Origin of the sequence: Acetobacter ascendens (genome assembly GCF_001766235.1) — a bacterium.
GTDB classification, from domain to species: Bacteria; Pseudomonadota; Alphaproteobacteria; order Acetobacterales; family Acetobacteraceae; genus Acetobacter; species Acetobacter ascendens.
In genome coordinates, this window is the sequence record NZ_CP015164.1 from 57,672 (window position 1) to 171,107 (window position 113,436).

The following is a 113,436-nucleotide window of genomic DNA, read 5'->3' on the forward strand; positions in this document are numbered from 1 at the left end:
TCAGGCATTTTTTGCGCATGGTGAACCACTGCTGTTCCCGGATGTGACCTACAGCTTTTACCATGTGTATTGCGGCCTTTATTCTCTGCCATTTCGTACGGTTCCGCTTACGGATGATATGCAGGTAAATATTGCAGATTACGCTGGCCCATGTAGTGGGGTGGTGGTGGCCAACCCCAATGCGCCCACAGGTATTGCCCTTAGCTTGGCAGAAGTGCGCAAACTGCTGGAACTTCAGCCAGACCGCGTTGTGCTGATTGATGAAGCCTATGTGGATTTTGGCGCTGAAAGCGCTGTTTCCTTAATTAAAGACTATCCTAACCTCTTGATTGTGCAGACTTTCTCTAAATCACGCGCACTTGCTGGCTTGCGGGTTGGTTTTGCATTTGGGCAGCCCGAGCTTATTGAAGGTTTGGTGCGGATTAAGGATAGTTTTAATTCCTACCCGCTGGATCGTCTGGCGCAGGTAGGGGCAACGGCTGCAGTGGAAGATGAGGCATGGTTTGCCTCTAGCGTGCAGAAGGTTGTTGCCAGCAGAACAGCGTTGGCAGAGGGGCTGCAAAAACTCGGTTTTGATGTCTTGCCGTCTAAAGCCAATTTTGTTTACACTCGGCATCCGAACCGGAACGCAGCAGAACTGGCCACCCAACTCAGAGAACGTGCTATTATTGTCAGGCACTTAAGGGGTGAGCGCACCGCTGCGTGGTTGCGCATTACGGTCGGCACAGATCAGCAGTGTGAGAACTTGCTTTCAGCACTGCGGGATATTCTGTGCAGCAATTCGCTATAACCAGACCTTAAAAGTCTGCTTTTCTTGCGCGTATAGAGGGCTTGCCTGCCGCTTTTTGCGGTGGGTGAACGGCTATGTGCGTTTGGCGCAGGTTTCAACAGGTCATTTCTGCACTGTGCAGGCAGCGCGGCCATAACGCTGGCCGCGCCTTCTTTTGTTGTAATGAGGTTCAGCTCATGCGTGCTTATCGTGGTCAGATGTCTGACAACCAGCCTATTCGTCGTTCTCTGCCAGAAAAACAGAAGCAGCTGCGCGATCTGAAAGAAACGCTGGGGGCAATGAAGGCTCATACCTCTCCGGCACTTAAGGAAAGCATACGCAAACGTATTGCTCAGCTCGAAGCCGAGCTTACAGCAGCGCCTGTTCTTAAAGCTGCACGTAAGCAGCAAGATGGCGCGCGCTCTGCTCGCCCAACTGGTGAGGGTGCGGGCCGTCGTTCCGGCAGTTTGCGGGCACGATCATAAGTATAAGTGTTGGCAAAAGGTGGTTTCCCTGCCTTTTGCCAATTTCTGGCCCATGTTATGCAGCCTGACTGGCGCTGGCGCCAAAAACAGGTTTTATTACGCAGCCCGCTTAGGGATACGCCCGTAAGAAAGCAGGGAGACCAGTGATGCCCAACCTACCATCAGCCGGAGCCCTGCCTGATCTTCTTTCTGAAGGGGGGTACCCTGTTGCGTGATGGCTTGGTGTGGGCCATTTTCTGCCGTCCGGGTAAGGAACCAGTAGAACTGGGGCGTGATGTTGTCACGCAGCGCCTTACAACTGGTAACTTTCCCCTAGAACTGATGAAAGAGGATGGGTGGGCTTGGTTCCATTTTGATATTGTCCATACCCTTTCTCGTGCGCAGATTGAAAGCATACCTTCGTTACCAGAAGAAGTTCGGCAGGTTCTAACTAACCTGGAACGCAGCACGCGGCTGGAAAGCGAAGGGGATATTGTTTTTGGTGCGCTGCCAGCGTTTGATGACACATCCACTGATGATGAAAGAAATGTCAGCACGTGGCGGTTCGCTCTAGAGCCAGACCTGCTGCTGACCACACGTAGGCATCCTATTCCTGCATTGGGTGTGGTGTATCACGAACTACAGCGTGGGCTTGTGCCCCGTTCTCCTGCCAAAGTGGTGGATAGGGCTCTTCTGGAATTTGCAGATACATTGCGGCGTGATTTTGCACGGCTGGATGATCAACTGGACCGTGCAGAAGATGTGCTGCTGATGCTGGACCGCGATACAGATCTGGGCCGTATGAGCGGTTTGTTGGGTGTTGCCCGGCGTCGTTCTACAGAATTACGGCGTGTTCTGACTCCTGTAGATCGTATTTTTCGTGATGAAGAACTGGAATTGCCAGAATGGGCTGAGGATGATTTGCGAGATCGTTCCCAGCGTCAGGTTCATGCGGCACTGGATGACCTTTTGGCTTTGCAGGATCGCGCGCGTTCTCTGCAGGACGAGCTCACATCCAATCAGGCAGAAGAAACCAACCGCCGTCTGTATATCGTTTCCGTTGGCACAACCTTGATGTTGCCAGCTACGTTTGTAACCGGGTTTTTCGGCATGAACACTGGAGGCATGTTTTTATCCGGCGGTGCGTGGGATACTGTTATTGCCGGAATTCTGTGCTTTGGCATTATGCTTGGCACATGGTTTGTGCTGAAGCTGACAAAGCTGCTTTAAAAATTACCCGTGCCGTGGGGCCAACAGAATAACGCCAGCTCCCAGAAGGCAGATAAGTGCTCCGGTAATTTCCCATTTATCTGGGGTTCGGCCTTCTACACAGCGCATCCATATAAGTGATGCCGTAATGTAAATACCGCCATAAGCAGCATAGGCTCTGCTTGCGCTTTCTTCATCTATACGTGTGAGTAATAGAGCAAACACACAGAGGCTGATAAGACCAGGAATAGTCAGCCAGCCTGAACGGCCTTCCTTGATCCAGAGCCAGACGGCAAAGCAGCCTGCAATTTCGGCAAAACCGGCAAGAAGATAGATACCGAAAGAACGCAACAGAAAAATAAGTGTATTCATGGTTCAGGAATGATCTTTCTGGGCGTTTTGCTCAGATTCTGTAAGGTATGCGTCCATAACAGATTTTACGGGGCCATCCATCCGTATCTGGCCATGCTCCATCCAGATCAGCCGGGTGCACCATTTTTCCAGCACACCTAGCGCATGAGAGGTGATGACCAGAATATCTGTGGAATCCACTACAGAGGCCAAGCGTTTTTCAGCGCGTTCCTGAAAGTGAAAATCTCCGGCCATAAACCATTCATCCATCAGAAGGATTTGTGGGGTTATGGAAGTGGCAAGGCCAAAACCCAGACGGATGGTCATGCCTGTGGAGTAAAGTCTTACAGGCAAATCCAAAAAGTCATCCAACTGCGCAAAAGCTTCTACGTCTTTTTCAAGTTGGTTGATCTGTGCGGAATTAAAGCCTTTTTGGTGGCCAAACAGGCTGATGTTTTCTCTGCCTGTAAGCTGTGGGTTCATGCCAGAAAGCAGGTCCAACAATGAGGCCACTTTACCATGAATGTGCACGTTTGGCGCTTCCGGCATGTAAATGCCCGCCATGACACGCAATAGAGTGGATTTACCAGCACCGTTATGCCCGATAAGTCCCACGCGTTCTCCAGCTTTAATGCTGAGAGAAACATCTCGGAGCGCTTCTACATAAACAGTGCCTGTTTCACCCTGCCCGAGGGTAACAGAGCCGCCTGTCTGAAGCCCGCGTGCGCTGGCCAGCAGAGACTTGCCGCGTTTGAACAGCATTTTCTTAAGTGAGCGTGCGCCACCATGAAAAATAGGAAAGCTGAGCGAAAGATTTGTAATGTTGATAGAGGCAGATTCAGCCGTGGTTTTTGTGCTCGCAAGCGCAGAAGAATCCGTCATATCCAGAACGCCAGTCTGCTACGGGAGCGGGAGAAGGTGAATAACGCCAGAATCCATAAAGTGAGGCTGAAACCTCCGGCAATCATCCATAATGTTGGTTCTGGAGCCTGCCCTAAAAACGGACGGCGTACAATTTCTAACAATGCGTAAAATGGGTTGAAATATAGCCAGAAAGTTGTGTTTCCAAGCTGTTTAGGCTCCCAAATTACAGGGGTAATGTAAAACATAATCTGGAGAATACTGCCCACGATAGGGGGAATATCCCTAAAGCGGGCGCAAGCACTGCCCAATAACAGGCAAAGCGCTACATTGTTGGCCAACCATATTGCAATGGCTGGTATGGCCAAAAGCATAGTAAGGCCCGGCCACACGCCCAATACCAGAAACACCACAATAGGCACGATGATGTTGTAGCCAAACATAATCCCGCACCGCACCATGGTGCGAAATGCCTGCACGGAATACGGCATGTTGACCGAACGCAGGGTTTCTGCCGCACGTGTAAAGGTAGAACAGCTTTCTTGAATAAGAGAAGAAAGCCCTGCCTGCCATAGAATAAGCGAAATTGCCAAGTATGGGAGGTAATCGTGCAGAACCAGATGGAAGAGCTGAGAATATATCAGCCCCATGGAGCCAACCATGACACCTGTAGTGAGCGTGAGCCAGAAGGGGCCGATGCGTGACCCATTGAATTGCAGCCGGATATCTAGCCAGCCTAATGAAAGGGCAAGCCGCCATAAGCGTAGGCCGCCCGCAATATCATTGCAGGCAGAAACAAGGCGGGAGCGCGAAGCCTGGCCTGGTTGTGTGGGTAACCCAGACCCTGAAAACTGCGCGGAAGAACCAGATGTGGCCGTCATGCTTTATGGCCTATCCGATCAATTCGGTCTCTGCAACAGGCAGTATAATGGGGAAAGAACGACAGCAGCGATTTCTTGCATGAGAAACCTCCGAGGTATAAATACCAGCATGAGTTTTATGCCAGATCGTCAGGAAAACTTCCCGACAAGCCGGTGCCTTGCCTTCCACGAATGGGATGACCAGATAGCATGACATCCAGACAGATCAGCCAGCATAAGCGGTGTTCTGTGGCATGGCGAGGTAAAAAGCTGGCCCATGCTGCCAAAGGTTCAGTTATTCTGGGGCTTCTGGCTTTGCTTTCTGCCTGTGCAAATCAGCCCAGTGGGGAAGATGTTACCATGCCTGTGGCAGAAGAAGCCGCACGGTATCGGGCACATGCACGTTCTTATTATGCACCGCCCGGCACAGCGGAAGATCCTTGGGGCCCTTATATTCAGGAAGCCTCAAAGCGGTTTGATGTGCCGGATGAATGGATACGCGCCGTTATCCAGCAGGAATCGGGTGGGCGGCTTTTTCATAATGGCCAGCTTGTAACATCCGGGCCGGGTGCTATGGGCTTGATGCAGTTAATGCCCCCCACATATGATGAAATGCGCCAAGCCTATAGTTTGGGCGATGATGCGTTTGATCCGCATGATAATATCATGGCGGGCACGGGCTATATTCGCCAATTGTATGATGTGTATGGTTCTCCGGGCTTTTTGGCTGCTTACAATGCAGGCCCCGGAAGGCTTGAAGATTTTCTTACGCGCAACCGTACGCTCCCGCGTGAAACCCGTAACTATGTTGCCTCTATTGGGCGCAGAATTGTCGGCATTTCACCTACTAATCGCTCTCAGGCAGATTTGCTGGTGGCCAGCCATGATAGCATGGCTCAATCCTACCAGCCCATTCAGTCTGTAGGGGAAGTAAACTCCGTTAAATCTGCATGGGCACAGCGGAACGGAAATAGTGGCGCACAGCCGGTACAACTAGCTGAAGTGGTGGGGAATGACGGAGATTCTGCAACCACTTCTTACACGCCAGAATGGCAGCCGGTTGCCCGTAAAGGCCGTATTAGCGGGCTGTCAGAAAGCCCGGCGGATGTGCGTGCAGCTTGGGCGCAGCGGTTAGGATCTTCTGAAACAGCGGCTTCAACTGCGCCAGTGCAGGTAGCAGATGCGTCTGACCCCATTCCAAATCCGCCAGAACAACCTACAGCACCTTCTCGCCTTGTGTTGGGGAACACATCTTCCCAACGGCGTGTGCAGATGTTTCCTGCCGCACATGCAGAACCTGCACCGTTATTGACACATCGCACACGCGGCGATGAATCAAAAACATGGGCTATTCAGGTGGGGGCTTTTGGCACGCAGTCCATGGCACAGAGTGCAACCGGACAGGCACGTAATCGGGCGGCTCTTTCTAGTGCGCGTGCGCAAATAGCAAGCGTTCAGGCAAAAACAGGCAAATTGTATCGGGCTCGGCTGACCAATCTTTCGCATGAGGAAGCATTGGATGCCTGCCGCAAGCTGAGCGGTTGTGTGGTGATTTCCCCCGGTTCGCGCTCATAAGGCTTCTATTTCTCTGCCTATCTTCAGAGACAAGCAGAGAAGTAAATTCACGCTTTTCTTACGGTAGGGTCGGCGCCACTGGTTGGTTTGGCTGTGCCGGATTTGCAGTACCATTTGTGCTGTTGGTAGCCTGTGTTGGCTGCGGCTGTTTTGCTCCAGGTGCTGCTAATGGTGCGTTATCCCGCCCAGAATAGCGGCCGATAATCTGTTTAACGGCCTCTGCAGCTTCCTGCGCAGCAGCAACAGCAATATCTCCCCAGTAATTATCTAGGGAATGGGCATCAATATCATGTAGCTGTGTTGCGGCTCCGGCTTCCTTGCTCTCCTTATCCACAACGCGCCACACAATTTCGATATGCTGCTGTGGATGCCCTAACGTGCCTGTAGGGCCGGGAGTAAGTTTGACGGTGGAGCTGACCGTGAAATCAGCATTTTCCTTTGAATTTTGGATTGTATCTTCACTGTCCCGGAAAGAGGCGGTGAAGGCACGAGCCAAAGATATATTACCATCGCCCGGCGCACCGGTTACGCCGGTAAAGTAAACCCGTGCAGCACGATGCTTCAGGCTGTGTGGGTCTTTTTCCATGTCATCTGCTTGAATGCCCGTCAGCACAGAGGAAATGCGCGGCGCGGCATCCTGCGCAACCAGCGTGAAGAAGGGTGCATCTCCGGCAGACCATTGGGCGGCGGGTACGGCTTGCCCTTCTTGCGTAGCGCGAATCTGGTTTTTGGGCGTCATGATTGTGTAAATGGGCACAACCTGATCACCCCTCAATTCCGCCCGCATTTTCAGCCACCAATCTCCGGGCCTTGTGGGTTGGGCAATGGCCGGAATGGTTTGCTGTAGAAGTTCTGATGCAACATCCTTAGCCCATATCTGGGCAGAAGCATCAGGCAGCAAGGAATCCGTAGGGGTAGGAACATCTAACCGGGATGGTGGCGCATTGGCCGCCAGTTTTGAAGCCCCTTTGCCGGGGTTGGAAAACGGATGCGGCACATCCAAACACCCTGCCAAAAGCAGTAGAGAGGAAAGTGGCAGGGCAGTATGGCGGAAAAGGCGGCTCATCCGTTCTGAGGTCCCGTAGCAATCGCTGAAATCTGGTGTCCAATTTGTCCACCACCCGCCAGAGTGCGGCGGCGATGGCTAAAAAAGCATTTTTCGTCAGAGAGTGTATCAACGCCTAATGCGGCAGCATTGCGCACACCAGCTTGTTGCAACCTAAAAACACACCAGCCTGCCAGATCAAATTGATAATGGCCGGGGCGTGTGCCCGGTGCAAAAAAGCGTGCGGCCTGTTTGTCTGCGGTAGTAATGGCTGTGTGCATGTCTTCAGCCGTTTCGTAGCTTTCCTGAGCAATGCAGGGGCCAACAACAGCGCTAATACTTTCTGCGTTAGCGCCAAGGGCCTTCATGGCTTCCAAGGTGGATTCCAAAACACCGGCCAAGGCCCCGCGCCAGCCAGCATGGGCAGCGCCAACAATGGTGCCTTCTGCATTGGCAAACAGCACGGGTGCGCAGTCTGCGGTAATAACACCAATGGCGATATCTGGCTGATTGGTGACAAGTGCATCGGCTGGCGCGCCAGAGCCGGGCGGCCAAGGTGCTGTGGCGGTGACCACCCCACGGCCATGCACTTGTGTAACGCCTAACAAGTGGTCTGCCTGAACGCCCAGATGGGTTGCAACCCGCTTACGATTTTCAGCCAGATTCTGAGGGCTATCGCCAGATTTTGTAGAGCAGTTGAGGCTGGCATAAGGGCCGGTGGAAACACCACCTTCCCGCGTAAAAAATCCGTGGCGTGTATGCCCAAGCAAAGGGCTGGTGAGAGGTGAGAGCGTTGTGGTCATACGTCCGCTCCTTTCATGAAGCCGGGAGGTGAGGGCAGGCCGGGAGAGGCAAGGGCCATAACACGGAACAGATGCCCCATTTTTTCAGGGGCTGCTAGCCGATGCGCGGCACTGCGTAATATGGCGGCATCTTCTGCTATTGCATGTCTAGCAAGTTGCTCGGTGCGTTCCATAAGGCCTAATGCACGCAAAAATGTGCCTTGCGTTTCTGCACCATAAACATAGGCGCCAGCCTGTTTGGCTGTAGTGCCAAAGGCAGTAAAATCAACATGGGCAGTCAGATCAGCCTCTCCGGCGGCTTCCAGCGGATGTGTTGGGCGTGCATGGCGTAAGGCCTGAAGGGAATCTCCTGTTAGGGTGGAATGATGGCCGTAATCAATAAACAGAGCCACACCCTGCTGTGCTGCAAAACGTTGACCGAGATAGTGTGCAACCTCCAGCGCAGGTTCGCATAGCTCTACAATGGTGTCAGGCTCCAGTTTTCTACCGTCCGGCAGTGCTGGCGCATTACATGGAACAAGATGAAATGCTTGTTCCATAACGTAGCGTTCGTGCCAGCCAGAGGCCGTTTGCACAAACTGGCGAATGGGTAGGGCATCCAGAAATTCATTTCCCAATAGAATGAGCGGGCCAGAGGGAAGTCCTTCTATCCGATCATGCCATGTTGGGCGTACATAAGGTGCAAGGGCCTGCTTTTGTGCTTGCCGCATAAGAGGGGAGGCTTCTATCAGATGCACATCAAGGGCACGTGCAAATTCTGGGGCGCAACGTGTAATCAGGCGTAGCGCGTCTGCCATCAATGTGCCGCGCCCCGGTCCTGCTTCAGCAAGAATAACTTGCGCAGGGCTGCCCATATTCTGCCAGACCGTGGCGGCCCAAGCCCCTAGCAGCTCTCCAAAAACCTGAGAGATTTCGGGGGCGGTAATAAAGTCTGAAAGCAAGGGCTTGGTTGCATAATAGCGCGTATTGGCACGCGCCATAAATGCATCCAGCCTTTCAGTTTGTGGAGGCAAAGGGGAAGGCATGAGCGTGCTTACGGCTTGGCTTCTGCCTCTGGGGGAATGCCCTCGTAAACCGGATGCTGGTTGGCATACACCATAAGCGCAATACCGGCTGCCAGCATGGGGCAGCACAACAGTTGCCCCATTGTGATACCACCGGGCAGAAACCCAAGAAATGAATCCGGTTCACGAAAGAATTCGCAAAAGCTACGGGCGCAGGCATATCCAGCAAGAAACAGGCCGGCAAGAAAACCGGGATGTTGACGGATGGAAAGTTTGCGGGAGGCTGCAAACATAACCAGAAAAAGCAGCAGCCCTTCTGTAAGTGCTTCGTAGATCTGAGAGGGATGGCGCGGGATTGGCCCACCATCGGGGAAGATCATCGCCCATGGCAGAGAGGCCGGAGCTTCACGCCCCCATAGTTCGCCATTGATAAAGTTGGCCACACGGCCCAGCCCCAAACCGATTGGCACCGCAATGGTTACGCGGTCTGCAAAAGCCAGAAAGTTCAGCTTGTATCGCCATGTAAACAGCATCATGGCGATAATCACGCCCAGGGCGCCACCGTGGAAGGACATACCTCCGTGCCATACTTCCAGCATGGCCAGAGGGTGTGTGATGTAATAGCCGGGCTGGTAAAATAGCACGTATCCCAGCCGGCCGCCCATTAGAATGCCAAGGGTGACCCAAGCCAGAAAGTCATCTGCCAGTTCTGGCGTGCCAGCACGCGGAGGAAGATTAACTAACCGCCGTAGCAGCGTAATACCCAGCACAATGCCGATGATGTAGGAGAGCGCATACCACCGTATGGCAAATGGCCCGACATGCACCAGCACCGGGTTAAACTGAGGAAACATCAGAACAGGAAGCATGATGGGTGATCCGGTATGGCTGGGTCAGAGATAGGGATTATCTGTGGCAAGATAATCTTGCACGTAGCGTTTAACGCCCTCTTCCAGCGGTGTGAACTGGCCAGTGTAACCAGCAGCCCGCAGGCGGGAAAGTTCTGCCTGTGTGTAGGATTGATACTGCCCATGCAAGCTTTGGGGCATATCAATAAATTCTACGCGGCGTTCGCAGCCAATGGCATCACATACGGCATGAGCCAGATCCAGATAAGTGCGCGCCGTGCCTGTGCCGCAGTTAAACAGATCTGATACCTCTGGGTTGTCATACAGCCAGAGCATAACATTTACGACATCACCCACCCATATAAAGTCACGGGCCTGCATGCCATCTGCAATATCTGGCCGATCAGACCGGAACAGGCGTGCAGGTTGGCCTGATCTCACCTCATCATATTTCACTTTAACCACAGAGATCATTTTGCCTTTGTGGTATTCGTTCGGCCCATAAACATTAAAGAACTTTAGCCCGGCCCATTGCGGCGGGCGTGGTGTGTGTTGGTCTAGGGTGGTGGTAACATGCTGATCAAACACGTGTTTAGACCAACCGTACAAATTAAGTGGCCGCAGTTGTGAGAGATGGCCGGGGTCATCATTAAAAAGTTCTGGTTTGTCAGCCGCGCCATATGTGGCGGCGGAAGATGCATAAATAAATCTTGCGCGGTTGCGTGTGCACCAGTCCCATAATGTTTGTGATAGCTCTACATTGGTGCGCCATACCAGATCACCATCTGTTGCGGTGGTTTCACTGATAGCGCCCATATGGAAGATGGTGTCTATTTTTGGGGTTGTAGCCAAAAATGCTTCCAGGTTTTCTGGGGCAATCAGGCGCGTGGGCGCATGCTGGGACACATTGCGCCATTTACCTTCCCGCCCAAGCCAATCAACAATGATGGTTTCCAGCCCTCTGGCGGCCAACGCAGCCTGTAGGCATGAGCCGATAAAGCCGGCTCCCCCTGTAATTACTATCATGGGGGGAGAGTATAAAGGGCGGCTTCGTGCACTCCAAGCTGTCAAATGCCTGATGTGCTGAGAAGTGAGGTTTCATTCCGTAGTCAGGGGGCAACATATTGCCTACTATTTACGTGTGATTGCAATTTAGTAGGAAAGAAGCGCATAGCATGAGTGAAGAAATTACAGTTGTTGCTTTTTTGAAGGCAAAGCCGGGCGCAGAAGAAAAAGTGGCGCAGGCTATGGTCGCGTGCATCAAGCCATCTCGCGCAGAAAGTACTAACAGCCAGTATGTGCCCAACCGTGATCTGGATGATCCGCAGACATTTGTTTTTGTAGAACGTTGGGCAAGCCGCAAGGCATTGCACGATCATATGGAAACACCGCATTTTAAAACACTTGCGGCAGAACTGAACACACTGTTGGATGCGCCTATTCAGCTTCATATTCTGCAGCCTTTGCCCGGTGCCTGAGCACGTAGTGCATTCTGCATAAAAAATAACGGCCCCACTTAGATGGGGCCGTTTTTGTTTGCGTAACCGGATGACAGTAAGCCTGCTACCGCAGCACAAATTGCTGCAAGACAACGACCAACCCGATACAGAAGGTTAAAAACAGGCTGTGCTTAAAGGTACGTGCCAGCACGGTGCCTTCCTGACCTTTTAGAGATGTAACAGAGACGCCGGTGGTGATGTTCTGGGGCGAGATCATTTTTCCCATCACGCCACCGGATGAGTTTGCAGAAGCAAACAGCACCGGATCCAGTGAAAGCTGATGCGCTGCGGCCACCTGCAAGTTGCCGAAAAGCGCGTTACCGGAGGTATCGCTTCCTGTCAGGAACACGGCAATCCAACCAAGGAAAACAGAAACCAGCGGGAAGACCATACCAGCGGAAGAAACCGCATATCCCAAAGTATAGGTCATGCCGGAATAGTTCATCAAAAACGCCAATCCGATTGTAAGCGCAACAGTCACGACAGCCAGCCAACCTTGTTTAAGTGTGGTGCGGGCCGCTGCGCCAAACTGTTGCAATGTTGTGCGGGTGAACAGGGCTGTCAGAATGGTGGCGACTAAAATAGCCGTGCCTGTGCCCAAGGGTTCAAACTTCCATACGGCGGCATAAGGCGTTTTATACAGAGAGATAAATACCGCATTATCCAGCCCCGGCCAATGAATGGGCAGGGTGCCAATTTTGGCAATATGCAGTGCATCCCACACAATCACCACAGCAATAACCGTAATCCACGGAATCCATCCTTGCCAGCGGGGAACAGGGGCAGCGCCTGTTTGCTGGTTGTTCAACTGGGTGAGATCAATAGCGTATTGTGGGTCTGATACTGGCTTCCAAAAGCGCAGGAATCCAATAGTAGCCACAAGTGCCACGCTGGAAGAAAGCACGTTGCTCAGACTGTAAAGCCCAGCGCCAGAGATAATCAGCAGTGTTAGGGCAAAGCTGCCACCTGCTACCAGCAGTACGGGCCATGTTTGCCGTATAGAACGCCATCCGCCGTAAAGTGCCATAACGTAAAAGGGAATAAGCAGCGCAAACGGGGTAAGCTGCCGTCCAATGGTTGCCCCCAATACATCTGCGGGCAGCCCTGTAATAGAGCCCAGAACGGTAACGGGAATACCCAAGCCACCAAATGCCACCGGTGCGGAGTTAAAGATCAGCACATAGGTGAGGGCATCCAATGCCGGAAAACCAAGCATAATCAGCAAAGCACTGGTAATGGCTACAGGTGTGCCAAACCCAGCTACGCCTTCCAATGCAGCGCTAAAGCAGAAGCCCAGCACCACCAGCATGATGCGCCTGTCATTGGGCACGTGTTGGATAATCCAGTCTCGGAAGGCATCAAATCGTCCGTTCTGTACGGCCACATTGAACAGGAAGAGCGCTGAAAGCGCGATCCACATAACCGGCAAAAGGGAAAACACAACACCGTTGCTGATGCTGGCGACTGCCAACTTGGCAGGCAACCTCCAGATAGTGGTGGCAACAAGTAGCCCTACAATCAAACCGCCCAAAGTAGCCTGCCATGCCGGGCGGCGCAGAATACCCATAACAAAGAGTGTAACGATAATAGGTGAGGCCGCGAGCAGAAATGACAGCACAAGGCTGTGCCCCGCCGGAACAAGTGGCTGTATGAACATGTCAGTTCCTGAATAGGCGTTATTCCCCTTCTTACGTGGGGGATAAAACGATCTTAAGGGAACGGTTGCGGCACGATGCAAGAAAAAATGTCGTTATAACAATATGTTGTGATGAGGGAACTTTTGGAAAGGCAGCTAAACAGCCATCTTTCATGAAAATGACATATTGGTAATGGATGTGGAGAAGTCCCGTAATCCGTGCTTTTTGTCGCAAGTTTATGGGACAAGCTTTATGACAAAAGTTCATACGGAAGGGGACGGCTGGTGTCTTTTCGGGTTCAGCAACGGCAAATGGTATGTGCCGCGCTACTGTTGGGGTTGGCGGGATGCGCTACGCCTGCCGTCAGATCCGGGGGCTATGCATCCTCCCAAGCGTATTATCAGGCCGCATATGAAAGGTCAGAAGCCAATCCTGCTGCCTATAGGCCTGTAGGCCCGGCAGAAGATCCGTGGGGACCGTACATAAAGGAAGCGGCGCAGCGTTTTTCTATACCGGAAAGCTGGATACGTGCCGTGATGCAGCAGGAATCAGGTGGGCATCAGTATCTGGATGGCCAGCTTACAACATCATCTGCCGGTGCAATGGGGCTGATGCAGTTGATGCCCGCTACCTATGCGGATATGCAAAACCAGTTCAATCTGGGGGGAGATCCGTACAACCCACATGATAATATCATGGCGGGGGCAGGTTACATCCGTCAGATGTATGATCATTATGGTGCCCCCGGATTTTTGGCAGCCTATAACGCTGGCCCACAACGCGTGGATGACTATTTAACATCCGGGCGGCCTTTGCCGGATGAAACGGTGAATTACGTTGCATCCATTACACCTCATCTGGGTACAGCAACGGCACCAGTAGGCAGTTTTGCCCCGGCACCTTCACCTGTAATGGTAGCCAGTGTTGGTTCATCCGTGGCATCCGCCCCTGTGGCAGAATACGCACGGGCAGATCTTTCACGCACGGCCGATGGCTGTTTGCGTGACCCCAATGCAGCATATGATCCATCAACCCCCTGCTTGATGGACAAGGATACTCCGCACCCAGATCCGCAACCGATTGAAGAAGAAGCTGCTCCTGTAGAGGTAGCACAGGCACAACCGGCTGGTCTTTCAGATCAGGCGGTAACAGCTACACCGCTTGCTATGATGCCAGTAGGGTCTGGCAGCGCACCGGTGCAAGCCGCAGCGTATAATGTACCTTCGGAACAAAGACGATATGCGCGTTCCAGTCCAGCGCATGTCCTCACGCTGCCTCCCTCATCTTTGTCAGCAAGATCATCCGGGGCGGTACAGGTAGGAGCTTTTGCCTCTTATGCCGAGGCACAGCATACGCTGGAATCCTTACATCGTCTGCTAACAGCGCACGCCTTATCTGTGCGTCCTACTGTTACACAGGCTTCTGTGGCAGGGCGGTCTTATTATCGGGCACAGTTTATTACGGCGCAAAATACTGGTCCGGCTGATGTTTGTCAGGTGCTGCGAGCACGTGCTCTGCCCTGTATTCAGGTACGTGGAGGATAAGGGGAGAAAGTCTTTTCTCTTTTCATCCAATTACCTGTAAAGCCTCTGCGTCTTCCAGAAAAACAAAGTGGAACAATAAATGGAAAACGCAGCAATGCCTGATGAGGAAACAGAAAACACTTTTCCCATAAAGGTTGTGGTTGTTGGTGTTCTGGCTGCAACGGCAAGCCTGATGTCCGGATTGGATATTGGTGTTATTTCCGGGGCGTTAGATTTTCTGGCGCGAGATTTCAACGCATCTACTCTGGCGCAGGAGTGGATTGTCAGCGCCATGATGGCAGGTGCGGCCGTAGGCGCTGTAGGTGCAGGGTGGATTACCCGACATACCGGGCGCAAATGGTCTCTGGTTTTTGGGGGCGGCGTTTTTATTGCAGGCTCCTTGCTGTGTGCCCTGGCGTGGTCTGTGCCTGTGCTTATATCTGGCCGCGTGCTGATGGGGCTGGCCATTGGCGTGGCAGCTTTTGCAGCCCCCCTTTATCTTTCTGAGGTATCAGACCAATCCAGCCGTGGCGCCATGATTTCCACCTATCAGCTTATGATTACGATAGGTATTTTTCTGGCGTTTTTAAGCGATACATTTTTCAGTTACCACGGGCAGTGGCGATGGATGTTTGGTGTTATTGCCATTCCCGGCATTGCCTATGTTATTGGTGTTTTGTTTCTGCCCTATAGCCCGCGCTGGCTGATGATGCGTGGCCGGAGGGCCGAGGCGTTGGAAGTGCTGACCAGCTTGCGCGCAACACCGCAGGAAGCGCGGGCCGAAATAAAGGCTATTCATCACCAGTTACAGGCCCGGCAGAATGGTTGGAGCTTATTGCGTGCCAACAGCAATTTCCGCCGTTCGGTTGGTTTGGGTATGTTGCTACAAGTTATGCAACAGTTCGCGGGCATTAATGTGGTGATGTATTATGCCCCGCGTATTTTCCAGCTCGCAGGTTTTGTAGGTACGGCACAGATGTGGTGCACTGCCATGATCGGGCTGGTGAATGTGATGGCAACATTTCTGGCCATCAGTTTGGTGGATAAGTGGGGGCGTAGGCCAGTTTTGTATTGTGGCTTTGCCATTATGGTGCTGAGCATGGCGAGCTTGTCTCTATTGCTCCACGGCAGCATGGTGGATCAGGCATCCCGTATGGCATGCGTCTTTATGGTTATGGTTTTTATTGTGGCTCACGCCATGTCTGCCGGGCCGATTGTGTGGGTGCTGTGTTCGGAAATTCAGCCAATGCAGGGCAGGGATCTGGGTATTATGCTCTCTACCCTTACAAACTGGATTGCCAACATGATTGTTGGTGCCTCTTTTTTAAGCGTACTGGCGTGGTTAGGTGGTTCTGCCACCTTTGGAATGATTGCCGCATTGAACGCCTGCTTTTTAGGGCTGACTTATCTGTTTGTGCCAGAAACTAAAGGCATGAGTTTGGAACAGATTGAACGGAATTTAATGTCCGGTAAAAAATTGCGAGATATCGGTATTTCTTGAAAGAGGCACAGGAACGGGCGTAGATTGACTGCGTCCGCTCTGAATACAAGAAAACACAAATTTATATGCAAAATGTTGCATATAAATATTTAAAATTTTCTTGGGAAAATATGGTGCACCCGAAGAGACTCGAACTCCTAACCCCCAGATTCGTAGTCTGGTGCTCTATCCAGTTGAGCTACGGGTGCGCCGTGAGCAGGTGTTTAGCCGAGGGCGGTGAGGTCGGCAACCCCTAAAATGCAAAAAAATGAAATTTTTTGTCAGTCATTACCAAGGAAGTTTTTCCAACTGCGATTTTCAGGGCGATGGAGCGTAACATGTGCACGGCATTCAGGGGTTCCGTATACGCCTTCAAACGTATCGCCAGCAGGATGTGCTTCAAACACCATGGGGAGAGGTTGGTTTTTGGCGTCCTTTAAAACAAGTTGGGCATGATAATGCTGCTTGCTCTTATCTGGGGTACCACGCAGGATAAGCGTGCCCATTTCTGGCACAAAGATCATGCGTTTGGGTTCAATCTGTAGGAGAGATGTGCCGTTAACGGGGCAGTTTTCTCCTTTGTCTTGCACCAGAGTACCAATCCATTCGCCGTATGGATCATCTGCGGCAGAGGCAGGTTGCTTGGCGGCTTGGGCAGATATGCAAAAAAAGCCAAGGCTGCCCAATGCTAATGCGCCATATTTCAGCCAACAGGAAAAACGTGTGTGCTTCATGCAAAAACTCCTGATTTCATTGGTAATCTGTACCTTGTGTATGGCACAGGCAAGGTAGGTATCAGGCGGAATAGGTGTGCATCTTTCTGGTTTTTAGGGTGACGCCATGACAGCATGGCTTTATATCCGCCTGTAAGAAAGCCCGTGCAGCCCTACTATGTGGCTGCACATCCTTAGGAAAAGCCAGTTCTGGCACTGAAATCAGAAAGACCTGCAGTTCATGTCTGTTGATGCCACTCCGCCTGTTTCGCCTTCCAAGCTGGATGAATCCTTGCACCATGACCGTATTCTGATTCTAGATTTCGGAAGTCAGGTTACACAGCTTATTGCTCGCCGTGTACGCGAAAGTGGTGTGTATTGTGAAATCTGGCCGTTTACGGCAGATGCTGAACGGATTCGTCAGTTTTCACCCCGTGGTATTATTCTTTCTGGTGGCCCTGCCAGCGTAAACAATCCAGATGCCCCACGCGTGCCGGATGTGGTGTTTGAAATGGCAGTGCCTGTGCTGGGGATTTGCTATGGCCAGCAGGCCATGTGCAAACAGCTAGGCGGGCAGGTTGAAAGCGGGGATCACCGTGAATTCGGTCGTGCTTTTGTTGATATTGTAGAAGATTGCGCACTGTTCCGCGGTGCATGGGCACGTGGCGGCCGTGAACAGGTATGGATGAGCCACGGTGACCGCGTGGTGGAACTTCCCCCCGGTTTCCGTACTGTTGCAGTGAGTGAAGGCGCACCGTTTGCGGTTATCGCAGATGAAGGCCGCCGCCTGTACGGTGTGCAGTTCCACCCAGAAGTGGTGCACACGCCGCATGGTGCCGCATTGCTTAAGAACTTCACCCATAATGTTGCAGGTTGCTCTGGCACATGGACGATGGCTGGTTTCCGTGAAATGGAAATTGCCCGGATTCGTGAGCAGGTTGGTGATGGCAAGGTTATCTGCGGTCTTTCCGGCGGCGTGGATTCTTCCGTTGCGGCTGTGCTGATTCATGAAGCCATTGGTGATCAACTTACCTGTATCTTTGTTGATCACGGTATGCTGCGTGCTGGTGAAGCCGATGATGTTATCAAAACATTCCGTGGCCAGTTTAACATTCAGCTTGTGCACCGTGATGCTTCAGACATCTTCCTGAAAGCGCTGGAAGGTGTCACAGACCCGGAAATCAAGCGGAAAACCATCGGTCGCCTGTTTGTGGAAGTGTTTGAAGAAGAAGCCACAAAGCTGGGTGGTGCGCAGTTCCTTGCTCAGGGCACGCTTTATCCAGACGTAATTGAGAGTGTTAGCTTTACGGGTGGTCCTTCCGTTACCATCAAGTCTCACCACAATGTGGGTGGCTTGCCCGACCGGATGAACATGAAGCTGGTTGAGCCGCTGCGCGAATTGTTCAAAGATGAAGTGCGTGATCTGGGGCGTGAACTGGATATTCCCGAAATTATTGTTGGGCGTCATCCGTTCCCGGGGCCGGGTCTGGCTATTCGTATTCCGGGTAATATCACGCGGGAAAAACTGGATCTGCTTCGTAAGGTGGATTCTGTGTTTCTGGAAGAAATTCGCGCTGCCGGGCTGTATGATGCCATTTGGCAGGCCTTTGCTGTGCTGCTTCCAGTACGTACCGTTGGTGTTATGGGTGATGGTCGCACGTATGATCAGGCCTGCGCCTTGCGTGCCGTGACCAGTACAGATGGCATGACAGCAGACGTTTACCCGTTTGACATGGGCTTCCTCACTCGTGTTGCTGGGCGCATTGTTAACGAAGTGCGTGGGATCAACCGTGTAACGTATGACATCACATCCAAACCACCGGGCACGATTGAGTGGGAATAAGTTTTCCGTCATAAAAAAGGCCGGGTGGCTGTAAAGCCCCCGGCCTTTTTTATTGGTTTGTTACCAAAGATCTTATTTATTCAGCCAAGGTGCGATTGGCAGATTTTTTGCTCGCAAAAACTCAGGGTTAAAAAGTTTGGATTCATAACGTGCACCGCCATCGCAAAGAATGGTGACAATCCGATGCCCCGGGCCGAGTTTGCGTGCAGTACGGATTGCAGAAGCTACGTTAATGCCAGAGGACCCGCCAACGGAAAGACCTTCTTCCCCGAGTAGACTATAAATAATTTCCAGTGCTTCCGGGTCAGGAATCCGCTCAGCGTCATCAATAGGTGAGCCTTCCAGATTGCCTGTTACGCGGGACTGGCCAATGCCTTCTGTAATGGAAGATCCAGAAACAGACAGATCATTGCTTTTTACCCAGCCATACAGCCCAGAACCTTCTGGGTCTGCCAGCACAATACGAGGGGCTGTTACGCCATCGCGCTTGACAGCATCATGCAGCCCCAAGGCTACGCCAGCTAACGTGCCGCCTGTGCCGCAGGCGCAGGTGAAAGCATCTACCTTACCGCCCATCTGCTGCCAGATTTCTGGTGCAGTGGTGGCGCGGTGGCCTTCACGGTTGGCAACGTTGTCAAACTGGTTGGCCCATACCCATCCATTTTCTTCGGAAAGACGGCGTGAAACGTGCACGTAATTGCCTGGATCACGGTAAGGCTTGGCAGGCACAAGGCGGAGGTCTGCCCCAATCATGCGCAGGAAGCCGATTTTTTCCTGGCTCTGGGTTTCGGGCATGACAATAACGCACTTATATCCACGCGCATTCGCAACCAATGTAAGCCCAATACCGGTATTACCGGCCGTGCCTTCAACAATTGTGCCGCCGGGCTTAAGCACACCCCGGCGTTCTGCATCTTCAATAATGGCCAGTGCCGCACGATCCTTGACGGAACCGCCCGGATTCATGAACTCGGCCTTGCCGTAAATATCGCACCCTGTGGCTTCAGACGCTTTGCGCAGGCGTACCAGCGGGGTTCCGCCCACCGCGCCCGGCATGTCGGCAGAAAGCGTGGTCCAGCCGGGATGAGGGGTGGAAACGGCGTTTTCAGTCATTTGGTTACACCTTATGCTGTCACGTTATAATGCGTTGGTCAGACTATCATGCTCCATCTAAAAATTCTGCCCCAAGGGGCAGTAGATGGAACATGGGGCTTCTTTACTGGCCAGCAGTGGGTTCTTGTTCTGCATCGTACAACACTTCCAACATGGCTGCCCACGGATAGCGTGAATCATAGCTCTGGCCATCGGGGGAAGCGAGACGCCCTTGGGTGTCTGTTGGCACATGTGTCAAAGCAACGGCATCATCAATATTGCCACCAACAATGCTGATCTGCCGGCCAAAAGGCTGCCCATTTTGGCCAATGGCAACAACAAAGCCGCAATGCGCAGGAAATCCATAAGAGGTAGGGAGGCTAGAGAATCGGATCGTGTCTTTGCTACGGCCACGTGCAACACAGATCAGATCTCCCGGTTTGGGGGTATAATTTGCCGGATCCTGTGCTCGCAGAATGGGAGACTGCCCAGAAGCTGCGGCGTTGATATAAGTGGAATGGTTAGGAGAATAGGGGAAGCGGCTGTTAGCTCCGGCTACGCGCATAACGTAGGAAATAAAGGCAGCGGACCACGCATAAGATCCATCATGCACAAAGTCAGTCAGTCGCCCGTTGGCATCGTGCTTGCCGGTCCATGATGTTTCGGTCATGTCCGGGTCCATACCAATCCACCAGTACTCTCCTACACGCTCCCACAGGCCGGGAGCACGTTCTGGCTTAACAGAGGCAACTTGCGGCTCGGGGCGTTGCTCGGGGTCATCATCATTCACCGGGCTTCCAAATAGGCGCCATTCACGCATGGCAATGCCTACAACATCTTGCCGGTTAAAAGGCTCAAAATTGCGGGTGGCAAAATCAGGCACATGGCCACCATAGCCGTAGCCACCGCTGGCTGTATTCCACGTGTTTGTGGTGGAAGCACTAGAGGTGGGGCGTGCGCCTGGCTGTGGTTGCTGTGTGGCGCACGCTGTCAAACACAAAGGGGCCAGCAGGGCAACGGTAAGCTTGCGTGACAATCTCGTCTCCATACCAGAACAACTCTCCGGTAGATCCGGAGCGCGAGACAACCATTGGTCGGAAGTCTGAATGATATAGCAATAAGCGCCTGTTGTTCTGGGTGGAAGAGGGTTTGTGTTTTTGTGCGGCGTCTGTTTCTTTTTTGTGTCTGTACTATCAGGCGTCAGGAACGGTCACATCTGCCGTGCGGGCATTCACGCATTGGATGGCATCTACCGGTTTAAGCGCCACCACCAAGCCTCTGCCGCCGCCGTTAATATAAAGTGTATCCAGTTTGAGAACACTTTCGTCTAACACAACCGGCACTTGCGTGCGTGCGCCAAAGGGACTGATCCCTCCCACCTTAAAACCGGTCAGGGCTTCAGCTTTTTCTGCACCCAGCATACGTGCATTGCGTCCACCAAACAGAGCCGCCACTTTTTTCAGATCCATTTTTTTATGAACAGGGATGGCTACGCAAACAATCTGTTTTTTATCAATTTCGACCATCAGGGTTTTGAAAACCTTGTTTTGATCGATACCAATGCCTGCTGCGGCATGTAGACCAATTTTTCCGGGATCAGACACGTAATCATAATCATGCAAAGTAAAGGCAACGCCATGAGCAGTCAGAAACTGCGTTGTTGGTGTTTCAATGGTTTCTGACATGGTAGCCCTTTCTGGAAAGTCCATGAAGCATTATGCCTTTTGCAAGGCATGCGCATGGTTTCGCTTATTCAATAGTTACTCTTAGCGTCAAGTCATGGAGACTGCATACCGCCATGCAACATGGCGGTATGCAGAAAGACCTTTAGGTATGGTTGGGGAAAAGGCTGAGGAGACCGTTTTCTGTGGCAGGGCAGCAGCCTTTTTCTGTAATCAGCCCAGTGACAAGTCTGGAGGGCGTGACATCAAAAGCAGGGTTAGCTGCTGGACTATGATCCGGGGTAATTTGCACGGAGCCTATTTGTCCGTCTGACATACGCCCCTGTATGTGTGTAACTTCGGATGCTGCTCGTTCTTCAATAGGAATATCACGGATGCCATCTGCAATACGCCAATCTATGGTTGTAGAAGGTAATGCAACCCAGAATGGTATTTTATTGTCCTGAGCAGCCAGTGCTTTCAGATAGGTGCCTATTTTGTTTGCAACATCCCCGTTGCGGGTTACGCGGTCTGTTCCAACAATAACAATATCAACTTGGCCATGCTGCATCATATGGCCACCTGCATTGTCTGTAATAACAGTATGAGGAACACCGTGGCTTCCCAGTTCCCATGCTGTAAGGGCAGCTCCCTGATTACGTGGGCGTGTTTCATCTACCCACACATGCACGTTCAGGCCTTGGTCATGTGCCATGTAAATAGGGGCCAAGGCTGTGCCCCAATCTACCGTGGCAATCCATCCAGCATTGCAGTGGGTTAGAATATTCAGGCGCTGGCCTTTTTCTTTTTTGGCGGCGAGATCCTTTAAAAGTTTAAGGCCATGCTTACCAATAGCCTCATTTTGGGCAGCGTCTTCATCGCAGATACGTAGGGCTTCTGCGTAAGCAGCGGATATCCGGCTTTCTGGCGGAATGGGCCGGAGGGCATTTAGCATTCTTTCAAGAGCCCAACGCAAATTTATGGCGGTAGGACGTGTTGCCGCAAGCATGGCTGCGTTTTGTTCAAGGCTGGTATCACTGCTGTCCGTGCGTAATGCCAGGGCCAGACCATAAGCGGCAACAGCGCCAATAAGTGGAGCACCACGTACCTGCATACTGGTAATGGCATGGGCTACATCCTGAACAGAGGTAAGCCGCAGGATATCCAGTGAAAAGGGAAGGCGTGTTTGATCGAAAATATGAATAGACCATTGGTCTTTTTCATCAACCCATACACTGCGAAAAGAGGTGCCATTGATTTTCATGAAGCATGTTCCGTGAGAAGGAGAGGTCTGCATTTAGGATATAAGGATGATTGCCTATTTTGGGCAATATGCCGCAAGCACGTGAAATTTTTGAGAACGTATTTAGAACATACTTAAGGTAAATAGACCAGAAGAATGAAATATATCTTTAAATATGGAAGTATTTTTTTGCATTTTCTATAGCATTTGTTATGTAGAGTGAAAATCTAAGGCTATACCTGTTCTTATAGGTGTGTGCTTCAGTTGAAGAAGTTTTGTAGTTTAAAAAGTTTGTTTATATATCTCCTTATTTTTAAAGGGGGTTGAGAAGGAGTTAAAATGAGTGAGACAAGAACCCGCCGAAAACCAGCTGCGGGTAAAACGGTTTCCAAGCGCAAGGTTGCAACTGCGGCCCCCAAAAAGCGTGCACCTCGCGCAAAAGTTGTCGAAGTAGAAGAACTTTTTGATTTTGAAGAAGAGCCAGAAGCTCCTAAGCCGCGCCGTGCTTATGTGCGTAAAGCTGCCCCCCGTAAGGCAGCCGAAGAAAAACCAGTAGCACCCAAAACAACAACGCGTAAAAAAACAGCATCTGCCAAGGCTGAAAGCAAGGTCGCCCCCAAGGTTACGTGGCGTACTAAAGCCAAAGTAGAAGAGGTTGCAGAAAAGCCAGTGCGCGCAACCAAAGCAACGCGTGCCGCTAAAGCCCCAGCCGCTGCAACAGCGCGTAAAACGGCAAAGCCAGCTAAGGCTGAAGCAGCAAAACCTGTGCGTGCTACACGTGCCACAAAGGCCACCACTGCCAGCAAAGCTGTAAAGCCAGCAGCCTCAGCACGCGGTGTTCCCGCTCAGGCAACCCGTAAGCGGGCTGTGCGTGCAGTAGAGCCTGCAGCTAAAAAGAAACTTTCTGCTGTAGAAAAGCTGCGTATTGTACAGGAAGAACGTCGCCGTAAGCGGTATGAACGCCTGGCAGCAGCTGCAGAAGCAGAGAAAACTGCAGCAAAAGCACCAGCCGCACGTAAGACAAAGGCTAGAACAACCCGTCGTACCCGTGCGTCATAAAGATAGCGGTATTTTATCTAATTTAGAGATATCTTGGTAAAATAATGCTGTTTTAAAAAGGCCTGTTCCAATAAAAACGGAATGGGCCTTTTTTTATTTAAATACCTTCTTGCAATATATTTTTCAGAATATCTTGAATTTTACGATTGGTGGATTCTGCAAGGACAATCTTTTGGATTTGAATATAAAGATACACAGATTTCTATTTAGATGGTGTGCGAAAATAGAGTTTCCTTTTTAGATAATCGTGCCATTAAAGTTGCCGCTTAGCAGATAGCAGTTACTTGCAAACTCTGCTGTATGATCAGGATCAGGCTCAAGTGCATCTTCTACCATTACGCGGCGCAAACGTAAGATAACGGCTTTTTCGGAAGCATTGCCCTCAATATATTCCGTTATTTTTGCCAACCATGCACTGATGCCATTTTGCTCTGTTAACATAAGAGGGTGACGCCTATTAAGGGGAAGCCCATGTTGCAACAACAGAGAAGCCACGGAGGCATTGGCAATATGGTACAGAAAATTGTCTGCGCCTTTGGTGTATACGGCTGCCAAGGAGGGTATGCGTGTCAGGCGGATTTCGTCTGGCAAAAAGTGCGTACGCAAGGGAGGAAGAAGCGGAAGAGAGAATAAGTCCGTTTGTATTTTTTCTACGCTGGTTGGGCGCTTCTGTTGAGCATGATGTTGTTTTGAGCGTATTGTGCGGGGTCTTCCTTTTGCTAAGGGCAGTGATAGCCCTGGTAGCGCATTCTGTAAGGAAGAAAGGGAATGATTACTCATTATGCACCTTGGCAAACAAGCTCTTTTGTAGGTTATTTAGATGCGCAATGCGCGCACAGACCTTCTACCTCAACCGATGTGCTCTGAATTACAAAGTTCTCATTTTTGCAAATGTGTTTCAGGGTTTCCAGAACAGTTGTATCGGCTATTTCCGTTACAGTTTTGCAGTTGCGGCAGATGAGAAACTGTGCAGTGTGCAAGCAGGCTTCTGAGTGTTCATGCGTATGAGAACAATGGCGCAAATTGGTGCATGGAATAAAAGCCGATAGGCGTTCAATACGATGGATCAGGCCGTGTTCAAGAAGAAAATCCAGTGCCCGATATACTGTAGGAGGGGCGGGGCGTCGTTCTGCTGTTTTAAGTTCTTCCAGCAGATCATATGCTCCAACCGGACGTTCATGCATGAGAATAAGCCCGAGTACATCACGGCGCTGGGCTGTCATTCGTGCTCCTTGTTGGGCGCATAGTGCAGTCGCTTTATCTAGCTGATGCTTAATATGTGCAGGAAAGTCATGGGCAGGTGTTGCCGTGGAAGAAGACGTAGGGTGGGGCATGTTCATCATCCGTTCTCTGTATTTCTTAGCGTAACTGATCTTGGAGGTGAAGACCAAATTTGCGTGTGTGAGGAGGTGACGTGCGGCTGATAAAATGTAATAGTATTACATTACGTTCAGGCATGGCAGGATAATGAGTATGGACTTGAGAAAAACAAAAGGCGCTTCACGCCGGATGTTGTTTGGTATGGTAGGTGTGCTTGGTTTTGCAACCATGGGCACAGGTAGTGCGGCTGCGCGCCCTTTGTCTGTTGTGGCGGCAGAAAACACATGGGGGGATCTGGCAGCGCAGATTGCTGAGCCAGACATGCACGTTACATCTATACTTGTATCACCAGCGGTTGACCCGCATTTATATGCTCCTACACCGGGTGATGCGCGCCGTGTGGCAGATGCTACATTGGTTGTGGCCAATGGTGCTGGATACGATGCATGGATGGATCATTTGGTGCAGGCTTCTGCTTTGCCACAGGCGCACTATGTGCGTGCAGATACATGGTCAGACTGGCACGAGGGCGGTAATGCCCATTTATGGTATGATCTGAACGCTGTGGCAGATTTTGCTCAAAGGTTTGAAAAAGCATGCGAACAGGCAGATCCAGTACATGCAAAAGCATATGCTGCGGGGGCTCAGAAGTTGCAGGCTGATATTGCCAGCGTGCAAGTTCAGGCTGCAGCATTACGCCCACATGTACAAGGCATGGCTGTGGCAGCAACAGAACCACTGTTTACGCCTTTGGCCAACTATCTTGGTTTGGACATGAAGGAAAATGCCTTCCAGATTGCTATTATGAATGATGTTGAGCCACCCCCTGTTGCGGTAGCTACGTTTGAACAGGATCTTGCGCAAAAAAAGTTACGGTTACTTGCCTATAATGTGCAGGTAGAAGAACCAGCCAGCAAACACCTGATTGATCTGGCACATAAAGCAGGTATACCCATTTTGCCGTTGGCGGAAATTATGCCGCAGGATACGCATTGGCAGATATGGATCGGCTCAACTCTTACGCAAGTAGCGCACCTTTTGGGTGTAGCGCAGTAATGTCATCTCCTGCTGTGCAAGTGGCTGGCGTAACCTTGTTGCGCCAGAAAAAAACAGTTCTGGATAATATCAGTTTTACAGTTCCTGCAGGCAGTTTTGTGGCTGTTTTGGGTGGAAATGGGGCTGGTAAAACAACCCTGTTTAGAACTCTTTTAGGATTAGAAAAGCTCACGGCTGGCCAAATACAAATAGAAGGCCAGCCGGTGCGAAAAGGCCATATGCCGATAGGGTATATGCCGCAAGTGCGTGGCATGGTGGCTGCACAGCTTAGCGGTTGGAGCACGGTTGCCGCAGCACAGCAGGGATGGAAATGGGGCCTGCCATTTTACGACAAACAGGCCAGAGCAGATATTGATGCTGCCTTGGCTGCAGTAGATGCGCAGGATCTGGCACAGCGGTCGGTCGGCTCCCTTTCAGGGGGGGAAAGGCAGCGGCTCATGCTGGCGCAGGCCCTACTGGATAACCCTCATATTTTGCTGCTTGATGAGCCTTTGGCCAGTTTAGACCCCGCCCGTATGCGCGAAACAGCAGAACGTATTCATGCACTGGCACGAGACAGGCATATGACGGTGCTGATGTCCACCCATGATATCAATCCACTTATGGGGTTGATGGACCATGTGCTTTACATGGCACATGGCAAGGCGGTGCTAGGGCGCGTGGAAGAAGTGATGACAACCCAAACACTCAGCGCACTTTACGGTGCACCAGTTGAGGTGATTAAGGCGGGAAACAGATTGTTTGTTGTGGCAGAAGGCGGTGGAGCATCACTCCAGTCCTGCATGTGCGTGGGACATGGTGCCTGAATGCTCGACTACGAATTTATGCGCACCGCTTTTCTGGCGGCTTTTCTGGCAGCCTTGGTGTGTGGACCTGTGGGCTGGTTTCTTGTTTTGCGAGGACAGAGCTTTGCCAGCCATGCGCTTTCGCACGTGGGTTTTGCGGGAGCCGCCGCCGCTCTTCTGTTGGGGCAACCAGCTTTGCTTGGGCTTGGGTTTGGTGCAGTAGGGGGCGGTGTTGCGATAGGGTTAGTGGGAGATAGGCTTGTAGGCCGGGATGTAACAATCGGGCTGGTGCTTTCTGTTGCCATGGGTTTTGGGGCATTATGCCTGCATTTTTTAACCCACTCTGCCAGTTCGGCCACAGCACTGCTTTTTGGAGATATTCTGGGTATTGGGCCTTCTATGCTGGGCTGGCTGGGCGCTCTTTCTGCGTCTTGTTTGGTAGCCTTGGCATTTGTGGCAAGGCCGCTTCTTTTTGCATCACTTCAGCCAGAACAAGCTGAGGCGCGGGGCGTGAATATGCGCCTGCTTGATATTCTTTTTCTTATGATTGTGGCCGTAGCTACAGCGCAATGCGCCCAGATTACAGGTGTTTTGCTGGTGTTTACGCTTATGATTGCACCTGCCGCGGCAAGTTTGCGTATGGGTTTTTCACCCTTATTGGGAATGGGCGTTGCAACGTTACTTGCGTTGCTGGAGGCATGGCTGGGTTTGGTGCTTGCTTGGTACACCAACTGCCCAACAGCATTTTGGATTGCGGCTTTAGGCGGCAGTGTATTTATAGCTGCCAGCCTATTTTGTCGCTTACGCGGAAGTTAAAAAGCTGTGGATTGGCCCTTTACTGAGGCAAGGACCAATCCAACCAAGACCATAAAGCTACGGCTATTAAAAGCGCAACATGTATGATGATGAGGGTTCTAACCGTAATAAAAGGGACGTAATCCTTATCGCCTTTTACTGGATAGTCATCATGATAATCCTGCGACATGTTTTAACACCTTGGTTGTATGCCCAAAGCCCTTAGGGCTTTGGGGCCGGGGTATGGGGCAGAGCGTGATACATTCTGTTGAAATAAACAAGCCCATGTGCCGTTGCATGGGTGCGTAACGCCTGCACAATACCAAACATTACGCTGTGTGTGCCAACTTCTACAATCTGGCTGATCTTGCAATCAAACGAGGCAACAGCCTCTTCCAGCACAGGTGCCCCTGTTGCCAATGCAGTCCAATGCCCGGTGGCAAACCGTTCCTGCATGGAGTTGGGGCTGGCAAAATGGTTGGAGAGATGTTGCTGTGTAGATGCCAGCACGTTTACGCATAATGCGCTACCTTCATGAAAAGCCTGGCGGGCGCGGCTTCCACGGTTCAGGCAGACCAGCAGCGTAGGTGGGGTGTCTGTTACGGAACACACTGCGGACGCGGTAAAACCAACAGGGTTTTCCAGCGTTCCTGTTGTAACAATGTTCACAGCTGCGCCAAGCCGGGCCATGGCATCGCGGTAGGCGCTAGTCTCCGGAGCCAACATCTGCTCTCCTTAAGTCAATCAAAAATGGTCTGTGCGTGTTTGTGCATGAAATAAAGAGGAAAGCAATGACAGAGCAAACTCTTTCCGCCGTATCTGGCGTAAGAATGCAGCAGGAAGGACATCTGGGACGTATTATTTTAGACCGTCCCAAACGATTAAATGCCGTTGATATCAGTATGGCCAGTGGCATAAAAGCGGCTTTGCAGATATGGCGGAATGATCCGTCTATTCACACCATTCTCCTGGAAAGCAGTAGCACGCGTGCCTTTTGCGCGGGGGGAGACCTACGCGCCATTCATGATTGCCTGAAAGCCCAAGGGGCATTGAAGGCATACGACCTTATGCAGCGTGTGTATGATGTTATGCTGCTGTTGGCAGATTACAAAAAACCCATTGTTTCTTTTTTAGATGGCGTGGCTATGGGCGGCGGTATCGGTTTGGGTGGCCATGTGCGGTATCGGGTAGTTACGGAAACATCTGTGCTGGCCATGCCTGAAACAGCTATTGGTTTGGCCCCGGATGCAGGAGGTAGCTGGCTGTTAGCTCGTGCGCCGGGTTTTTCTGGCTTACGGCGTGCGGTTACCGGTGGGCGCATGAACGGAGCAGAGTCTGTAGCCATGGGGTTTGCAGATATTCTGGTTTCATCAGCTTCTCTTACAGATTTGAAAGAGGCATTGAGTATTGAGGCTGCAGAGCATGTATTTGCCCGCCTCCATTCCCAGCCCGAAAGTCTGGACGTGCAAGATCTCGATTTTTGTTACGATGCACCAAATATCTTGCAGGTTATTGAAAAGCTGAAAGCGGAAGGATCAGAAGAGGCGCAGGAGGATCTGGAGGCTTTATCTCGTGCCTGTCCGTTTTCTGTGCAGGTAGCATGGTATGGGTGGCACCGGGCGCGTGCAGCTTCCTCATTACATGAAGCTTTTGCTCTTGAGGAAAATATGGTGCGCCATATGGTGGCTCGGCCTGATTTTGTAGAGGGTATTCGGGCACGCTTGATTGATAAAGACAACAAACCAGCGTGGATGCCGCCAACTTTGACAGAAGTGAATGAGCAGGAAGTTCAGAATTGCTTTAATAACTAATTCAAACATGTCGCCCCGGAGCATTTTTTGCTGCGGGGCATGATGCTTTTGAGTTTGTTTAGGCGGAGGCAGTTCGGAAAGAAATAGAAGCCGGAGCAGGTTTGCCAATCGGGAGTATTGCATATCCAAATGCTTCTTCCAGAATTTCAGCCGCAGCCAGATAGATGGCAGAAAAACCGCAGAATAACCCTTCATATCCAGCAAACTGGGTAACAACCGGCATAGCCAGCATATCACCCGTGGCAAGCAGACCGAAGAGAATAGTCAGGCTTAGAAAGATAACCTGATGCGCCCGTGTAGCGCGTAGCGTGGCAATAAACATGATAAATGTGAACAATCCCCACGCAAGCAGGTAGCTTCCTACAAGGTGGAGGGTTCGAAGAACCGTTGATTGATTTCCCTTCTGCCTGATTTCAGGTTTTTAGCGAGTTGATTGCTGGTTCGTGGACCTGATTTTCACTCTGCGTATTGAGCAGAGAGAGGGTCTCATGCCCTGAATTGCTACGCGCTCGCGTTAATCCGCTCCAGGAGGAGAAAGCGGCGCATATTATAGACGATATTGGCCAGCCCGATCCTCATGGTGGCTCGGGTTATCCCTACGGTTCGTATGAACAGTCCTGTCTGCGATTTCTGATCGGCAAAAACATGCTCGACACGCGACCGAATAACGGACTTTCCGGCGTTGGATCTCTGGATATGTCGTGGCATCGGCTTGAGATGAGGCTTTTTCCTGTGAACCTTCGAGACAAAGCCATGCTTGTCCATGAAGTCCTCATTGGCTTTTGAGCGGTAGGCTGTATCCGCCCAGACTGTTGATGCCATATTGGTTTTATCCAGCAGGCCCTCGCGTAGTCTGGCACCATCGCTGGCCGCTGCATCGGTCGCTTTCCATTTGCGGATCAGCCGAAATTTCCGGTCGATGGAAACATGCGATTTATAGCCAAAGAAAGGGATGGCCAGATCTGTTGCGGGCATACTCCCGTCATCCTGACGCTTTGCTTTCGTGAACTTCAATGTCCATCGGGCATGACGATCTTTATGGGACAGCTTTGAGGGCTTGTCCTGCCAATCCTGCGGGATCCGTCCTTCGCGCAGATCGGCCTTCTCTTCATTGGTATTGCGCTGCTTTGGGGCCGCTACCAGTGTAGCATCCAGGATCTGACCTGACATGGGGAGATAACCGGCATTCCGCAGGGTCGCATCAAAGCGGTTGAACAAAACATCAATTGCTCCCGCCTGTGTCAGACGCTCACGAAACAGCCAGACGGTCTTGGCATCAGGCACGCGGTCAGACAGCCCCAGACCAAGAAAGCGCATGAAGGACAGGCGGTCGTTGATCAGGTATTCCGTCCGTTCGTCGGACAAATTGTTCAGCGTCTGGATGACCAGAATTTTGAACATTAGCACTGGATCAAACGGAGGACGCCCGCCTTTGCTTCTGTCTGAATAGGCCAACGCCTTGTTCAGCTCCGGACGGAATACCTCAAAATCCACAGTCTGGGAAAATGCTTCAAGTTGGTCACCAAGCCCACTCAACCGAGCAAGCCGCTCTTCAACATCAAAGAAACCAGACTGCGTCATCAGCCACTCCTCCAGTCATCACACAAGAGAGGGAATCACACAGAGAGACCTAAAACCAGAGGGTTTTTCGAACCCTCCAGGTTGGGGCTGCTGGCATCCACAATGCCGGTATGAGGCAGGCCAATAAGTGCGACGAATGAAAGCCAGAAAGCACCGTAGGCGGTAAAAGCTGTCATGCCAAAGGTGTTGCCATTGCCATATTCCAGCATCCCTGCCAGAATTTGGGCAACACCTCCAAATGTTAAGCCCATGGCCAAAATGGCAGAACCCATCGGCACCAGATCTGCATTATGTAAATTGAGAAGAACGGTTGTTAGCCCAAAGCCCATTAAGCCTAATGGGGCTGGGTTGGCTCTTCGGTATGTCACCGGAGGCGAGGTTTCGGAGTATGCCATGCCAGATACTTCTTGTTATGAGTGATAACCTAAGCATTAAGTATCTGGTATGGGATAAGTTCTTTATAAATATAAGGAATAAGATAAAATTAAATTCATCATCATGACTTTTATTTTAGGAAACTTTTTCTTTATTTCATCTCACAAAAGCAGACTCCATGGGTGTAGAAACGGGAGCATTTGCGCCAGCTTCATCCACAGCGCGATGAATGGGGCCATATTTATCATAAAACGCTGGTATGGCGCGGATAATACCCGCTGCTTGCGTGAGACAGGAAATGGTTCTGTCTCGCATAAGGGTGACGCCTTCTTGCTCTGTGGCGGTGGCATGAATAACTGCGGCAGCCTGTTCTAAAGCATCTGCTGTGGCCAGTGGCGTATGACGCAATAGGGCAAAGGCTTTTAAGGCATTCTCAAGAGCAGTGTGGGCCTGCGCATTAAGCTTGGTGTGTTCTGCATTCCAGCGCAGGCGTAAAATTAGCCGCCCTAGAGAAAGTGTTGCAAAGGCTGCATCTGTATATCCCTGTCGGTCTATACCGGAAGGAATAAAGGAAAGACGCATCATCAGCCGCGTAATTTTCTGGAGCTGGAGTCCTTCCCAAGCAATCCATTGTACAGGCTTGCCGCTGTGGGAAAGAGCAAGTTTTTGCAAGCTGCGCGTAAGGGAAGAAACCAATCGCGCAGCATCCAACCGGTGATCTGGTGGCAGAATAACTCGGAAAACCAGCACTAACAGCACGCAGGCAGCCACCATGGTCAGCCAGTTATTGGTGAGTGCCAGATCATTATAAACAATGGGGTTGTTGATAGAGAGCAGCATGGTGAAAAACACTGCGTATCCAAATGCACCAATGCTGTAGCGTGGGTGAAACTGTAACCATACGCCGGGTAGCAGAAACAGGCAGAGAGTCAGCCATAAAAGTGGGTAGCCATCTATGCGGGGCAGGAACAGGGAATGGCATAAAAACCCCATAGGCACAGCCAACATAGTGCCAGTTGCCATCATGGGGCTTGCTTTGCCGGCGGAGGGAGCTGTTGAAAGCAAGCTTGAAGCAGCCACCACATACAGGATCAGCATAGGGCCTGCGCTCCAATGGAACACATACCATAACATGCCAGCCAGAAGTGCAATAAACATGCCGCGCACACCATTGCGCAAGGCAACGGGCCATTCCAGATACTGGCGCGTGTAGGAAGATTCACGATCACGGCGCAGGCTCGTCAGATCGTACAAGGCCAGATCTATCTGCACCAGAATGTCACGCGTATTATCCAGCGTTGCCAGCAAGCTGGGGGCCGGATTGTTGCGTGAAAGTTGCTCCAGATTTTTCAGGCATTCATGCAGGCAGGCCGATACCGGTGTAGGGTTTTCTAACCAACCGGGTTGTTCTGTAAGGTGCAGAATATGCTCTAAGGTTTCGGCAACATATTGATGTACAGGGCGTGATTGTGCGTCCACCAAAGAGAGATTTAACCAATAAGGGTGATAGCTGACAATAAGCCCGGTTAAACGGTTAAGTGCCAGACGCAGGTTGGAAATACGGGCCTGCATGTCGGGGTCATCCGCAGCAGCAAATTCTATGGCAGGTGTTAAGCCCGCCATGCCTGCCAGAAGGCGACTCCGGCTATCATAAAGAGGTTGCGGTAGGCTACGGAATGCTGTGCCCGTGGTTGTGGTATCTGTTATTTCGGAAGGGTTGTTTTCTTCTGTCGTGTTTTCTTTTGGCGCAGAGGAAAGACCTTCCTGTGCATGAAAATTTTTTGCGTGGAGAATGGTATCACGAAAAGCATTTCCCAGTTTTTCCAAAACGGCGCTGGGCTTGCGTGGGCTTGTTACCATAAACACACAGGCCGTTACTACCACGCCTGTTACCACGGCAGACAGGCGCCCCATTGCAGAAAGGAAAATATTGTCTGGGTCTGCAAAAGCGGGTGCAGCAATAATAACAATTGTATAACCGGTTAGCACCGCAGCATAGGCACGAAAGAAGCGCAGAAACGTGGCTACCATGCAGGCTATTCCGACAAAAACAGAAAGAGCCGCAAAATACAAAACGGGAGACTGCACAAATACAGCCATAATGCCAATGCTGATAACGGCCCCAATAACTGTGCCAATAACACGCCAGACACTTTTGGAAACCATCGCCCCTACAGTTGGATTTGCCACAATAAGAACAGTAGTGGCCGCACTGAGGGGGGAATGAAGCTGGAACATAAACGCCAGAAAAACGGCAATGCCAATGCATAAGAACACGCGGGCAGAATAGCCTGCTGTGGCCTTAAAGGTATTCCATTGGGCTTCATCAGAAAAAAAGGCTGGTAAGCAGCGAGACAACACAGAGCTAAAGGAAAAGAGCGTGTTACTGTTTTGCTCAGATCTAGCGTTCATGATGTGTTTCCAGCATGCAGGAAAGATCATGAATTAAACTACGTACCTGATCTTCCGTAAGGTTCTGGCGAACGTTCTGTTCAAGTTGTGCGGCAATGGTATGGAACAGTGCGCATCTTTCCTGCCCCGCAGAAGTGAGCACAAGTTTTTTGGCACGTCGGTCCTGCGTATCCTGCAGGCGTGTGATCAGCTTCTGTTTTTCTAACAAATCAAGAATACGCACCAGTGCAGAGCAATCCACATTCATGGCGGCGGCAAGATCACTTTGCGTGGCACCATCGGGCATCATCATCAGATAAGCCATGGGGCGCATGCTGGCCAATGTCATGCCATGCGGGCGTAAGGCCCGATCCAGTTGTGTACGCCAGACTGTGGCTAACCGCATGATGCGGAAGGTAAGCGCCATGTCTGAAAAACGCGTTTCATCCAGAATGGGCAGAACGCGTGGGGAGGTCATGGAATCCTCATTAGTTAGCGAAAGAATATTTGACATATAAAGTATATTCATACGAATATATCATAGCTGTTTTGCACGTCAATAATGGAAATAGAGCTGCAAAGCACGGGAATATTAGCGTGAAACCTCAATCCTGTTTCAGATCAGCAGACCTTAAAATTGCAGGACTAAAAACTGCGGGTTGAAAGCAAAGGCAGCTTGTGCGCATTGTGCGTGGGCTGATGGTGTCCTTTACGGGATGAAAAGGGAAGAACGGTGTAAGGCCGTCGCTGCCCCCGCAACTGTAAGTTACCCATGGTGTTCCTTATGGGCTGTTTAGCCCAATATGCCACTGGCCTGCACGAAGGCTGGGAAGGTAGGGAGCGCTGTTTTATGTTTTGGCCGATAGGTTAGGGCATATGTGGGTACAAGCCAGGAAACCTGCCATCGGTGCCTGTATGCGTAAGTACACAGGTAGGCCTTATTTATTAAGTTCTAGCGTTGCTGCTGGCGGGGTGCCCGGCAGGCATAGATGTACCGTTTAAGGTATATTTCCCCTGCCATCTCTGAGGTAGGGGCGCTGGGTTACTGCACCCCTTCAGGCAGCTATTCTTTTAGAATGGCGGTTATTTCAGGGATACAGCATGGCCGAAGCATCCGATTCTTCTCAAAAGTCACCTCAGAATCATCCTGTTTTGCATGTGTGTGTCACATGTCGGCGTGGCGGGCCTGCTATGGATCAGCCGCCGGGTGCCCAGTTGTATGCACGTTTGCAGGCTCTGGTGCAGGAAGCAGAAACTATTGGGCAAGAAGCTCCAGTTTTGTTGCGTGAGGTGCAGTGCCTGGCCGCCTGTGATCGTGGATGCACCGCAGCCATTGCCATGCCAGAGCGTTGGACATGGTTATTAGGGCATCTGGGTGCCGAAAAAGCAGAAGATATTCTGGCGTATGCCCAACTCTATGCAAAGTCTGCGCGAGGAACAGTTATGCCTTCGCGTCGTCCGGCATCTCTTTCCAATATGGTGCTGGGGCGTGTTCCCGCACAACTTTATGATGAACAGGAGCCTTCATGACAATTGCATCTCGCGTGCCTGTAACCATTATCACTGGTTTTTTAGGGGCAGGTAAAACAACCCTTTTGCGCAATCTGCTTCAGCGTGCAGCAGGGCATCGCATTGCCGTGGTGGTGAACGAATTTGGTTCTCTTGGCATTGATGGAGAAATCCTGCGCGGGTGCGGTGTGGAAGGTTGCAAGGAAGATGACATTGTTGAACTGACCAATGGCTGCCTGTGCTGCACGGTAGCAGATGATTTTCTACCAACCATGGAAGCCCTGCTTGATCGGGCAGATCCGCCTGAACATGTGGTGATTGAAACATCTGGCTTGGCGCTGCCCAAACCGCTGCTCAAGGCCTTTGGCTGGCCAACGGTGCGTAACCGTATGACTGTAGATGGCGTGATAACTGTAGTGGACGCACCAGCAGTCGCCGCGGGTCGTTTTGCAGATGATCCGGAAGCTATTGCTCAACAGCGTGCGGCAGATCCTTCCCTGGATCATGACAACCCATTGGCGGAGGTTTTTGAAGATCAGATCAACGCCGCAGATCTGGTGGTGTTGAACAAGACAGATCTGCTGGATGCAGATGCGCTCGCCCGCGTTGAAGATGAAATCCGCCGCACCGCCCCGCGGCCTGTGCAAATTGTACGTGCTACGGAAGGTAAAGTAGATCCTGCTATATTGCTAGGGATTGGAGCTGCAGCAGAAGCTGACTTAGCCGCTCGTCCTTCTCATCATGACGCAGAAGATGGCGAACACGAACATGATGACTTCGAAAGCTTTGTGGTGCGTGTGCCTGAGCAACAGAGTGTGGAGCAGTTTTTAACGCTCTTACAAGATACAGCACGCCGTCATGATGTGCTGCGCATGAAAGGTTTTGCTGCTGTGGCAGGTAAGGCTATGCGTTTGGCTGTGCAAGGTGTGGGAACCCGTTTTCGGCACGAATTTGATCGTCCTCTTTCTGTCAATGAAGGGCGGGAGGGCCGCATTGTCGTGATCGGGCAAAAAGGGCTGGAGGCTTCCGCTATTGCCAAGGCTCTTGGTGGCACGTTGGTAGCGGCCTGATTAGGAGCGGAGTAAGCTTATGCATCTTTTGGTGCGGGAAAACCGGACGCTCGATGAACAGGAAGTAGCGGAAGATCTCAATCTTCCCTCAGCTGATCTTGTTGTTCTTTCTTTTACAGAAAGTGATCTTCTGGCCCTGCGCCATGCAGAAGCCTTGCTGCGCGCCCAAACTGAAGAAGGCATATTGCTTCCCACCTTGCAGGTTACAAGCCTTGCACGGTTACGCCATCCGATGTCGATTGATCTGTATATTGACACCACGTTGCAAAAAGCACGCTGCGTTGTGGTGCGGCTATTGGGTGGTTTGGATTACTGGCGTTATGGAGCAGAAGAACTAGCGGCATGGAGCCGAGAAACAGGCGTGCCGCTAGTTTTGTTGCCCGGCGATACGTTACAAAGCCATGGCTCTGATGTGCAGCAACAGGCGGCACATACTGGGGATGATGGGCGGCTGGCACAACTTTCCACTGTTTCTGCAGAACACTACGCCCGGTTAAACGGTTTTTTTCAGCAAGGTGGGCCGGATAACATCTGCGCAGCATTAGCATTGATGTCTGCACTTGCGGGAATGCAGGAAGATAAAGGCACACAACCCAAAGCATTGCCTACATGGGGCGTATATCGTTCTTATGCTCCTACTATCACCATGGCTCAGGCACAAATAAAAGCGGTGATACTCCTGTATCGCGCGCATTTGTTGATAGGGGATGTGGCAGGGCCAGAATGTTTGGCAGAAGAACTGGCTCAACGTGGCTGTGCCGTGGATATTGTGTATGTTACATCTTTAAAGGATCCATCCGTTGCTAAAGATGTAAGTCATTACTTGCAATCTACAAAACCTGATGTTGTTCTGGATGCTACGTGTTTTTCTGCACGAAGCCAGAGTGGTTTTTCACCATTGGATGTGGCAGATGCACCTATTCTGCAACTTTTGCAGCCAGGGTGCACACAGGTATTGTGGGAAGAAAGCCCACGTGGTTTGGCGCGGGCAGATATGGCCATGCAAGTTGTGTTGCCAGAGCTGGATGGCACAATTGCAACTTTTCCAATTTCCTTCAGAAAGGATGCTCAGCCCGGACATCCTGCATTTAGAGAACCTTATAAACCGGGTATAAAGTTGGTGGCAGGCCGTGCAATCGCATGGGCTAAATTACGGAAAATTCCACAATCAGAAAAGAAAATATCTCTTATTCTGTCTGATTATCCAGGCGCGGGTTTGGAAAAATCTGGAGCACATATAGCGCATGCTGTGGGGTTGGACGGTTTTGCATCCACATCTTCCATTCTCACGCTTTTGCATAATGCAGGCTATAATACGGGAGCAAAAGATGTTCCCGATGCAAAGGTTCTTGCTTCTACGCTGATTGGCGGCTATTCAAAGCCTGTTCTTGATACAAAGCTATATCGTCAGCTTTTAGCAGGTCTAGCTCCAGCTTTTGTGCAATCTGTTTGTGCAGCATGGGGTGAGCCTGAACAGGATGCTAATGTAAAAAATGGCGTTTTTTGCCTGCGTTACATCCAGTTGGGCAATATTTCTCTGGCTGTGCAACCAGATAGAGGTGCAGCGGCTGACCGTAAAGCGCTGTATCATGATCCAGATACACCTCCATGCCATGCATACGTTGCGTTTTACTTGTGGTTGCGGCATGTGAAAAAGCTGGATGCTATGGTGCATTTGGGTACGCATGGCACGTTGGAATGGTTGCCCGGTAAAGCTGTGGCGTTATCTCCATCCTGTGGGCCAGCCGTGCTGACGGGTGATTTGCCAGTGATTTACCCGTTTATTGTCAATAATCCGGGCGAGGCAGCCGCTGCTCGTCGGCGTTTGGGTGCTGTTATTATCGGCCATATGACGCCTCCTGTTATGCAGGCTGAACTTTCAGCAGATGCGCAGGAACTCGAACGCCTGATTGATGAATACGCTGAAGCAGATGGTCTGGATCCTCGCCGTGGTGCTTTGTTGCGTGCTGATATTTTGGATAAAGCCGTGCGTACGGGTGTATTGGCAGAAAGTGGCGTGCGCCCCGGAGAACTGGACGAAGCAGAAGCACTCGCACGGCTTGATGCATATTTGTGTGATGTAAAAGATCTACAAATTCGTGATGGTTTACATGTTTTTGGTAAGCCAGCCGCACATTCCAAAAAACTGGTGCAGATTATTGCGCAGGCATGTGAGCGGCAGGAAGACACAGTGTTTGTTACTGATGTAGCGCATAAAATTATGCAAAGCGGGAAAGCAGAGGCCCAAGCGCTTCTTGCTGCATTGAACGGGCGTTTTGTAACACCCGGTCCAGCGGGGGCGCCAACTCGCGGACGGGTGGATGTACTGCCTACAGGGCGCAATCTGTTTACGGTGGACCCACGTGCATTGCCCACACCTTCCGCCATGGTGCTGGCCGAGAAGATGGAAAAGCTATTGCTAACAAGGCATTTGCAGGAACAAGGCGAACATCTGACACATATGGTTATGGATATGTGGGGTTCTGCCAGTTTGCGTACCGGTGGGGAAGATATGGCGCTTGCCTTACGCCTGATGGGGGTGGAAGTGCAGCGCACATCTGGTACGGGGCATGTTTGTGGGTTTGAGATTATTCCTTTGCCATTGTTGGATAGGCCAAGAGTGGATGTAACTTTGCGTGTATCTGGCCTGTTTCGTGATGCTTTTGTAGATCAAATTGCCTTGTTTGATCAGGCTGTAGCTGCTGTTGCGGAACGGAATGAGCCTGCCGAATGGAACCCTTTGGCAGCATCTGTCAAAGGGTTGGAAGGAGAGGCCCGAAAGCGTGCAACGGCCCGTATTTTTGGGGCTGCGGCTGGTAATTACGGCACAGGTGTTGAGGAACGCCTGAATACGGGATCTTGGGATACCAAGCAGGAACTCGGAACAGCTTGGCTGGAAGGTTCATCCTGGACTTATGGTGGTGGAAGAGAGGGTCAGCAGGATATGCAGGCTCTTTCTAATTTGGTTGGTCAGGCAGAAGCTGTGCTGCATGTGCAGGACAATGCTGAAACCGATATTTTAGAAAGCCCGGATATTGCTGCGCATGAAGGTGGTCTTTCCGCTGCGGCTGCTACGCTAGGTGCAACACCAACTGTATTGCACGGTGATACATCTCGGCCAGATATGCCCCGCTTGCGTACAGCAGAGCAGGAAGTGGCGCGTATTGTGCGCGGGCGGTTGGCTAATCCGCAATGGATTAAAGGAATGCAGCAGCATGGATACGCGGGTGCGGCGGAAATGGCGCGCGGGCTGGATGCGTTGCACGGATTTGCCGCTACATTGCCCCAACGCTTTGATAGGCAGTTTGATCTGGTTTTTGATCAAACCTTGGGTAATGCCGCATGTGATGAGTTTTTGAAACAGGAAAACCCTGCAGCACGGGAAGCAATACGTATGCGTTTTGTCGATGCATGGCGGAGAGGGTTGTGGCACCCACGAGGCAATAGCGTGGCCTGTGTTTTGGATGAGGAAAACAAGGCATGACAGCCCCTCGTGTTATTATGGTTGCCGCTCCTCGCTCTGGGGGTGGTAAAACAACGGTTACACTCGCATTGTTGGCAGCTTTTCAGCGCCGTGGGTTACGGGTTGGAGCCGTTAAAACCGGCCCAGATTATATAGATCCCGCTTTTCATGCGGCTATCACCAATCGGCCACCCCTTAACTTGGATAGCTGGTGCATGCCTGCAGATTTGCTGGCTGGTATTATGGATGCCGCTGCCAAAGATGTAGATGTGGTTGTGGTAGAATCTGCAATGGGGCTGTTTGATGGGTTGATGGCCCCAGAGGGTGCACGCGGCGCGCCTTCTGACATTGCAGCTTTATTTGGTATTCCTGTTTTACTGGTGCTGGATGTTTCTGGGCAGGGGCAATCTGTCGGGCCGATCGCACTGGGGTTTGCTAGGTGGTCTGATGCTGTGCAGGTGCATGGTGTTGTACTAAACCGCGTTGCATCCGAACGGCATGAGCGTTTGGCGTGCTCTGCCGTAGCTATGGCAGACTTGCCTGTTTGCGGTGCCCTCATGCGCCAAAAGGGCGAGGTATTGCCAGAACGGCATTTAGGATTAGTGCAGGCGCGTGAGCACGGCAATCTGGCGGGGTGGTTATCTGACCTTGCAGATAAAGCTGAGCGTGAACTGGATTTGGATGCCATTTTAGAAGCGGCAGCCCCTTTGGCTGAACGGAAAGTTGATCCCGTATCTATGTCAAAGGCGTGTATTCCGCCTCCGGGCCAACGTATTGCCGTAGCGGATGATGCCGCTTTTTCCTTTTTATATGGGCATCTTTCTTTGTTCTGGCGGCAAGAAGGTGCGGAATTGGTTCCATTTTCTCCCTTGGCTAATCAAACACCAGATGCTTCTTGCGATGCTTGTTGGTTACCGGGGGGGTACCCAGAACTTTACGCAGGTCAGATTGCGCAAGCTGAACATTTTAAAAAAGGCTTGCAGGATTTCGCGCTAAAATACCCTGTGCATGGGGAGTGCGGAGGCTACATGGTTTTGGGCCGTGCGTTGGAAGATGCGCAGGGGCAAACACATTCCATGGCAGGCTTGTTAGGGCACGTGACTTCCTTTGCACGTCGGAAATTGCATCTGGGTTACCGTGAAGCCACATTGTTGGCAGATAATGTATTGGGCTGTGCAGGTACACGCTTGCGCGGGCACGAATTCCATTATGCCACAGTCACAGAAACAGGGAGTGATGCGCCATTGGCTGATCTGGCAGCGGGGGACGGCGTAGCGCTTGGTGTATGTGGCGGTCAACGAGGGTTGGTATCTGGGTCATTCTTTCATGTTCTGGCACGGTGTTCCAATCAGAATATTTTGAATTCTTCCTCTTTATGAAAAGAGCATATGCAAAAACGAACGCGGAAACTTGTGTGATAACAAGGTATGCACAAAGTGCTCTGCCGTCCTGATAAAGCCGGGGCAGGCGGTGAGAAGGAGATATTGAAATGCGATCTTTTCCCGTGTTGCTGGTAAGGCATGCTCCTGTTCAGGTTGCACAGGGCGTTTGTTACGGCAGGCAGGATGTTGCTCTTAGCCCAGGGTGGGAGAGTATTGTTTCAGGGCTTTCCGTTCTGGCCAAGGGCGCAGTTTGCCAAGTGTTATACAGTTCTCCTGCGCAAAGGTGTTGGCAAATGGCGCTGCGTTTAGCGCAAAGCGCGGGTATGGAACTGCGCGTGGATCACCGATTGGCAGAATTGGACTTTGGTCGGTGGGAAGGCATACGCTGGCAGGATATAGACCGCGCATTGCTGGATGAATGGGCCCAGAACCCAGAAGGTTTTGCTCCTCCAGAAGGTGAAAGTGGGCAAGACCTGTATCAGAGAATTCAGAGCTTCTGGCGAGAAGTGCGCCAGCGTGAAGAAAATGTGTGTGTCTTATCGCATGGGGGGCCACTGCGTTTGCTCAGCGCATTTGCTGGTGGGTATAAACCCCAGCTTCTTGCGCCTTCCATGCCGCAGGGATTTGCGCGTCTGTTTATGGTGGAAGAAAAGAACGAACTTGTTTCAACAGAAGCAGATTTTTTAAAGCATCATAAAAAGGAAGAACCGTGTCAGGTATGATAGATCCGCAAAAGCCAGCATCAACACCGGATGCAGAGCATCATCGTACCAAAATGCAAAAACGCAAAGCTGTGCAAGATAAAGAGGTTGCCAGCAAGACAGTGGAAAAGGGCCTGTTAATTGTAAATACAGGTGCCGGAAAAGGAAAATCTACTGCAGCGTTTGGTCTGGCTTTGCGAATGCTGGGGTATGGGCGGCGTGTTGTTGTGATCCAGTTTATCAAAGGGGCATGGCATACGGGAGAGCGTAAGGCGCTGGAGCGGTTTGAAGATTTGGTGGAATGGCATGCTCTGGGTGAAGGCTTTACGTGGGAAACGCAAGATAAAGCACGGGATATCGCTGCATGCCAGCGTGCATGGCAAGTTGCTCAGCAAACATTGACAAACCCGGATATTGGGTTGGTTATTCTTGATGAACTGAATATTGCGCTAAGGTATGATTACTTGCCCATGGAACAAGTGCTTGCTGATATTACAGCGCGTCCGGCAAACCAGCATGTTGCAGTAACAGGGCGTAATGCCAAGGAAGCCATGCTGGAAGCTGCGGATTTGGTAACAGAAATGACATTGGTGAAGCATCATTTCAAAGCAGGTGTAAAAGCGCAGGAAGGCATAGAGTTTTGAGTGCTCGTGTTCTGATGGTGCAGGGCACAGGGTCCAGCGTAGGAAAATCAACACTCGTTGCAGGCCTTGCGCGTGCCTTTACCCGGCGTGGGCTGCGGGTTTTGCCGTTTAAGCCGCAGAATATGTCTAATAATGCTGCTGTAACATGGGATGGTGGTGAAATCGGGCGTGCTCAGGCTTTGCAGGCGCGTGCCTGTGGAGCACCTGCAAGCGTGGACATGAATCCGGTTTTGCTTAAACCGCAAGGGGAAACAGGTGCACAGCTTGTTGTGCAGGGGCGGATTGAAGAAATGGTGCAAGCGCGGGATTATCAGAGCCGCAAAGCCCTTTTGATGTCGGCTGTTTTGCAAAGCTTTTTCAAACTTGCTGCAAAGGCGGACTTAGTTTTGGTAGAAGGCGCTGGCTCTGCTTCTGAAGTTAATTTACGCGCACATGATATTGCCAATATGGGGTTTGCAGAAGCAGTAAATGCCCCAGTGGTGCTTGTGGGTGATATAGATAGAGGCGGGGTTATTGCCAGCCTTGTTGGCACACAAGTTGTTGTAAGTCAGGAAGATGCCCAGCGCATTAAAGGGTTTATTGTAAACCGTATGCGGGGTGATCCAACACTGTTTGCGGATGGCATGCAGTTTGTTGCCGAACGCACAGGGTGGCTGCCGTTAGGGCTTGTACCAGATTTGCCAGAGGTGAGAACCCTGCCAGCAGAAGATGCAGCAGATCTGGATGAAAAACTTACGCATGCAGTAAAGCATTCAAAAGCAAAATTAGATCAAAATACTCCGCTACGTATTATTGTGCCTCTTTTGCCGATGATTGCAAATTTTGATGATCTGGACCCATTGTCTGCAGAACCCGGTGTGCACCTTATGCTGGTTAAACGTGGCCAACCTTTGCCAGAATGTGATTTGATTATATTGCCCGGATCAAAAGCTACCTTATCTGATCTTTCTTGTTTGAAAGAACAGGGCTGGGGCAAGCAGATTGCAGAACATGTTGCCAATGGTGGCTATGTAATGGGTATTTGTGGTGGCTACCAGATGTTGGGGGCTACTGTGGTGGATCTTTATGGAACAGAAGGTGTAGCAGGGCAGACGGAAGGATTGGGGCTGTTAAAAATTGATACAGTTTTAAGCCGAGATAAAAGTCTAGAACACAAAAAAGGAAAACTGACGGTAGAAGGCTGTAAAGTTGCTGGATATGAAATGCATGTAGGGCAAACAACAGGAGTTGATTGTCAAAATCCGTTGATTTATTTGGACAATCAGCCAGAAGGTGCCGTTTCTGCCAATGGGCGCGTATGGGGCACCTATTTGCATGGCATTTTTAACCACCGGGCTGCGCGTATGGCTTTGCTTGCACGCGTAGGTGGGGTGGCATTTCAGCCAGATGGTGTATGGTATACAGCCGGGGCAGACTTACCTACGCGCCATGATCAGAGTGTAGAACAAGCGCTGGATGCGCTGGCCAACCATTTGGAACAGCATATTGATTTAGATGCTTTGTTGCAGTTGGCTGCCGTGCCAGCGGGTATTTAAAAGCAACACATGCTTTAGCGTTGAATCCAGCGCCTTCTGGCAGGGTTACGCTTTTCCCACCCGCGGCGTTCAAGCTCTGGCGTGCTGGCATGTTGTTCAGGAAAGCCAACACATAGGTAGGCCAGAAACTGCCAGTTGGGTTCTACGCTTAAAGCAGTATGTGCTTCCTGTGGACTAAGGATGGAAACCCATCCTACCCCAACACCATGCGCCGTGGCAGCTAACCAAAAAGTGTGAATGGCCATAACAGCAGACCATGTGGTGGTTTGCGGCATGGTAGCCCGGCCGAGCCCGCGCCCCTGTTGGGGGTTGGTTTCACAAAATACAGCAATATGGTGTGGAGCATCATCCAGTCCGGCAAGTTTTAGCCGTGCGTAATGCTGGGCGTCTTTTCCTTCTCGCCCTTCCAGTTCCTGCGTGTTGCTGCGCATAAAGTTCTGACGGATGGCATCACGCCGGCTCGCATCATTTACCAGCACAAAGCGCCATGGTTCGCTCAACCCGACAGAGGGGGCCAAGCAGGCTGTTTCCAGCAGTTCATTCAACACAGGTGTTGGCACAGGTGTTGTACGAAAATGTCGCACATCCCGTCGCCATATAAGCAGTTGCTCTAATTGGTTCTGAAAGGAAGGTGAGAAAAAAGGTGTTGTCATGCCTTTATCATGCAGCCAATAGCGGCCAGCAGCAACCCACCTATCAGAATACCACAAGCCCTGCGGTAAAGGGTAAGGCCGCGTTCCAGATCATGCAGGGTGGCGGTTGTGGTGCCTTCTCCAATCCACCCATCATCAACCACAGTTCCTGCATAATTACGGGGGCCGCCAAATTTTACGCCAAGGGCGGTGGACAGAGCTGTTTCAGGCCACCCCGCATTAGGCGAACGATGACGTTTGGCATCTCGCCAAATGGTAGACCAAATCGTACGCCACTGTGTGGGAGGGGTAGATAGTAAGATACATACAGCGGCCAGGCGGGAAGCTGGCAGATTAATCAGATCATCCATTTTGGCGGCAGCCATGCCGAATGCTGCATAACGTGGGTTAAGATGACCGATCATGCTATCTGCTGTGTTGACAGCTTTATAAAAGACAGTTCCGGGTAAGCCGAGCAATGCAGTCCAGAATAAAGGGGCAACAATGCCATCGGAGAAATTTTCTGCCAGACTTTCCAAAGCCGCACGCACAACGCCGGTTTCATCCAGAACAGATGTATCTCGCCCTACAATTTGACTTACAGCTTTGCGTCCACCTTTTAATCCGGTCTGTTGAAGTGCTGTGGCAACGGCTTTGACATGCACCCATAAAGACTTCTGCGCCACTAACGTGCATGCGGCTACAGCCTGTATACAAAGCATGAAAGCTGGAGGCAAAAACATATAACCAATATGCAGTATAAAGACCGTAAGCCCGACAGGAATACCGGCAAGCAGCAAAAGCGTGAACAAACCGGATACCCGGCGTGCGGTATCTGACCATTCAGGCCTGTTGAACGTCTGCTCCAGCCTGTTTATCAAGAAGCCAATCCACACAACAGGGTGGCTTATTGCAGCAAACAGCGGTGCAGGATATCCGCACAAGGCTTCCAGCCCCGCAGCCATGGCGGCAACGGGCAGGGTTACAGAAAAAGGATAAAGCAGCATGGCAGATGCAGGCGTGCGGGAAAAGCGGCAAGAAGGCAAGGGGTATCCGCCGCAACAGGTGCCTGCAGTTTCTGTGTTGCCTTCAAAAACCTTATCAGCACCAAGCTATATTCCTGCGCATGGCGGGCAGGTGCAAAAAGTGATGCAGATGTTTGCAGATGCACCGCAACCATTTGTGGACCTTTCTACAGGTATCAGTCCCTTTGCTTATCCTGCAAAATTGCCTGATATATCTGCTTTGCGCATATTGCCGGAAGAGGCAGAAGAAATAGCGTTACAATGTGCCGCCGCTACAGCATACGGAGTTTTTGATGCCAGCATGGTGGTTGCGGGTGGCGGAAGCCAAAGCTTGATTGCTTTGTTACCAAGGGTGTTAAAGGCTGAACGGGCATGCATATTGGGGCCAACGTATTCTGGACATGTGCAGGCATGGACGCAGAATGGTGTTCCGGTATCAGAGGTACCGGATTTTCCTCAGCTACAAGTGGTGGCACAGCAAAAAAATACGGTGTGTATTGTCTGTAACCCCAATAATCCTGATGGACGTTTGATACAGGCTTCGCACCTGCTTGATCTGGCTAATACCTGTCAGGCTGCAGGAAGCTGGTTGGTGGTGGATGAGGCTTTTGCAGATATGACCGGCCAGAGTGTTGCTCCCGCGCTGCCACATCCTGCTCTGCTTGTTTTGCGCTCTTTTGGTAAAACATATGGATTACCCGGAATAAGGCTTGGGTTCTTGCTGGCCCAGCCTAACTTGGCAGCATATGCGCGGGACTTGTTAGGGGCATGGCCTGTTAGTACCATTGGGTTGTCGGTTGGGTGCCAAGCCTTACAGGATAAGGAATGGCTAAGGCAGGTTTCAAGCAAACTACGTGCTGCCAGTGCACGCCTGAAAAATTTGCTTACTGAAACAGGCTTAAACCACAAAGGCCAAGCTGTTTTATTTGAGTTGGTGGAGTGTGAGCAGGCCGCCGATTTGTGGCGGCATCTTTGCCAGCAAGGTATTGTAACCCGGATTTTCTCTTACAATGCCCATTGGCTGCGTATGGGCTTACCTGCTTCCGAACAGCAGTGGCACAGATTGGAAATAGCCTTACAGGCTTGGCGTGCACTTTAATAAAAAAATGCAGATAATACAGTCATAATTACACATTCGGTGAGAACGGCGCAGCCTCCCAGAATGTCACCGGTATAGCCACCAAGCTTACGTTTTGCGTATCGGGCTATCAGCAGAGCTATAGTTAAAGCTAGGAGAGCGGGAAGCGCTATAAATATCAGAAAATATGCCGGAGCAAGAAATGCTGGTATTAAAAATACTGTCAGCAAAGTGCAAAGACAGAGTGTTCCGACTAAAGCGACTGCCAGATTTTGCTGCGGTAAAGGGTAAAGCGATCGCGCCAGACCATCAGGCCGGGCCGGTGGAACTGTTTTTGTAACAATTAAAAATGCACCTCGTGCCAAACAGTCGGCAATGCCACATATCAGGCAAGCTAACGCGATGGAATGTATGGATGCAAGCACGCCCGCGCGTATTAAGATTGCCAAACACAAAGCCAACACACCGTAACTGCCAATGCGGCTATCACGCATAATCTCTAGCTTGCGTTCAGATGTTATGCCGCCAGAACTATCAGCCGTATCGGCCAACCCATCTTCGTGTAGGCCGCCTGTTACAAGAATTTGCGCTCCTAAAGCTATACCTGCGGCTGCGAGGGGTGGAATATGGCTAAGTTGCAATACTGCAGATAAGCCACCGGTAAATACTCCAATGCCCATGCCAATAAGGGGCCAACACCAGATAGACTGTGCCAAAGGCCAAGCAGCGGAACTATTTTTGTAGGTAGTCGGTAACAGCCAGCCAACAGGTATCCGGGTAAGAAGCCCAACCCCACAGGCCAGATGTAGCCGTAATCTATCTAATATAGAAAGGGAGCCAGAAAAGGTCATACTTTCTGACTTACAGCGGCTTCTGCAAAAGTAGCCATACCTGTGTGGCAGGCAAGTGCTGCACGTAAGATGGCAACGGCAAGGGCCGCGCCAGAACCTTCCCCTAGCCTGAGCCCCAACCCCAAAAGAGGTTCCAGGCCAAGATAGGAGGCAAGCCGATGCGTTTGCCCCGTTGTGGTGGCGCAGTGTGACAGGCAGGTATGAGCCAGCCCGTTAGGATGCAATCGAGCAAGAGGTGCGGCAGCAGCCGTGCACACAAAGCCATCTAACAGAACCGGTACGTTCTTATACCTAGCAGCCAATGTGGCACCTAATGTGGCTGCCAGTTCGTACCCGCCGACACAACGTGCAGCTTCCAATGGATCAGAACAGGCTTGCTGATGCAGGGTAAGGGCTGCGTCAATAACTGCTGCTTTACGTTTCAAACCTGCATCATCTGCACCGGTTCCACGCCCGGCCCAGATAGTACCGCTTTCCTTAAACAAGGCTGCTGCCAAAGCTGCCGCGGCTGTGGTGTTTCCAATACCCATTTCACCCAGACACAGTAGATCGCAGTCAGATGAAACGGCATTGTAGCCAAGCGTGACAGCTTGCAAAAAATCCTGCTCTGTCATGGCTGCCGCATGGGTAAAATCTACCGTAGGTTGCAGATCATGCACAGGAATAACGTGTAAAGATGCGCCAACTGTTCTGGCTATCTGGTTGATGGCAGCCCCTCCGTTACGGAAGTTACTGACCATTTGAGCCGTAACATCAGAAGGCCAGGGGGAGATTCCTTGCTGCGTTACCCCGTGGTTTCCGGCAAAAACCAAAACATGTACATTTTCCAGCTTTGGCGTGGCATGTTGTTGCCAACCGCCTAGCCAGCTTGTGAGTTCTTCAAGGCGGCCTAAGCTGCCCTCTGGCTTGGTAAGCTGCTGTTCACGCTGCGCAATGGCACTTTGGGCAGTCTTATCTGCTTGCGGCAAATTGCTGCACAGGCTTCTCAGTTCCGGCATGGAACCAAGGTAGAGTGGCGCGTTAGAAAAAGAAGGAAATGATGGCATACCGTTGATTTTGTGCTGTTATAAGGATGTAAGCAAACAAAAATAGTGAGGCGCATATACCATGAGTGTCCTATCTCTCAATCCAACAGAAACAGGGGCACAGGGCACTGTTCTCATTTTGGGGGGCGCACGCTCAGGAAAAAGTGCTCTAGCCGAAGCAATGCTGACAGCTCTGCCATCGCCTTGGATCTATCTGGCCACAGGCCGGGCATTTGATGCAGAAATGCAAGAGCGGATTGAACATCACAAGGCCAGCCGAACAGAACAGGGATGGCAAACGGTTGAAGAGCCATTTGACATTGCATGGGTGTTAAAAACCTATGCGCATTTGCCTGTATTGGTGGATTGCCTGACTTTGTGGGTGACCAATATGTTGCTGGATGACCAAAATATAGAGGAAGCAACACAGCGTCTGTTAGAAGTGTTGCCAGAACGCTTGGCTCCTACCATTCTTGTAGGCAATGAAGTAGGGCTGGGGATTGTGCCGGAAAATGTTTTAGCCCGCCGCTTTAGGGATGAGGCTGGGCGCCTGCACCAGCAGATAGCGGCGCAGGCAGGACAAGTGGTTTTTGTGGCAGCCGGGCTGCCACTGGTGCTGAAAGGGAAAGCTTTATAGCCGTTAGCTCTATATCAGCTTTCAGACTCTGAGTGATCATGCAACACGCGCGGGAAGGCAACAGGGCTGCACAGCCCTAATGCTGTGGCCATTATAACAATACCAACGGCCATGGGTGGCAAGACGGAAAGCCCAGCCGTATTTAAAATCATGCCACCAGCAGCAGAACCAAACAAAATACCCACATTACTGCTGGCGTTTACGGCAGCACCGGCAATGTCAGCCGTGGTGGCGCGACTGCGAATAGCACCAGACATAATGACCGGAATAAGAGCGGCATAACCGGCACACCACAGGCCAACAGCAGCAACCGCGCTCCATCCGCTAAGGAGGGAACCGCAGAGTGAGCCCATGCCGCATGCGGTAATCAGGCCAGCTATCAACAACCCGAGTGCTGGTTTGGAATCCACCATCTGCCCCGCAGCCCATAACCCAAAAATACTCACACCGCCCGTAATCAACAGGGCAATGCTAAGCGCGCTTTCTGGCAACCCATGAGACATCAGCAATGGTGAAACATAGGTGTACAGAAGGTTATGCCCCAGAAAGAACAATGTGTTTACGGCAATCACCACTGCAAAAACCCGCGCCACACCGGGCGTACGGAATGAAGGAAGATGCACGGAACTGGAAGATGCTGCCACCTTGGGCAGAAAAAACGCGATGCACACAGTTAGAATAGCGGCTAACCCCGTAACCACCATCATGGAAACGCGCCAGCCAGCCAACTGTCCAATGGCCGCAGTGCCGGGAACCCCCAGAACAGACCCCAAAGATGTGCCACCAAATACAAAGGAAATGGCACGTCCTGTCATGCGAGGGGGCACCAGATGCGCCGCATAGGCCGAAACAATGGACATCATAAGCGCGTGGGCAGCGCCACCTACGGCACGGCCTAAGCATAGAATAGCAAAGGTAGGCGCCAAAGCGGCAATCAGATTAGAGGCGATATAGCCAATCAGAGCCCAAAGCATGAGTGTCTTGCGGTTGATTCTGGCTGTAAGAATGGTAAGCGGCACCGCCGCCAGCGCTACAACCAACGCATATGCGCTTACTGCCAGACCAGCTTTGCCTTCCGTAATATGGAAGGAATTCGCCATATCTATCAGCAACCCTACGGGGGCAACTTCGCTGGTAATGGCCGTAAAAGTGGCAGCAAATAAGGCGCACAGCCCGATTATTGTCTGACCGGACAGGGTTTTGAAAAGCATGGGCTTTCTACTGATACAACTGAGGGTTTGAAGGATAATAGCCCTGCTCGATGGAACTGAACCGTGCAGGAAGCCATTATGCGCTGGGGTGTATAGACCTCTTTTTTCTTGCATGGCAGTACATAAAATGGTGTCAGCAAAAAAAATCCGGACAAAGGCTCCATGGTGGATGTCTGCCCGTTCTGCTTGAGAGATGTAGATGTCAGAAAAAGAAATACGCACGCAGCTATTGGTGGCCGGGAAATGGCAAGATGCGGCAGATGGGCGTACCATTCCAGTAACCAATCCGGCTACGGGTCAGGTTATTGGGCAGGTAGCTCATGCCTCTAAGGCTGATCTGGAAAAAGTAGTTGCGGGTGCGCAGGTAGGTTACCAAGCATGGCGTAGCCTTACAGCATGGGATCGTTTTGTGATTATGCGCAAGGCGGCAGATTTGCTGCGTGAACGGGCAGAGCAGATTGGCCGCATTATGAGTGAAGAGCAGGGCAAACCCCTTGCTCAGGCGATTATCGAAATCCAGGGCGCTGCTGGCGTTATTGAGTATTTTGGTGAAGAAGGCCGTCGCCTGAACGATGAGCTGGTGCCCCCGCGTGCGCCTTATGTGGAACAGCGCGTGTTGCACCGACCGGTAGGTGTTGTGGCTGCCTTTACGCCGTGGAACTTCCCTATCAACCAGATTGCACGCAAGCTAGGGGCTGCTTTGGGAGCCGGATGTGGGGTTATTGTAAAGGCCCCGGAAGATACCCCCGCTTCTCCGGCGGAACTGATCCGGTGTTTCTGTGATGCTGGTATTCCGGCGGGTGCGGTTTCTCTGGTTTATGGTGTGCCAGCAGAAATTTCTGAGTATCTGATTACTCATCCGGTTGTGCGTAAGATTTCTTTCACGGGGTCTACACCTGTGGGCAAGCATCTGGCAGCACTAGCTGGTGCGCAGATGAAGCCAGTGACCATGGAACTAGGTGGCCACGGCCCGGTTATTGTGTGCCCAGATGCAGATCTGGATGCCGCAGCCGAACGTCTGGCCGCAGCCAAATTCCGCAATGCTGGGCAGGTATGTATCGCCCCCACACGTTTCCTTTTACACAAGGAAATTGCTGCGCCATTTATTGAAAAATTCAAAGCTCAGATGAGCGCGCTTAAGGTCGGCAACGGTCTGGATGAAGGCGTTACCATGGGGCCATTGGTAAATGAGCGCCGCGTAAAGGCATTGACCGAACTGGTGGATGATGCCCGCCAGAAAGGTGCTGAACTTTGGCAGCCGGATATTTCCATGCCGAATGATGGGTGCTTCTTTCCACCCACGTTGGTGTTGAAGCCAACGCTGGAAATGAAGGTTATGCAGGAAGAGCCTTTTGGCCCGATTGCCATTATGGATGAGTATTCTGATCTGGCTGACGCGGTCACGGAAGCCAACCGTCTGCCATATGGCTTGGCGGCTTATGTTTATACACGTTGTGAACGCACGGAACGCCTACTTGGTGAAAAGCTGGAAGCCGGCATGGTTGCTGTTAATCACCATGGCATTGGCGTACCAGAAGTGCCGTTTGGCGGCATGAAAGATTCCGGTTATGGCACGGAAGGTGGGCCAGAAGCTCTAAAGGCACATACCATTACGCGTCTGGTATCTGCTCTGCATGAAAAGCCTTCTTTCTAAGGTTCCAGTTTTCTTTCTGAAGAGCATGTAAAAAGGGCGGAGGGGTTTTAAACCCCTCCGCCCTTTTTGTTGTGTAGTGCAACCACCTTTTATGTGGGGTGGTTGTTATTTGTCTTTATGGAACTGCGCAACTTGATCTGCTGTTACGTGCGGGTCTCCACTACCAAAAGTTGCCATCACATAATTCACGATCTTGGCAATCTCAGTATCGCTCAACCGCTGCACGTCTGAATGCCCACTAAAATCTGGCATAGATACATCGCCAGCTTCAGTTTTGCGCTGTACCCCGTGCAGAATAGTCATGATAAGGTTATCTGGCCGTGCGCTGCCCACAGTAGAGTTATGGAATAGGGAGGGTGCATATTGATCCTTCGTGCCTGTGCCAGTCTGGCCGTGGCAGGCCGCACAGTTGGCATCATACGCGTGTTGTCCGTCCATTTCGGTCAGATCATCAATGCGGGTAGGGGCACTCTGGCGGATATCAAGCGCTTCTACAGCTTGGCCAAAGCTATCTCGTGCCTGATGTTCCATATCATCATCCATAGCTGCTACTTGATGAATATAAGTGGCTATGGCGTGTAGATCCTGATCTGTCAGATGGCTGGTACTATGTTCCACAGCTTCTGCCATGGGGCCTGCTGCCTGAGCATGGTTATTGGCGTGGCCTGTTTTCAGATAGGCAACAATATCATCTTCGCTCCAGTTGCCGATACCGCCGGTTTTACTGGAAGTGATGTTTGGTGCATACCACCCATCCAGCGAAGTGCCTGCCAGATACCTATCTTGCTTTTCACTCAGCATGAAGTTGCGTGGCGTATGGCAGGTACCGCAATGTTCCAGCGCATTGGTAAGATACTTGCCGCGGCGTAGCGGATCATATGTGCTGGAATCCCCGCTTTCTGGCTCTTCCTTGGTGGTTACAAAGTTCCATGCTGCCATTGCGCTACGCATATTGGCAGGAAACACCAGTGTTGTTTCTGCTGGAGCGCTGGCCACAGGTTTTACGCTGTGCATGAACCACACATAAAGTGCATGCACATCCTGATCTGTCATGCCTGCGTAAGAAACATAGGGCATAACTGGGTACAGGTAAGCGCCATCTTTGCGCACGCCGTGGCGTACAGCCTGTTCAAAGTCCTGCTCTGTATATTTGCCAATGCCGTGGTCTGGATCTGGCGTAATGTTGGTGGAAATCACATCACCCATAGGTGTTGCAATTTTCAGGCCACCAGCAAATGGCTGTGAACCAGGCTTAGTGTGGCAGGCAATACAATCTGACGCAGTGGCAATATAGGCCCCACGATCTAGTACTGCCTGATCCGGGGCAGCATCTTCCGCATGCGCTGGTGTCTGGATAAGGGCGCAGACACCAAGCACCGTGCTTGCTGAAAGAAGGACGCGCAGGGTTTGGAAAAATCAGGCATGAGCAAGTTCTTTTTTCAGCGTATCGGCAACACGCAGCGCCAAGGCAGCTACGGTAAGGGTGATGTTGCCGGTGCCAACGGTTGAGAAAACCGAGGAACTGGCAATAAACAGATTGTCGTGGTCATGCGTCCGGCAATGGCCGTCCATTACAGAATCCTTGGGGTCTGTGCCCATAATGGTGCTGCCTGCGGGATGATCCTGCGGGAAGTAGCCAGGGGTCCACTGTTCATCTGTGCCGTGCATCAGCTTGATAAGGTCACGGAAAACATAGCGTGTATGTTCACAACTGCGCACGGTATATTCGGGCAGCTTGTAGTACACTTCCGGGTGCGGAATACCCAGAATGTCTTTATGATCTTTACTGAGTGTGAGACGGTTATCGGGGTCTGGCAGGGCCTCGTTATGGCTGAACAAGCGCACTGTGTGAGAGGCCAGATAGCGGATCTGTTCTTCCAGTTCGCGGCCAACGTACCCTTTGGAAATCGCCAACTGCGTGGCCAGATCCACCTGGTTATCATCCACCATGTGCACGAGGTAGGCCCCACGGTCTGTGCGCCAATTCCCATCACGGAAATTGTCAATCACATTCGTTTCCAGCGGACCACGGCCCGGCCACAAGGCTTGATCACCACTAACGAAGGTAACTTGTACACCTGTATGGTCCATCATGTTGCGGCCTACATGGCCGGAACTGTTGGCAACACCATCCGGGCTTTGCTCATCGGCAGAAAGCAGGAGCAGTTTGGCTGTTTCAATGCAGTGCGCGGCAATAACAAAATATTTGCCCGTAACGCGGTGTGATCCTTTGTCGGGGTCAAAGTAATGCACAGCGGTGACGCGCTTGTTCGCGCTGTCTCGCTCAATCTTATACACCACAGCGTTGGGTATAAATTTAGCCCCGGCGGCTTCTGCATGGTAAACGGAATAGCTGCCGTTATACATGGCCCCAATAGGGCAGATGGGCATGCAGTTATTATGCCCTTCACACGTTGGGCGGTTATCATATGGGCGGGTGTTACGTGCCTGTGGTTCATGCACCACGCGCCACGGCGTTTTTTCCTGAATCAACTTACGGAACTGCTGCGCAGCGTAGGAAATGGGCAACGCATCCATAGGATAAGGCTGTTTGCGGGGGGACCCAAGGTCTTCCACTGCAGGATCCGGCCCGCAAACTCCCATCATGACTTCTGCTTGATAGTAAAAGGGTTCCAGATCATCATATGTCAAAGCCCAATCTCGGCCCTGACCGTAACGTGTTTTCAGTTCAAAGTCTGATGGCAGGTAACGCCATGCACAGCCAGCCCAGTGCCATGTGGTGCCGCCCATCATGCGTAGGTAAACCTGCTGATAGGCTTCGGCATTTGGGCCGGAGGTATGCAGATACTCGTTAGGGGTTTGCTGATCAGGCGGATGCCGAGCCCAAGGCACAGCCGGGAATGGCCCCTGATAAGAGGGTTTGTTTTCCAGATTGCGGAAGTTTTCTACAAAATGCTGACGGTCAACGCGTGGGCCAGCTTCTAGCACAATGACGGAAATACCGGCGCGTGCCAGTTCATTGGCAATAGAACTACCTGCAACGCCTGATCCTACGATCACAACGTCGGCTGAAAGATTTTCTTCGGAGGGCATAAAGCGGGGTATCCCGTAAGATCAGGTCGGTTCGATAACAAGGGCGGAAGCAGAAAGTGCAGGGTGCCCTTTGGGGCGTGCAACTTCTGGTGGCTTGCTTGTCCAGTAGAATGGGCCGCCCGTTGCGTAGGTTTTGGGGTAAACGGCATCCTTGGCGATGTCGAACATCAGGGCAGAGCGGTAAACCACCACCTTGCCATCTGCAATGCCCCGGTACCAGCCGGTTAGAATTTCGTGGATAACATCTTTTAAGCTTTGGATCAGATTTTTCCGCAGCATGTGCAAAGGCTGATGCTGTTGTAAATTTTTCTCGCTCTAGCAGAGTATGCAGGGCGTTGAGTTGGTCTTTCCGATCTGCGTTGGCCTGTACGATATTGGCATACAGGGCAGCACCAATCTGGGAGTTCAGCGCATCTCTATCTGTCAGACGCTGGGATACCAGCATAAAGCGGGACAGATCTTCAGTGTTTGCTGTGGCAGGAATGGTATCCGCCGCAAGGGCTGCACCCGTTGTGCCTGCAACAGAAAGACCAAGGCCGCCTAAAAGTACATCTCGTCGGGACATGCGTAAAAGCTTGTTCAGGCGCATGGCGTTAGGGGATGCACACCACTCCGCTATAGGCTGCCCTTTGTGCGTTTGTCTCATTCTTCGGGTTCTCCCTACAAAGCCGGGCTCCGCCCTGTCGGAATGAAACATTGCGGAGAAATATTGAATTCCAAATTCTGAATGGTTTTATAGAGAAGGTCTGAGCTTGCAACCTGTTATAACGGCATAATACCTATTTTATGCCCTGTTGATGCAGGTATGCTCAGGGGTTAATGCGGCAGTTATTACCTATATGGCCATGAAACGGTTGCCACGTATCTGTTCTGCCAAAGAGTTCCAAACCTAAAAAACCATGCAGTTTTAGGGCACCGTCTTCCGCTACCCATATAATGGCATCGTAAGTATTTTTGCTTTGAGGGTCAAAAATGTGGCCTTTCCAATGGTCATGCCGGTCTTCCATTGGGTGGAAGCCTTTGAGCATCTGAAGGTTACATTCTGTTTTTCTGCGGCCAGAAGCTTCTTCATTTTGTGTTAGGTTTAACCCTATAAGATTTCCGCACATCTTATCGCTACAGGTATGAATATCGACGCGGATTTCTCACACTTGAGGCAATTTCGGGTCATTTTGTAGAATTCAGTCATCCCACAGGAGCCCGATCTGGAATATTGACGATATTCTGCTTCTGGCGGCGGGTTCTGAACGCAGTGAGGGTGTCACGGCCTGAGAAGGCAGTGTTGGTGGAAGCTATGTGGTCTGTGCACTGTCTGTTTCTTCAGATGGCCTGCCGGAGCCTTCGCAATCGTGCATGAGCGAGGGCGAATTCATGCTGACAGGGGAACATGTCCGGCATGGACAGGACAATCCGACGGACGCTGAGCGTTACACGTGTCGCGATTTTGAGCAGTCGTGCGCGTATGGTGCCACAGGTCGCCGTCTCCAGGCTGGTCTGGCCAAGGGCCAGTCTTTGCAGAGCGGTCAGCAGGACATAGGCTGCGGCCGAGAACCACAGCCGGAGCTGGTTGGCCCGGATGGTGTGGGACGAGGTCCTGTCTGAGAACAGATCCATCTGGCATTCCTTGATGCGGTTTTCCATATCCCCGCGTGCGCAGTAAATCTGTTCGTAGAGATGGCGGGGGTCGGACATTCCCTGCGGTAGCGTGGTGACAATGAAGCGATGATAGCGGTTGCCGTGGCGCCATTCGGCCTTGGCCACGACCCGCCTGCGGCGCGTCCAGCTGTCCTTTGTGATCCAGTCAAAGGAGGCGAAACCGCGCGCAGCTCTGCCTGTCGTGGCGGCTTCGTCACGAACCTCAGCGGACAAAGAGGCAATCCGGTCATACAGGCGGGTGTTGCCTGCAAGCCCAAACAGGAAGTCAACGTGGTTGTCTTCGCACCATGTCATCAGACTGTCCCGGGCGAAACCGCTGTCCCCACGCACCAGGATACGCACCCGGGGCCAGCGGCTCCTGATCTGCTCCACGATCCGGCGGATGTCTGCCAGTGCTTCCTTCCCCGGGTCCCTGTCTGCCGTGCGCAGGGTAGCGCTGAGGAGATGGTCCCCGCAGAAGATGTATAACGGCAGATAGCAGTTATGGCCGTAATATCCATGAAAGGCCCGGCCTTCCTGATGGCCATGGATACGGTCATCGGTGGCATCCACATCCAGAACGATCCGGGCGGGTGCGCGCTCATGCTGGTCCATGAAAAGCGTCACGAACAGGGTAGCCAGGGCCTCATGATCAGCAATGATCCGGCAGTAACGATCTGCCTGCTGCCCACTGCGCTCTAGCCGGTTCAGCGTGGATTTTCCTGCCAGTGCCGCACAGTTGGCCCGGCTTCCTGACAGACGTCCCGATACCAGACCCATGACAGGATCATGACGTAAAGCGTCATGGTCATTAAGGTCTTCATAGCCCAGTGCCAGGCCCATGATCCGCTGACGGACAAGGTCTTCAACCCGGTATTCCACAAAGCCGGGATGCCGTTCATCGCGAAAACAGGCAGCAAAGCGGCGGCTGAGCCCCAGAATGTCATCAGCCTGCTTCACCAGAATGACGCCCCCATCCGAACTCATGCGACCCCCGTCAAAACGGGCCACAACACGCCGTCCACAGGAGGCTGGAAACTCATACGCGCCTGCGCTACACTCTGTCTGCATCGGGTTCGTTTATTGCTTATGAAAAATTCTTTTGTGTAAAACAGACTTTTTCATAATCTAACCCGATGTACAACCCTTCTGTGAGATTTCCGCGTCGAACACGCCTTTGCCGTCTTCTGTAATCCATTGTCCCGTTATGGTTGGTGTGGAGGCGCTTTCTGCATGAGCATGAGTAGATAGGCTGCTCCATACAAGAAACAGTGCTGTTAGAAATGAGCTAAAGGCATGTTTGTGCATTTTACTGCCTTATCCTGCCGCTACCGGTTCATCCCGCCCAGTGTTATGTGCCTGATGGAGGCAGGTCTCCTGGCTTGGGGATATGGTGTGTCAGACCTTTTGCCTTCCCAGCCGTGTTACCGGCCAGTGGCTAGCCGTGACCGGCAGCAGGCCCAACTTCCCCTTACAGTTGCGGGAGCAGCTGCCGACTATGAGATTCTGCTTCAATATGAGGCAGAAACCCGTGCACGGCATTCCCTTTCAAGCCGCTTGCGCAGCACCATCCATCTGTTTGAGAATATATTCTAGCAATAAGCGGGCTTGGTGCCAGTATGGGAAAAGCAGGGCAGGTGAGATATTTTTGCGTCTCGCTTTGCTTTATAGGGCGGCAATAACTTTAAGCCCCGCCAGAATCGCATTGGGAATAACCGAGGTTTCTCCAGGGCGCATCATGTATTCAAATTCAGGTGTAATAACCAGGCCTGGTGTGACGGGAATACCGTAATATGCCTCCAGAATCGCAGAATGCGTTTGTGGCCCATTGATGTAGGGTCCAAGCGGAACGCCTGCGGCTTCTTGCATCCGCTGCCCATAGGCCAAACGAGGACTGAGTTGGTAATAGGAATACATCACGCCCAGACGATCCAATGGGCGGTGAGGGATAATGCCCAACAGAGAAGCGCCTGCATAAAATTCGTTTGAGAATGTGGAGTTACTTGGCGTGTTATGAATGAACCCGGCTAACACGTATCCCCCAGCCATTTGATGTTCGCCATGGCTGCGATACACCATTTGGTCTGCCTCTATATAAAATGTATCACGCGGTTTGAGCTTGTGCACATGCACAGATCCAGCAAAAGCGGCGGGAATGGTGCCAACTATATCGGGGTAAGGTGACGTGTCATGCCCAAAGCCAATTTTGTAATGGCCGGGAAGCTTGCGTGTGCCAAAAAATGGTTCCCACGTTAACTCAATAGGGGTTTGAATACCTGTATAAGGTTCATCGCCCCATGCCCAACCTGTGTTATCACGTGCTTTGGGGCCTATGCGATAAATACCCGTGCGCAGGGTAAGATCATGCGTGGGCCGAAAGCGCACTGTGCCGCCCCATGATGTTTTGGGGTAAACGCTCCAACCAGCCGGTTCTCGTATGGCCATGGGCGCAGAACACATGGTCATGAACGTACACAGCAAAATAGAAGTAGAATATGTGTGCGTAAGTGAAATGCGCCCTACATTGATATTGATGCGGTTATTGAGGAAAGATTTTTCCAGATACAGATCTGCCAGACGAGCCGCTGCCGGGCCGTGGATGCTCCATACTTCTGTAAGAAGTACATTTCTTTCCCCAACATGATCCCAACCAACCTGCCGGCCTTCACGGTTCATAACAATACCATGCAGGTACCATCCCTGTAGTGGACTCCAACCGGTTAACTTGCCCAGATCAAACAACATGCTGGCACGAATTTCGTGCGTGTAATCCATACCTTTTGAAAGGCCGCCAGCAAGATTGGCCATGCCTTCACCTTTATATGTTAATTCAAAGGTGAAGCCGTGTTCACTTAATCTGTCACGCCAGGGTTTAAGGCTGGGGGCCAGATTGCCAAAAGCCTGTTCAGCAACAAAATAGCCAGCGCTGATATCCTGCCTACGTAACGCTGTATTATTGTGGTTTAGCAGATAGGAAAGACTTTCTGTATCAAACAAAGCCTCCAGACGTTCTTCTGCTATTGGGCGCTTGTGTTTTTTCGGTGTTTCAGTGTTGATAATAGGTTTTGAAGACAGTTCGGGTTTCTCAAAAGATTTGGCGGGTTCATTCTGCTGGGCGCATGCAGTGGAAGCTTTAAGAGCAATATTCAATGTGAAAAGAACTGTTCCGGCATAGAGTAAACGGGCAATGGATAAAAAATTCTGCCGATAGCATGATCTTTTTTGTTCTGAATTTGAAATGATATCAGTTAAGGGCATCGCCCGATCCTCATGGCGCAAGAATGGCCATTGCCTGCGGTTAGCATGAAGCAACGGCGTATTTCTGAAGCAAGGGGAAAGAAATACAGAGATTAAAGCGAAAGGTGGCTGGCAACTTTCTCTTTAAAAAACAGGTTTTGTAATTTCTGCAAACATTTTCTCGTTTCCGCGTTTGTTTTTATTATTACGAATTATGGAAATTAAATTACGAATAGAAAGATTCAAGGATTTTTTTCTGTTATAACGAATATTCAAGAAAAAGTTTACGAAGTTACAATGTTACAACAAGTTTTGTGTCAAAACACGTATGCAAGAAATCCGTAGGAAGCTAGAGCATAATCCGATCTAATAGGTTCATTTTAAGATTCCCATACTGGTCGAAATCTGATTCATACTATGTGCCGGTATGGAGGCCGGCCCGTATGACCCGAGCCCTGTCTGCTGACCTTCGCCGCCGCACGATTGCGGCTGTTGCCTCTGGCATGACCCGTCGTGCGGCGGCGGTTCGTTTTGGTGTGTCTTCGTCGAGCGTTATCCGCTGGGTTGCTGAGTGGCAGGCCAGCGGTCGTGACCATGCGCTTAAACAGGGCGGCGATCGCCGTTCTCACCGGATTGAAGCGTGGTCAACCTTCCTGCTGGCCGCGATTGAAACAAAGGCCGATATTTCCCTTGTCGAACTGGCGGAGACACTTGCAGCGGAACACGGTGTCCGCTTTGCGCCGAGCACGATCTGGCGCTGTCTCGACCGTCACGACATGACCATCAAAAAAAACGGCGCACGCCAGCGAGCAGACACGGCCCGACGTCGCACAGCAGCGCGAGGCCTGGTTTGACAGCCAGCCTGACCTTGATCCGACCCGTCTGATCTTCATCGACGAAACAGCCGTCTCAACGAAGATGGCTCGCCTGCGGGGGCGGTCACAACGGGGCACGCGCTGTCGGATGTCCGTGCCCCACGGGCACTGGAAAACCACGACGTTCATCGGCGGACTGCGCCTCTCCGGCATGACAGCACCGATGATGCTGGACGGCCCAATGACCGGCGAATGGTTTGCCGCCTATACCCGCAAGGTGCTCGTTCCAACCCTGTCGCCGGGAGACGTCGTCATTCTGGACAATCTGTCCGCCCATAAAGGAGCCGTTGCCCGCGAGGCTGTGGAGGCAGTCGGCGCCAGGTTGTTGTTCCTGCCGCCCTACAGTCCTGATTTCAACCCGATCGAAAACATCTTCGCCAAAATGAAGGCGTGGATCAGACGGGTGGCACCGCGAACCCTCGACGCTCTTCAAAATACCGTCTGTGGAGCAATTGACGATATCTCTCATCGCCAGGCCGCCGCGTGCTTCACCGCCGCTGGATATGAACCAGACTGATCGGATTATGCTCTAGGAGAACTTCCTACGGAAAATAATAATCAGGCCGAAGGTGTTTTTGTAATCTGTGGTTGCGCGTGCAGGGCATCATGAAGTTGCGTGTCATCCAGCGCATTCTCCCAGCGTGAGACAACAATAGCAGCAACAGCGTTTCCAACCAGATTGGTGAGGGAACGACATTCAGACATAAAACGGTCAATACCTAGAATCAGGGCCATGCCCCCAACAGGTACACTGGGCACAACAGAAAGTGTTGCAGCCAGAGTAATAAAGCCCGCTCCCGTCACACCAGCAGCACCTTTAGAACTCACCATAGCCACCAGAAGCAGGGCAAGCTGCTCCTGAAAGCTAAGGTGCACATCAGTTGCTTGCGCAATAAATAGTGCTGCAAGTGTCATATAAATATTGGTGCCATCCAGATTAAAGGAATAGCCCATGGGAACAACTAGCCCTACAATTCCTTGGGAACACCCAGCCCTTTCCAATTTCGCAATCAGGCCGGGCAGGGCAGATTCGGAAGAACTGGTGCCCAATACAATCAGCAGCTCTTCTTTTAAAAAGACCAACAGCCGCAGAATGCTAAAGCCAGCTAATCTTGCCACAACCCCCAGAACAACGCCTACAAACAGAATGGCAGTGAGGTAAAATGTCAGTACCAAGGCAAGAAGGTGCAGAATGGAATGCAGGCCAAACTTACCAACGGTAAAGGCCATGGCACCAAAAGCCCCAATAGGGGCCAAATACATCACCAAACGCACAACCCCAAAAACAAGTTCTGTCAGGCTATAAAACATGTTGAGAACGGTTTCACCCGCTTTGCCCATTTTGGCCAGACTTATGCCAAACAAGATGGCAACCAGCAGAACCTGTAAAATTTCACCAGATGTAAACGCACCAGCGGTTGTGGAGGGAATGATTTGTAGCAAAAAATCTGAAAAGGAATGATGTTGCGTAGCAGCACTTACAAACTGTGTAACAGAACTTGTATCAAGGCTTTCTGGCCTAATGTGTAGGCCAGCACCGGGTTGCAGAACGTTGGCCACAAGCATGCCAATAGCCAGCGCCAAAGTGGAAAAGCACAAAAAATATAGCATGGCTTTACCTGCTACGCGGCCTGTTTGCTTAAGGTCCGCCATGCCTGCAATGCCTGTACACACTGTTAGAAAAATAACAGGTGCAATGACCATTTTGATAAGTTTAACAAACCCATCTCCCAGCGGTTTAAGTGCCGTAGCAACAGAAGGAAACATTGCACCTACGGCAATGCCTGCACCCACAGCCACCAGAACCTGAAGGTAAAGGAAGCGTTGGTGTGAACTGGAAAGGGGAGCAGATGATGGAAGCACGCCTAAAACTTTCTGTTCTTGTTTTTGTGCCTGTGGTGCATCCTGATGAAATATATAGTGTTATATCAAGAATATACGCGCAGACTCACGTAAGGTAACGCGTGTTTATATCGTTTGGGAAGAGAGGGTATATCTCTTTTTCTTGAGTTTTCCGGGGTCAAGCAGTGTGTAAGGTGAATATTCAGCGCGAAGACCCTAGATTACAGCGATATAATTACATGAATGTAATGAGGCGGGGTTTGACCATATTTTTATTTTGAATGCTAGCAATTCAGGGTGGGTAAGCTTGCTTCTTTGTTCACATGAAAGTGGCGCTGGTTAAACCAGCGCCGCTTTCATGGAAGAAGGGCAGTTATGATTGTATCTTTTCAGGCGGTGAAGAACTGGCTTAAGCCAATGTTGCGTAAGGCACGCCGATAGGCAATGGAACTGCGGTCTGCCACCACATGCACTTCCAGGGAAGGGTCAAGCGGCAGGTTTTCAGGCTTTTGGGCTTCTACCAAGGCACGGTCTTCCTCAAAGACTTTCAGGTTGAAATCATAAACATCCTGCAAAGGCAGATCGGTATCAAAGTTGCGGCACATGGGTGCAAACATGCGTGTTTTTTTCGCGGAAACAGGAGAAGCAGCATTCATGATGACCAGCCTCCCGTTATCGGGAAAATGAATTTCCAGTGTGGCAGTAAAGGGAACATGCACCCGAAAATGGCGCAGCCATTCAAAATCCGGCCGTCCGCGTTCTGATTGCCCAATAGGGTAATTGCCTACATTGCTGCGGTATTCTGCCTCAAACCCATAGGGTGTCATTGTGGGCATATAAGCTGGCACAACAGGGTTGTCTGGGTCTGCAAAAGTTTCTGTATGCACAAATGCAAAATGGGCAACATCTATAAAGCCCTCAACCTGCCTGCCAGCAAAACCGGCAATGTCTATCCATGGGCAGTTGATCTGTTGAAAGCCAGCTTCATCCCAATGTGGCATGGAAGTAATGGAGATATCTTCATTGTCCTGTGGGCGTAGGCACGTCCAGATCAAGCCATATCTTTCTACCACAGGATAAGTGCGCAGATTCAGTCGGGAAGGAATGGCGCTATCCGGGTGGGCGGGAATACGTACACACTGGCCTTGATGGCCAAACTGGAAACCGTGATAGGCGCAGGCAACTGTCTGGCCGTTACCCTTGCCCATGCTGAGTGGCACGCCACGGTGCGGGCACAGATCATCTGCCACAACAATGTCTTCACCTGCCCGATAAATAACCAATGGTGCATCAAGTAACGTAACGCCTAAAGGTTTGTCTTCCAGTTCACGTACAAGGGCAATGGGATGCCAGTATGAGGCGAGAATAAGCCAGTCATCAGCGTCAAAACTGAGCTCGCGGGGCAATCTGCTCTCGGTGGGGCGGGCACAGGTTGGGGGCGTCACAGCTTCATCTCCTAAATGGGAAAGGTTTCCCGTTCCTTTAGGAGGTAGTGTTTCATCAAGCGTATATTATCGGATATATCTATTTCATGCAGTATGCATTCTCAAACTGAGAACAGGCAAATGAACCCATTTTCGCGCTTTCTGATCTATTTTTTGGCTATGGCACGGCATGGCTCCATCCGCAAAGCGTCGGAAGACCTGCATATTGCGGCTTCGGCAATTGATAGACACATTCTTCTGGGTGAGCAGGCGCTTGAGACACCACTATTTGAGCGTCTTTCTTCCGGCATGCGTTTAACTGCGGTGGGCGAGTTATTTTATGCACATGCCAACAGGTGGGCGAAGGATTTTGAAAGCCTGAACCGTCAGATTGATGATCTAAAAGGTATGCGCCGTGGACGCATAGACATTTTGGCGCCAGAGGCTTTGGCGCGAGTATTTTTACCCAGCATTGCTGCGCGCCTTAAAGAACAATACCCCGGAATTGTTTTGAATATGCATATCCACGATAATGCAGAGCTGGGAGAACGTCTTTTTGCGGGAGAGGGAGATCTGGCATTTCGGTTAGACCCTGCAGATTTGCGAGATTTGCAAGTGCGTTCAATGCTTTCTTTCCCGCTAGGAGTAGTGAGCCTTCCGAAGCACCCAGTTACGCAACATTCTTCTGCTCGGTTTTCGGTATGTGCTGAATATCCTGTTATTGTGCCAGAAAATCCATTGGCACTTGCATCTGTTTTTGCAAAACTGGAAGCAGATACCCTGGTAAATCCAAATGTGATTTCTGGAGCCAATAATGTGCAGATGATAAAGTCATTGGTGAAGGCTGGTTTGGGTATTACCATTCTCAGTTATCTGGACGTGATGGATGAGGTTCAGAATGGAGACATGGCTTTTACTCCTTTGACAGGAGCGCATATTCCTCCTTTCCGACTGGCGCTTGCGCATGATCGTGCGCGGCCTTTATCTACTGTGGCACGGCGCGTTGCAGATAACGTAGAGGTAGAATGGGCGCTCTTGCGTCAAAAAATGGCATGAAGGAAAAATATTTCCTTATGTTCTGTGAAAATATTATTGGCCCAGGTAGGATTTCTAATCCTGTGCGTGTTCCATATAAAATTCGATGGGCACGGTGAGTGTAATAGAATCACCTGCCACACTATCGGGTGGGCTAGGCAATGGCTCAGCACGCCGCACCAGTGCCAAAGCTTCACTATCCAACAATGAATGGCCAGAGCTTTTTTCAATATGGGCAGAAAGCACATGCCCTTTCCGGTCCATGGTAAAATGCAGATTTGGCGTACCTTCCTGATGAGCAGACATGGCTTCTGCCGGGTAACGTTTATATTTCTCTAAACGAGCAAGCAAAGCTCCCTGCCATGTGGTGGGACTTTGGGAAGCATGAGAGGAAGATGACCCTTCAATAGGTGCGGCTTGTGTTTGACGCGGATTTCTTCTGTGTGTTTGACGCGGATTTCTTCTGTGATGGGGTGGACGGCTCCCAACGGCATCGCGATGTGCCAAGGTGAAGTCGTTGCAGAATTCACAGAGGAGGCCACCCATGGAACAAATTATCCGTATTGGCATGGACACGTCAAAAAGTGTTTTCCAATTGCACGGTGTAAACGCGAAGGAGCAGCCTGTTTTGCGCAGGAAGCTATTCCGCCGGGAGATGGTAAAGTTTTTTGAGAAACTGCCCCCGATTGAAATCGCGATTGAGGCCTGTGGCGCCTCCCATTACTGGGGGCGGGTGCTCTCGTGTCTGGGACACACAGTGAAGCTGATCGCGCCGCAGCTCGTGAAGCCTTATGTCAAGCGCGGGAAAAACGATGCCGCCGACGCGGAAGCCCTCTGTGAAGCGATGAGTCGGCCTACAATGCGGTTCGTCCCGCTCAAGAGCGAGGAAGAGCAGGCAGCGTTGATGCTGATTGGAATGCGGGCACGACTTATCCGGAACCGCACACAGCTCGCCAATACGATCCGGGGATATGCTGCCGAGTTTGGGATCACGGCGCCCAAAGGCATGTGCCGGATTGAGGCACTCCTTGATCGGATCGCTGCGGACGAAAGCCTGCCCACATTGACGCGCGAGTTGTTTGCCCTTCACGCAAAGGAATATGCTGAATTGCAAGGTGAAATCGAACAGCTTGAGGGCAAGGTGATGGCATGGCACCGCGCCAACGAATGCAGTCAGCGTCTTGCGAAAATTCCGGGCGTTGGCCCGATCGGCGCAGCGCTGCTGATGATGAAAACGCCTGATCCGCATCTGTTCAAATCGGGTCGAGCCTTTGCGGCCTGGATCGGATTGACGCCCAGGGATCACTCAACCGATGGAAAAACAAGGCTTGGCAGAATCACACGCGCTGGCGATGAGGTCTTGCGAAGCACGCTGGTGGTTGGCGCGACCGCAGTCGTGTCGCATGCCCGGCGGACCAATGGGAAGAATGCCTCATCTTGGTTACGTGAATTGCTGGAGCGCAAAAAACCGAAACTCGCAGCGGTGGCCCTTGCCAATAAGATTGCGCGGATTGCCTGGAAACTGATGGTCAGCGGCGAACACTATAAGCGCCTTCTGCAGCAACCCGGCGCAGCTGCTGTTTGAGCTTAGCCTGGCACGATGCGCTGATATTTGACGCTCTCGTGCCGAGCTGAGGTCGTGGCTTGCAAGTAATAGAGCAGATGGTGTGATCGATCGATCCATGGCGTGAGAAAACCCGTGGCAACCAGTGGTCATCAAAGACCGCTTCTGTGTTTGGGGCTCACGCTGCGGAAGCCATCTTGGCCAGCGACCCTATGGCCGCATCAACAGGCCGGACATATGGAAGCAAAGATCCGATCATTTTCTTGCCTAGCCCCTTGCAAGGGGGAGCCGTCCACATATGGTTGCCGTCCGTTATGCAAGAGTTTTCTGACCCATATTGACGTGTGATCGTGTGCGGTCTTCTGTAAGGCCTGTTGATGTGGCCTTTCAGAAGCCACTGGCCAGTATGGTGATCAGCGGATCAGATCCAAATCTCACAGGCGTGCTTTAAAGCACAGAGAAATCCACTGGTTTTTCCGATCCGGATCAGACGATCATGCGCCCATTCAGGTCATCGCCCTCTCACACCCCTACCGGTTCCATCCGCGGGAGCCGAGCCATCGCTCAGGCTGCCACGGACAGGGCCGGATCCCGATAATCCTCCTGTTTTGTTGCCATGGCCCAGATGGCTCGTGCCATCCTGTTGGCCAGCGCAATGGCTACCAGCATACGGGGCTTGCGGGCCAGCATCCGTGCCAGCCAGCTTCCCGGTGCAGGGGCCTTACGGCTGGCCCAGTTCACCTGGGTCATGGCGCCCATGATGAGAAGCCTGCGGATATCAGCCTGCCCGGCTTTTGATATCTTCCCCAGCCTTTCCTTTCCGCCAGATGAGAACTGACGGGGCACCAGCCCCAGCCACGCAGCAAAGTCGCGCCCGCGCCGGAAGCTCTGCAGGTCAGGCGCAAAAGCTTCAATCGCAAGAGCGGTCAGAGGACCCACTCCAGGCATGCTCTGCAATCTGCAGGTGTTTTCACTTTCCTGGGCAAGCATCCTGATCTTCTTTGTTCTGACATCAATCCGCACACTCTGCTCCGAAATCTGTCGCAGCAGATCAAGGCATTCCTGCTTCACAGCCTCTGGCAGAACCGCCTCATCCAGCATGGCTTCAATGTGTCTGATATGCGCAATCCCCTGTGGCACGACGAGACCGAATTCATACAGAACGGCACGCAGGGCATTCACCAGTTCCGTGCGCTGGTGCACCAGACGCTGCCGGGCCCGGAAAAGAACGCCACGCGCCTGCTGCGCTTCAGTGCGTGGTTCGACAAAGCGCATTTCCGGCTGACGGGCCGCAATGACAATCGCTTCCGCATCAGCAGCATCGTTCTTCTGGCGCTTCACGAAAGGCTTCACATACTGCGGAGCGATCAGTCTGACCTCGTGACCAGCTCCTGCCAGTTCGCGAGCCCAGTAATGCGCGCTCCCGCACGCTTCAAGAACGACCAGAGCAGGCGGCTGCGTGGCCATGAACTGCATAAACTGCTGACGACGCAGCTTTTTGCGAAACATCACCTCGCCCGCACGCGAAGCTCCATGAACCTGGAAAATGTTCTTTGCCAGATCAACGCCTATCACTGTATCCTTCATCTGCCGTCCTTTCGCGCAGTCGTTTCTTCCAACGACCATTCTGGCACATTGCGATGCCGTGCGGGGAGGACGGCAACCACCCCATCTCACACTTGAGGCAATTTCAGGTCATTTTGTAGAATTCAGTCATCCCACAGGAGCCCGATCTGGAATATTGACGATATTCTGCTTCTGGCGGCGGGTTCTGAACGCAGTGAGGGTGTCACGGCCTGAGAAGGCAGTGTTGGTGGAAGCTATGTGGTCTGTGCACTGTCTGTTTCTTCAGATGGCCTGCCGGAGCCTTCGCAATCGTGCATGAGCGAGGGCGAATTCATGCTGACAGGGGAACATGTCCGGCATGGACAGGACAATCCGACGGACGCTGAGCGTGACACGTGTCGCGATTTTGAGCAGTCGTGCGCGTATGGTGCCACAGGTCGCCGTCTCCAGGCTGGTCTGGCCAAGGGCCAGTCTTTGCAGAGCGGTCAGCAGGACATAGGCTGCGGCCGAGAACCACAGCCGGAGCTGGTTGGCCCGGATGGTGTGGGACGAGGTCCTGTCTGAGAACAGATCCATCTGGCATTCCTTGATGCGGTTTTCCATATCCCCGCGTGCGCAGTAAATCTGTTCGTAGAGATGGCGGGGGTCGGACATTCCCTGCGGTAGCGTGGTGACAATAAAGCGATGATAGCGGTTGCCATGGCGCCATTCGGCCTTGGCCACGACCCGCCTGCGGCGCGTCCAGCTGTCCTTTGTGATCCAGTCAAAGGAGGCAAAGCCGCGCGCCGCTTTGCCTGTCGTGGCGGCTTCGTCACGAACCTCAGCGGACAAAGAGGCAATCCGGTCATACAGGCGGGTGTTGCCTGCAAGCCCAAACAGGAAGTCAACGTGGTTGTCTTCGCACCATGTCATCAGACTGTCCCGGGCGAAACCGCTGTCCCCACGCACCAGGATACGCACCCGGGGCCAGCGGCTCCTGATCTGCTCCACGATCCGGCGGATGTCTGCCAGTGCTTCCTTCCTCGGGTCCCTGTCTGCCGTGCGCAGGGTAGCGCTGAGGAGATGGTCCCCGCAGAAGACATACAGGGGAAGATAGCAGTTATGGCCGTAATATCCATGAAAGGCCCGGCCTTCCTGATGGCCATGGATACGGTCATCGGTGGCATCCACATCCAGAACGATCCGGGCGGGTGCGCGCTCATGCTGGTCCATGAAAAGCATCACGAACAGGGTAGCCAGGGCCTCATGATCAGCAATGATGCGGCAGTAACGATCTGCCTGCTGCCCACTGCGCTCCAACCGGTTCAGCGTGGATTTGCCAGCCAATGCTGCGCAGTTTGCCCGGCCTCCTGACAGACGGCCCGAGGCCAGACCAAAGATCAGGTCATGCCGCAGGGCATCGTGATCATTGAGATCTTCATAGCCCAGTGCCAGGCCCATGATCCGCTGACGGACAAGGTCTTCAACCCGGTATTCCACAAAGCCGGGATGCCGCTTATCGCGAAAACAGGCAGCAAAGCGGCGGCTGAGCCCCAGAATGTCATCAGCCTGCTTCACCAGAATGACGCCCCCATCCGAACTCATGCGACCCCCGTCAAAACGGGCCACAACACGCCGTCCACAGGAGGCTGGAAACTCATACGCGCCTGCGCTACACTCTGTCTGCATCGGGTTCGTTTATTGCTTATGAAAAATTCTTTTGTGTAAAACAGACTTTTTCATAATCTAACCCGATGTACAACCCTTCTGTGAGATTTCCGCGTCGAACGGATATTTCGTTATCTGGCCGCTGATTACGACAACGAATACATGATGATCGACAGCACAATTGTCCGAGCGCATCAGCATAGTGCCGGAGCTCTCAAAAAAGGGGCACGGATCAGGCCATCGGACGATCACGAGGCGGGCTAACTACAAAGATCCATGCCATCTGCGACGCTCTGGGCAATCCAGTGGAACTCGGCATCACACCGGGACAGGATGCCGATATCACCCAGGCAGAACCACTTCTGGAAAACATCGAACCGGATGCTTTCCTTGCTGACAAGGCGTATGACGCGGACAGGTTGATCGATCGGCTGATACAGCGCGGGATTACCCCGGTCATCCCGCCAAAACGCAACAGAACGACACGACGGAAAACCGATTTTTCTCTCTACCGCGAACGGAACCTTGTTGAGAGGTTCTTCAATAAACTCAAGCAGTTTCGCGCTATCGCAACCCGCTACGATAAACTGAAATCGACCTTCCTCGCAGCCGTGCAGTTCGCCTCAATCATCATCCTGCTTAACTGACGACACGCCGTAGTTTATCATTTTACTATGTTGTGTATATGTAAATTTAACTTAAGTAAAAATAAAAATAATTCAAGTAAATTATACAAGTAATATTGTTATTTATTAAAATTTATACGAATTGTGTTTGTTGTGCCGATGAAAAGTATGTTTGTGTGGAAGATGTGGGGTAGCTAAAAATTGGAAAATTGGAAATTATAACAGCAGGGTGAAAGTTTTTTTCCAATGAAGGCGAATGTGTAAGTCTTTATCTAACGCGCAATTCAATCTATTACACGCGGAATTTATAACCTATGCGAAATAAGTATGCCTGAAATGCGTTTTTGATATATATTACCAAAACCTTTCCCCCGCCGTTATGGCAGGGGAGGGCACGCTTGGTAGGGCGTTAGTAGATATCGAAGTCATTATTGCCGGTGGAGGAAAAAGCCATGCGCCGTTCTGTAAGATCCAAAATCCACGATGACATATCAGACCGGGTGCGCGGCGGAAAAGGCAGCCGCTTAAAGATGGAACGCATGGAATAGAATTTTTTATACATCCACTGAATACGTGCTTCCATTTCCTTGGGGGAGCAGTTTTTGGGCCAGATCTGGCAGATTTGGCCGGGCCAGCGGTCAATTTCTGGCGCGTTGATAATACGGCCTGCCTTTTCCATACGGTTAAACAGCGCCGTGCCCTTGGTGGGCGTAAGGATGTTGAAATACGCCGCAGGCACCTTGTGTTCTTCCAGAAAGGAGATGGTGGCGCGGTAGATATCGTGGTCTTCATCATCAAAACCGAAGATGAAGTTGAGCGAGTAGCTGATATCGCGCTGGCGCAGGTTTTCAAACATCTCATGGTAGCGGCTGGCCTTGTTCCAGCCTTTGCGCATGCCGTCCAGAATATCCTTATCAATACTTTCAATACCGATATTTACGTGCATCACGCCGGATTTGCGCGCCAGATCCAGAAATTCCTTATCCAGGCACAAATTGGAAGACCACAGCGTAGACCAGCGGATACCCAGCGGCACCAGCCCTTCCATCAGTTCCATGGCGCGGCTTTTTTTGCCGCCAAAGTTGCTTTCACCAAAAAAGAAGTGGCTGCCACGATTCTTAATCAGCTTCAGCTCGTTCACCATTTCGTCCACCGGGCGCCAGCGGTAGCGGCCCCCAAGGTAGAACCGTTCGGAACAAAAATCGCACACAAACGGGCACCCGCGGGAGGATTGCACGGCAAAAGTGCGGAAGGGGCCAAACTTTTTAAGGTCTAGCAGGTCATACCTTGGGGCGGGCAGGCCGTTCAGTTCCTTTAAGGGTGTGGCGCGGTAAATGCTTTTCAGCCGGTTGGCGGCGGCATCATCCAGCATTTCCTTCCAGATGGGTTCGGCCTCACCCACGCCTACGGCATCTACGTGCTCTGCGGCTTCTTCGGCGTTAAAATACACATGGGGGCCACCCATAATCACCTTTACGCCGCGTTTACGAAATTCCTTGGCAATATCGTAAGCGCGGTAGGAATGGAGCGTCCAGACCGTAAGGGCCACAACATCCACCAGCGCATCAAAATCTATATCTTCAAGCTGTTCATCCAGCAGCGTTACCTTCCACTCTGGTGGGGTCAGGGCGGCCAGGTACGGCAGGGCAAGCGGCACCATCTGTCGGCGCTTGGTTTTGAACAGCGTTCGGTCCGTAGGGGCTTTATAATGCGTGGGCTGAATGATCAGTAGGCGTAGGTCATTTGCTGGCATGTGGGTATCAGGATCTGCTGAATTAAAAGAAAAAACGGGCAGATGGTGCCCCTTTGTTACAGAATATACATAAGCAGGGGTGGGGGCTGTCCACCTCCGCTCAAGCATGGCGGATGTGTGCCCACCGTAACCAAACGCGGCCAGTAAGCTGGTCTGCGGCATGGCGGTGTGGGCGGGCATGCACCATAATAACAGGGATGCACGCAGGGCATGGATTTGGCATATCCATGTGTGCGCTGCAATGCTGGCGCATTGGGGTTTTGGCATGGCTCCCATGCCTGCAAGTTGGGGCCGTGGTGCACCGTTACGGCGCCAGATTGCGGGGTGGTCGTGGGGCAAAAGCTGGGCTGGGTAAAACCTGCGCGTAGGGTGGTGTTGCAGTATATATAAGAGGCATTGGCATATGGGCTGGCGGCGTAAAGGGGCGAGATGATCGGGTTTGGCTTTTTCCGGCCTGTTATGCAGGCGGCGGCGCGGGGTATGGCGTGGCGTGCGGCACCCTCCGGCGCGGTGCCTGTTGTGCTGGCCCGTATGGGCCAGCATCTTGCCCGTGTAGCGGCGTGGTTCTGGCCCGGCAGTTCTGCCCAGCTTGTGGCCCAGCCCCATGCCGGATGGCGGGCAGATATAGATGGCCTGCGCGCGCTGGCTGTGGTGGGGGTGGTGGTGTACCACGTCTTTCCCGCCGCGCTGCCCGGTGGTTTTGGCGGGGTGGATGCGTTTTTTGTTATCTCCGGCTTTTTAATCAGCGGGCATCTGGTGGTGCATTTTGCGGCGGGGCGGTTTTCTGTGGCCGCGTTTTTTGCGCGCAGGGTGCGCAGGCTGGCCCCGGCTTTGCTGGTGGTGCTGGCCGCCTCCTTGCTGGCCGGGTGGTTTACCCTGTTGCCAACCGAGCTTGCCGCCGTGGGGCTGGATGCCGCTGCGGGTGCGGCATCTGTGGCCAATCTGCTGATGTGGCACGCCCAAGGGTATTTTGACCGCGCCGCCGTGTTAAAACCCCTGCTGCATTTATGGTCCTTGGGGGTGGAGGAGCAGTTCTATCTGCTCTGGCCGCTGGTGCTGGCACTGGGCTTTGCCGCGCGGGTGCGTGCGGGCGTGCTGGTGGGGGCCACGGGGGCGGCGTGCTTTTTATATAGCTTGGCGTGCAGCGCGTGGTGGCCGGGGGCCGGGTTTTATTCTCCCCTCAGCCGAGGGTGGGAGTTCATGCTGGGCGCGGGCCTTGCCCTGCACGGCGTGGCGGCGGGTGGGCCGGAGGGTGCAACGGGTGGTGTGGCCCCGGCGCACGGTGCACGCGCTGGCATGGGCCGCATGTTGACGCGGTGTGCTGCTTTACTGCGTGCAGGCGGTGGGCGGCATGGGGCGGCGGTGTTGGGTTTGGCCTGTGTGCTGGCCGGGTTTGTGGTGCTGCGGCCGGGTGTGGGCTTTCCGGCCCCGTTTGCGCTATTGCCTGCTGGGGGTACGGCATTGCTGATCTGGGCCGGGGCGGGAGCGTGGGTAAACCGGCACGTTCTGGCTGTGCGGCCCATGCGCGCGGTGGGGCTTATCAGTTACCCGCTGTATCTGTGGCACTGGCCGCTGGTTTCTTGGTTTCATATTGTGCGGGGGGCTGGGGTTATTCACAACAGTGCGGGGTTTGCGCTTATGGGCGCGGCACTGGTGCTGGCGTGGCTAACCACCAAGTATGTGGAAAACCCGTTACGCGGCGGGCATTTTCGGCAAGGCAAAACGGTGGCTCTTGTGGGCGGGTTGGTGGCCCTTTGCACGGCGGGGCTGCTAACGTGGCACACTGCAGGCTGGCCCGCGCGATTTGCACACACACCTGCGGGCACGGATTTATCGGCCATCAATCTGGCGGTGCGAGATGGCATTTTTGCCCCCACACCGCATATGCACATGACGCACGAAAACGGGTTAACAGTAGCCACCATAGGCCATGCGGGCCGCCCCATAATGTTTACGGGGGATAGCCTGTTGTTTCAGTGGGGGCCACGGGTAGAGGCGCTATTGCAGCAGGGGCGGTTAAAGCACACGGTTATTTTTGTGGCAGGCCCCAGTTGTAGCCCCTTTTTGGGTGAGGTTTATGAAAAATCCTTTGCATATTGCCGGAATATGCAAAACGTGCAGCAGCGTATCATCCAGCAGCAGAATGTTCAGGCCGTGGTGGTGGGGGCGTTCTGGCCGCGTGTGCTGTTGCACACACCGGGCACACAGGCACAAAAACAGGCGGGTTTTGTGCAGGATATGCGCGGCCTTTCGGGCAACGGGGCGCGGCCTGTGTGGCTGGTGCTGCCCACCCCGGCAGATGCACGCTTTAGCCCAGATAAACTGGTGACCCGCAGCCTTACGCATATAGGCGTGAACACAGCCTTGCTGGCGCAGGGTGTTCCCACCCAGCAGCTCCGTACTGATACGGCGGCGGATACGGCTTTTATGCGCGCACTTGCCGCGCAAGCCGGGGCAAAGGCGCTGGATGCGTGGCCCGATATCTGCGGCACTGGCCCGGCCTGTGCGGTTATAACCCCACCAGCCACCCCCAAATATGCAGATGACAAGCATTTAAGGCCCGGCTTTGTGCAACAGCACGCCACGTTTTTAGATGAGGTGTTGGCCCATTAAGGCGTGTTCCAGCCCAGCCAGAAATCCGGGGCATTGTCCCACTTGGCCAATACGGGGGAAAGGTGCCTGCGGGCCTGAAAACAGCCCATGGCAAAACCCGCTGTGCCATCGCACGAATCGCTCCGATGGTGTAGCGCGCCCTGCATCCAGAACAATGCGCCGCGTTTGCGCTCGCCACTTAAACCGGCAATCCAGCGGTTCCAGATATGGCGGGCGTTCTGCCCTTCATGATACGCGGCCATATCCTGCGCGGGGGTGTTGGGCATGGCCATGGCGGGGGGCATAACGTGGTATGGCTGCGCGCCCGGTGCTGGGGGTGCGGTGTTAAGCGCATAGGCCACCCCCGGCGGCATATGGCCGGGTGGAGGTTCCAGCGGCACAGGGCCAGCCAGCAGCAGCATGGTAAAACCCGCCGCCGCAATACCCACAAGGCTTACCAGCCCAAAACGTATGGCGCGGGTTGCATCCGAGGTGTGGGAAATAGGCTCAACCGAGACAGCATGCAGGGCTTTTTCTGCTTTTTTCTGGCATCGGGCGCTGCAATACGGCGCGTGGGTGTTGGTGTGGTAGATACGGTCACACCATGCACAAGCTCTGTCCATGACCTCCCCATCACCCAATCTGCCAAGTATTTCTGTCACGCGCGGCGCACTATATCAGTGTTCGATATATTTGCCAGTCCTGATTGTGAACTGTTCTTAAGTGTATGGTCACATACCAGTTTGCTTTGTTTTGACATGGCGCGTGGTCATTTCTAATTCCAGATCATCATCCCAAAAATTGTAAACACCAAGGACATTCCAATGCCTACAGCGTTGCGCAAGGCAGAACTGGCCTGTGGTACGGTGTTGCGTGGCGGTGGCCGCTGGTGGGTTGTGGCGCAGGCCCAGCCTACGGCGTGTCGTCAGTTAAGCAGGATGATGATTGAGGCGAACTGCACGGCTGCGAGGAAGGTCGATTTCAGTTTATCGTAGCGGGTTGCGATAGCGCGAAACTGCTTGAGTTTATTGAAGAACCTCTCAACAAGGTTCCGTTCGCGGTAGAGAGAAAAATCGGTTTTCCGTCGTGTCGTTCTGTTGCGTTTTGGCGGGATGACCGGGGTAATCCCGCGCTGTATCAGCCGATCGATCAACCTGTCCGCGTCATACGCCTTGTCAGCAAGGAAAGCATCCGGTTCGATGTTTTCCAGAAGTGGTTCTGCCTGGGTGATATCGGCATCCTGTCCCGGTGTGATGCCGAGTTCCACTGGATTGCCCAGAGCGTCGCAGATGGCATGGATCTTTGTAGTTAGCCCGCCTCGTGATCGTCCGATGGCCTGATCCGTGCCCCTTTTTTGAGAGCTCCGGCACTATGCTGATGCGCTCGGACAATTGTGCTGTCGATCATCATGTATTCGTTGTCGTAATCAGCGGCCAGATAACGAAATATCCGTTCGATGACGCCGCTTTCACACCAGCGGCGCAGACGCCGGTGCACGTTTTTCCAGTCACCGAAACGGGCAGGAAGGTCGCGCCATGGAATACCCGCGCGATAGCGATACAACACCGCCTCCACGAACAGACGGTTGTTCACCGCAGTGCCGCCGACATAGCCTTCTCGACCAGGAAGAAGATCCTTTATCCGCTCCCACTGGTCATCGCGTAAACTATAGCGCCGCATCTGTCTGTCTCCCCAAAAAAACGGGAAAACAGTCAGCACACGCAGACACAAAGTACAACCCTCACGTGCCACTCTCAGGGCTTAACTGACGACACGCCGTAAGGGTGTGGTGATGTGCCCGCTGGTATGCACGCCGCGCTACCATCACCGGGCGGATATTGGCATAGGGTGGGCACAAGCCCTGTTGCTGGGGTGCCCGGCACAGGCCGTTGTGCGCTGCCGCCCGGTATGGCGTGGCCATGTGGCGGGGCTGGCCCGCGTGGGCAGGCTCAATCTGCCAACATGCCAGCACATGGTGGCCGCCCTTACGCGGGAACACCACCACCATCAGCACGAAACAGACCGCCCGTTTGTAGCCCACGGCAGGGCGGGGCGTTCTGGATCTTCTTTTGTTCAACACAGTTGGATATGTGGCCATGCCCCGCAAGACAGCAGCACCCGCGCCGGGCGCATTAGGGCCATCAGCTTTGGCCCCGATGGCGCGCCGCAAAAGGCGCAGCACAAAGCCCGTAACCCCGTTGGATATCTTCACCCGCATCATGCAGGGGGATGAAAGCATAACAGACCGCCAGTTTGATGCCGCCAAGGTGGCCGCCCCCTACATGCACCCCAAACTTTCGGGCCTTGCCACAGATGCCCTGCCACGCCGCAGCGCAGATGCCTTTACGGATGAGGAACTGGCCGCACTGGCGCAGGAAAACGGTGCGCCCCCACAGCCCTGATTTTTGTAGCTGTAACTTGGAAAAACCCTTTTCATGCCTCACGCCCACCCCGAATGCGCACGCACCATACAGGCGGGCCGGGTGGCACGGGCAGAACTGGCACGCAGGCAGGCCGCACGCCAGCATGTTCTGGATTTTGCCCGCTATACGCTGCCAGATTACAAAGCAGGCGCACATCATGCCCTGTTGGCCCGCACGCTGGAGCAGGTAGAGGCCGGGCGTATCACGCGGCTGATGGTGTTTATGCCGCCAAGGCATGGCAAATCAGAGCTGACATCTCGCCGCTTTCCCGCTTGGTATTTGGGGCGGCACCCCAAGCGGCAGATTATCGGGGCCTCCTACGGGGCCACGCTGGCGCAGGATTTTGGGCGCGATGTGCGCAATATTGTGGCGTCCTCCCGCTATAGGGCGCTGTTTCCCGCAACAAGATTGGCGGCGGATAGCAGCGCGCGGGATGTGTGGCACACCGCACAGGGCGGCGGGTACACCGGCATGGGTGTGGGCGGCGGGCTAACAGGCCGCGGCGCGCATCTGGCCATTATAGATGACCCCGTAAAGGACAGGCAGGAGGCCGAAAGCCCCGCCCGCCGTGCTGCCGTGCTGGATTGGTACCGCGCCGTGTTGCGCACCCGCCTGATGCCCGGCGGCGCCATTGTGATGGTGATGACACGCTGGAGCATGGATGATCTGGCAGGCCGCCTGCTGGATGATATGCGCAACAAAACGGGCGAGGCATGGCATGTGCTGGATCTGCCCGCTTTGGCCACCGAGCACGATGCACTGGGCCGCATACCGGGGCAGGCATTATGGCCGCAGGCGTTTGATACGGCGGAACTTGCGCGCATTCGCCAAGCGGTGGGGGAGCGGGAATGGGCAGCGTTGTATCAGCAAAACCCGGTGCCGCTTTCTGGCAATTTGTTTCACACGCATATGCTGGGCGTGCAGGAGGTATTGCCCGCAGCCTCTGGCCCCGCCGTGCGCCGGTGGGATTTAGCTGCCACCCGCCAGAGCGGCAGCAACAACCCGGATTGGACGGTGGGCGTAAAAATGCACCACCTGCCAGATGGGCGCTTTGTGGTGGCGGACATCACCCGTCTGCGCGGAGACCCCGCACAGGTAGAAGCCGCCCTGCTGGCCACCGCCGCGCGTGATGGTGTGGAGGTGGAAATTGTGCTGCCGCAAGACCCCGGGCAGGCCGGTGTGGCGCAGGCGCGGTACCTCACCAGCAGGCTGGCCGGTTACAAAGTGCGCTGCGTGCGTGAAACAGGAGATAAAGCCACCCGCGCCGCCCCATTTGCCGCACAGGTGAACGCAGGCAACGTGCTGCTGCTACGCGTCCCGTGGGTGCATGCGTTTATGGAGGAACTGGCCGCTTTTCCCGCCGCTGCGCATGATGACCAAGTGGATGCCGCAGCCGGTGCCTTTGCCGCACTGGCAGAGGTACACCCCCTGCCGCGCTTTGGGCCGGATTTTCTGGCCCGTATTTAGTGTGCGTGCTGCTGGCGCAAAGCCTGCTGGCGGCGCTTTTCTTCTTCACGCTGCTGGCGTTTGCGGGCGCGTTCTTCGGCCATGTTGGCGCCTAAATGGGCCTCGCCGCGCTGTTCGGCCAAACGGGCCTGGCGTTCACGCTCCGCATGGCGGGCGCGGCGGGCTTCATCCCACTGGCCGTAGCAGTGCGGGCAGGATACGCCGGTTTCAAACTTGGGGCTGGCTTTATCTTCCGCCGTAATGGGCGTGCGGCAGGCGTGGCACAGTTCCAGCTCACCGGGTTTTAGGCCGTGGTCCACTGTTACGCGCTGGTCGAACACAAAACATTCACCCCGCCACAGGCTTTCTGCCTCTGGCACGGTTTCCAGATACTTTAGGATACCCCCTTGCAGATGATACACCTCATCCAGCCCTTCGGCCTTGGCAAAGGCGGTGGATTTTTCACACCGAATACCGCCGGTGCAGAACATGGCCACACGCGGCTTGCGGCCTTTTGCCAGAAGTTCCTCACGGTGCTGGCGGAACCATGCGGGAAATTCCCGAAAGGTTTTAATCTGCGGGTCTATCGCACCCTCAAACGTGCCTACGGCCACTTCGTAATCATTGCGCGTGTCTATCAGAATGGTGTCGGGGTCTTTTAACAGGGCGTTCCATTCTGTGGGGGGCACGTAGGTGCCAACAATGTGGTTGGGGTCTGTGCCCTCTACACCCATTGTCACAATTTCCTTCTTCAGCCGCACCTTCATGCGCAGGAAGGGCATTTCTGGCGCGCGGGAGAACTTGACCTCAATATCCGCACAGCCGGGCAGGGCGCGGATATGCGCCAGCACGGCTTCAATACCGGCATCTGTGCCCGCAATGGTGCCGTTAATGCCCTCGGATGCCAAAAGCAGAATACCTTTTACCCCGGTGGCGGTGCACACATCCTGCAACGGCCCGCGCAGATCAGCCGGGTTTGCAAATGGGGTAAAGCGGTAAAGGGCTGCCACGCAAATGGGCAGGGCTGCGTTTTGGGTATCGGGCGTAGGGGCTAAGGGCTGGGCAGTCATGCTCGGCAAGTTCCTTGGGCTTGTTGGGTGATTGCAGATCATCCGTTCCGCGCCACGGCTTACAGCACCGCAATCAGGTTGCATTTCAATGCCGCCCATTTACCCGCCAGCAGCGGGGGCAGACAAGTTTTTTCCGCGTCCATTACGGGTTTTTGGCGGCGGAGGGGCATGTGCGCCGTGCAGGTGCATATGGGTTTGTGGCTGCGTGGCAAAAGGCTTTTTCTAATTTTTAACAAGGGCAGGGTATGTCTGGTTTGTCTTTTTCTCCCCTCGCTAGGCTGGGGTGGTGGCAGCGTTTGCGCGGGCGTTGTGCCCCTGTGGCCCTGCCACGTAAGGAGCCGGTGCTGCCCCAAGGGGCCTTTGCGGCGGATGTTGCCAAGGTGGCCCCGGCTGCCGTGGCGCGGGCAGATGTGTTTGCGCCGTATCGGCCCCCGCGCGGGGTGCGGGCCAATGGCAGCACCGCCCCACTGGCTATGGATAGTGCCGCCGCACAAAGCACCCCCGGTTTGCTGGACTGGCTGCGCAATGCCGTGGCGGATGGGGTGGTGTTTCCCGGTTATGCGCGTTTGGCGGAAATGGCCCAGCGGGCAGAGTATCGGCACATGGTGGACACCATTGCCACCGAGGCCACGCGGCAATGGCTGGTGTTTACCTCCCGCACCGGGCAGGGGGCGAGCAAGGCCGCGCGCATTAACCAGTTGGAGGCCGAATTTACCCGCCTGAATGTGCGTGATGTGCTGCGCCGCATGGCGGAAATGGATGGCCATTACGGCATGGGCCTGCTGTATGTTGATACCGGGCTTTCCCCCGTGGCGGGTGGTTTGGCATCTCCCTTGCTGTTGCGGCCAGAAACCTTTCGCAAAGGCAGTTTGCGGGCCTTGGTGCCGGTGGAACCTGTTTGGACAACCCCCGCCACGTATGAAACCGCAAACCCGCTGCACCCCGCCTTTTACAGACCGCAAAGCTGGTGGGTGCAGGGCACGCTTTTGCATGCCACACGCCTGTTGCGGTTTTGCGCGCGGGAGGTGCCGGATATTCTCAAACCTGCTTATAACTTCGGTGGTGTTTCCCTTACGCAAATGGCGCGGCCTTATGTGGAAAACTGGTTGCGCACGCGCCAAAGTGTTTCGGATTTGCTGAATGCGTTTTCCATTGTCGCTTTGTCTACCGATATGGCGGCCTATGCGCAGGACCCCGAAGGGCTTTTGGCACGGGTGGAGGCGTTTAACCGCTTTCGCTCTAACCGGGGCACGTTTGTGCTGGATAAGGAGCGCGAAAAGCTGGAACTTCTGGCCGCACCCCTTTCCGGGCTGGACAGTTTGCAGGCACAGGCGCTGGAGCAGATCTGCACCGTGGCCCAGCAGCCGCTGGTAAAGTTTGCCGGTATTTCCCCTTCCGGGCTGAATGCCTCGGCTGATGGAGAGATCCGGGTTTTTTATGATCGGATCAGCGCTTATCAGGAATCCTTCCTACGCCCCAACCTGACGCACATTTTGCACATGGTGATGCTGAACCTGTGGGGCGCGGTGGATACGGACATAGATTTCACCTTCCGCCCGCTATGGCAGATGGATGAGGCCGAACAGGCGGACATAGACGCCAAAAAACAGAGTATGCCATCATGAACACACGCACAACCGGGCAGGCCCGCGCCAGCCCGCACGCCGATGTTGCGCCCGATACGCAGCCATTGGCGCTGGACAGAGCCAGCGTGCGCCGGGTGGATGCAGATGGGCATTTGCACATTGCGCACTGCATTCTTTCCGCCGCAACCGTTAGCCCCTATTATGGGCGCGAAATTCCGGGTGCCGCTGCGCTGGGCCTGAAAGATGATGCCATTTACAGCGTTTTTCGCCCGCCTGATGCGCTTATGCGGGCCGCACCCAGCCTGCGCGGCAAACCGGTGCTTATGCAGCACACCCCGGTAAGCGCGCAGGATCACCCAGCCAGCATTACCGTAGGCGCGGTGGGCAGCGATGTACGCTTTACCCCACCCAACCTGACAGGCAGCTTAACAATATGGGATGCCACGGCCATTGCGGCCATAGAAAACGGTACACAGCGTGCGGTTTCCGCCGGGTATCGGTACACGGCCATCAAGCAGGCGGGCACCTATATGGGCATGCCCTATACGCTGATAATGGCGGATATTGCCTTTAACCATCTGGCCCTTGTGACCCAGCCCCGTGTGCCTTCCGCCATTATTGGTGATGCCGCACCAAACCCCAACATGCCTTTTAACAAAAGGAGCTTTCAGGCCATGCCTGAGCCAACACACACCACGCCCTCGGCAGATCAAACGCCCATGACCGTTGCGGCCATGGATGCCGCCATTGCCCAGGCCGTGCAGCAGGCGGAAGAACGCGCCGTGCGCCAGATGGCGGACCTGCACACAGCCCGCGCCGCCGTGCGCCCCTTTGTGGGCGATGTGGCGATGGATAGCGCCCCCGCCATTTACGGTTTTGCCTTAAAGGAAGCCGGCATTGATGTAACGGGCGTGCCCGAACAGGGGCTAAAACCGCTGTTTGAAAGCTTTGCCCGCATGCAGCCGCGTGCAGGGGGTGCCGCCCCCGTAATGGGGCAGGATGCCGCAGCGGCTCAGGGCTTTCGGCAGCGCTTTGGGCTGGAACGCATTGGCGTGCGCGGCTGAAGCCTTTTTTATTTTTGCATGATACAAGGCAGGTAAATGTCTTTTCAAAATCAGGTCAACATTCAGCCAGCGCCTGCTGTGCCGGGTGATTTTGCATCCCTCAACCCCACGGCCACGTTTCCGGCGGGCGAGGGCGCATTGGTGGCGGCTGCCGGTGGCTGCGCTGTGGCCGCTTTTGGCTGGGTGCAAGCCGATGGCGTAAGTGTTGCCAACGCACCCCCAAGTGGCAGCACTGCCGCGCCCGATGGCTTTGTGCATCGGGATCTGACTGCCCAGATCACGGATTTTACGGCATCGGAAAGCATGGTTATCCCGCAGGGCTTTCCCGTAACGCTGTTTACGGCGGGTGATTTTTGGGTGCAGCCCACCACACAGGCCACACTGGGGCAGGCCGTTTTTGCCAGCCTAACTGATGGCACAATTAAAACCGCCGCCACAGGCAGTTCCGTAACAGGTGCGGTGGCAACAGGGTTTTTTGTAGCCTCTGCCGGTGCTGCGGGTGAGCTTGTTCGGATTTCTACATGGATGCACGCATAATGGTGACTTCTCATTCAGAACTGGCGGAACACCACCGCCTTGGCTTTGTGGTGCCCGATGCACGCGGCCTGATTGGCGCAGAGCATTTGGCATCAGACAGCATGGCGCTGGATGCCCAGCCCGCGCTTTCCACCACCGCCAATGCGGGTATTCCGGCTTTTATGTCTGCTTGGGTGGATACGGGGCTGATTAAGGTGGCCTTTGCCCCCATGCGCGCGGCCGAACTGCTGGGCGAGGTGCGCAAGGGGGATTGGGTTTCTAAAACAGCCGTCTTCCCCATGCTGGAAACGGCAGGGCAGGTTTCCTCTTACGGGGATTGGAACCAGAATGGCACGGTCAGCCTCAACCCCAGCTTTCCCGAACGCCAGTCCTACCATTCTCAGGTGTTTGTGGCGTGGGGTGAGCAGGAACTGGCGCTGGCCGGGCAGGCGCGTCTGCAATGGGCCGCAAGCCTGCGAGAGGCCGCAGCCCTTAAGCTAAACAAGTTTCAGAACCAGACATACTTTTTTGGCATCAGTGGGCTGAAACTTTACGGGTATTTGAATGACCCGCGCCTGCCTGCCGCCATTACGCCCGCCACCAAAACCACAGGTGGCACCGCGTGGGAAAACGCCACCCCGGAAGAACGGCAGGATGACGTAATTGCCCTTATTAACCAGCTACGCAAACAAACGGTCGGGCTGGTGGATACGGATACGCCAATGGTGCTGGGCCTGGCCCCAACCCGCATGGGTTTGCTAACACGCCGCAACACGTTTGGCCTTTCCGCCCTGACTATGCTGCGTGAAACCTACCCCAACCTGCGCTTTGTGCAGGCCGTGGAGTATGGAGATGCCGCCGCCAACGGTGTGCAGACCATGCAGATTATGGCCGACCATGTGGATGTGCAGAAAACTGCTGAAGCCGCGTTTACAGAAAAACTGCGGGCCCATGCGGTGGTAACAGAGGCCTCGGCATGGAAGCAGAAGCTCTCCCAAGGCACATGGCGGGCCATTATTTACATGCCCGCAGGCATTGCCACCATGACCGGCCTGTAAAACACACAGCCCGCGCAACGCAAACTCCTGCATAAAAACGGAAAAACACATGGCAACATCATCAACAGTAACCGTTGGGTGCAAACTGCCCAACGGGCTTGTGCTGGAACTGGCAGGCAAAAAGCACGAGCTGGCAGGCGCACGCATGGCCAAGGCAGGCGGGTATGGGCTTACCCCCGTGCCAGCAGATTTTTGGCAGGCATGGGCGCAAAAATACGCAGGCTTTCCACCGCTGGAAGCCGGGCTGATTTTTGCCCAGACCTCGCCAGAAAAAGCCGCAGGCCAAGCCAAGGAACAAGCCAGCCTGCGCACGGGTATGGAACCGCTAAACCCCACAGCACCAGCCCCCGGCATTACGCCCGCATAAAGCCAAAACTTCCGTTATCTTGCAGCATGTAAAAGGATGTTTTCCATGCCGGGAAATCAGCCAATGCAAGCGGCTGCCTTACCTTCTGCCTGCAACATGGCGGAAGATGGGGCCGTTGTGTTTGATACCGCAGCCTTTAAGGCGCGCTACCCAAATCTTGTTGCCAGTGCGGGGGCAGATGCCGCAAGTGCCTGTTTTACGCAGGCCGGGCTGTTTTTGAACAACACTGGCACATCCCCCGTGCGCAACCCGGCCCGGCGGGCAGATTTGCTGATGCTGATTACAGCGCATCTGCTTCAGCTTGGCATCAATAGCGGAGTGTATGCCACAGGTGCGGGAGATGGCACAGCCACCCTTGTGGGGCGCATTACCACCGCGCGCATGGGCAGCGTGCAGGTGCAGGCCGATATGGGCACGGTTTCTCCCGCGCAGGCGTGGTGGGTGCAAACACCTTATGGCGCAACCTTTTGGGCCGCATCTGCCTTTTTTGCGCATGGGGCACTATGTGCCGGGTTGGCCGCAAAGAGTGCTCTCATGGCCATGAACGCGTTGTTTAACATGGCGTTGGGGGCCACGGCGGCTTTGTTGCCATCTGTGCCCGCCATATTGCGCGTGAACACGGGCTACACAACCGCGCCAGATGGCAGCACCACCCCATGCACTATGGATATTGCCGTAACCATTAGGGTGCAGCCCGTGCCAACAGATGAGCTGACACATACAGATGGGCAAAACCAAAGCACCGTTCAGAGAGAAATCTATATGCCTGGCACCATTTGTGGGGTGGACCGCACGCATCAGTTTGGGGGCGATGTGTTTGTGTTTGATAACGCACACTGGCTGGTAACGGCCCAGCCCGAGGCTTGGGGTGGCCAATGGTGCCGTGTGCAGGTAACCCAACAGGTGGCGGCATGAGCACCCACGTTGTGCAACAGCCAGATCAGGCACAGGTGTTTGCCGCTTTGCGTGCCTTTATTCTGGAAGTTCTGCCTGCTGGCACAACGGTTTTGCAAGCCCGGCAAAACCGCACGCCACCGCCACGCGGCATGTTGGCGCTTATTACACCGCTTTCTTGCCAGCCCATTAGCACGGGCAGCACACGCTATGGGGCGCAAAGCTGCACCCTGTTGCGGCAGCAGCAACTTGCCACCCAGATCAGCCTTTTTGGCACAGGCGCAGCAGATGCCGCGCAAACGCTCTTAACCCTGTGGCGTGATGTGTGGAGCACCACATTTTTTGCAAACCTTGCGGCACAACAACAAGACATGCCGCGCCTATCCCCCTTGTATGCAGATAACGCCGAATGTCTGCCCTATGTAAACGCGCAACAACAATACGAACCCCACTGGCAGCTTACCCTGCACAGCCAGCTTACTTTTTCCATCACCCTGCCAGCCGCCACAGCCACCGCTGCCACAGTGCACAGCGTGGCCGCAGACAGGCTTTGAAATGCGAGTAAAACCTGCATGATCCTTCCTGTTTCTTCCCTTGTGTCTGTCACGCCGGGTGTGCTGGCGGCGGGGGGCACCACAAACCTGCTGAATGGTCTTATATTTTCTACAAATACGGCGCTTTCTTCTGGTCTTTCCTCGTTTACAACCGCGGCAGAAGTGGCAGCCACATGTGGCGTGGAAAGTATAGAAGCCAGCATGGCCAGCATTTACTTTGCGGGCTACACCAATGCGCAGGATCTGCCGCAAACGCTGTATTTTTACCAACTGCCCGCCACCCCGGCAGATACGGATTACACCACGGCCCTTACAAACGCCACCGCCGCCAGTGCAGATTGGTGCGCCTTTGCCTTTGCGCAGGAGCCAGATGCCGCAGCCAAAACCGCTATTGCCGCATGGATGCCCACAAACCCTAACCGCTATTGGGGCATTGTGCAGGATAATGATGCCAGCATTTTACAGGCAGATTCAGCATGTTTTGGCAGAACCGTTGCCGCGCAGGCCACACCAGGGCTAACGTGCCTGTGCAATACAGATGGCAACGGCACATTGGCCGCGGCCCTGTGTTTGGGGTGGGCGGCCAGCATAAACCCGCAGCGCAATGCCGGGCGCACCACGTTGATGTTCCGCAACAATGGCGGCGTTACCCCAGCGGATATTACAGCCACACAGGTGCAGGCACTGCTGCAAAATGGCTACAGCTTTTATGGTTCCTACAAAAGTGGGGATTCCACATTCAGTTTTCTCAACAACGGTGCGGTATCTGGCGCGTTTGCATGGGCAGACAGTTATCTGAACCAGATCTGGATGACATCCTCCTTCCAGTCTGATCTGCTCACGCTGTTTTCTTCTGTCGGGCAAATTCCCTATGCCGTGCAGGGTGATACGCTGCTGGCCACCGCTGTGCAGAATACCATTGATACCGCCGTGGCTTTTGGCGCTATCCAGCCCAACGTTACGCTTTCTGCCGCGCAGGCGCAGGTGGTGAATGCACAGGCAGGGCGCAGTATTGCAGATACGCTGGCCACACGCGGGTGGTATTTGCTGCCCGGTGCCTCCACCGCATCTGCCGCCATACGGGCCAAACGTGGGCCGGTGCAGGCACGGTTTTTTTACATGGATGGGCAGTCTGTCCAGTCTATCTCTCTGGCTACGGTAGAGGTGCAGTAAGCATGTCTGATTACGATATTACAGCCGCCAACTCGGTTTTTACCATTACGGTGCCGGGGTTGTACAACACGCCTATCACGCTGGAAAACTATGCCGCTGATCGTGCGTTTGAAACATCCGTACGAGATCTTGCAGAAACGGCCATGAGCATTGATGGCTACCTGAATGCAGGCTGGATACCCACACCCGTGCGGCAGACAATCTCTCTTGCCGCCAGTAGTGAAAGTGGTTTGGTGTTTGAGGCCATTGCCGCAGCGCAGGATGCACAGCGCGGGTTGTATCGGCTGGGGGCGGAAATTCAGCTTCCTTCCATTGGGCGCAAATACACCATGGTGCGTGGGCTTTTGCAGGCCGTGTGCTGGAAGCCCGCAGTTTTGAAATTCTGTGGGAACGTGTGTTGCCTGCTGCCCTGTAAAATACGGGTGTTTTGAAAAACAACAGGAAAAAGCAGGTATGAAAACCGTGGAATACACGCACCCCCTGCCGAGGGAAGATCAGGGTAAAGTGTTTGTGCTGACACGCATGGATGCCTTTACCGCAGATAGCTGGGCGCGCCATGTGTTGCAGGCTGCCATACGCGGTGGTGCGTGCGTGGAGGCGGATATGGCAGAGGCGGGTCTTGCCGGGCTTGCCGCTTTTGGGCTGGAAATTTTTGGCTTTATGGAAGAATCCGATCTGGATGCAGCTTTGGCGCGGCTGATGCAATGCGTTAAAATGCGGCCAGATCCACACCGGCCAGAAGTAACCCGTGCTGTTATTTCTGCCGATTTTGCAGAACCTGAAACTCTTGGCATGGTGTGCGCCGAGGCTTTTAGGCTGCATGTGGGTTTTTTGCGGGCCGCCGCGCACCAGTTTTTCCCCATAGTGGCGGCTTTGCTGGGGGAAGATGCCGCACAGGCTCCGTTGTAAACTGTGTGAACATTTCACCCGCTATGGCAGCGGTTGTGGCATCGGGCCTTGCAAGCCTGCATGATCTAAAAACAGTTTACGACAGCGAAGATTTTTATACGCTTGTGGAAATACTTTCTGTGTGCAACTGGAATATGGCGCACATGCCCGCGCAGGAAAGCCCCCAAACATGGCCAAAACTGTAAACACATCGCCCCAAAGCAAGGCGCGCGCAACATTGCCGTTACTGGAACGCCTGCGCCGTGTATTGGAACACTTTATGCAAACCCATACACGCGCAAAAAAGACCAAGAGCAAAGGGCTTTTGGCATTATTACAGATTTTGCGCCAATACAGCATGGGGGCGGGGTATATGCCTCTGGCTATGGGGGTGCGGAAACCTGTGTTTTCTGTTGTGCACTCTGCGTTGGGGGCTGCGCCGCCTGTGCTTACGCCCATAGATAGTGGGAATGTAAAGCCTATGGCGAGTACGGCCTCTGTGCTGGGGGCGCCTTACAGGCAGAAAGATATTTTGAAAAACATGCCTGCGCTCTCTGGTCATATTTTATTGGCGGCCAGCACGGCTCAGGCTGCGGCGGAAAGTACATTACAGTTTACGCACCCCCAAAAGTCTCGGCAGAACACACCTAAAAATGCTGCGGATATTCTGGCATACAGGCCTTTTTCTGTGCTGCCGCATATGCCTTCCTTACGTGCTTCAGGGGGCAAGCTGCCTGTGCCCCAAATGCAGGCAGAAAGGGGAGGTGCTGCGCTAACCGTGCGTATGTTTCGGCGCCCCCAGCAGGTGCAAAGGCAGCGGTTACAACGTCATATACAAGACCCTGAAAGTGCAAGTGTTTTAGAGAAAACTCGATATTTTCAGGATTTTTCTGTTCCAAAACAGGATAAGCGCGTTGCTTTTTCAGCTCTACGCCCTGTTGCCGTGCCAGATAAAGACCAGCCTGTTGCACCAGGCATGATGGGGGTATTTTTACCGTCATCTCCGCTTATGCGGGCGGCAATTCAGCCAGTTGTGGCATTGGCGCGGCCTACTTTGGCAACGCAGGGGCAGAAAACACCTTCCAGCCCGTTTGCCACACCCTCTCCACACCCTGCACCTATGCCGCCCCGTGTGGCCATGCAGGGCCTTGGCGGGGGAGATAGCGCTACTTTGGCAGCGCTTTCTATACTTGGCTCTATTTAAAAACCCTTTTCCTGTTCAGTAAAGAGTTCTGTTTCATGCCCATGTTGCCAGTTAGCCTGCCATCTGTATGGAATATTCCTGTAGCAGTGGGGGTACCTGCCCTTATGGGGCAATCTGTTTCTGCCGGGGTGCAGGCTTCGGCCTCTGTTACGGTAGGGAGCGTGCTGGATGATTTGCAAATTACACAGGCGGCCAGCCAGTGGGGTATTTTTACGCAGGACGGGCAGAGGGTTTTAACATCTGCCCATGTGCTTTCTGCCGATATGCAAAGTGCATGGCGCATTGCAGAAGCCCCGCTAGAGGATGGTGCGTTTTTATCTTACAGTAAAGTGCGCATGTCTCGGCAGCATCGGATTGTCATGGTGTGTGATGGATCAGAGGCCGGGACGGAAGATGCCAACGCCACCAGCCTTGCGTTGGATGTTCTGGCCGGGGCCGGGCAGGCGGGCGCATTGTATGTGCGTGCAGGCTTTTTTGCCACGCTGGAGGCATTGGAGGCCGATACAAACCTGTATGCCGTGATGACCCCGGAAAAGAAATACGATAGCGTAAACATTATCGGCCACCGTTGGATGCGGCAGGCACGGCAGGGCATTACCATGCCGGTTGTGGAAATTGCCTTGCAGGAAGTGCGTATAACCGGAAGCACACAGTTTACCAGCACACGTATGCCGCAGGGCCAGCAGATACAGTGCGGCGGCATGGCCTATGCCACTACCAGCAGCATAGATGCCGGAGAAATTGCATGAGCACCCCCACAACAACATTTGTGCAGGTGCCCATAAGTGCTGTGCCTGCACAAATGTTTAAGATCACACTGGCAGAACAGACACTCCAAATAGCACTGCGCCAGCGGGCCACTGGTTTGTATGCAGATATATGGTGCGCAGGTACGCGTGCGCTTTCTGGCGTGTTGTGCCAAGACCGGACATGGCTGGCGCGTAATGCTGCCACCGGCCTGCCGGGTGATCTGGCGTTTATGGATACCCAAGGCACGCAGGACCCGCAAAGCACCGGGCTTGGCACGCGCTATGTGTTGCTGTGGCGCACAGGCTGGCCCGCATGAGCGGCACGGTTACAACAAAAACGCCAGATTGGGCCATGCGAGATGTGGAGGTGACGTTCCGGCTTCTCAATGGCGTGTTTGGCACGGCGGATGGGGTGGATACAGTTACCCTTTCTGGCTTGCAGGTGCAGGCGGACATTGCGCAGGCCCCATACCCAACGGGGGAAACCGCGCAGATACGCATAACCGGCATGCCTCCGGATTTAATGAACCGCCTGAGCCTGAGTGCGCCAGATCCTGCCAGCCAAAGTGCCAGTGAAGTGCTGCTGATGGTGCCAGATGGCACCTCTGGCGCGCAGGCACTTGTGTTTCAGGGCGGGGTTACACTGGCTTATGCAGATTATAGCGCGGCACCAGATGTTGCTTTTGTGGTGCAGGCGTTTTCTACAGTTTTACCAAATGCACTGCCTGCCGCCCCCACCGGGTTTAAGGGGGCTGTGCCACTGGCGCAGGTATTGGCGCGTATTGCCGCACTGGCCGGGCTAACGTTTGAAAATAACGGCCTGAACACCGTGCTGCATGATCCGTATTTTCATGGCACGCCGGGGCAGCAGATCAGCCAGTGTTTGAACACACAGTTTTTTCAGGCCGCATTGGGCCGGGGGCGTTTGGCGGCATGGCCTGCCAGAACCGGTGGTGCCAACACAACACTAAAGACATCTGCCGCCATTCAGGTTTCGGCCAGTACGGGGCTGGTGGGGTATCCTACATGGTCTGCCGGTGGGGTGGCGCTAAGCATGTTGTTTAACCCGCGTATCAGCTACGGCAGCGTGTTGGCATTGCAAAGCCAGTATCAGCCCGGTGGGGGCGGCACGGGGCTGTGGCAGGTTTTGCAGCTTCGGCACAGTTTAAGCGCCCAAATGCCAGATGGCCCGTGGTTTACCCACGTGGTGGCACAGGCTGTAGGATCAGAAAATTCATGACAGATCAAAACAGTTTTGTATCCGGATTTCCGCCCAACATGCCTGCATCCGGGCAGGCTGTGTTTGATAGGGCGGGTGCTGGGGCATCGGATTACAACGCGCTTGTGGCCGTTATGCGCCGCATGTTGGTAGAGGTACGCACCGCTATACCCGTTAAGGTATGTGCGGTTTCTGGTGCCGGTTTGGCCCCCGTGGGGTTTGTGGATGTGCAACCCCTGGTGCATCAGCAGGATGCCGCAGGCCAAACTATGACGCATGGGGTGTTGTATAACGTGCCGTATTTTCGGCTTCAGGGGGGCAGCAGCGCTGTGGTGCTGGACCCTGCGGTGGGGGATATCGGTCTGGCCGTGATGGCGGACCGGGATATTCTGAACGTAAAAACCGCACGCGCCGCCGCACCGCCCGCCAGTTTTCGCCATAACAGCATGGCGGATGCGCTGTATCTGGGCGGTTTTTTAAACGCAGCACCCAGCCAGTATATTCAGTTCACGCCCGATGGGGTGGTGATACACACCCCCGGAACCGTAGAAATATCTGCAAAATCGCTCAAGATTTCAGGAGATGCCAGCATAAGCGGCAGCCTGAATGTGGGGCAGGATGTGCAGGCTGGTGGTGTGTCCCTCACATCGCATGTGCACGGTGGGATTATGCCCGGCAGTGGCAGCACCAGCACCCCGCAGGGTTAGGAGAAGCACATATGAAAACCTTGTTGCTAGATCGCGCAACGTGGGATTTGGTGGTGGATGCGCAGGGCAATATTGCCGTGGCGGATGTGCCCTATGCCACAGCGCAGGATGTTTCCAGCGCGGTGCGCGTGTTTAGGGGCGAGTGCTGGTACAACACAGCCCTTGGCCTGCCCTATCTGGCGGGTGTTTTGGGGCGCAACCAGTCTGCCGCGCTGTTTCGGGCCGATGTGGCGCAGGCTGCCCTTGCCGTGCCCAACGTGGCACGCGCCACCTGTGTGCTGACCAGCCTTGGGGCGGACCGCAAACTCAGCGGCCAGATTTATCTGACATTGGAAAACGGAAGCACAACCCTTGCCAGTTTCTGAAACCACACTTGCCGCAGGCACAACATCTGTGCCCGCACCCACGCTGGATGATACCGGCTTTGTGCTGCTGCAGGAGGCAGACATGCTGGCCGGTGTTCTGGCAGATATTAACGCCGCTTTTGGCAATACGCTGAATACGGATTTATCCACCCCACAGGGGCAGTTGGCCACATCGCTTACCGCCATTTTGGGCGATGCGTATGATCAAATGCTGGCTGTGTTTAACGGGGTAGATCCTGCGCGGGCTTCTGGCCGGATGCAGGATGCCATTGGCCGCATTTACTTTATGGAGCGCAAACCCGCCACGCCCACGGTTGTTACGTGCCAGTGTACGGGGGTGGAGGGCACGGTTATTCCGCAAGGGGCCTTGGTGGCAGATGCCGCAGGCAACACCTACGCGGCAGATGCCGCTATTACGCTGGATACCACCGGCACAGGCACGGGCACGTTTTCCTGCACCACGGTGGGGGAGGTTTCCTGCCCGGCGGGCAGTGTGCGGCTGTGCCAATCTGTAGCAGGGTGGTCTGGCGTGAGCAACGCCGTGGCGGGGGTGACAGGGCGTGAGGTAGAAGGCCGCGCTGCGTTTGAAGCCCGCAGGCAGGCCGCCGTGGCTGTAAATTCCGTAGGGCCATTGGCTGCTATTCTGGCCGCCGTGCAGGCGGTGGATGGCGTAACAGATGCGTATGTTGCAGATAATAGCAGCAATGTTGCAGTTATGCAGGGGGGCATCACACTTGCGCCCTATAGCCTGTATGTGTGCGTAAATGGCGGCACAGATGCCGATGTGGCTTTGGCCATTTTGTGCAAAAAGCCACCCGGCTGCGCCTATACCGGCAGCACCAGTGTTTCGGTAACAGATACTTCTGGCGCGTATACCACACCGCCCAGCTATACGGTGGCGTTTGAGCGTGCCCAGCCCACGCCGCTTTATGTTGTGCTTACACTGGCAGCCGGTTCTGGCGTGCCTAATACCGCAACGTCTGCCGTGCAGCAGGCCGTGTTGGCGTGCTTTTTGGGGCAGGATGGTTCTGCCCGCGTGGGCATTGGCGGCACGCTGTATGCCAGCCGGTTTTATGCCTGCGTGGCGGCAGTGGGCAGTTGGGCGCAGGTGGTGGATATTCGGGTAGGCACAGCGGCCAACCCTACCGGTGTTACGGCACAGGCCAATATCAACCAGATTTTCACGCTGGAACTGGCTGATATTACCGTGGAGTTTGCCTGATGCAGAATGTGGGGCAAACGGTGCTTTCGCAATACGCGTGCTCACCCAGCCTGAACGCGCTGCTGGAAGGCTGGAACCAGTGTTTTGATCCTGCCCAGAGTATAGAAAACTGGTTTGCCAGCATATGGAACATAGAAACAGCCCAAGGCTACGGGCTGGATGTATGGGGCCGCATTGTTGGGGTATCCCGCGTGTTGCGCATGGCATCTGGCCAGTATTTAGGTTTTGCCGAGGCCAATGATCTGACAGAGCAGGGCTTTAACACGGCCCCGTCGTATGCGGGCCGTGTTGTGGTGGGTGATTTTACAAATTGCAGCCTGTCAGATGCTGGGTTTCGGCAGCTTATTTATGCCAAGGCGCTGGCCAATATTACGGATTGTTCCGTGCTTTCGCTCAACGCCATTTTGCGCACGCTGTTTGCCGGGCAGGGTGATGCATGGGTGGAAGATAACGCCAACATGAGCATGACCTACGCCTTTGGCTTTGGGCCAACAGATGTGCAGGTTTCCATTATCGAAAACGCCGGCGTGCTGCCGCGCCCTGCCGGGGTTGCGGTTTTCTACAGCATCAGGGGCTGAAAAACTTATGAAACAAGCAGATATTTCCGGGCGGTTTACAACGCCTATTGCGGTCTCTGCCACAGCGGCCAACTGTGCGGATATTCCCACAGCGCAAACCACAGCGGGCGATGGCTCGGCCAGTATGGCGCTGGGCTTTCCGCCCGAAACCTTTACAGAACGCGCTGCCGGTGGCGTGCCCCCGCGTGGGGCGGATATGAACGGGTTTTTAAAAACACTTTCTGCTGCCATACAGGTTTTGCAAACAGGATATGTTGGCCCGTTTGATGCCAGCTTTGCCGCCGCCATTGGTGGTTACCCAGCCGGGGCTGTGGTGGCGGGCAGCGTTGTGGGCACGTTCTGGGTTTCTGGGCAGGATAACAACCTTTCCACCCCCGGCGCGCAGGGTGCAGCGTGGGTAAACCTGTTCAGCGGGTTGCTTACATCGGCCCAAGCCGCGCAAAGCTTTTTTCCGCTGACTGGCGGTAAAATCAGCAATGGCTATTATGATAGCACTGGCACATGGGGCGGTAGCGGCAGCAATGGCGCACCGCAGGCGGGTGATACGCCGTGGGGGCCGCAGTTTATTTCCCGCTTGGGGTATAGTGCCACCATGAAGGCGCTGTTCTGCCTGCGTGATGCGTTTGAACAATATGCTTTTGCCAGCGTGCAGTTAACAGATGCTGCAGGCGGGTGGCATGAATGGCAGTTCCGCCAGGATGGCTCCATCCGTATGCCAGATGGCGCGGTGGTGGCTACGCAAGGCTGGGCCAATGGGGTGTTTCAGCCTGCGGGCAGTTATGTGGGCTTGGGCACATATCAGGCCGATTTTGCCACGCAGGATGGGCGCGTGATCAACCTGCCATATGGGCAGCGCATCCAGTCCTTTTCCGTGAGTATTCAGGATGGAGATGGCATTACCTTTCCGCAGGCTTTTGCGGGGGTGCCTACATCCGTGCAGTTGCAGTGCATGCAGTATGAACAACGCATGACACTTGCCATGCCAGAACAGGCACCTACCGCCACAGGTATTGGCGCTGTGGGCGTGCGCTATGTGGTGGATGATCACGATGGCGCGGTTTCTACCCCCATTACAGTGTGGGTAACAGCTATTGGGCCAAGGTAAAAAACCATGATATGTTCTTGCAATACCGCAGGCACGGCTTGCTCCTTTTTGCCAGAAGGGGCCGTGCTGGCGCCGGGGTGACAACCCGCCAGCGCACGTGTGCTGCCGGTTATGATTGCACCGGGCCTATGCCTGCGTGGCCAACTGGCAGAGCAGGTGGTGCAGGCATGGCCTGCGCGCAGCAGTGCAGATGCGCTGGATTATACGCTCACCCCCGCCGCATGGCTGGAAGGCGCGGGCGATACACTGGCCAGTGTTACAGCCAGCGTGCCCACCGCTACCGGGCAGGATACGGATTTGGCCGTGCTGTGGGTAACAATTATTCAAGGCATGGCCTGCGTGTTTTTGGGCAGTGGCCCGCCAGATAGGGTGCAAACCGTGCAGATGGTGCTGCACACCGTACAGGGGCGCAGCGTTACGGCCAGCGTGCAGCTTTACATCAGTGCAGAAGGTGCCGCCACGTTGCCGCCACAGGTGCCCACTTTAGCAGATGGCACCCCCATACCGCCCAACGCGCTATTGGCCCCGCAAGGTGTGCTTACCAGCCCTAGCGGCCAGCCTTACCTGCTGGCCTGAAACATGGGGGTGGGAGCCATCCTTGCTGCCTGCAGGCGGACAAGCCCACAGCGCTGTGATACAGTTTTGCCCAAAGAGATAGCCCGCCAGCAAGGGGGGTATTCGAGGCAAAAGGTATAGAAATGAAACCCAAATCACAGCAACCTGCCGATTCATTGGTGAACAGATTTAACGAGAACGTGGCTGTTAAAATGACAATCATGTTCGGCAGTATCTGGTGCGTATATGTGTTTTTCCTGTTCTCTTTAGTGCCAGCGGTTGTGCCCCAGTGGCAGAACACGCTGCTGTATATCAGCAACTGTATCCAGCTTGTGGCGCTGCCCGCGCTGATGGTGGGCAACGCAGTACTCAGCCGTGGGGCAGACCGGCGCGCGGCAGAAGACCATCAGGCCCTGCTGGAAATTCTGGGCGATGTGCGTGAGGAACTGGCAGACCTAAAAGACAAGACAGCCGGTTTGGCGCGTTCTGCCAACGCTGCCTTGCAACGTCCTGAACTGACAGACGTTTCCATTTCGGATCAGACGATCGTGAATATGGATGATGCCGGGCAGCCGCAGAATAACGCCTGATCCGGCATCCGGTTTTGCGGTTTTCTGGTTTGCACCCGTAATCAGCCTGTCTGATCAGACTGGAAACCGCTCATGCCGCCTTTTTTTAATCCGCTGGCGCTGTTTGCCATTGTGATCACACTGGCAACAGCTTTTGCCATTATCAACCACCGATACCTGCACCTGCCCACCACCATTGGCATTACGGCACAGGCTTTGGGGGTGGCCACGGTTTTGCTTTTTCTGGAGCAGGCCGTGCCCATGCCCCGCATGGATGCCGCCCGCGCGGTGCTGGATAGCATAAACCTGCCCGCCACATTGCTGGATGGGGCTTTGTCCTTCCTGTTGTTTGCAGGCGCGCAATCGGTTGATCAGCGCGAGCTGTGGCAGAACCGTTTTTCCATTCTGGCACTGGCACTTTTGGGCACCATGCTGGCCGTAGCCCTGTTTGCCGCAGGTATGTGGATGGCGTTTCCGCTGGTGGGGCTTGCGGTTTCTCTGCCGTGGTGTGTGGTGCTGGGGGCTATTTTGGCGCCAACAGATCCGGTTTCTGTTGTGGGTATGCTGCGCCGTTTGGGCCTGCCGCCCAGAGTGCAGGCCATTTTTGCAGGGGAAAGCCTGTTTAACGATGGCGTGGGCGTTGTGGTGTTTTGCCGTGGCGGTGCAACTGGCAGAGTCAGGCACCATTGGCCCGTTGGGGGACTTGGTGTGGCAAATGGTGCAAGAAGTAGGCGGCGGCCTGCTACTGGGCTTTTTGTGCGGGTGCTTGGCGGTATGGTGCATTCGGCTGGTAACAGATGCGCATCTTGAACTGCTTATTTCCATCTCCCTTGCCAGCGGGGTGTACAGCCTTGCCAAAATGCTGGAAGTTTCTGGCCCCGTGGCAGCCGTTACGGCTGGGCTGGCTTTGGGCATGCCCCGCGCATTGGGGGCGCTCAGCCAGCACGGGCAGCGTGAAATCCGCAATTTCTGGATGATGGTGGATGAGGTGCTTAACGCCTGTTTGTTTGTGCTGATAGGGTTTTTATGTGCTCAGCGTGCCTATACGTGTGCCCGTATTGCTGGCGGCTGTTTTGGCTATTCCGCTTTCCATTACCGTGCGGGCGTTAAGCGTGCTGCTGGCCATGTTGCCGGTGTATTTGCGGGATTCACAACGCTGGCGCGTCTTGGCCATTATGACATGGGGCGGCCTGCGCGGCGGTATTTCCATTGCCCTTGCGTTAAGCCTGGAACACGGGCCTATGCGTGATGTGCTGCTTGCAGTGTGTTATGCGGTGGTTGTGTTCACTATTTTAGTGCAGGGGTTAACAATGGAGCGCGTGGTGCGGCAGGTGCGCCTGAGTGCGGCAGAAGGATAAAGCCAGATGCCAGCCTTAATACAAACTGCGGCGTGCTGGTGTGCGGCCCCCAAGGTGCGGCGCTGTTGCCGCCAACGGTGGTGGATGGCCTGCGCGCTGGCTTCTGGCACGCTGCTTTCTGGTATGGCGTGGCCGGTTGGGGCTGCATGGGCACAGGCTGTATCTGTGCCGCCCACAGGGCAAAAAGCCGCCCAGCATACGGCAACGCCCGCAGGCGCACATGCCGCTACAGCCCCCAAAGCGCCGGGTGCGCCGGTGCAGGCTTCTGGCCGCCCGCAGGTGGTAATTGTGCGTGCCAACCTGCAACATGCCAGTGCTGGGGGCGGGCTGATACACCCGCAATCCGAACCGCAGGCCCAAAGCGTGGTGGGGCAGGACTATATTCGCCTGCAATCCCCCACAGCCACGGCGTTTGAGCTGGTTTCCCAACTGCCGGGCGCGAATGTAAGTGGGTCAGACCCGTTTGGGTTTTCTCCGCAAACCAATATCAGTGTGCGTGGCATGAATGGAGATGCCATAGGCTACGTGCTGGAAGGCATGCCGCTGAATGATATTGCCTATTACACCGGCTACCCCAGCCAGTTTGCAGATAGCGAGAATTACGAAAACATATCCCTGCAACAGGGATCTCCCGATCTGGATAGCCCGGTGATGAACGCCGCTGACGGGTTGATGAAGCTGCGTTTTCGCACGCCGGCAGAAAAGGCGGGCGGGCAGTTCAGTGCCTCCTATGGTTCTTACGATACCAACCGTGAGTTCCTGCGGCTGGATACGGGCGAGATCGGGCATAATACCGGCCTGCGGGGCTTTGTATCCTATTCTCACAGCGCCACGGATAACTGGCGCGGGGCCGGGCGGGATGAGCGCCAGCATGTTGATTTCAAGCTGGAAAAAACATGGGGCCAAGGCAACAGCGCGGGGCTGTTAGGATCTTGGAACCAAGCGGTGGACAGCTACTACCCGCAGGTGAGCAAGGATGATTGGCGCAGTTACGGCATAGGTGGCCCCAATAATCTGGACAGGCACTTCCACGCCGATGATGATTACGGGGGTTCGGACTACTGGCGGCTTTCTCGCCAGCCGGAACGCACGCTGTATCTGGCCGCCCCTTTGCAATTTACACTGGCGGAGGGGCTAAGCCTGCACGTTACACCTTACGCACAAGGCGCGTATGGCAATGCTGCAGGCGGCACGCAGTTGCCCACTTCCGGCCTGTATAATGGCACGCAGGCCGTGCCCGATGTGCTGGATTTGCCCGTAACGGCAGATGGCTACAGCACCGTGCGGGCAGATTACACACAGCGCAGCTTTCGCTCCGGCTTTACATCTGCGCTGGAATGGAAGCGCGGCGTGAATGATCTGGTGCTGGGCTATTGGTATGATTACGGTGATGATACCGAGCGCGAAACCTTTGCCGCCGTAAATGGCAGCGGCAATGCGGGCAGCATATGGGGCGGGCGGCCCATTACGTTGGCCGATGGCAATATGCTGTTAGGGGCCAGCAACCACACTATCTCGCAAACCAATGCGCTGTTTGTGGGGGATAGGGTTTCTCTGTTGCATGATCGGCTGTTGTTAACAGCAGGTTTTAAGGAAGTAATGTTCTCGCGCACAGGCACAAACGCCGTGCCGGGTGCGCCTTACCACGCCAACATGAACACCGCAGTACCCCTGCCGCGCTTTGGCGTGCGTTTTCAGATTACGCCGGAGCATCAGGTATTTTTCAATGCCACCACCAACTTCCGCACCCCGGCAGAACCTGCTTTGTATGATGCGTATGACCCCACATCCGGCGCGGTGACGCAAAAAGGCACATCCAGCCTGAAAAACGAATACTCCATAGCAGAGGAACTGGGCTACCGGTACGCAGGCAGCCGCGTTGTGGGCAGCCTGACGTTATTTAATTATAACTTCACAAACCGCCAGATTGCCACGTTAGCTATGATAAATGGTGCACTCGTAAATTCCACCATCAATGCGGGCGGGCAGACATCTCGCGGGGTGGATGTGGAAATAGGTTTGCGCCCGTGGCACCATATCAGCCCGTATCTTTCGGGCGAATATCTGCACGCCACCATTGATAATGACCTGTATTCGGGCGGAGACCTGCTGCCCACACGCGGCAAACGCGCCGTGCGCAGCCCCACGCTACAGGCTGCTGCGGGCCTGACGTATGATGATGGGCACTTTTTTGGTGTGATGACCGTAAAATACACCGGCCACCAATATGCAACTTTCATGAATGATGAGCGCATGCCCAGCCATGTTACGGGCAATCTGGCGCTGGGGTATCGGATGGATGATGTTTCTGTGCTGCATCGGCCAGAATTCCGCATGAACTTTATTAACATCACCAACCAGCATTACCTTTCCGGCGTGGCAGACCCCACCATGAACGCGCATGATACGCAGGGCCGCTATGGCACCACCATAGCCGGTCAGGCCCCGGATTATTACATTGGCGGTGGGTTTGCAGCCCTGTTTACAGCCTCCACCGGGTTTTAGGCGTGGCAGATCCTTCCCCCCCAAACACGGCGCAGTTTGGCGTACACGGCGTGCAGGAAAAGCGGGATTGGCCCTGCCTGACGTTTGATGAAGTTTCTGCTGTTCTCGCGCATTTTACCAATATTCCGCCAGCGCGGGATGTTGTGTGGCACAGCATGCGCCCGTTTTCTGCCGCCTGTGTGGTGCAGCTTGCGGGGGAGGTTTCTGCCAGTGCCAGTGGCAACAACATCGGCGGGCAGGCGGTGCGAGCGACAAGCTGCGTGCTCAAACGCCATGCGCGGGCGTTGCGTAGTGCGGCCATGCTAGAGCAGGAACACGCTTTTATTTGGCATCTGGCCAGCAAGGGGCTGCCCGTATGCCCCGCATTGGCCCTGCATAACGGGCACACCGCGCTGGAACTTGGCAACTGGACATACGAGGTTTTTCTACCCGCCAAAGGGGAAGACACCTACCGGGATGTGATGTCCTGGAAGCCATATTTCTCCACCATGCAGGCCCATGCGGCGGGGGCCGCACTGGCACAACTGCACAAAGCTGCGGCAGATTATACAGCCCCGGAACGCAGCGCGGATGTGGCGGGTCAAACTGCCCCAGTGGTGCCGCTTGTTTCCAGCATGTGCGTGGTGGGGCAAGCAGATTTTATGCCCGCACTACAGCAATGGGTGGCGCGGCAACCGGGGCTGGTGGCGGCATTGGCCAACCGCCCGTGGCAGCAGGATGTGGCACGGGTTGTTCTGCCGTTTCACAATCATCTGCGCCCGTTACTGCCCAGCATAAAACCCGCTTGGGGGCATGGAGACTGGCACCCTTCCAACTTGTTCTGGAACGCAAACACGCCAGTTACCGTGCTGGATTTTGGCATGGCAGACCGCACCTGTGCCGCGTTTGATATGGCCGTGGCCATAGAGCGCGCCATGGTGGATTGGCTGGCTTTACCGCCATTGGGTGCGCAGCAGGCAAGGCCTTTGGTGGTGTGGGGCCAGCTTGCTGCATTTGTGGCAGGGTATCAGCACATTCGGCCTTTAAGTGCGGCAGAGCGTGCGCAGGTGGTGGCGTTTTTGCCATTGGTGCATGTAGAATTTGCACTGTCTGAAACAGCATATTTTGGAACGCTGCTGCAAGATGAAGCCTCGGCCGAGGTGGCATATACGGAGTATCTGCTTGGCCATGCCCAGTGGTTTGCACAGGCGCAGGAAGGGCAGGAACTGCTGGCCCGTTTGCCTGCCTTGCTGGCGGGGCAGAAATAGTGTCTGGGCTGGAATGGCTGGCGGCAGTTACCAGTGCCTTGGGCGTGTGGCTTACGGGGCGCAGAACGGTGTGGTGCTGGCCGGTTATGCTTTTGGCATCGGTGCTTTATGGCGCAGTGTTTGCGCAGGATCATTTATACGCAGATGCTGCTTTGCAGGCTGTGTTTGCAGCTTTGGCGCTGTATGGCCTGTGGTGCTGGCTGCGCGGTGTGCAGGCAAGCGGGCAGGTGCATATTGTCACCCCAACTGTGCAAACCTTGTGGCGAGATACCGGCATAACAGCCCTGGCAGGTTTGGCATTAGGGCTGGCCCTGCGCACCGTAACGGATGACCCCATGCCTCTTTCCGATGCCGGGCTAAGTGCTTACAGTGTGCTGGGCCAAATTTGGACAGCCAAGCGCTACCGCGCCTGCTGGGTGCTGTGGATTGTGGTGGATGTTTTGTATGCGCTGCTGTTTGTGCAACGCAGGTTGTTTGTAACTGTCGTGCTGTACGCGGCCTTTATTGGCCTTGCCGTGCAGGGCTGGCGGCAGTGGCGTAATGTGCCAGCACGCACTCCGTAAAAAACCACGTTAAAAAAAGCCGCGCCCCGATAAGTGGGGCAGCGGCCTTTTTTTGGTGTAGGATATTACCGGATTGCAAAATACGTTCTGAAAATATCCTACGTGATATACGGCAGTTTTTAGTAACCGCTTGGTGCTGCGTATCCGGGTGCGGCATATCCCGGTGCTGCATAACCGGGGGCAGCGTAGCCTGGCGCTGCGTAGGTTGGGGCGGCATAGGTAGGGGTTGCGGGTGTGGCAACGGCCCCAATAGTGGCACTTACAACACCGGCAATAATGCCTGTGGTAACGGATGTTAACAAAAACTGGTTGCCATAGCGCATCCAGGAATACCCAGTCGGCGGCGCATACAGGCCACGCTGGCTCTGCCAGTTATTAATAACCCAGCGGCTATTACGCGGGCCATCGTAACGCTCTCCCTTCCGCCATGTGCGGTTCATATCAAAGTTGTCACCGCCGCGTGCGGGGCCGCCACGGCCGCCTCGGTTGGCGTTGTGCATGGCTGGGCCGGGGCCACCACGCTGGCCACCATGCATGGCGCCACCACCGGGGCCACCGTTCGGGCCGCCTTGTGGGCCACCACGGCCGCCGGGGCCGTTAAACTGGGGTTCGGCATGAAGGGGGGCGGATGCACACATCACACCCATCATGGCAGCGGCTGCAAGATAATGGAATTTCATGTCAAACCTCTATTTTATAATGCTTCTGTTTTTCACATACGCTTGTGGCAGAATTACGTTCCTGCTTTCTCACACTATATAAAGGGGCAGAGCAGCAAGGCATGGGCTGGATGCAAAGCAGGGCATAAATCAAATTAACATAATGTATGTCTGCCAGCCTTTATTTTGTCTCAATTCTTTCCTAGCTTGGTTTCCGACACGCACTGCCTCAGTGCGGTGCCTAACGCATTGAACGAAAGTATTGTTAACGATGAAAAAAGCTCTTTTTCTGCTTGCTGCTCTGGGTGTTGCTATGCCGGTTGCTTCTCACGCAGAAAGCCACCACCACAAACACAAGCACAGCGAAAACAGCGACAACCAGAACGGCCGTGGCGATGAAAACCGTGGTGAACGCGGTGATCGTGACGACCGTGGTGATCGTGGCCAGCAGGGTGGCGAACGTGGTGACCGTGGCCAGCAGGGCGGTGAACGCGGTGATCGTGGCCAGCAGGGCAACTTCGGTGGCGAACATGGTGGCCCAGGTGGCGAACATGGCGGCCCAGGTGGCGAACATGGCGGCCCGAACGGCGGCGAAAACAACAGCAGCAACTAATTTTGCTGCATGTGGCCCTTATGGGTTGCATACAAAAAAGGCGCTCCATCCGGGGCGCCTTTTTTTATGGCTGCAAAAGACAAACCGCCCGCAATGGGGCGGCAGCCTTGGGTGTTTAGGCAAACACCACAGTGCGGTGGCCGTTGATCATAACCCGATGCTCAACATGCATTTTAACCGCCCGTGCCAACACTTGCGATTCCACACCCCGCCCCGTGGCAATGTAATCTTCCACCGAGAGGTTGTGCGTGACTCGCGCAGTTTCCTGCTCGATAATCGGGCCTTCATCCAGATCCGCCGTAACATAATGGGCGGTGGCGCCAATCAGCTTTACCCCACGGGCATATGCCTGATGATACGGCTTGGCCCCCTTGAAGGAGGGCAGGAAGGAATGGTGGATGTTAATCACCCGGCCACTTAATTCTGCGCTGAGCGAATCCGAAAGCACTTGCATATAGCGGGCCAGCACTACCAGATCAGCCTTTGTTTCCTTTATCAGGGCACGCAGCTTGTCTTCCTGCTCGGTCTTGTTCTGCTTGTTTACGGGCCAGCAGTAATAGGGAATACCAGCTTGTTCCGCCGTGGCAGCGCTATCTGTGTGGTTGGAAACAATGGCCACAATATCCGCCTTCAGCCAGCCCACCCGCACCTGATACAGCAGGTTGAGCAGCGCATGATCAAAGCGAGACACCATAATAATAATGCGCGGTAGCACCGCGGCATCATGCAGGCGCATCTGCATGCCAAAGCGTTTGGCCACGGGGGCCAGAATAGCATTTATTTCTGCCAAATTACCCGGCGCAGGCGCATGAAAGGCCAGCCGCATGAACAATGTGCCAGATTCCCGGTTGCTGAACTGGTGGGTTTCGGTTATGTCCGCACCTCGCTCTGCCAGAACGGATGTCACAGCCGCAACAATGCCGGGCTGATCCGGGCAGGAAAAAGTAAGAATGAACTGCATGCGGTGGCGTATGCTCCTTTGTTCTTCTACTGGGCCTGTATAAAGGGCGCGGGGGCGCAATGGGCCTCATCTTGTGCCAGTGCACAGGGGGCTGCGCAATAGCTTGTGTTACCGCCTGTTTATAACCGGTGGGGCGTTGGGCAAACTGTGTGGATGGCCTGTGGATGAATCGTGGCAAGCCCGACTCGTCATGTTTTTTTAGGGTCAAGCTAATTCTGCGCTTGTCATAAAACGAATCTCTAAAAATCCCGGAAAACAGCCGATTTTGAACGTTTGTTCTCCTGCTGTGTCATAAATCTTATCCACAGAAAAGGGGGAGAGAATGCGGGAAAAGCCTGTGGATAGTTTTGTGGAAGGCAGCTTGCCTATAGTGTTTTCCCGCGTTTCCCGCTTTGTTCTCCAGCTTTGGGTGTGCCGGTTTTTTCAGGTGCGGTGGGCCAGATGGGCAGCCATGTAGGTGGCCAGCACCACGGCCCCGTTATAGGTGGTATTCCGCGCACCAAACAGCAGGGTTACGCGGCCTTTGCGGGCCAGATCGGCCAGTTCCTGCACAGCCTGCGGGTTGGCGTTTAGCTCTGCCGTGTAGCGTTGGCAAAAGCCCTCCCACTTGGCGGGGTCATGCGCAAACCATTCACGCAGGGCGGTGGAGGGGGCAATGTCCTTCAGCCACAGGGTAAGGGCTGCGCGCTCCTTGCTTACGCCGCGTGGCCACAGCCTATCTACCAGCACGCGGGCACCATCATCTGGCTGGGCTTCTTCATACACACGGCGGATACGGATATCGGGCTGATGATGGAGCATTGGGGCCTCTGGCTGCGCTGAACGCTTATGGTTTTGGGCGTTAGTTACGATGTGTTTTTAAGGCATCTTAAAGAGATGAATGGGCATACCAGCCCATCATGGTGTAAAAGGCCCTATGCGTCTGACACTGCACACAGATTATGCCCTGCGCACGTTGCTTTATCTGGCCGTGCATACCAACCGCCGCGTTTCCATAAAGGAGATTGCGCGTGTGTATGGCATTTCAGAAAATCACTTGGTCAAGATCATTCATCATCTGGGCCGGGGCGGGTTTATAGATACCCTGCGCGGCAGGGGCGGTGGGCTTATGCTGGGCCGCGCGCCAGAGGATATTTGTATTGGCGATGTGGTGCGCCATACGGAAGATGATATGGCGCTGGTAAGCTGCATGTCGCCTTCCCCCGGGGTGCCGGGCAGTACAGAATGTCTGCTGGCCCGCGCGTGCCATTTACGTGGTGCACTGGGTGAGGCGCTGGGTGCGTTTATGGCGGTGCTAGACAGCCGCACATTGGCAGACATGCTGCACACGCCAGAGCGCCAGATTTTGCAGGAAGCCGAAGCCAGCCCGCACCCACCTGCACCCCTGTAAAACCACCACCCAAGATGGTGTTTTGAAACTTGCCCCGCCTTGTCCTACAGTTACAGGCAATGCGGGAAGCATGGCGCACGCCCATTGCTGCGGCTTTCCTGCTTTGGGGCTCGCCCCGTTTCATGCACAAAAAAGGGCTACGGGTATGACACGCAAGCAACCACAAACTGTTTTGGTAACGGGTGCCACCGCCGGATTTGGGCATGCCATAGCGCTGCTTTTAGCCCAGCAGGGCTACCGCGTTATTGCCACAGGCCGCAGGCAGGAACGGCTGGAAGAACTGGCCGCCCAAGCCAAGGGCCAGATTCTGCCGTTTAAACTGGATATGACAGACGCCCCCGCCCTTGCTGCCCTGCCGCAAAGCCTGCCCGCAGGCTGGCAGGAGGTGGACGTACTGGTGAACAACGCCGGGCTGGCGCTGGGGCTGGAAAAAGCGTGGGAAACCAATCTGGAAGATTGGCAGCGCATGATAGCCACCAATGTTACCGGCATGGTGGAAATTACGCGTGCGCTGCTGCCCGGCATGGTTGCGCGTAACTGGGGGCATGTTGTGGCCCTTGGCAGCACGGCGGGCACGTACCCTTACCCCGGTTCCAACGTGTATGGGGCCTCCAAGGCGTTTGTTGAGCAGTTTATGCGCAATTTGCGCAGCGATCTGCTGGGCAAGCAGGTGCGGGCCACCACCATTGCCCCTGGCCTGTGTGGCGGCAGTGAGTTCAGTCAGGTTCGGTTGGGGGATGCCTCCAAGGCGGAGGATGTTTACAAAGGCACGCACCCGCTTTTGCCCGAAGATATTGCCCAAACGGTGGCATGGGTTTTAAGCCTGCCTGCACATGTGAACATCAACCACGTGGAAATGATGCCCACCTGCCAGGCCTCTGCCGGTTTGGCGGTGGATCGCACTATGGCGGATTAAGGTTTACTTATGTCTTTCTATTCCTGCCTGATTGTTATGATCGGGGGCGCGCTGGGCACATTGGCGCGCTATTTTGTTTCTGTTCTGACTGCACCCATCAGCCGGTATATTCCGTGGGGCACCATTATTGGTGTGAACATGGTGGGCTCTTTTGTTATCGGCTTTTTTGGCACGCTTACACTGGCATCTGGCCGGTATCCGGTATCGGAAACCACGCGGCTGTTTGTTATGCTGGGCATATGCGGCGGATACACCACGTTTTCCTCCTTCAGCCTGCAAACGCTGGATCTTATTCGCGTTGGGGGCTGGGGGCGTGCGTTGGTGAATGTGGTGCTTTCTGTAGCACTTTCTGTTGGCGCGGTGGCTATGGGGCACATGCTGGCATCCCGCATGAACTCTCACGCTATTTTGGTGGCGCAAACCAATACGGAAGAAGAAGTGTAACGCTGTTTGCCTTGAGAGAATCAGGCACAAAAAAAGCTGCGGCCCGTAAAATGGCACGCAGCTTTTTTTTATTTAAGCCCCGGCGGAAGGGTGTTCCGCCAAGGTTAAACACAACCTGTTAGGGCTTAGGCCGGAACCTTGCAGCCAATGCACAGCTTGTTGCCATCGGGGTCCCGCAGGTAGGCTAGATATAGCGGGCCCATGCCCGTCTGGCGTACGCCGGGCGGGTTTTCAATGGCTTGTCCGCCATTGGCGATACCTGCTTTGTGCCATGCATCGGCCATAGCGGGTGTGGCGGCTTCCAGCCCAATGGTGCCACCATTGGCCGGGGTGGCGGGTTTGCCATCCAGCGGCTTGGTAACAACAAAGCGCTGGCCCTGCTTGGCGTAAACCAGGCGGCCATTGGGGTGAATTTCTGAAGGGGGAATATCCATAGCTTCAAAAATGGCATCGTAGAATTTTTTGGAACGGGCAATATCGTTACTGCCCACTACAATATGCGTAAACATCAGATGTAAATCTCCGTTTATTTTAACGGAGAGGAGCTTACGCTGCCAAAGTGAGAAGGAGAAGGGCGGCTAGCTTATGCCCGCAATGCGCGCAAACTTGCGCTGGCGGCTGAAGAACAGTTTTTCCGCAATCCAGAACACAGCGCTCTGCCATTTGCCGTGCGGGTTAACGCCAATGGTCTTGAACACCATGTTGGTGACGCGCCGCAGGTGCTGGGGCTGATAGTTCTTCATGGCGCGGGACATATACGCCGCAATGCAGCGCGTGTGGTCATACGGCATGTTTGCGGGGTCGTTCGTGGTGTAGTAGGCGGATGCTAGCTCGTCATCCTCGCTTTCCGTTACGCGGCCTAGGGCAATGCGTGCGCGTTGCAGCGTGCCAATGTTTTCGCGCTTCAGGTAGCGATTCATGTGGTCATAAAACAGTTTGAAGTGGCGGAACTCATCCGCTGCAATCTGCTTGCACAGGGCCTTTAGCACGGGTTCTTCGGTGGCATCGGCCAGTGCGGAATAAAAAGAGGACGTGCCTGTTTCCACCATACATCGGGCAATCAGTTCCCCCGTGCGGGAGCCACGGACAGATTGCTCCACTTCCAGCGGAATCTGGTAAAAATCCCGGTAACGCTGGAAGGCTGCGTGATAATCCCACGTGGGGTCTGCCAGCATGGCCCAGCGGCCCAGCGCATCACCGTGCTGTACTTCTTCTATGGCCCAGTGGTCTGCGGCTTCTCTAAAGTCCGGGTCATCACGGAACACGTTGTTCAGGTAAAGCGCGTAATCCACGCTGTTGCGTTCCACCACCGAGGCCGCCTTGATGGCAGGCACCAGTTGCGGATCTACTTTAGAGGGATCAAACTGATCCCAAGGCAGTTGGTCGATCTGCCAGTGTTTCATAAGCCCGGGCCTCCCTTTCCTGCCTTTTTTACGCGTATGCGTGGTTTATATGCCGTGCAGGCCGGGTTTGCGCCAGAGCCAAGACATGAAAAAACCTGTTGGCCGGATTTCTAGACCATCCGGCCTTGGCGTGGAAAGCTGAAAAAAGCCAAACAGCCAGATAACACTCAAGCTGTGTTCTGGCTGCCGTGCCATAACGCGACACAGGCTTATAAAGGTGCCGCGTGGTGTTTAACCTGCTGTGGGGGCACAATTTCTGGCAGTTCATCACCCGGCTGCGGAGGTGGCAACTGGCGGGGGCGGCGGTTTTCATCCAGCGCTACAAAAATAAATTCGCCTTCCGTCACCTTGGATGTCAGATGCGTGTGGCGGGCGCGGCGCCATGTTTCTACATGAATGGTCAGCGATGTGCGGCCCGAGCGGATAATGCGGGTGTAAATGCTGACCTCATCCCCCACCACCACGGGTTCCATAAAAACAAGGCTGTTGATGGCAATGGTGGCGCACCGCCCATTGGCCCGAAAAGCTGCCGTGGTGCCGGCTGCAAGATCCATCTGAGAAACAATCCACCCGCCAAACACGTCTCCTGCCGGGTTGGTATCTGTGGGCATGGCCACCACGCGGATGGTGGGGATATCTGTTGGGATTTGCGAATTCTCTGAACGGGGCATGCAGTACTGTTCCTTCTGGCAGGTGTCTTATGTTCTGACTTGCAGGGAAGAAGCCGCCCTGCACGAAAGCATTGCCAGCAGGATAGCCCGTAAACATGGCGGGATGCAGCTTCAGTTTTTCGTGATCAAACCTGCCTTGAGCGCAGCGCGGGCGGCAGAGGGAAAGCTGCGCGCTGGGTTGTGTAAATTTTTTCAAAACGTTTACGTTTTATAAATATATTCAAAATAAAAATGAAGTCGTTCCTCGTTAATACTTAATAAATAGTTAACGCGGGCTTTCTTCATGTAATAAGGACCCGTTGGCCATGGCCATCAATCTACGCGGAAATCTCACAGAAGGGTTGTACATCGGGTTAGATTATGAAAAAGTCTGTTTTGTACAAAATAATTTTTCATAAGCAATAAACGAACCCGATGCAGACAGAGTGTAGCGCAGGCGCGTATGAGTTTCCAGCCTCCTATGGACGGCGTGTTGTGGCCCGTTTTGACGGGGGTCGCATGAGTTCGGATGGGGGCGTCATTCTGGTGAAGCAGGCTGATGACATTCTGGGGCTCAGCCGCCGCTTTGCTGCCTGTTTTCGCGATGAGCGGCATCCTGCCTTTGTGGAATACCGGGTTGAAGACCTTGTCCGTCAGCGGATCATGGGCCTGGCACTGGGCTATGAAGACCTTAATGACCATGACGCTTTACGTCATGATCCTGTCATGGGTCTGGTATCGGGACGTCTGTCAGGAAGCCGGGCCAACTGTGCGGCACTGGCAGGAAAATCCACGCTGAACCGGCTAGAGCGCAGTGGGCAGCAGGCAGATCGTTACTGCCGCATCATTGCTGATCATGAGGCCCTGGCTACCCTGTTCGTGACGCTTTTCATGGACCAGCATGAGCGCGCACCCGCCCGGATCGTTCTGGATGTGGATGCCACCGATGACCGTATCCATGGCCATCAGGAAGGCCGGGCCTTTCATGGATATTACGGCCATAACTGCTATCTTCCCCTGTATGTCTTCTGCGGGGACCATCTCCTCAGCGCTACCCTGCGCACGGCAGACAGGGACCCGAGGAAGGAAGCACTGGCAGACATCCGCCGGATCGTGGAGCAGATCAGGAGCCGCTGGCCCCGGGTGCGTATCCTGGTGCGTGGGGACAGCGGTTTCGCCCGGGACAGTCTGATGACATGGTGCGAAGACAACCACGTTGACTTCCTGTTCGGGCTTGCAGGCAACACCCGCCTGTATGACCGGATTGCCTCTTTGTCCGCTGAGGTTCGTGACGAAGCCGCCACGACAGGCAAAGCGGCGCGCGGCTTTGCCTCCTTTGACTGGATCACAAAGGACAGCTGGACGCGCCGCAGGCGGGTCGTGGCCAAGGCCGAATGGCGCCACGGCAACCGCTATCATCGCTTTATTGTCACCACGCTACCGCAGGGAATGTCCGACCCCCGCCATCTCTACGAACAGATTTACTGCGCACGCGGGGATATGGAAAACCGCATCAAGGAATGCCAGATGGATCTGTTCTCAGACAGGACCTCGTCCCACACCATCCGGGCCAACCAGCTCCGGCTGTGGTTCTCGGCCGCAGCCTATGTCCTGCTGACCGCTCTGCAAAGACTGGCCCTTGGCCAGACCAGCCTGGAGACGGCGACCTGTGGCACCATACGCGCACGACTGCTCAAAATCGCGACACGTGTCACGCTCAGCGTCCGTCGGATTGTCCTGTCCATGCCGGACATGTTCCCCTGTCAGCATGAATTCGCCCTCGCTCATGCACGATTGCGAAGGCTCCGGCAGGCCATCTGAAGAAACAGACAGTGCACAGACCACATAGCTTCCACCAACACTGCCTTCTCAGGCCGTGACACCCTCACTGCGTTCAGAACCCGCCGCCAGAAGCAGAATATCGTCAATATTCCAGATCGGGCTCCTGTGGGATGACTGAATTCTACAAAATGACCCGAAATTGCCTCAAGTGTGAGAAATCCGCGTCTACTGTTTGACAAGGTAATAGATTACTCTGTTGAGGATCTGATTAACCTTAACGTAACCGGCAACATCCTGATCACGCGGGATGCCAACACCCCGGCGGGAGACCCCGTGGTGGTGAACCTAAGTAACCTTGCCGATGTGCAGGCGCTAAGCCGCATTGTGGTGGAAAACGGCGCTACGGTGGTGGCTGGCGGCGGCCTGGCCTCTGTTGGTGCCATTAAAAACATTACGGTAGATGGTGGCACGCTGGAACTGGGTGGAAGTGTTATTGCCGCCAACGTGCTAAGAGCCCTTTTGGAAATTCACGGATGAGCGTTTCGGCGTAGCATGAGGCTTCCCATGGCGATGTGGATCATGGCCTCTGCGACGTCGATCCGCTGTTCGTAGTCCTTCACAAGGCGACGCCAGCGGATCATCCAACCGAAGGTCCGTTCCACAACCCACCGACGCGGCAGGATTTCAAACCCTTTTGCTGTCTCTGACCGCCGGATGATCTCGACTGTGAAGTCGAGAAAAGTGGCCTTATCCATCAACTGGAGGCGGTCATAGGCTCCATCGGCAAACAGGTGCTTCACCCAAGGCCAGCGTTTACGAATGGCATCAAGGATCATCTGTCCTCCTGCACTGTCCGAAATATCGGCTGTTGTCAGCTGGACCAGGAGAAGGCGGCCATCCGTATCAACTGCGATGTGACGTTTCCGACCGACGATCTTCTTGCCTGCGTCATAACCACGTGTCTTTGCGTGGGGTGCCTTGATACTCTGGCTATCAATGACACCACCCGATGGACTGGTTTCGCGTCCTGTCGCTTCACGATCGAGCATCAGACAGACATCATGAATGGTCTGGAACAGGAAACGGCGCATCAGCCTGCGGAACCACCAGTAAACCGTTTGCCATGGGCCAAAATGAACCGGAAGCATCTCCCAACCGCAGCCTGAGCGCACGAGATAGCGCAGAGCATTGATGATCTCACGGAAATCGGTTGTCCGTTTCCGACCACGCCGGTTCGCAGGGGGCATCAGAGGCGCTATGCGCTCCCATTCCTCATCTGTCAGATCAGACGGATAGCGTTTCGTCTTGCGTGTAATTCCGGCCATGCGGCCTCGTTGTGCTGGCGTCCACATCCTGCCTTTGAATCACGCTCAAAACCTCTTGAAAACCTATCATAGCGAATTTCCAAAAGGGCTCTAAGCTCTATCAACGTTGGGCCAGATGGCGGCAACATTAAGGTGGATAGCGCTGGTGTTGGCGTAGGTGTGCTTTCCAATGTGGTGACGTTTATTGATTCAAACGGCAACTCAACAAGCACTATTCCCAACAACCTTACGGTAGATTTTCCGGATTCTTCCAGCGTGTGGGGGTATTACAACCCGCTAACCAACATTACCACCGTTGGGCTGGATCTGGATATTCTGGGTCTGATTGATGTCTCGCTTGGCCCTTTGTGCACGCAAAAAGACTTTGTGCAGCCCTTGTTTGAAAAAATCGCAAACAGGCATAACGCTGCGGGGCAGGTCCTTTGCCAAACTGTTTTGCGTGATCTGCTTGCCAACCCGGATATCAAACTGGAAACAAATACCGGCAAGCGTATCCGGGCCATAAAGGTGCAGGATGGGCATTATACCTTTATGCTGCCAGCAAATGTGCAAAGTGTGCAGATTGTCTCCCGCACCAGCCGCCCGTGCGATGTAGAAGGCCCGTTTGTAGATGATCGGCGTAAGTTGGGTGTGGCTGTGGGGCAAATAACCCTGCGAGATGCCCGAAATGTGCTGGAAGTTTCAACGCATTTGGAAAATGAAGAACTACCCGGCTGGTACGCGCTGGAGCAGAATGGTACAGCCCGCTGGACAAATGGCAACGCCAAGCTGGATCTGAATGTGCGCCCAGCATCTGGCATACGGATGCTAAGCGTGCAGGTGCTGGCGGCAGGGCCTTATCTGGTATCAGATGCCACGGCAACACAGCTTGCCAAACGTGCCTGAAAGTAAGGGGTAAAGGAGCAGGATCGTTGTAAAACATCCTGATCTACACAGTAAAAACGAGGTGTCGGCTGCTTTTTGGCAAGCCGGTGCCCCGTTTTTGTAGGCCGTATTAGTTGCGGATGAGCATGTAGTTGACCGTTACATCAAAGTTGATGAACTTGTCTTTCATATCCGGCGGCACGGGTGGCAGTTGTGCGCCGTGGAACATGCCTATGGTTGCGGAATCCAGATCGGAAGATCCAGAGCCACTGGTGAGGAACACTTTGAACACATGCCCTGTGCGGTCCAGAATAACATGCACCGAGGATGGGCCTTCATCCCCCCGTTCTGCCGCATCTGGCGGGTAGTACAGGTGGCGCTGAATCCATTCATCAATTTCCGCCGCGTAATCACTGCTCACGCCATGTACTGTGGTGCGTGATGCGTAGTGGGCGTTTAGCTCACCATTTTCCACCATCGGGCCAATGGAAAGGTCAATCGGGGCGCTGGAACCACCGGGGCGG

107 protein-coding genes, 1 tRNA gene, 9 pseudogenes and 2 riboswitches (2 of these 119 running past the window's edge) are annotated in these 113,436 nt (G+C 53.9%); of the genes and pseudogenes, 63 read left to right on the forward strand and 54 right to left on the reverse strand.

All coding sequences use genetic code 11. The features are described from left to right. From hisC to A4S02_RS00310, 3 genes are all read left to right on the forward strand, one after another. Nucleotides 1-790: the 3' portion of a histidinol-phosphate transaminase gene (gene hisC, locus A4S02_RS00300; protein WP_070322601.1), read on the forward strand. Its footprint begins 281 nt before the window's first position; the window shows 790 of its 1,071 coding nt (coding positions 282-1,071); the start codon falls outside the window, past its left edge; the stop codon is at nucleotides 788-790. 176 nt (nucleotides 791-966) lie between these two features. Then, on the forward strand, nucleotides 967-1,254 hold the full coding sequence (locus A4S02_RS00305) for a hypothetical protein (protein WP_026019187.1): 288 nt from the start codon (nucleotides 967-969) through the stop codon (nucleotides 1,252-1,254). A gap of 207 nt (nucleotides 1,255-1,461) precedes the next feature. Continuing rightward, nucleotides 1,462-2,463: a transporter gene (locus A4S02_RS00310; RefSeq protein WP_408736035.1), complete on the forward strand. Its 1,002-nt coding sequence runs from the start codon at nucleotides 1,462-1,464 to the stop codon at nucleotides 2,461-2,463. A gap of 3 nt (nucleotides 2,464-2,466) precedes the next feature. On the opposite strand, the gene A4S02_RS00315 is transcribed toward A4S02_RS00310, so the two are convergent. From A4S02_RS00315 to A4S02_RS00325, 3 genes are read right to left on the reverse strand one after another with little or no spacing between them, the layout of a single operon-like run. After that, nucleotides 2,467-2,814: a YnfA family protein gene (locus A4S02_RS00315; protein WP_070322603.1), complete on the reverse strand. Its 348-nt coding sequence runs from the start codon at nucleotides 2,812-2,814 to the stop codon at nucleotides 2,467-2,469. 3 nt (nucleotides 2,815-2,817) lie between these two features. Then, nucleotides 2,818-3,675 carry an ABC transporter ATP-binding protein gene (locus A4S02_RS00320; RefSeq protein WP_070322604.1) on the reverse strand — a complete coding sequence of 286 codons (858 nt, stop codon included), beginning with the start codon at nucleotides 3,673-3,675 and terminating at the stop codon, nucleotides 2,818-2,820. Beyond that, nucleotides 3,672-4,535, reverse strand: coding sequence for an ABC transporter permease (locus A4S02_RS00325; RefSeq protein WP_019087891.1), 864 nt, complete (start codon nucleotides 4,533-4,535; stop codon nucleotides 3,672-3,674). Before A4S02_RS00325 ends, A4S02_RS00320 begins: the two co-directional genes overlap by 4 nt. Nucleotides 4,536-4,724: 189 nt before the next feature. Between A4S02_RS00325 and A4S02_RS00335 the strand changes: the two genes are divergently transcribed. Continuing rightward, entirely contained in the window at nucleotides 4,725-6,089 is a 1,365-nt protein-coding gene (locus A4S02_RS00335) for a transglycosylase SLT domain-containing protein (RefSeq protein WP_070322605.1), read from the forward strand. Nucleotides 6,090-6,147: 58 nt separating this feature from the next. Here the strand turns inward: A4S02_RS00335 and A4S02_RS00340 are convergent, their stop codons facing one another. Genes A4S02_RS00340 through rfaD form a run of 5 tightly spaced genes read right to left on the reverse strand, consistent with a single transcriptional unit; the run spans nucleotide 6,148 to nucleotide 10,815 of the window. Then, on the reverse strand, nucleotides 6,148-7,155 hold the full coding sequence (locus tag A4S02_RS00340) for a hypothetical protein (protein ID WP_070322606.1): 1,008 nt from the start codon (nucleotides 7,153-7,155) through the stop codon (nucleotides 6,148-6,150). Further along, nucleotides 7,152-7,937, reverse strand: coding sequence for a peptidoglycan editing factor PgeF (gene pgeF / locus A4S02_RS00345; protein ID WP_070322607.1), 786 nt, complete (start codon nucleotides 7,935-7,937; stop codon nucleotides 7,152-7,154). The genes A4S02_RS00340 and pgeF overlap by 4 nt, the downstream gene beginning before the upstream one ends. Further along, nucleotides 7,934-8,962, reverse strand: coding sequence for a class I SAM-dependent methyltransferase (locus A4S02_RS00350; RefSeq protein ID WP_070322608.1), 1,029 nt, complete (start codon nucleotides 8,960-8,962; stop codon nucleotides 7,934-7,936). Before A4S02_RS00350 ends, pgeF begins: the two co-directional genes overlap by 4 nt. 8 nt (nucleotides 8,963-8,970) lie before the next feature. Beyond that, complete coding sequence (gene lgt, locus A4S02_RS00355; RefSeq protein ID WP_070322609.1) at nucleotides 8,971-9,810, reverse strand: prolipoprotein diacylglyceryl transferase; 840 nt, start codon at nucleotides 9,808-9,810, stop codon at nucleotides 8,971-8,973. A 24-nt stretch (nucleotides 9,811-9,834) separates the two neighbouring features. Next, nucleotides 9,835-10,815, reverse strand: coding sequence for an ADP-glyceromanno-heptose 6-epimerase (gene rfaD / locus A4S02_RS00360; protein ID WP_070322610.1), 981 nt, complete (start codon nucleotides 10,813-10,815; stop codon nucleotides 9,835-9,837). A 149-nt stretch (nucleotides 10,816-10,964) separates the two neighbouring features. Here rfaD and A4S02_RS00365 point away from each other — a divergent pair, with 149 nt between their 5' ends. Continuing rightward, on the forward strand, nucleotides 10,965-11,267 hold the full coding sequence (locus A4S02_RS00365) for a putative quinol monooxygenase (protein ID WP_019087899.1): 303 nt from the start codon (nucleotides 10,965-10,967) through the stop codon (nucleotides 11,265-11,267). Between the two features lie 85 nt (nucleotides 11,268-11,352). On the opposite strand, the gene A4S02_RS00370 is transcribed toward A4S02_RS00365, so the two are convergent. Further along, the gene (locus A4S02_RS00370; RefSeq protein WP_070322611.1) at nucleotides 11,353-12,945 is read right to left on the reverse strand and encodes an L-lactate permease; all 1,593 of its coding nucleotides are present in this window, start codon (nucleotides 12,943-12,945) and stop codon (nucleotides 11,353-11,355) included. 264 nt (nucleotides 12,946-13,209) lie between these two features. Between A4S02_RS00370 and A4S02_RS00375 the strand changes: the two genes are divergently transcribed. Further along, nucleotides 13,210-14,469: a lytic transglycosylase domain-containing protein gene (locus A4S02_RS00375; RefSeq protein ID WP_070322612.1), complete on the forward strand. Its 1,260-nt coding sequence runs from the start codon at nucleotides 13,210-13,212 to the stop codon at nucleotides 14,467-14,469. 79 nt (nucleotides 14,470-14,548) lie between these two features. Then, nucleotides 14,549-15,949 carry a sugar porter family MFS transporter gene (locus A4S02_RS00380; RefSeq protein WP_070322613.1) on the forward strand — a complete coding sequence of 467 codons (1,401 nt, stop codon included), beginning with the start codon at nucleotides 14,549-14,551 and terminating at the stop codon, nucleotides 15,947-15,949. Nucleotides 15,950-16,060: 111 nt separating this feature from the next. Here the strand turns inward: A4S02_RS00380 and A4S02_RS00385 are convergent. Continuing rightward, nucleotides 16,061-16,137, reverse strand: a tRNA-Arg gene (locus A4S02_RS00385). Nucleotides 16,138-16,209: 72 nt separating this feature from the next. Further along, nucleotides 16,210-16,662 carry a hypothetical protein gene (locus A4S02_RS00390; protein WP_070322614.1) on the reverse strand — a complete coding sequence of 151 codons (453 nt, stop codon included), beginning with the start codon at nucleotides 16,660-16,662 and terminating at the stop codon, nucleotides 16,210-16,212. Nucleotides 16,663-16,882: 220 nt separating this feature from the next. On the opposite strand from A4S02_RS00390, the gene guaA reads away from it, so the two are divergent. Beyond that, entirely contained in the window at nucleotides 16,883-18,484 is a 1,602-nt protein-coding gene (gene guaA, locus A4S02_RS00395; RefSeq protein ID WP_019087904.1) for a glutamine-hydrolyzing GMP synthase, read from the forward strand. A gap of 72 nt (nucleotides 18,485-18,556) precedes the next feature. On the opposite strand, the gene A4S02_RS00400 is transcribed toward guaA, so the two are convergent. From A4S02_RS00400 to mtnA, 4 genes are all read right to left on the reverse strand, one after another. Next, on the reverse strand, nucleotides 18,557-19,597 hold the full coding sequence (locus A4S02_RS00400; protein WP_070322615.1) for a cysteine synthase A: 1,041 nt from the start codon (nucleotides 19,595-19,597) through the stop codon (nucleotides 18,557-18,559). A gap of 103 nt (nucleotides 19,598-19,700) precedes the next feature. Continuing rightward, complete coding sequence (locus A4S02_RS00405; protein WP_070322616.1) at nucleotides 19,701-20,624, reverse strand: DUF2272 domain-containing protein; 924 nt, start codon at nucleotides 20,622-20,624, stop codon at nucleotides 19,701-19,703. Nucleotides 20,625-20,769: 145 nt separating this feature from the next. Then, entirely contained in the window at nucleotides 20,770-21,285 is a 516-nt protein-coding gene (gene ybaK / locus A4S02_RS00410) for a Cys-tRNA(Pro) deacylase (RefSeq protein WP_019087907.1), read from the reverse strand. 118 nt (nucleotides 21,286-21,403) lie between these two features. Beyond that, complete coding sequence (gene mtnA / locus A4S02_RS00415; RefSeq protein WP_082246714.1) at nucleotides 21,404-22,534, reverse strand: S-methyl-5-thioribose-1-phosphate isomerase; 1,131 nt, start codon at nucleotides 22,532-22,534, stop codon at nucleotides 21,404-21,406. Nucleotides 22,535-22,819: 285 nt separating this feature from the next. Between mtnA and A4S02_RS00420 the strand changes: the two genes are divergently transcribed. Then, nucleotides 22,820-23,539 carry a histone gene (locus A4S02_RS00420; protein WP_070322618.1) on the forward strand — a complete coding sequence of 240 codons (720 nt, stop codon included), beginning with the start codon at nucleotides 22,820-22,822 and terminating at the stop codon, nucleotides 23,537-23,539. Nucleotides 23,540-23,776: 237 nt separating this feature from the next. On the opposite strand, the gene A4S02_RS15975 is transcribed toward A4S02_RS00420, so the two are convergent. Beyond that, nucleotides 23,777-24,130, reverse strand: a complete 354-nt coding sequence (locus A4S02_RS15975; RefSeq protein ID WP_070324117.1) for a hypothetical protein — start codon at nucleotides 24,128-24,130, stop codon at nucleotides 23,777-23,779. Nucleotides 24,131-24,351: 221 nt separating this feature from the next. After that, nucleotides 24,352-24,882 carry a Fur family transcriptional regulator gene (locus tag A4S02_RS00430; RefSeq protein WP_070322619.1) on the reverse strand — a complete coding sequence of 177 codons (531 nt, stop codon included), beginning with the start codon at nucleotides 24,880-24,882 and terminating at the stop codon, nucleotides 24,352-24,354. A gap of 124 nt (nucleotides 24,883-25,006) precedes the next feature. Between A4S02_RS00430 and A4S02_RS00435 the strand changes: the two genes are divergently transcribed. The 3 genes from A4S02_RS00435 to A4S02_RS00445 are packed head-to-tail and all read left to right on the forward strand — an operon-like array spanning nucleotide 25,007 to nucleotide 27,516. Then, nucleotides 25,007-25,915: a metal ABC transporter solute-binding protein, Zn/Mn family gene (locus tag A4S02_RS00435; protein WP_070322620.1), complete on the forward strand. Its 909-nt coding sequence runs from the start codon at nucleotides 25,007-25,009 to the stop codon at nucleotides 25,913-25,915. Further along, nucleotides 25,915-26,721: a metal ABC transporter ATP-binding protein gene (locus A4S02_RS00440; RefSeq protein ID WP_070322621.1), complete on the forward strand. Its 807-nt coding sequence runs from the start codon at nucleotides 25,915-25,917 to the stop codon at nucleotides 26,719-26,721. The genes A4S02_RS00435 and A4S02_RS00440 overlap by 1 nt, the downstream gene beginning before the upstream one ends. Then, on the forward strand, nucleotides 26,722-27,516 hold the full coding sequence (locus A4S02_RS00445) for a metal ABC transporter permease (protein ID WP_019087914.1): 795 nt from the start codon (nucleotides 26,722-26,724) through the stop codon (nucleotides 27,514-27,516). A gap of 201 nt (nucleotides 27,517-27,717) precedes the next feature. On the opposite strand, the gene A4S02_RS00450 is transcribed toward A4S02_RS00445, so the two are convergent. Then, complete coding sequence (locus tag A4S02_RS00450) at nucleotides 27,718-28,221, reverse strand: flavin reductase (RefSeq protein WP_070322622.1); 504 nt, start codon at nucleotides 28,219-28,221, stop codon at nucleotides 27,718-27,720. Between the two features lie 65 nt (nucleotides 28,222-28,286). Here A4S02_RS00450 and A4S02_RS00455 point away from each other — a divergent pair, with 65 nt between their 5' ends. Continuing rightward, the gene (locus A4S02_RS00455) at nucleotides 28,287-29,306 is read left to right on the forward strand and encodes an enoyl-CoA hydratase/isomerase family protein (protein ID WP_070322623.1); all 1,020 of its coding nucleotides are present in this window, start codon (nucleotides 28,287-28,289) and stop codon (nucleotides 29,304-29,306) included. A gap of 58 nt (nucleotides 29,307-29,364) precedes the next feature. Here A4S02_RS00455 and A4S02_RS00460 read toward each other — a convergent pair. The 5 genes and pseudogenes from A4S02_RS00460 to A4S02_RS00480 all read right to left on the reverse strand — a co-directional run. Further along, nucleotides 29,365-29,676: pseudogene (locus A4S02_RS00460) on the reverse strand (acetate uptake transporter); the annotation flags it as partial. A 131-nt stretch (nucleotides 29,677-29,807) separates the two neighbouring features. Then, nucleotides 29,808-30,890, reverse strand: a complete 1,083-nt coding sequence (locus A4S02_RS00465; protein WP_208858931.1) for an IS5 family transposase — start codon at nucleotides 30,888-30,890, stop codon at nucleotides 29,808-29,810. Nucleotides 30,891-30,955: 65 nt separating this feature from the next. After that, nucleotides 30,956-31,282: pseudogene (locus A4S02_RS00470) on the reverse strand (acetate uptake transporter); the annotation flags it as partial. Nucleotides 31,283-31,418: 136 nt separating this feature from the next. Continuing rightward, the gene (locus tag A4S02_RS00475) at nucleotides 31,419-33,674 is read right to left on the reverse strand and encodes an FUSC family protein (RefSeq protein WP_070322625.1); all 2,256 of its coding nucleotides are present in this window, start codon (nucleotides 33,672-33,674) and stop codon (nucleotides 31,419-31,421) included. Further along, on the reverse strand, nucleotides 33,664-34,182 hold the full coding sequence (locus tag A4S02_RS00480) for a MarR family winged helix-turn-helix transcriptional regulator (RefSeq protein WP_070322626.1): 519 nt from the start codon (nucleotides 34,180-34,182) through the stop codon (nucleotides 33,664-33,666). The genes A4S02_RS00475 and A4S02_RS00480 overlap by 11 nt, the downstream gene beginning before the upstream one ends. A 154-nt stretch (nucleotides 34,183-34,336) precedes the next feature. Then, nucleotides 34,337-34,573: riboswitch (cobalamin riboswitch) on the forward strand. A 181-nt stretch (nucleotides 34,574-34,754) separates the two neighbouring features. On the opposite strand from A4S02_RS00480, the gene A4S02_RS00485 reads away from it, so the two are divergent. The 7 genes from A4S02_RS00485 (at nucleotide 34,755) to A4S02_RS00515 (ending at nucleotide 43,957) form a co-directional block, all read left to right on the forward strand. Then, nucleotides 34,755-35,183: a DUF1636 domain-containing protein gene (locus A4S02_RS00485; protein WP_070322627.1), complete on the forward strand. Its 429-nt coding sequence runs from the start codon at nucleotides 34,755-34,757 to the stop codon at nucleotides 35,181-35,183. Continuing rightward, nucleotides 35,180-36,232 carry a cobalamin biosynthesis protein CobW gene (cobW, locus tag A4S02_RS00490; RefSeq protein WP_019087921.1) on the forward strand — a complete coding sequence of 351 codons (1,053 nt, stop codon included), beginning with the start codon at nucleotides 35,180-35,182 and terminating at the stop codon, nucleotides 36,230-36,232. Before A4S02_RS00485 ends, cobW begins: the two co-directional genes overlap by 4 nt. A 19-nt stretch (nucleotides 36,233-36,251) precedes the next feature. Beyond that, on the forward strand, nucleotides 36,252-39,716 hold the full coding sequence (gene cobN / locus A4S02_RS00495; protein ID WP_070322628.1) for a cobaltochelatase subunit CobN: 3,465 nt from the start codon (nucleotides 36,252-36,254) through the stop codon (nucleotides 39,714-39,716). After that, on the forward strand, nucleotides 39,713-41,074 hold the full coding sequence (locus A4S02_RS00500; RefSeq protein ID WP_070322629.1) for a cobyrinate a,c-diamide synthase: 1,362 nt from the start codon (nucleotides 39,713-39,715) through the stop codon (nucleotides 41,072-41,074). The genes cobN and A4S02_RS00500 overlap by 4 nt, the downstream gene beginning before the upstream one ends. A 110-nt stretch (nucleotides 41,075-41,184) precedes the next feature. Continuing rightward, a complete protein-coding gene (locus A4S02_RS00505; RefSeq protein ID WP_019087924.1) occupies nucleotides 41,185-41,799 on the forward strand; it encodes a histidine phosphatase family protein in 615 nt (204 codons plus the stop codon). Next, on the forward strand, nucleotides 41,796-42,422 hold the full coding sequence (cobO, locus tag A4S02_RS00510; RefSeq protein WP_019087925.1) for a cob(I)yrinic acid a,c-diamide adenosyltransferase: 627 nt from the start codon (nucleotides 41,796-41,798) through the stop codon (nucleotides 42,420-42,422). The genes A4S02_RS00505 and cobO overlap by 4 nt, the downstream gene beginning before the upstream one ends. Before the next feature lie 14 nt (nucleotides 42,423-42,436). Beyond that, nucleotides 42,437-43,957, forward strand: a complete 1,521-nt coding sequence (locus A4S02_RS00515) for a cobyric acid synthase (RefSeq protein WP_070322630.1) — start codon at nucleotides 42,437-42,439, stop codon at nucleotides 43,955-43,957. A 14-nt stretch (nucleotides 43,958-43,971) separates the two neighbouring features. On the opposite strand, the gene bluB is transcribed toward A4S02_RS00515, so the two are convergent. Together bluB and cbiB are read right to left on the reverse strand one after the other, a co-directional pair. Further along, complete coding sequence (bluB, locus tag A4S02_RS00520; protein WP_070322631.1) at nucleotides 43,972-44,610, reverse strand: 5,6-dimethylbenzimidazole synthase; 639 nt, start codon at nucleotides 44,608-44,610, stop codon at nucleotides 43,972-43,974. After that, nucleotides 44,607-45,596 (reverse strand): adenosylcobinamide-phosphate synthase CbiB, encoded by a 990-nt coding sequence (gene cbiB, locus A4S02_RS00525; protein WP_070322632.1) that lies wholly within the window; start codon nucleotides 45,594-45,596, stop codon nucleotides 44,607-44,609. Before cbiB ends, bluB begins: the two co-directional genes overlap by 4 nt. Between cbiB and cobD the strand changes: the two genes are divergently transcribed. Beyond that, entirely contained in the window at nucleotides 45,595-46,713 is a 1,119-nt protein-coding gene (cobD, locus tag A4S02_RS00530; protein WP_070322633.1) for a threonine-phosphate decarboxylase CobD, read from the forward strand. The two genes, cbiB and cobD, sit on opposite strands and share 2 nt — an antisense overlap. Here the strand turns inward: cobD and A4S02_RS00535 are convergent. Beyond that, nucleotides 46,710-47,543, reverse strand: a complete 834-nt coding sequence (locus tag A4S02_RS00535) for an adenosylcobinamide-GDP ribazoletransferase (RefSeq protein WP_070322634.1) — start codon at nucleotides 47,541-47,543, stop codon at nucleotides 46,710-46,712. The two genes, cobD and A4S02_RS00535, sit on opposite strands and share 4 nt — an antisense overlap. After that, entirely contained in the window at nucleotides 47,540-48,589 is a 1,050-nt protein-coding gene (gene cobT, locus A4S02_RS00540) for a nicotinate-nucleotide--dimethylbenzimidazole phosphoribosyltransferase (protein ID WP_070322635.1), read from the reverse strand. The genes A4S02_RS00535 and cobT overlap by 4 nt, the downstream gene beginning before the upstream one ends. 61 nt (nucleotides 48,590-48,650) lie before the next feature. Between cobT and cobU the strand changes: the two genes are divergently transcribed. Further along, nucleotides 48,651-49,205, forward strand: a complete 555-nt coding sequence (gene cobU / locus A4S02_RS00545; protein ID WP_070322636.1) for a bifunctional adenosylcobinamide kinase/adenosylcobinamide-phosphate guanylyltransferase — start codon at nucleotides 48,651-48,653, stop codon at nucleotides 49,203-49,205. A gap of 14 nt (nucleotides 49,206-49,219) precedes the next feature. On the opposite strand, the gene A4S02_RS00550 is transcribed toward cobU, so the two are convergent. Further along, complete coding sequence (locus A4S02_RS00550; protein WP_204251308.1) at nucleotides 49,220-50,530, reverse strand: MFS transporter; 1,311 nt, start codon at nucleotides 50,528-50,530, stop codon at nucleotides 49,220-49,222. Nucleotides 50,531-50,615: 85 nt separating this feature from the next. Between A4S02_RS00550 and A4S02_RS00555 the strand changes: the two genes are divergently transcribed. Then, nucleotides 50,616-52,070, forward strand: coding sequence for an NAD-dependent succinate-semialdehyde dehydrogenase (locus A4S02_RS00555; RefSeq protein WP_070322638.1), 1,455 nt, complete (start codon nucleotides 50,616-50,618; stop codon nucleotides 52,068-52,070). Nucleotides 52,071-52,175: 105 nt separating this feature from the next. Here the strand turns inward: A4S02_RS00555 and A4S02_RS00560 are convergent, their stop codons facing one another. From A4S02_RS00560 to A4S02_RS00590, 7 genes and pseudogenes are all read right to left on the reverse strand, one after another. Further along, on the reverse strand, nucleotides 52,176-53,447 hold the full coding sequence (locus A4S02_RS00560; RefSeq protein WP_228142413.1) for a c-type cytochrome: 1,272 nt from the start codon (nucleotides 53,445-53,447) through the stop codon (nucleotides 52,176-52,178). 39 nt (nucleotides 53,448-53,486) lie between these two features. After that, complete coding sequence (locus tag A4S02_RS00565) at nucleotides 53,487-55,124, reverse strand: GMC family oxidoreductase (protein WP_070322640.1); 1,638 nt, start codon at nucleotides 55,122-55,124, stop codon at nucleotides 53,487-53,489. Nucleotides 55,125-55,145: 21 nt separating this feature from the next. Next, nucleotides 55,146-55,821: pseudogene (locus A4S02_RS00570) on the reverse strand (sorbitol dehydrogenase family protein). 112 nt (nucleotides 55,822-55,933) lie between these two features. Continuing rightward, nucleotides 55,934-56,257 (reverse strand): annotated as a pseudogene (locus A4S02_RS00575) (DUF2147 domain-containing protein); the annotation flags it as partial. A 187-nt stretch (nucleotides 56,258-56,444) separates the two neighbouring features. Beyond that, on the reverse strand, nucleotides 56,445-57,830 hold the full coding sequence (locus A4S02_RS00580) for an IS1380 family transposase (protein ID WP_070322584.1): 1,386 nt from the start codon (nucleotides 57,828-57,830) through the stop codon (nucleotides 56,445-56,447). 57 nt (nucleotides 57,831-57,887) lie between these two features. Further along, nucleotides 57,888-58,067, reverse strand: a complete 180-nt coding sequence (locus tag A4S02_RS00585; protein ID WP_070322641.1) for a DUF2147 domain-containing protein — start codon at nucleotides 58,065-58,067, stop codon at nucleotides 57,888-57,890. 42 nt (nucleotides 58,068-58,109) lie between these two features. Continuing rightward, nucleotides 58,110-58,347, reverse strand: a riboswitch (cobalamin riboswitch). A 77-nt stretch (nucleotides 58,348-58,424) separates the two neighbouring features. Then, nucleotides 58,425-60,017, reverse strand: a complete 1,593-nt coding sequence (locus A4S02_RS00590) for a carbohydrate porin (RefSeq protein ID WP_070322642.1) — start codon at nucleotides 60,015-60,017, stop codon at nucleotides 58,425-58,427. Nucleotides 60,018-60,439: 422 nt separating this feature from the next. Here A4S02_RS00590 and A4S02_RS14670 point away from each other — a divergent pair. Then, nucleotides 60,440-61,388, forward strand: a protein-coding gene (locus tag A4S02_RS14670) for an IS630 family transposase (protein WP_265733681.1) whose coding sequence is annotated in 2 segments (ribosomal slippage) — nucleotides 60,440-60,780 and nucleotides 60,779-61,388 — 951 coding nt in all. Because the reading frame shifts where the segments join, the coding sequence is not laid out codon by codon here. 41 nt (nucleotides 61,389-61,429) lie between these two features. Here A4S02_RS14670 and dctA read toward each other — a convergent pair. Next, complete coding sequence (dctA, locus tag A4S02_RS00605) at nucleotides 61,430-62,734, reverse strand: C4-dicarboxylate transporter DctA (RefSeq protein WP_070322645.1); 1,305 nt, start codon at nucleotides 62,732-62,734, stop codon at nucleotides 61,430-61,432. A 368-nt stretch (nucleotides 62,735-63,102) separates the two neighbouring features. Beyond that, on the reverse strand, nucleotides 63,103-64,158 hold the full coding sequence (locus tag A4S02_RS00610; protein ID WP_070322646.1) for an aromatic ring-hydroxylating oxygenase subunit alpha: 1,056 nt from the start codon (nucleotides 64,156-64,158) through the stop codon (nucleotides 63,103-63,105). A gap of 93 nt (nucleotides 64,159-64,251) precedes the next feature. Between A4S02_RS00610 and A4S02_RS00615 the strand changes: the two genes are divergently transcribed. Beyond that, entirely contained in the window at nucleotides 64,252-65,193 is a 942-nt protein-coding gene (locus A4S02_RS00615) for a LysR family transcriptional regulator (RefSeq protein ID WP_082246715.1), read from the forward strand. Nucleotides 65,194-65,247: 54 nt separating this feature from the next. Here the strand turns inward: A4S02_RS00615 and A4S02_RS00620 are convergent. Then, nucleotides 65,248-65,604, reverse strand: a pseudogene (locus A4S02_RS00620) (energy transducer TonB family protein); the annotation flags it as partial. Nucleotides 65,605-65,716: 112 nt separating this feature from the next. On the opposite strand from A4S02_RS00620, the gene A4S02_RS00625 reads away from it, so the two are divergent. After that, nucleotides 65,717-66,757 carry an IS110 family RNA-guided transposase gene (locus tag A4S02_RS00625; protein ID WP_070322648.1) on the forward strand — a complete coding sequence of 347 codons (1,041 nt, stop codon included), beginning with the start codon at nucleotides 65,717-65,719 and terminating at the stop codon, nucleotides 66,755-66,757. A gap of 543 nt (nucleotides 66,758-67,300) precedes the next feature. Here the strand turns inward: A4S02_RS00625 and A4S02_RS00630 are convergent. Both A4S02_RS00630 and A4S02_RS00635 read right to left on the reverse strand, forming a co-directional pair. Continuing rightward, on the reverse strand, nucleotides 67,301-68,323 hold the full coding sequence (locus A4S02_RS00630; RefSeq protein WP_041247965.1) for an IS110 family RNA-guided transposase: 1,023 nt from the start codon (nucleotides 68,321-68,323) through the stop codon (nucleotides 67,301-67,303). Between the two features lie 261 nt (nucleotides 68,324-68,584). Further along, nucleotides 68,585-69,970 carry an IS1380-like element IS1380A family transposase gene (locus tag A4S02_RS00635; RefSeq protein WP_070322649.1) on the reverse strand — a complete coding sequence of 462 codons (1,386 nt, stop codon included), beginning with the start codon at nucleotides 69,968-69,970 and terminating at the stop codon, nucleotides 68,585-68,587. 96 nt (nucleotides 69,971-70,066) lie between these two features. Between A4S02_RS00635 and A4S02_RS14675 the strand changes: the two are divergent. Then, a pseudogene (locus tag A4S02_RS14675) lies at nucleotides 70,067-70,596 on the forward strand (IS5 family transposase); the annotation flags it as partial. Between the two features lie 388 nt (nucleotides 70,597-70,984). Here A4S02_RS14675 and A4S02_RS00645 read toward each other — a convergent pair. Continuing rightward, nucleotides 70,985-72,595: a B12-binding domain-containing radical SAM protein gene (locus tag A4S02_RS00645; protein WP_228142414.1), complete on the reverse strand. Its 1,611-nt coding sequence runs from the start codon at nucleotides 72,593-72,595 to the stop codon at nucleotides 70,985-70,987. A gap of 162 nt (nucleotides 72,596-72,757) precedes the next feature. Between A4S02_RS00645 and A4S02_RS00650 the strand changes: the two genes are divergently transcribed. After that, complete coding sequence (locus tag A4S02_RS00650) at nucleotides 72,758-74,941, forward strand: acyltransferase family protein (protein ID WP_070322650.1); 2,184 nt, start codon at nucleotides 72,758-72,760, stop codon at nucleotides 74,939-74,941. Here A4S02_RS00650 and A4S02_RS00655 read toward each other — a convergent pair. The 3 genes from A4S02_RS00655 to A4S02_RS15910 form a co-directional block, all read right to left on the reverse strand. After that, nucleotides 74,938-75,582 carry a hypothetical protein gene (locus tag A4S02_RS00655; protein WP_070322651.1) on the reverse strand — a complete coding sequence of 215 codons (645 nt, stop codon included), beginning with the start codon at nucleotides 75,580-75,582 and terminating at the stop codon, nucleotides 74,938-74,940. The two genes, A4S02_RS00650 and A4S02_RS00655, sit on opposite strands and share 4 nt — an antisense overlap. Before the next feature lie 263 nt (nucleotides 75,583-75,845). Next, a protein-coding gene (locus A4S02_RS14680) for an IS5 family transposase (protein ID WP_087651418.1) occupies nucleotides 75,846-76,600 on the reverse strand; the annotation gives its coding sequence in 2 pieces (ribosomal slippage) (nucleotides 75,846-76,261 and nucleotides 76,261-76,600; 756 coding nt in all). 61 nt (nucleotides 76,601-76,661) lie between these two features. Then, nucleotides 76,662-76,961: a hypothetical protein gene (locus A4S02_RS15910; protein ID WP_208858894.1), complete on the reverse strand. Its 300-nt coding sequence runs from the start codon at nucleotides 76,959-76,961 to the stop codon at nucleotides 76,662-76,664. A 28-nt stretch (nucleotides 76,962-76,989) separates the two neighbouring features. Between A4S02_RS15910 and A4S02_RS15980 the strand changes: the two genes are divergently transcribed. Then, a complete protein-coding gene (locus tag A4S02_RS15980) occupies nucleotides 76,990-77,322 on the forward strand; it encodes a hypothetical protein (protein ID WP_228142415.1) in 333 nt (110 codons plus the stop codon). A gap of 33 nt (nucleotides 77,323-77,355) precedes the next feature. Continuing rightward, nucleotides 77,356-78,810 carry a phage terminase large subunit gene (gene terL, locus A4S02_RS00680; protein ID WP_070322652.1) on the forward strand — a complete coding sequence of 485 codons (1,455 nt, stop codon included), beginning with the start codon at nucleotides 77,356-77,358 and terminating at the stop codon, nucleotides 78,808-78,810. Here terL and trhO read toward each other — a convergent pair. Next, nucleotides 78,807-79,859: an oxygen-dependent tRNA uridine(34) hydroxylase TrhO gene (gene trhO / locus A4S02_RS00685; protein WP_070322653.1), complete on the reverse strand. Its 1,053-nt coding sequence runs from the start codon at nucleotides 79,857-79,859 to the stop codon at nucleotides 78,807-78,809. The genes terL and trhO overlap by 4 nt on opposite strands. Before the next feature lie 245 nt (nucleotides 79,860-80,104). Here trhO and A4S02_RS00695 point away from each other — a divergent pair, with 245 nt between their 5' ends. The 27 genes and pseudogenes from A4S02_RS00695 to pnuC all read left to right on the forward strand — a co-directional run bounded on the left by A4S02_RS00695 (nucleotide 80,105) and on the right by pnuC (nucleotide 101,905). After that, on the forward strand, nucleotides 80,105-81,484 hold the full coding sequence (locus tag A4S02_RS00695; RefSeq protein ID WP_070322654.1) for a DUF1073 domain-containing protein: 1,380 nt from the start codon (nucleotides 80,105-80,107) through the stop codon (nucleotides 81,482-81,484). Next, complete coding sequence (locus tag A4S02_RS00700) at nucleotides 81,481-82,509, forward strand: DUF2213 domain-containing protein (protein WP_070322655.1); 1,029 nt, start codon at nucleotides 81,481-81,483, stop codon at nucleotides 82,507-82,509. The genes A4S02_RS00695 and A4S02_RS00700 overlap by 4 nt, the downstream gene beginning before the upstream one ends. A 36-nt stretch (nucleotides 82,510-82,545) precedes the next feature. Next, nucleotides 82,546-83,046, forward strand: a complete 501-nt coding sequence (locus A4S02_RS00705; protein WP_070322656.1) for a structural cement protein Gp24 — start codon at nucleotides 82,546-82,548, stop codon at nucleotides 83,044-83,046. Beyond that, the gene (locus A4S02_RS00710) at nucleotides 83,046-84,083 is read left to right on the forward strand and encodes a major capsid family protein (RefSeq protein ID WP_070322657.1); all 1,038 of its coding nucleotides are present in this window, start codon (nucleotides 83,046-83,048) and stop codon (nucleotides 84,081-84,083) included. Before A4S02_RS00705 ends, A4S02_RS00710 begins: the two co-directional genes overlap by 1 nt. 49 nt (nucleotides 84,084-84,132) lie before the next feature. Further along, on the forward strand, nucleotides 84,133-84,450 hold the full coding sequence (locus A4S02_RS00715) for a hypothetical protein (RefSeq protein WP_070322658.1): 318 nt from the start codon (nucleotides 84,133-84,135) through the stop codon (nucleotides 84,448-84,450). A gap of 36 nt (nucleotides 84,451-84,486) precedes the next feature. Further along, nucleotides 84,487-84,994 (forward strand): annotated as a pseudogene (locus tag A4S02_RS16320) (DUF4054 domain-containing protein). Next, a complete protein-coding gene (locus tag A4S02_RS16325) occupies nucleotides 84,985-85,365 on the forward strand; it encodes a hypothetical protein (RefSeq protein WP_070322659.1) in 381 nt (126 codons plus the stop codon). Before A4S02_RS16320 ends, A4S02_RS16325 begins: the two are co-directional and overlap by 10 nt. Further along, complete coding sequence (locus tag A4S02_RS00730; RefSeq protein ID WP_208858896.1) at nucleotides 85,362-85,898, forward strand: phage neck terminator protein; 537 nt, start codon at nucleotides 85,362-85,364, stop codon at nucleotides 85,896-85,898. The genes A4S02_RS16325 and A4S02_RS00730 overlap by 4 nt, the downstream gene beginning before the upstream one ends. A gap of 18 nt (nucleotides 85,899-85,916) precedes the next feature. Further along, a complete protein-coding gene (locus A4S02_RS00735) occupies nucleotides 85,917-87,071 on the forward strand; it encodes a DUF3383 family protein (protein ID WP_070322661.1) in 1,155 nt (384 codons plus the stop codon). A gap of 2 nt (nucleotides 87,072-87,073) precedes the next feature. Next, nucleotides 87,074-87,486, forward strand: a pseudogene (locus A4S02_RS00740) (phage tail fiber protein). A 38-nt stretch (nucleotides 87,487-87,524) separates the two neighbouring features. After that, the gene (locus tag A4S02_RS00745) at nucleotides 87,525-87,980 is read left to right on the forward strand and encodes a hypothetical protein (protein WP_070322662.1); all 456 of its coding nucleotides are present in this window, start codon (nucleotides 87,525-87,527) and stop codon (nucleotides 87,978-87,980) included. Nucleotides 87,981-88,003: 23 nt separating this feature from the next. Further along, entirely contained in the window at nucleotides 88,004-88,165 is a 162-nt protein-coding gene (locus A4S02_RS15820; RefSeq protein ID WP_167542407.1) for a hypothetical protein, read from the forward strand. Next, nucleotides 88,150-89,163 carry a hypothetical protein gene (locus A4S02_RS00750; RefSeq protein WP_070322663.1) on the forward strand — a complete coding sequence of 338 codons (1,014 nt, stop codon included), beginning with the start codon at nucleotides 88,150-88,152 and terminating at the stop codon, nucleotides 89,161-89,163. The genes A4S02_RS15820 and A4S02_RS00750 overlap by 16 nt, the downstream gene beginning before the upstream one ends. Nucleotides 89,164-89,198: 35 nt before the next feature. Then, nucleotides 89,199-89,912: a phage baseplate protein gene (locus tag A4S02_RS00755; RefSeq protein ID WP_070322664.1), complete on the forward strand. Its 714-nt coding sequence runs from the start codon at nucleotides 89,199-89,201 to the stop codon at nucleotides 89,910-89,912. Then, nucleotides 89,909-90,229, forward strand: coding sequence for a phage baseplate plug family protein (locus tag A4S02_RS00760; protein WP_070322665.1), 321 nt, complete (start codon nucleotides 89,909-89,911; stop codon nucleotides 90,227-90,229). The genes A4S02_RS00755 and A4S02_RS00760 overlap by 4 nt, the downstream gene beginning before the upstream one ends. After that, nucleotides 90,226-91,152, forward strand: coding sequence for a baseplate hub protein (locus A4S02_RS00765; RefSeq protein ID WP_070322666.1), 927 nt, complete (start codon nucleotides 90,226-90,228; stop codon nucleotides 91,150-91,152). The genes A4S02_RS00760 and A4S02_RS00765 overlap by 4 nt, the downstream gene beginning before the upstream one ends. Continuing rightward, nucleotides 91,149-91,838, forward strand: coding sequence for a Gp138 family membrane-puncturing spike protein (locus A4S02_RS00770; RefSeq protein WP_070322667.1), 690 nt, complete (start codon nucleotides 91,149-91,151; stop codon nucleotides 91,836-91,838). Before A4S02_RS00765 ends, A4S02_RS00770 begins: the two co-directional genes overlap by 4 nt. A gap of 11 nt (nucleotides 91,839-91,849) precedes the next feature. Beyond that, a complete protein-coding gene (locus tag A4S02_RS00775) occupies nucleotides 91,850-92,203 on the forward strand; it encodes a hypothetical protein (protein WP_070322668.1) in 354 nt (117 codons plus the stop codon). Between the two features lie 28 nt (nucleotides 92,204-92,231). Beyond that, entirely contained in the window at nucleotides 92,232-93,425 is a 1,194-nt protein-coding gene (locus tag A4S02_RS00780; RefSeq protein WP_208858932.1) for a baseplate J/gp47 family protein, read from the forward strand. Beyond that, nucleotides 93,425-94,003: a DUF2612 domain-containing protein gene (locus A4S02_RS00785; protein ID WP_070322670.1), complete on the forward strand. Its 579-nt coding sequence runs from the start codon at nucleotides 93,425-93,427 to the stop codon at nucleotides 94,001-94,003. The genes A4S02_RS00780 and A4S02_RS00785 overlap by 1 nt, the downstream gene beginning before the upstream one ends. Nucleotides 94,004-94,010: 7 nt before the next feature. Further along, nucleotides 94,011-95,108: a phage tail protein gene (locus A4S02_RS00790; RefSeq protein WP_070322671.1), complete on the forward strand. Its 1,098-nt coding sequence runs from the start codon at nucleotides 94,011-94,013 to the stop codon at nucleotides 95,106-95,108. Between the two features lie 111 nt (nucleotides 95,109-95,219). Further along, on the forward strand, nucleotides 95,220-95,684 hold the full coding sequence (locus tag A4S02_RS00795; RefSeq protein ID WP_228142419.1) for a phage fiber-tail adaptor protein: 465 nt from the start codon (nucleotides 95,220-95,222) through the stop codon (nucleotides 95,682-95,684). A gap of 122 nt (nucleotides 95,685-95,806) precedes the next feature. Continuing rightward, nucleotides 95,807-96,253 carry a hypothetical protein gene (locus A4S02_RS00800; protein WP_019089885.1) on the forward strand — a complete coding sequence of 149 codons (447 nt, stop codon included), beginning with the start codon at nucleotides 95,807-95,809 and terminating at the stop codon, nucleotides 96,251-96,253. A gap of 72 nt (nucleotides 96,254-96,325) precedes the next feature. Next, nucleotides 96,326-97,590: pseudogene (locus tag A4S02_RS00805) on the forward strand (cation:proton antiporter). A gap of 6 nt (nucleotides 97,591-97,596) precedes the next feature. After that, nucleotides 97,597-100,095 carry a TonB-dependent receptor gene (locus A4S02_RS00810; RefSeq protein WP_208858897.1) on the forward strand — a complete coding sequence of 833 codons (2,499 nt, stop codon included), beginning with the start codon at nucleotides 97,597-97,599 and terminating at the stop codon, nucleotides 100,093-100,095. 2 nt (nucleotides 100,096-100,097) lie between these two features. Continuing rightward, a complete protein-coding gene (locus tag A4S02_RS00815; protein ID WP_070322672.1) occupies nucleotides 100,098-101,342 on the forward strand; it encodes a phosphotransferase enzyme family protein in 1,245 nt (414 codons plus the stop codon). After that, complete coding sequence (pnuC, locus tag A4S02_RS00820; RefSeq protein ID WP_070322673.1) at nucleotides 101,342-101,905, forward strand: nicotinamide riboside transporter PnuC; 564 nt, start codon at nucleotides 101,342-101,344, stop codon at nucleotides 101,903-101,905. Before A4S02_RS00815 ends, pnuC begins: the two co-directional genes overlap by 1 nt. A gap of 119 nt (nucleotides 101,906-102,024) precedes the next feature. On the opposite strand, the gene A4S02_RS00825 is transcribed toward pnuC, so the two are convergent. The 4 genes from A4S02_RS00825 to A4S02_RS00840 form a co-directional block, all read right to left on the reverse strand. Beyond that, nucleotides 102,025-102,585 (reverse strand): RcnB family protein, encoded by a 561-nt coding sequence (locus A4S02_RS00825; RefSeq protein WP_019089880.1) that lies wholly within the window; start codon nucleotides 102,583-102,585, stop codon nucleotides 102,025-102,027. A gap of 244 nt (nucleotides 102,586-102,829) precedes the next feature. Further along, on the reverse strand, nucleotides 102,830-103,138 hold the full coding sequence (locus A4S02_RS15585) for a hypothetical protein (protein ID WP_157885522.1): 309 nt from the start codon (nucleotides 103,136-103,138) through the stop codon (nucleotides 102,830-102,832). Between the two features lie 154 nt (nucleotides 103,139-103,292). Then, entirely contained in the window at nucleotides 103,293-104,198 is a 906-nt protein-coding gene (gene purU / locus A4S02_RS00835; protein ID WP_019089877.1) for a formyltetrahydrofolate deformylase, read from the reverse strand. Between the two features lie 363 nt (nucleotides 104,199-104,561). Next, the gene (locus A4S02_RS00840; RefSeq protein WP_026019459.1) at nucleotides 104,562-104,939 is read right to left on the reverse strand and encodes a DUF488 domain-containing protein; all 378 of its coding nucleotides are present in this window, start codon (nucleotides 104,937-104,939) and stop codon (nucleotides 104,562-104,564) included. A gap of 79 nt (nucleotides 104,940-105,018) precedes the next feature. Between A4S02_RS00840 and A4S02_RS00845 the strand changes: the two genes are divergently transcribed. From A4S02_RS00845 to crcB, 3 genes are all read left to right on the forward strand, one after another. Next, nucleotides 105,019-105,528, forward strand: a complete 510-nt coding sequence (locus A4S02_RS00845) for an RrF2 family transcriptional regulator (protein WP_019089876.1) — start codon at nucleotides 105,019-105,021, stop codon at nucleotides 105,526-105,528. A gap of 145 nt (nucleotides 105,529-105,673) precedes the next feature. Next, entirely contained in the window at nucleotides 105,674-106,444 is a 771-nt protein-coding gene (locus A4S02_RS00850; protein WP_070322675.1) for an SDR family NAD(P)-dependent oxidoreductase, read from the forward strand. Between the two features lie 9 nt (nucleotides 106,445-106,453). Next, nucleotides 106,454-106,888 (forward strand): fluoride efflux transporter CrcB, encoded by a 435-nt coding sequence (crcB, locus tag A4S02_RS00855; protein WP_019089874.1) that lies wholly within the window; start codon nucleotides 106,454-106,456, stop codon nucleotides 106,886-106,888. A 125-nt stretch (nucleotides 106,889-107,013) separates the two neighbouring features. On the opposite strand, the gene A4S02_RS00860 is transcribed toward crcB, so the two are convergent. The 3 genes from A4S02_RS00860 to A4S02_RS00870 all read right to left on the reverse strand — a co-directional run bounded on the left by A4S02_RS00860 (nucleotide 107,014) and on the right by A4S02_RS00870 (nucleotide 108,962). Further along, nucleotides 107,014-107,397, reverse strand: a complete 384-nt coding sequence (locus tag A4S02_RS00860) for a VOC family protein (RefSeq protein ID WP_019089873.1) — start codon at nucleotides 107,395-107,397, stop codon at nucleotides 107,014-107,016. A 69-nt stretch (nucleotides 107,398-107,466) separates the two neighbouring features. Next, nucleotides 107,467-108,291 carry a ferritin-like domain-containing protein gene (locus A4S02_RS00865; protein WP_019089872.1) on the reverse strand — a complete coding sequence of 275 codons (825 nt, stop codon included), beginning with the start codon at nucleotides 108,289-108,291 and terminating at the stop codon, nucleotides 107,467-107,469. A 209-nt stretch (nucleotides 108,292-108,500) separates the two neighbouring features. Beyond that, complete coding sequence (locus tag A4S02_RS00870) at nucleotides 108,501-108,962, reverse strand: acyl-CoA thioesterase (RefSeq protein WP_070322676.1); 462 nt, start codon at nucleotides 108,960-108,962, stop codon at nucleotides 108,501-108,503. 414 nt (nucleotides 108,963-109,376) lie between these two features. Between A4S02_RS00870 and A4S02_RS00880 the strand changes: the two genes are divergently transcribed. Both A4S02_RS00880 and A4S02_RS00885 read left to right on the forward strand, forming a co-directional pair. Beyond that, the gene (locus A4S02_RS00880) at nucleotides 109,377-110,762 is read left to right on the forward strand and encodes an IS1380 family transposase (RefSeq protein ID WP_070322678.1); all 1,386 of its coding nucleotides are present in this window, start codon (nucleotides 109,377-109,379) and stop codon (nucleotides 110,760-110,762) included. A gap of 171 nt (nucleotides 110,763-110,933) precedes the next feature. Then, on the forward strand, nucleotides 110,934-111,260 hold the full coding sequence (locus A4S02_RS00885) for a hypothetical protein (RefSeq protein ID WP_070322679.1): 327 nt from the start codon (nucleotides 110,934-110,936) through the stop codon (nucleotides 111,258-111,260). On the opposite strand, the gene A4S02_RS00890 is transcribed toward A4S02_RS00885, so the two are convergent. Further along, nucleotides 111,251-112,075: an IS5-like element IS12528 family transposase gene (locus A4S02_RS00890; protein WP_082246712.1), complete on the reverse strand. Its 825-nt coding sequence runs from the start codon at nucleotides 112,073-112,075 to the stop codon at nucleotides 111,251-111,253. The genes A4S02_RS00885 and A4S02_RS00890 overlap by 10 nt on opposite strands. Before the next feature lie 105 nt (nucleotides 112,076-112,180). Here A4S02_RS00890 and A4S02_RS15485 point away from each other — a divergent pair, with 105 nt between their 5' ends. Then, nucleotides 112,181-112,933 carry a hypothetical protein gene (locus tag A4S02_RS15485; protein WP_228142420.1) on the forward strand — a complete coding sequence of 251 codons (753 nt, stop codon included), beginning with the start codon at nucleotides 112,181-112,183 and terminating at the stop codon, nucleotides 112,931-112,933. Nucleotides 112,934-113,042: 109 nt separating this feature from the next. Here the strand turns inward: A4S02_RS15485 and A4S02_RS00900 are convergent, their stop codons facing one another. Beyond that, nucleotides 113,043-113,436, reverse strand: the final stretch of a protein-coding gene (locus A4S02_RS00900) for an energy transducer TonB (RefSeq protein WP_070322680.1). 812 nt of this gene lie beyond the right edge of the window; only the last 394 of its 1,206 coding nucleotides appear in the window; its start codon lies off the right edge, out of view; its stop codon occupies nucleotides 113,043-113,045.

Bases quoted from the DNA above. Each gene is read 5' to 3' on its own strand.
- A4S02_RS00305 (WP_026019187.1), top strand. From the start codon at position 967: ATGCGTGCTTATCGTGGTCAGATGTCTGACAACCAGCCTATTCGTCGT.
- A4S02_RS00315 (WP_070322603.1), bottom strand. From the start codon at position 2,814: ATGAATACACTTATTTTTCTGTTGCGTTCTTTCGGTATCTATCTTCTT.
- A4S02_RS00320 (WP_070322604.1), bottom strand. From the start codon at position 3,675: ATGACGGATTCTTCTGCGCTTGCGAGCACAAAAACCACGGCTGAATCT.
- A4S02_RS00325 (WP_019087891.1), bottom strand. From the start codon at position 4,535: ATGACGGCCACATCTGGTTCTTCCGCGCAGTTTTCAGGGTCTGGGTTA.
- A4S02_RS00335 (WP_070322605.1), top strand. From the start codon at position 4,725: ATGACATCCAGACAGATCAGCCAGCATAAGCGGTGTTCTGTGGCATGG.
- A4S02_RS00340 (WP_070322606.1), bottom strand. From the start codon at position 7,155: ATGAGCCGCCTTTTCCGCCATACTGCCCTGCCACTTTCCTCTCTACTG.
- pgeF (WP_070322607.1), bottom strand. From the start codon at position 7,937: ATGACCACAACGCTCTCACCTCTCACCAGCCCTTTGCTTGGGCATACA.
- A4S02_RS00350 (WP_070322608.1), bottom strand. From the start codon at position 8,962: ATGCCTTCCCCTTTGCCTCCACAAACTGAAAGGCTGGATGCATTTATG.
- lgt (WP_070322609.1), bottom strand. From the start codon at position 9,810: ATGCTTCCTGTTCTGATGTTTCCTCAGTTTAACCCGGTGCTGGTGCAT.
- rfaD (WP_070322610.1), bottom strand. From the start codon at position 10,815: ATGATAGTAATTACAGGGGGAGCCGGCTTTATCGGCTCATGCCTACAG.
- A4S02_RS00365 (WP_019087899.1), top strand. From the start codon at position 10,965: ATGAGTGAAGAAATTACAGTTGTTGCTTTTTTGAAGGCAAAGCCGGGC.
- A4S02_RS00370 (WP_070322611.1), bottom strand. From the start codon at position 12,945: ATGTTCATACAGCCACTTGTTCCGGCGGGGCACAGCCTTGTGCTGTCA.
- A4S02_RS00380 (WP_070322613.1), top strand. From the start codon at position 14,549: ATGGAAAACGCAGCAATGCCTGATGAGGAAACAGAAAACACTTTTCCC.
- A4S02_RS00390 (WP_070322614.1), bottom strand. From the start codon at position 16,662: ATGAAGCACACACGTTTTTCCTGTTGGCTGAAATATGGCGCATTAGCA.
- guaA (WP_019087904.1), top strand. From the start codon at position 16,883: ATGTCTGTTGATGCCACTCCGCCTGTTTCGCCTTCCAAGCTGGATGAA.
- A4S02_RS00400 (WP_070322615.1), bottom strand. From the start codon at position 19,597: ATGACTGAAAACGCCGTTTCCACCCCTCATCCCGGCTGGACCACGCTT.
- A4S02_RS00405 (WP_070322616.1), bottom strand. From the start codon at position 20,624: ATGGAGACGAGATTGTCACGCAAGCTTACCGTTGCCCTGCTGGCCCCT.
- ybaK (WP_019087907.1), bottom strand. From the start codon at position 21,285: ATGGACTTTCCAGAAAGGGCTACCATGTCAGAAACCATTGAAACACCA.
- mtnA (WP_082246714.1), bottom strand. From the start codon at position 22,534: ATGCAGACCTCTCCTTCTCACGGAACATGCTTCATGAAAATCAATGGC.
- A4S02_RS00420 (WP_070322618.1), top strand. From the start codon at position 22,820: ATGAGTGAGACAAGAACCCGCCGAAAACCAGCTGCGGGTAAAACGGTT.
- A4S02_RS00430 (WP_070322619.1), bottom strand. From the start codon at position 24,882: ATGATGAACATGCCCCACCCTACGTCTTCTTCCACGGCAACACCTGCC.
- A4S02_RS00435 (WP_070322620.1), top strand. From the start codon at position 25,007: ATGAGTATGGACTTGAGAAAAACAAAAGGCGCTTCACGCCGGATGTTG.
- A4S02_RS00440 (WP_070322621.1), top strand. From the start codon at position 25,915: ATGTCATCTCCTGCTGTGCAAGTGGCTGGCGTAACCTTGTTGCGCCAG.
- A4S02_RS00445 (WP_019087914.1), top strand. From the start codon at position 26,722: ATGCTCGACTACGAATTTATGCGCACCGCTTTTCTGGCGGCTTTTCTG.
- A4S02_RS00450 (WP_070322622.1), bottom strand. From the start codon at position 28,221: ATGTTGGCTCCGGAGACTAGCGCCTACCGCGATGCCATGGCCCGGCTT.
- A4S02_RS00455 (WP_070322623.1), top strand. From the start codon at position 28,287: ATGACAGAGCAAACTCTTTCCGCCGTATCTGGCGTAAGAATGCAGCAG.
- A4S02_RS00475 (WP_070322625.1), bottom strand. From the start codon at position 33,674: ATGAACGCTAGATCTGAGCAAAACAGTAACACGCTCTTTTCCTTTAGC.
- A4S02_RS00480 (WP_070322626.1), bottom strand. From the start codon at position 34,182: ATGAATATACTTTATATGTCAAATATTCTTTCGCTAACTAATGAGGAT.
- A4S02_RS00485 (WP_070322627.1), top strand. From the start codon at position 34,755: ATGGCCGAAGCATCCGATTCTTCTCAAAAGTCACCTCAGAATCATCCT.
- cobW (WP_019087921.1), top strand. From the start codon at position 35,180: ATGACAATTGCATCTCGCGTGCCTGTAACCATTATCACTGGTTTTTTA.
- cobN (WP_070322628.1), top strand. From the start codon at position 36,252: ATGCATCTTTTGGTGCGGGAAAACCGGACGCTCGATGAACAGGAAGTA.
- A4S02_RS00500 (WP_070322629.1), top strand. From the start codon at position 39,713: ATGACAGCCCCTCGTGTTATTATGGTTGCCGCTCCTCGCTCTGGGGGT.
- A4S02_RS00505 (WP_019087924.1), top strand. From the start codon at position 41,185: ATGCGATCTTTTCCCGTGTTGCTGGTAAGGCATGCTCCTGTTCAGGTT.
- cobO (WP_019087925.1), top strand. From the start codon at position 41,796: ATGATAGATCCGCAAAAGCCAGCATCAACACCGGATGCAGAGCATCAT.
- A4S02_RS00515 (WP_070322630.1), top strand. From the start codon at position 42,437: ATGGTGCAGGGCACAGGGTCCAGCGTAGGAAAATCAACACTCGTTGCA.
- bluB (WP_070322631.1), bottom strand. From the start codon at position 44,610: ATGACAACACCTTTTTTCTCACCTTCCTTTCAGAACCAATTAGAGCAA.
- cobD (WP_070322633.1), top strand. From the start codon at position 45,595: ATGGCAGATGCAGGCGTGCGGGAAAAGCGGCAAGAAGGCAAGGGGTAT.
- cbiB (WP_070322632.1), bottom strand. From the start codon at position 45,596: ATGCTGCTTTATCCTTTTTCTGTAACCCTGCCCGTTGCCGCCATGGCT.
- A4S02_RS00535 (WP_070322634.1), bottom strand. From the start codon at position 47,543: ATGACCTTTTCTGGCTCCCTTTCTATATTAGATAGATTACGGCTACAT.
- cobT (WP_070322635.1), bottom strand. From the start codon at position 48,589: ATGCCATCATTTCCTTCTTTTTCTAACGCGCCACTCTACCTTGGTTCC.
- cobU (WP_070322636.1), top strand. From the start codon at position 48,651: ATGAGTGTCCTATCTCTCAATCCAACAGAAACAGGGGCACAGGGCACT.
- A4S02_RS00550 (WP_204251308.1), bottom strand. From the start codon at position 50,530: ATGCAAGAAAAAAGAGGTCTATACACCCCAGCGCATAATGGCTTCCTG.
- A4S02_RS00555 (WP_070322638.1), top strand. From the start codon at position 50,616: ATGTCAGAAAAAGAAATACGCACGCAGCTATTGGTGGCCGGGAAATGG.
- A4S02_RS00565 (WP_070322640.1), bottom strand. From the start codon at position 55,124: ATGCCCTCCGAAGAAAATCTTTCAGCCGACGTTGTGATCGTAGGATCA.
- A4S02_RS00580 (WP_070322584.1), bottom strand. From the start codon at position 57,830: ATGCAGACAGAGTGTAGCGCAGGCGCGTATGAGTTTCCAGCCTCCTGT.
- A4S02_RS00585 (WP_070322641.1), bottom strand. From the start codon at position 58,067: ATGCACAAACATGCCTTTAGCTCATTTCTAACAGCACTGTTTCTTGTA.
- A4S02_RS00590 (WP_070322642.1), bottom strand. From the start codon at position 60,017: ATGCCCTTAACTGATATCATTTCAAATTCAGAACAAAAAAGATCATGC.
- A4S02_RS00615 (WP_082246715.1), top strand. From the start codon at position 64,252: ATGCATTCTCAAACTGAGAACAGGCAAATGAACCCATTTTCGCGCTTT.
- A4S02_RS00625 (WP_070322648.1), top strand. From the start codon at position 65,717: ATGGAACAAATTATCCGTATTGGCATGGACACGTCAAAAAGTGTTTTC.
- A4S02_RS00630 (WP_041247965.1), bottom strand. From the start codon at position 68,323: ATGAAGGATACAGTGATAGGCGTTGATCTGGCAAAGAACATTTTCCAG.
- A4S02_RS00635 (WP_070322649.1), bottom strand. From the start codon at position 69,970: ATGCAGACAGAGTGTAGCGCAGGCGCGTATGAGTTTCCAGCCTCCTGT.
- A4S02_RS00645 (WP_228142414.1), bottom strand. From the start codon at position 72,595: ATGCCAAAACCCCAATGCGCCAGCATTGCAGCGCACACATGGATATGC.
- A4S02_RS00650 (WP_070322650.1), top strand. From the start codon at position 72,758: ATGATCGGGTTTGGCTTTTTCCGGCCTGTTATGCAGGCGGCGGCGCGG.
- terL (WP_070322652.1), top strand. From the start codon at position 77,356: ATGCCTCACGCCCACCCCGAATGCGCACGCACCATACAGGCGGGCCGG.
- trhO (WP_070322653.1), bottom strand. From the start codon at position 79,859: ATGACTGCCCAGCCCTTAGCCCCTACGCCCGATACCCAAAACGCAGCC.
- A4S02_RS00695 (WP_070322654.1), top strand. From the start codon at position 80,105: ATGTCTGGTTTGTCTTTTTCTCCCCTCGCTAGGCTGGGGTGGTGGCAG.
- A4S02_RS00700 (WP_070322655.1), top strand. From the start codon at position 81,481: ATGAACACACGCACAACCGGGCAGGCCCGCGCCAGCCCGCACGCCGAT.
- A4S02_RS00705 (WP_070322656.1), top strand. From the start codon at position 82,546: ATGTCTTTTCAAAATCAGGTCAACATTCAGCCAGCGCCTGCTGTGCCG.
- A4S02_RS00710 (WP_070322657.1), top strand. From the start codon at position 83,046: ATGGTGACTTCTCATTCAGAACTGGCGGAACACCACCGCCTTGGCTTT.
- A4S02_RS00715 (WP_070322658.1), top strand. From the start codon at position 84,133: ATGGCAACATCATCAACAGTAACCGTTGGGTGCAAACTGCCCAACGGG.
- A4S02_RS16325 (WP_070322659.1), top strand. From the start codon at position 84,985: ATGGCCATGAACGCGTTGTTTAACATGGCGTTGGGGGCCACGGCGGCT.
- A4S02_RS00730 (WP_208858896.1), top strand. From the start codon at position 85,362: ATGAGCACCCACGTTGTGCAACAGCCAGATCAGGCACAGGTGTTTGCC.
- A4S02_RS00735 (WP_070322661.1), top strand. From the start codon at position 85,917: ATGATCCTTCCTGTTTCTTCCCTTGTGTCTGTCACGCCGGGTGTGCTG.
- A4S02_RS00745 (WP_070322662.1), top strand. From the start codon at position 87,525: ATGAAAACCGTGGAATACACGCACCCCCTGCCGAGGGAAGATCAGGGT.
- A4S02_RS15820 (WP_167542407.1), top strand. From the start codon at position 88,004: ATGGCAGCGGTTGTGGCATCGGGCCTTGCAAGCCTGCATGATCTAAAA.
- A4S02_RS00750 (WP_070322663.1), top strand. From the start codon at position 88,150: ATGGCCAAAACTGTAAACACATCGCCCCAAAGCAAGGCGCGCGCAACA.
- A4S02_RS00755 (WP_070322664.1), top strand. From the start codon at position 89,199: ATGCCCATGTTGCCAGTTAGCCTGCCATCTGTATGGAATATTCCTGTA.
- A4S02_RS00760 (WP_070322665.1), top strand. From the start codon at position 89,909: ATGAGCACCCCCACAACAACATTTGTGCAGGTGCCCATAAGTGCTGTG.
- A4S02_RS00765 (WP_070322666.1), top strand. From the start codon at position 90,226: ATGAGCGGCACGGTTACAACAAAAACGCCAGATTGGGCCATGCGAGAT.
- A4S02_RS00770 (WP_070322667.1), top strand. From the start codon at position 91,149: ATGACAGATCAAAACAGTTTTGTATCCGGATTTCCGCCCAACATGCCT.
- A4S02_RS00775 (WP_070322668.1), top strand. From the start codon at position 91,850: ATGAAAACCTTGTTGCTAGATCGCGCAACGTGGGATTTGGTGGTGGAT.
- A4S02_RS00785 (WP_070322670.1), top strand. From the start codon at position 93,425: ATGCAGAATGTGGGGCAAACGGTGCTTTCGCAATACGCGTGCTCACCC.
- A4S02_RS00790 (WP_070322671.1), top strand. From the start codon at position 94,011: ATGAAACAAGCAGATATTTCCGGGCGGTTTACAACGCCTATTGCGGTC.
- A4S02_RS00795 (WP_228142419.1), top strand. From the start codon at position 95,220: ATGATTGCACCGGGCCTATGCCTGCGTGGCCAACTGGCAGAGCAGGTG.
- A4S02_RS00800 (WP_019089885.1), top strand. From the start codon at position 95,807: ATGAAACCCAAATCACAGCAACCTGCCGATTCATTGGTGAACAGATTT.
- A4S02_RS00810 (WP_208858897.1), top strand. From the start codon at position 97,597: ATGCCAGCCTTAATACAAACTGCGGCGTGCTGGTGTGCGGCCCCCAAG.
- A4S02_RS00825 (WP_019089880.1), bottom strand. From the start codon at position 102,585: ATGAAATTCCATTATCTTGCAGCCGCTGCCATGATGGGTGTGATGTGT.
- A4S02_RS15585 (WP_157885522.1), bottom strand. From the start codon at position 103,138: ATGTTCGCCACCTGGGCCGCCATGTTCGCCACCTGGGCCACCATGTTC.
- A4S02_RS00840 (WP_026019459.1), bottom strand. From the start codon at position 104,939: ATGCTCCATCATCAGCCCGATATCCGTATCCGCCGTGTGTATGAAGAA.
- A4S02_RS00845 (WP_019089876.1), top strand. From the start codon at position 105,019: ATGGGCATACCAGCCCATCATGGTGTAAAAGGCCCTATGCGTCTGACA.
- A4S02_RS00850 (WP_070322675.1), top strand. From the start codon at position 105,674: ATGACACGCAAGCAACCACAAACTGTTTTGGTAACGGGTGCCACCGCC.
- crcB (WP_019089874.1), top strand. From the start codon at position 106,454: ATGTCTTTCTATTCCTGCCTGATTGTTATGATCGGGGGCGCGCTGGGC.
- A4S02_RS00860 (WP_019089873.1), bottom strand. From the start codon at position 107,397: ATGTTTACGCATATTGTAGTGGGCAGTAACGATATTGCCCGTTCCAAA.
- A4S02_RS00865 (WP_019089872.1), bottom strand. From the start codon at position 108,291: ATGAAACACTGGCAGATCGACCAACTGCCTTGGGATCAGTTTGATCCC.
- A4S02_RS00870 (WP_070322676.1), bottom strand. From the start codon at position 108,962: ATGCCCCGTTCAGAGAATTCGCAAATCCCAACAGATATCCCCACCATC.
- A4S02_RS00880 (WP_070322678.1), top strand. From the start codon at position 109,377: ATGCAGACAGAGTGTAGCGCAGGCGCGTATGAGTTTCCAGCCTCCTAT.
- A4S02_RS00890 (WP_082246712.1), bottom strand. From the start codon at position 112,075: ATGTGGACGCCAGCACAACGAGGCCGCATGGCCGGAATTACACGCAAG.